Origin of the sequence: Streptomyces sp. NBC_00250 (genome assembly GCF_036192275.1) — a bacterium.
GTDB lineage: Bacteria > Actinomycetota > Actinomycetes > Streptomycetales > Streptomycetaceae > Streptomyces.
This window is the reverse complement of record NZ_CP108088.1, coordinates 1,030,979-1,146,321: the sequence shown is the minus strand read 5'-3', so window position 1 is coordinate 1,146,321 and position 115,343 is coordinate 1,030,979. Positions and strand designations below refer to the sequence as shown.

Annotated in this window: 103 protein-coding genes and 7 pseudogenes (2 of these 110 running past the window's edge); 77 read left to right on the top strand and 33 right to left on the bottom strand. The window is 71.6% G+C overall.

Annotation, left to right across the window (positions count from 1 at the left end; translation table 11 throughout):
* Together OG259_RS05040 and OG259_RS05035 are read left to right on the top strand one after the other, a co-directional pair.
* Positions 1–579, top strand: the 3' end of a protein-coding gene (locus tag OG259_RS05040; protein ID WP_328941079.1) for a serine hydrolase domain-containing protein. Its footprint begins 633 nt before the window's first position; 579 of the gene's 1,212 nt are visible here — the last part of the coding sequence; its start codon lies off the left edge, out of view; the stop codon is at positions 577–579.
* A gap of 146 nt (positions 580–725) precedes the next feature.
* On the top strand, positions 726–2,372 hold the full coding sequence (locus tag OG259_RS05035) for a glycosyl hydrolase family 8 (RefSeq protein WP_328941078.1): 1,647 nt from the start codon (positions 726–728) through the stop codon (positions 2,370–2,372).
* Between the two features lie 6 nt (positions 2,373–2,378).
* Here the strand turns inward: OG259_RS05035 and OG259_RS05030 are convergent, their stop codons facing one another.
* Positions 2,379–4,034 (bottom strand): FAD-dependent monooxygenase, encoded by a 1,656-nt coding sequence (locus tag OG259_RS05030; protein WP_328941077.1) that lies wholly within the window; start codon positions 4,032–4,034, stop codon positions 2,379–2,381.
* A 326-nt stretch (positions 4,035–4,360) separates the two neighbouring features.
* Here OG259_RS05030 and OG259_RS05025 point away from each other — a divergent pair, with 326 nt between their 5' ends.
* From OG259_RS05025 to OG259_RS05015, 3 genes are all read left to right on the top strand, one after another.
* Complete coding sequence (locus tag OG259_RS05025) at positions 4,361–4,852, top strand: SAM-dependent methyltransferase (protein ID WP_328941076.1); 492 nt, start codon at positions 4,361–4,363, stop codon at positions 4,850–4,852.
* Positions 4,853–5,004: 152 nt separating this feature from the next.
* Positions 5,005–5,715, top strand: a complete 711-nt coding sequence (locus OG259_RS05020; RefSeq protein ID WP_328941075.1) for a response regulator transcription factor — start codon at positions 5,005–5,007, stop codon at positions 5,713–5,715.
* Complete coding sequence (locus tag OG259_RS05015) at positions 5,712–7,151, top strand: sensor histidine kinase (RefSeq protein WP_328941074.1); 1,440 nt, start codon at positions 5,712–5,714, stop codon at positions 7,149–7,151. Before OG259_RS05020 ends, OG259_RS05015 begins: the two co-directional genes overlap by 4 nt.
* On the opposite strand, the gene OG259_RS05010 is transcribed toward OG259_RS05015, so the two are convergent.
* The 6 genes from OG259_RS05010 to OG259_RS04985 all read right to left on the bottom strand — a co-directional run bounded on the left by OG259_RS05010 (position 7,114) and on the right by OG259_RS04985 (position 12,706).
* Positions 7,114–7,626, bottom strand: a complete 513-nt coding sequence (locus OG259_RS05010; RefSeq protein ID WP_328941073.1) for an SgcJ/EcaC family oxidoreductase — start codon at positions 7,624–7,626, stop codon at positions 7,114–7,116. The two genes, OG259_RS05015 and OG259_RS05010, sit on opposite strands and share 38 nt — an antisense overlap.
* A gap of 166 nt (positions 7,627–7,792) precedes the next feature.
* On the bottom strand, positions 7,793–9,133 hold the full coding sequence (locus tag OG259_RS05005; protein ID WP_328941072.1) for a carboxyl transferase domain-containing protein: 1,341 nt from the start codon (positions 9,131–9,133) through the stop codon (positions 7,793–7,795).
* Positions 9,134–9,221: 88 nt separating this feature from the next.
* Positions 9,222–10,535, bottom strand: a complete 1,314-nt coding sequence (locus OG259_RS05000; RefSeq protein WP_328941071.1) for an alpha/beta hydrolase — start codon at positions 10,533–10,535, stop codon at positions 9,222–9,224.
* Between the two features lie 185 nt (positions 10,536–10,720).
* Complete coding sequence (locus tag OG259_RS04995; protein ID WP_328941070.1) at positions 10,721–11,173, bottom strand: DUF6114 domain-containing protein; 453 nt, start codon at positions 11,171–11,173, stop codon at positions 10,721–10,723.
* Between the two features lie 2 nt (positions 11,174–11,175).
* Positions 11,176–11,835: a DUF6230 family protein gene (locus OG259_RS04990; RefSeq protein WP_328941069.1), complete on the bottom strand. Its 660-nt coding sequence runs from the start codon at positions 11,833–11,835 to the stop codon at positions 11,176–11,178.
* 196 nt (positions 11,836–12,031) lie between these two features.
* Entirely contained in the window at positions 12,032–12,706 is a 675-nt protein-coding gene (locus OG259_RS04985; protein ID WP_328941068.1) for a TetR/AcrR family transcriptional regulator, read from the bottom strand.
* A gap of 541 nt (positions 12,707–13,247) precedes the next feature.
* Here OG259_RS04985 and OG259_RS04980 point away from each other — a divergent pair.
* On the top strand, positions 13,248–13,913 hold the full coding sequence (locus OG259_RS04980; RefSeq protein WP_328941067.1) for a Tat pathway signal sequence domain protein: 666 nt from the start codon (positions 13,248–13,250) through the stop codon (positions 13,911–13,913).
* Positions 13,914–13,962: 49 nt separating this feature from the next.
* Here OG259_RS04980 and OG259_RS04975 read toward each other — a convergent pair whose 3' ends face one another.
* Positions 13,963–14,421: a Crp/Fnr family transcriptional regulator gene (locus OG259_RS04975; RefSeq protein WP_328941066.1), complete on the bottom strand. Its 459-nt coding sequence runs from the start codon at positions 14,419–14,421 to the stop codon at positions 13,963–13,965.
* Positions 14,422–14,635: 214 nt separating this feature from the next.
* Here OG259_RS04975 and OG259_RS04970 point away from each other — a divergent pair, with 214 nt between their 5' ends.
* From OG259_RS04970 to OG259_RS04950, 5 genes are all read left to right on the top strand, one after another.
* Positions 14,636–15,331, top strand: a complete 696-nt coding sequence (locus OG259_RS04970) for an alpha/beta hydrolase (RefSeq protein ID WP_328941065.1) — start codon at positions 14,636–14,638, stop codon at positions 15,329–15,331.
* Positions 15,332–15,520: 189 nt separating this feature from the next.
* Positions 15,521–16,276, top strand: a complete 756-nt coding sequence (locus OG259_RS04965; protein WP_328941064.1) for an amino acid ABC transporter ATP-binding protein — start codon at positions 15,521–15,523, stop codon at positions 16,274–16,276.
* Between the two features lie 51 nt (positions 16,277–16,327).
* Positions 16,328–17,197, top strand: a complete 870-nt coding sequence (locus tag OG259_RS04960; RefSeq protein WP_328941063.1) for a glutamate ABC transporter substrate-binding protein — start codon at positions 16,328–16,330, stop codon at positions 17,195–17,197.
* A gap of 10 nt (positions 17,198–17,207) precedes the next feature.
* Entirely contained in the window at positions 17,208–17,873 is a 666-nt protein-coding gene (locus tag OG259_RS04955; protein WP_328941062.1) for an amino acid ABC transporter permease, read from the top strand.
* Positions 17,870–18,784, top strand: coding sequence for an amino acid ABC transporter permease (locus OG259_RS04950; RefSeq protein WP_328941061.1), 915 nt, complete (start codon positions 17,870–17,872; stop codon positions 18,782–18,784). Before OG259_RS04955 ends, OG259_RS04950 begins: the two co-directional genes overlap by 4 nt.
* Before the next feature lie 41 nt (positions 18,785–18,825).
* On the opposite strand, the gene OG259_RS04945 is transcribed toward OG259_RS04950, so the two are convergent.
* Together OG259_RS04945 and OG259_RS04940 are read right to left on the bottom strand one after the other, a co-directional pair.
* Positions 18,826–20,976: an MMPL family transporter gene (locus tag OG259_RS04945; RefSeq protein WP_328941060.1), complete on the bottom strand. Its 2,151-nt coding sequence runs from the start codon at positions 20,974–20,976 to the stop codon at positions 18,826–18,828.
* Between the two features lie 353 nt (positions 20,977–21,329).
* Positions 21,330–21,824, bottom strand: a complete 495-nt coding sequence (locus OG259_RS04940; protein ID WP_328941059.1) for a MarR family winged helix-turn-helix transcriptional regulator — start codon at positions 21,822–21,824, stop codon at positions 21,330–21,332.
* 183 nt (positions 21,825–22,007) lie between these two features.
* Here OG259_RS04940 and OG259_RS04935 point away from each other — a divergent pair, with 183 nt between their 5' ends.
* Together OG259_RS04935 and OG259_RS04930 are read left to right on the top strand one after the other, a co-directional pair.
* Positions 22,008–23,654 (top strand): SDR family oxidoreductase, encoded by a 1,647-nt coding sequence (locus OG259_RS04935; RefSeq protein WP_328941058.1) that lies wholly within the window; start codon positions 22,008–22,010, stop codon positions 23,652–23,654.
* Between the two features lie 82 nt (positions 23,655–23,736).
* Positions 23,737–25,110, top strand: a complete 1,374-nt coding sequence (locus tag OG259_RS04930; protein WP_328941057.1) for a cryptochrome/photolyase family protein — start codon at positions 23,737–23,739, stop codon at positions 25,108–25,110.
* A 57-nt stretch (positions 25,111–25,167) separates the two neighbouring features.
* Here OG259_RS04930 and OG259_RS04925 read toward each other — a convergent pair whose 3' ends face one another.
* A complete protein-coding gene (locus OG259_RS04925) occupies positions 25,168–26,166 on the bottom strand; it encodes a cobalamin B12-binding domain-containing protein (RefSeq protein ID WP_328941056.1) in 999 nt (332 codons plus the stop codon).
* Positions 26,167–26,302: 136 nt separating this feature from the next.
* Between OG259_RS04925 and OG259_RS04920 the strand changes: the two genes are divergently transcribed.
* The 3 genes from OG259_RS04920 to OG259_RS04910 all read left to right on the top strand — a co-directional run bounded on the left by OG259_RS04920 (position 26,303) and on the right by OG259_RS04910 (position 31,022).
* A complete protein-coding gene (locus OG259_RS04920; protein ID WP_328941055.1) occupies positions 26,303–26,920 on the top strand; it encodes a sigma-70 family RNA polymerase sigma factor in 618 nt (205 codons plus the stop codon).
* A 275-nt stretch (positions 26,921–27,195) separates the two neighbouring features.
* Complete coding sequence (locus OG259_RS04915; RefSeq protein WP_328941054.1) at positions 27,196–28,785, top strand: molybdopterin-dependent oxidoreductase; 1,590 nt, start codon at positions 27,196–27,198, stop codon at positions 28,783–28,785.
* 101 nt (positions 28,786–28,886) lie between these two features.
* Positions 28,887–31,022 carry an ATP-binding protein gene (locus OG259_RS04910; protein WP_443051915.1) on the top strand — a complete coding sequence of 712 codons (2,136 nt, stop codon included), beginning with the start codon at positions 28,887–28,889 and terminating at the stop codon, positions 31,020–31,022.
* A gap of 88 nt (positions 31,023–31,110) precedes the next feature.
* Here the strand turns inward: OG259_RS04910 and OG259_RS04905 are convergent, their stop codons facing one another.
* Complete coding sequence (locus tag OG259_RS04905) at positions 31,111–31,398, bottom strand: SHOCT domain-containing protein (RefSeq protein ID WP_328941052.1); 288 nt, start codon at positions 31,396–31,398, stop codon at positions 31,111–31,113.
* Between the two features lie 40 nt (positions 31,399–31,438).
* The gene (locus OG259_RS04900; RefSeq protein ID WP_328941051.1) at positions 31,439–31,882 is read right to left on the bottom strand and encodes a DUF6325 family protein; all 444 of its coding nucleotides are present in this window, start codon (positions 31,880–31,882) and stop codon (positions 31,439–31,441) included.
* Between the two features lie 185 nt (positions 31,883–32,067).
* Between OG259_RS04900 and OG259_RS04895 the strand changes: the two genes are divergently transcribed.
* From OG259_RS04895 to OG259_RS04840, 12 genes are all read left to right on the top strand, one after another.
* A complete protein-coding gene (locus tag OG259_RS04895) occupies positions 32,068–32,493 on the top strand; it encodes a hypothetical protein (protein WP_328941050.1) in 426 nt (141 codons plus the stop codon).
* 147 nt (positions 32,494–32,640) lie between these two features.
* Positions 32,641–33,789, top strand: coding sequence for a sulfite oxidase (locus OG259_RS04890; protein WP_328941049.1), 1,149 nt, complete (start codon positions 32,641–32,643; stop codon positions 33,787–33,789).
* Between the two features lie 114 nt (positions 33,790–33,903).
* Positions 33,904–34,044, top strand: a complete 141-nt coding sequence (locus OG259_RS04885) for a hypothetical protein (protein WP_328941048.1) — start codon at positions 33,904–33,906, stop codon at positions 34,042–34,044.
* 92 nt (positions 34,045–34,136) lie between these two features.
* Positions 34,137–34,967: an ammonia-dependent NAD(+) synthetase gene (nadE, locus tag OG259_RS04880; protein WP_328941047.1), complete on the top strand. Its 831-nt coding sequence runs from the start codon at positions 34,137–34,139 to the stop codon at positions 34,965–34,967.
* Positions 34,968–35,058: 91 nt separating this feature from the next.
* Entirely contained in the window at positions 35,059–35,448 is a 390-nt protein-coding gene (locus OG259_RS04875; protein ID WP_328941046.1) for a VOC family protein, read from the top strand.
* A gap of 125 nt (positions 35,449–35,573) precedes the next feature.
* Complete coding sequence (locus tag OG259_RS04870; RefSeq protein ID WP_328941045.1) at positions 35,574–36,254, top strand: ABC transporter permease; 681 nt, start codon at positions 35,574–35,576, stop codon at positions 36,252–36,254.
* A 49-nt stretch (positions 36,255–36,303) separates the two neighbouring features.
* Positions 36,304–36,969 (top strand): ABC transporter permease, encoded by a 666-nt coding sequence (locus OG259_RS04865; RefSeq protein WP_328941044.1) that lies wholly within the window; start codon positions 36,304–36,306, stop codon positions 36,967–36,969.
* A complete protein-coding gene (locus OG259_RS04860) occupies positions 36,966–37,934 on the top strand; it encodes an ABC transporter substrate-binding protein (RefSeq protein WP_443051914.1) in 969 nt (322 codons plus the stop codon). The genes OG259_RS04865 and OG259_RS04860 overlap by 4 nt, the downstream gene beginning before the upstream one ends.
* A 190-nt stretch (positions 37,935–38,124) precedes the next feature.
* The gene (locus OG259_RS04855) at positions 38,125–39,609 is read left to right on the top strand and encodes a cellulase family glycosylhydrolase (RefSeq protein WP_328941043.1); all 1,485 of its coding nucleotides are present in this window, start codon (positions 38,125–38,127) and stop codon (positions 39,607–39,609) included.
* Positions 39,610–39,709: 100 nt separating this feature from the next.
* On the top strand, positions 39,710–41,017 hold the full coding sequence (locus OG259_RS04850) for an alpha/beta fold hydrolase (protein ID WP_328941042.1): 1,308 nt from the start codon (positions 39,710–39,712) through the stop codon (positions 41,015–41,017).
* 136 nt (positions 41,018–41,153) lie between these two features.
* Positions 41,154–42,086, top strand: coding sequence for an SIS domain-containing protein (locus tag OG259_RS04845; RefSeq protein WP_328941041.1), 933 nt, complete (start codon positions 41,154–41,156; stop codon positions 42,084–42,086).
* Positions 42,083–42,835, top strand: a complete 753-nt coding sequence (locus OG259_RS04840; protein WP_328941040.1) for a PIG-L deacetylase family protein — start codon at positions 42,083–42,085, stop codon at positions 42,833–42,835. Before OG259_RS04845 ends, OG259_RS04840 begins: the two co-directional genes overlap by 4 nt.
* A gap of 57 nt (positions 42,836–42,892) precedes the next feature.
* Here OG259_RS04840 and OG259_RS04835 read toward each other — a convergent pair whose 3' ends face one another.
* The 3 genes from OG259_RS04835 to OG259_RS04825 form a co-directional block, all read right to left on the bottom strand.
* The gene (locus tag OG259_RS04835) at positions 42,893–43,393 is read right to left on the bottom strand and encodes a GNAT family N-acetyltransferase (protein WP_328941039.1); all 501 of its coding nucleotides are present in this window, start codon (positions 43,391–43,393) and stop codon (positions 42,893–42,895) included.
* 70 nt (positions 43,394–43,463) lie between these two features.
* Positions 43,464–44,243: a VOC family protein gene (locus OG259_RS04830; RefSeq protein ID WP_328941038.1), complete on the bottom strand. Its 780-nt coding sequence runs from the start codon at positions 44,241–44,243 to the stop codon at positions 43,464–43,466.
* A 125-nt stretch (positions 44,244–44,368) separates the two neighbouring features.
* Positions 44,369–45,325, bottom strand: coding sequence for an NAD(P)/FAD-dependent oxidoreductase (locus OG259_RS04825; protein WP_328941037.1), 957 nt, complete (start codon positions 45,323–45,325; stop codon positions 44,369–44,371).
* 67 nt (positions 45,326–45,392) lie between these two features.
* On the opposite strand from OG259_RS04825, the gene OG259_RS04820 reads away from it, so the two are divergent.
* The 34 genes and pseudogenes from OG259_RS04820 (at position 45,393) to OG259_RS04655 (ending at position 81,476) form a co-directional block, all read left to right on the top strand.
* Entirely contained in the window at positions 45,393–45,983 is a 591-nt protein-coding gene (locus OG259_RS04820; RefSeq protein ID WP_266899811.1) for a helix-turn-helix domain-containing protein, read from the top strand.
* Positions 45,984–46,051: 68 nt separating this feature from the next.
* Positions 46,052–47,020 carry an NADPH:quinone oxidoreductase family protein gene (locus OG259_RS04815; protein WP_328941036.1) on the top strand — a complete coding sequence of 323 codons (969 nt, stop codon included), beginning with the start codon at positions 46,052–46,054 and terminating at the stop codon, positions 47,018–47,020.
* On the top strand, positions 47,017–48,198 hold the full coding sequence (locus tag OG259_RS04810) for an acyl-CoA dehydrogenase family protein (RefSeq protein WP_328941035.1): 1,182 nt from the start codon (positions 47,017–47,019) through the stop codon (positions 48,196–48,198). Before OG259_RS04815 ends, OG259_RS04810 begins: the two co-directional genes overlap by 4 nt.
* A complete protein-coding gene (locus tag OG259_RS04805; RefSeq protein WP_328941034.1) occupies positions 48,195–49,301 on the top strand; it encodes an acyl-CoA dehydrogenase family protein in 1,107 nt (368 codons plus the stop codon). The genes OG259_RS04810 and OG259_RS04805 overlap by 4 nt, the downstream gene beginning before the upstream one ends.
* 110 nt (positions 49,302–49,411) lie before the next feature.
* A complete protein-coding gene (locus OG259_RS04800; RefSeq protein WP_328941033.1) occupies positions 49,412–51,028 on the top strand; it encodes an ABC transporter substrate-binding protein in 1,617 nt (538 codons plus the stop codon).
* Positions 51,025–52,017 (top strand): ABC transporter permease, encoded by a 993-nt coding sequence (locus OG259_RS04795; protein WP_328941032.1) that lies wholly within the window; start codon positions 51,025–51,027, stop codon positions 52,015–52,017. The genes OG259_RS04800 and OG259_RS04795 overlap by 4 nt, the downstream gene beginning before the upstream one ends.
* Positions 52,010–52,846 (top strand): ABC transporter permease, encoded by an 837-nt coding sequence (locus tag OG259_RS04790; RefSeq protein WP_328941031.1) that lies wholly within the window; start codon positions 52,010–52,012, stop codon positions 52,844–52,846. The genes OG259_RS04795 and OG259_RS04790 overlap by 8 nt, the downstream gene beginning before the upstream one ends.
* A gap of 11 nt (positions 52,847–52,857) precedes the next feature.
* Positions 52,858–53,856, top strand: coding sequence for an ABC transporter ATP-binding protein (locus OG259_RS04785; RefSeq protein WP_328946995.1), 999 nt, complete (start codon positions 52,858–52,860; stop codon positions 53,854–53,856).
* Complete coding sequence (locus OG259_RS04780; RefSeq protein ID WP_328941030.1) at positions 53,849–54,520, top strand: ABC transporter ATP-binding protein; 672 nt, start codon at positions 53,849–53,851, stop codon at positions 54,518–54,520. The genes OG259_RS04785 and OG259_RS04780 overlap by 8 nt, the downstream gene beginning before the upstream one ends.
* The gene (locus tag OG259_RS04775) at positions 54,517–55,143 is read left to right on the top strand and encodes a hypothetical protein (protein WP_328941029.1); all 627 of its coding nucleotides are present in this window, start codon (positions 54,517–54,519) and stop codon (positions 55,141–55,143) included. The genes OG259_RS04780 and OG259_RS04775 overlap by 4 nt, the downstream gene beginning before the upstream one ends.
* A gap of 118 nt (positions 55,144–55,261) precedes the next feature.
* Entirely contained in the window at positions 55,262–55,456 is a 195-nt protein-coding gene (locus OG259_RS04770; RefSeq protein ID WP_328941028.1) for a hypothetical protein, read from the top strand.
* Positions 55,457–55,578: 122 nt separating this feature from the next.
* Positions 55,579–56,097: pseudogene (locus OG259_RS04765) on the top strand (hypothetical protein); the annotation flags it as partial.
* 436 nt (positions 56,098–56,533) lie between these two features.
* Positions 56,534–57,196 (top strand): hydrolase, encoded by a 663-nt coding sequence (locus OG259_RS04760; protein ID WP_328941027.1) that lies wholly within the window; start codon positions 56,534–56,536, stop codon positions 57,194–57,196.
* Between the two features lie 5 nt (positions 57,197–57,201).
* Positions 57,202–57,708 (top strand): DoxX family membrane protein, encoded by a 507-nt coding sequence (locus OG259_RS04755; RefSeq protein WP_328941026.1) that lies wholly within the window; start codon positions 57,202–57,204, stop codon positions 57,706–57,708.
* A 93-nt stretch (positions 57,709–57,801) separates the two neighbouring features.
* Entirely contained in the window at positions 57,802–58,380 is a 579-nt protein-coding gene (locus tag OG259_RS04750) for a Dps family protein (RefSeq protein WP_328941025.1), read from the top strand.
* Positions 58,380–59,804, top strand: coding sequence for a dihydrolipoyl dehydrogenase family protein (locus tag OG259_RS04745; protein ID WP_328941024.1), 1,425 nt, complete (start codon positions 58,380–58,382; stop codon positions 59,802–59,804). The genes OG259_RS04750 and OG259_RS04745 overlap by 1 nt, the downstream gene beginning before the upstream one ends.
* Positions 59,805–59,936: 132 nt before the next feature.
* Positions 59,937–60,767, top strand: a complete 831-nt coding sequence (locus tag OG259_RS04740; RefSeq protein WP_141299877.1) for an alpha/beta fold hydrolase — start codon at positions 59,937–59,939, stop codon at positions 60,765–60,767.
* 42 nt (positions 60,768–60,809) lie between these two features.
* Positions 60,810–61,763 carry an alpha/beta hydrolase gene (locus OG259_RS04735; RefSeq protein WP_328941023.1) on the top strand — a complete coding sequence of 318 codons (954 nt, stop codon included), beginning with the start codon at positions 60,810–60,812 and terminating at the stop codon, positions 61,761–61,763.
* A complete protein-coding gene (locus OG259_RS04730; RefSeq protein ID WP_328941022.1) occupies positions 61,760–63,646 on the top strand; it encodes an amidohydrolase in 1,887 nt (628 codons plus the stop codon). Before OG259_RS04735 ends, OG259_RS04730 begins: the two co-directional genes overlap by 4 nt.
* 14 nt (positions 63,647–63,660) lie before the next feature.
* Positions 63,661–64,401: a GPR1/FUN34/YaaH family transporter gene (locus OG259_RS04725; protein WP_328941021.1), complete on the top strand. Its 741-nt coding sequence runs from the start codon at positions 63,661–63,663 to the stop codon at positions 64,399–64,401.
* Between the two features lie 45 nt (positions 64,402–64,446).
* A complete protein-coding gene (locus tag OG259_RS04720; RefSeq protein WP_055640692.1) occupies positions 64,447–64,767 on the top strand; it encodes a GNAT family N-acetyltransferase in 321 nt (106 codons plus the stop codon).
* A gap of 47 nt (positions 64,768–64,814) precedes the next feature.
* Positions 64,815–65,540 (top strand): alpha/beta fold hydrolase, encoded by a 726-nt coding sequence (locus tag OG259_RS04715; RefSeq protein ID WP_328941020.1) that lies wholly within the window; start codon positions 64,815–64,817, stop codon positions 65,538–65,540.
* A 103-nt stretch (positions 65,541–65,643) separates the two neighbouring features.
* Complete coding sequence (locus tag OG259_RS04710; RefSeq protein ID WP_328941019.1) at positions 65,644–66,975, top strand: ABC transporter substrate-binding protein; 1,332 nt, start codon at positions 65,644–65,646, stop codon at positions 66,973–66,975.
* On the top strand, positions 66,975–67,940 hold the full coding sequence (locus OG259_RS04705; RefSeq protein ID WP_328941018.1) for a carbohydrate ABC transporter permease: 966 nt from the start codon (positions 66,975–66,977) through the stop codon (positions 67,938–67,940). The genes OG259_RS04710 and OG259_RS04705 overlap by 1 nt, the downstream gene beginning before the upstream one ends.
* Positions 67,937–68,824 (top strand): carbohydrate ABC transporter permease, encoded by an 888-nt coding sequence (locus OG259_RS04700; protein WP_328941017.1) that lies wholly within the window; start codon positions 67,937–67,939, stop codon positions 68,822–68,824. The genes OG259_RS04705 and OG259_RS04700 overlap by 4 nt, the downstream gene beginning before the upstream one ends.
* A 26-nt stretch (positions 68,825–68,850) precedes the next feature.
* Complete coding sequence (locus tag OG259_RS04695; protein ID WP_443051913.1) at positions 68,851–71,589, top strand: ATP-binding protein; 2,739 nt, start codon at positions 68,851–68,853, stop codon at positions 71,587–71,589.
* Between the two features lie 134 nt (positions 71,590–71,723).
* Positions 71,724–72,560 carry an alpha/beta fold hydrolase gene (locus OG259_RS04690; RefSeq protein WP_141299897.1) on the top strand — a complete coding sequence of 279 codons (837 nt, stop codon included), beginning with the start codon at positions 71,724–71,726 and terminating at the stop codon, positions 72,558–72,560.
* Positions 72,561–72,663: 103 nt separating this feature from the next.
* Entirely contained in the window at positions 72,664–73,749 is a 1,086-nt protein-coding gene (locus tag OG259_RS04685) for an LLM class flavin-dependent oxidoreductase (protein WP_328941015.1), read from the top strand.
* Complete coding sequence (locus tag OG259_RS04680; protein WP_328941014.1) at positions 73,746–74,360, top strand: FMN reductase; 615 nt, start codon at positions 73,746–73,748, stop codon at positions 74,358–74,360. Before OG259_RS04685 ends, OG259_RS04680 begins: the two co-directional genes overlap by 4 nt.
* Before the next feature lie 60 nt (positions 74,361–74,420).
* Positions 74,421–77,261, top strand: coding sequence for a helix-turn-helix transcriptional regulator (locus OG259_RS04675; protein WP_328941013.1), 2,841 nt, complete (start codon positions 74,421–74,423; stop codon positions 77,259–77,261).
* Positions 77,262–77,398: 137 nt separating this feature from the next.
* Positions 77,399–78,646 carry a PucR family transcriptional regulator gene (locus OG259_RS04670; RefSeq protein ID WP_328941012.1) on the top strand — a complete coding sequence of 416 codons (1,248 nt, stop codon included), beginning with the start codon at positions 77,399–77,401 and terminating at the stop codon, positions 78,644–78,646.
* Positions 78,647–78,784: 138 nt separating this feature from the next.
* Entirely contained in the window at positions 78,785–79,636 is an 852-nt protein-coding gene (locus OG259_RS04665; RefSeq protein WP_328941011.1) for an alpha/beta fold hydrolase, read from the top strand.
* Positions 79,637–79,785: 149 nt separating this feature from the next.
* Positions 79,786–80,586: a helix-turn-helix domain-containing protein gene (locus OG259_RS04660; protein ID WP_328941010.1), complete on the top strand. Its 801-nt coding sequence runs from the start codon at positions 79,786–79,788 to the stop codon at positions 80,584–80,586.
* Between the two features lie 176 nt (positions 80,587–80,762).
* Positions 80,763–81,476, top strand: a complete 714-nt coding sequence (locus OG259_RS04655) for an alpha/beta fold hydrolase (protein WP_328941009.1) — start codon at positions 80,763–80,765, stop codon at positions 81,474–81,476.
* A 395-nt stretch (positions 81,477–81,871) separates the two neighbouring features.
* On the opposite strand, the pseudogene OG259_RS04650 reads toward OG259_RS04655, so the two are convergent.
* Together OG259_RS04650 and OG259_RS04645 are read right to left on the bottom strand one after the other, a co-directional pair.
* Positions 81,872–82,051: pseudogene (locus OG259_RS04650) on the bottom strand (CorA family divalent cation transporter); the annotation flags it as partial.
* Between the two features lie 309 nt (positions 82,052–82,360).
* Positions 82,361–82,915 carry a transposase family protein gene (locus OG259_RS04645; RefSeq protein ID WP_328941008.1) on the bottom strand — a complete coding sequence of 185 codons (555 nt, stop codon included), beginning with the start codon at positions 82,913–82,915 and terminating at the stop codon, positions 82,361–82,363.
* A gap of 763 nt (positions 82,916–83,678) precedes the next feature.
* Here OG259_RS04645 and OG259_RS04640 point away from each other — a divergent pair.
* The gene (locus tag OG259_RS04640) at positions 83,679–84,341 is read left to right on the top strand and encodes a glycine-rich domain-containing protein (RefSeq protein WP_328941007.1); all 663 of its coding nucleotides are present in this window, start codon (positions 83,679–83,681) and stop codon (positions 84,339–84,341) included.
* 817 nt (positions 84,342–85,158) lie between these two features.
* A pseudogene (locus OG259_RS04635) lies at positions 85,159–85,320 on the top strand (IS630 family transposase); the annotation flags it as partial.
* Between the two features lie 153 nt (positions 85,321–85,473).
* On the opposite strand, the gene OG259_RS04630 reads toward OG259_RS04635, so the two are convergent.
* The 3 genes from OG259_RS04630 to OG259_RS04620 all read right to left on the bottom strand — a co-directional run bounded on the left by OG259_RS04630 (position 85,474) and on the right by OG259_RS04620 (position 88,440).
* The gene (locus OG259_RS04630; protein WP_328941006.1) at positions 85,474–85,851 is read right to left on the bottom strand and encodes a nuclear transport factor 2 family protein; all 378 of its coding nucleotides are present in this window, start codon (positions 85,849–85,851) and stop codon (positions 85,474–85,476) included.
* 220 nt (positions 85,852–86,071) lie between these two features.
* Positions 86,072–86,917, bottom strand: a complete 846-nt coding sequence (locus tag OG259_RS04625) for a transposase family protein (protein ID WP_328941005.1) — start codon at positions 86,915–86,917, stop codon at positions 86,072–86,074.
* Between the two features lie 134 nt (positions 86,918–87,051).
* Positions 87,052–88,440, bottom strand: a complete 1,389-nt coding sequence (locus tag OG259_RS04620; protein WP_328941004.1) for an ice-binding family protein — start codon at positions 88,438–88,440, stop codon at positions 87,052–87,054.
* A 606-nt stretch (positions 88,441–89,046) separates the two neighbouring features.
* Here OG259_RS04620 and OG259_RS04615 point away from each other — a divergent pair.
* A pseudogene (locus OG259_RS04615) lies at positions 89,047–89,253 on the top strand (transposase); the annotation flags it as partial.
* A gap of 64 nt (positions 89,254–89,317) precedes the next feature.
* On the opposite strand, the gene OG259_RS04605 reads toward OG259_RS04615, so the two are convergent.
* Together OG259_RS04605 and dapA are read right to left on the bottom strand one after the other, a co-directional pair.
* Complete coding sequence (locus OG259_RS04605; RefSeq protein WP_328941003.1) at positions 89,318–89,959, bottom strand: maleylpyruvate isomerase N-terminal domain-containing protein; 642 nt, start codon at positions 89,957–89,959, stop codon at positions 89,318–89,320.
* Positions 89,960–90,081: 122 nt separating this feature from the next.
* A complete protein-coding gene (gene dapA, locus OG259_RS04600) occupies positions 90,082–91,017 on the bottom strand; it encodes a 4-hydroxy-tetrahydrodipicolinate synthase (protein WP_328941002.1) in 936 nt (311 codons plus the stop codon).
* Between the two features lie 71 nt (positions 91,018–91,088).
* Between dapA and OG259_RS04595 the strand changes: the two genes are divergently transcribed.
* Positions 91,089–92,030 (top strand): LysR family transcriptional regulator, encoded by a 942-nt coding sequence (locus OG259_RS04595; protein WP_328941001.1) that lies wholly within the window; start codon positions 91,089–91,091, stop codon positions 92,028–92,030.
* 45 nt (positions 92,031–92,075) lie between these two features.
* Positions 92,076–92,755, top strand: a pseudogene (locus OG259_RS04590) (IS5 family transposase); the annotation flags it as partial.
* Here the strand turns inward: OG259_RS04590 and OG259_RS04585 are convergent.
* Both OG259_RS04585 and OG259_RS04580 read right to left on the bottom strand, forming a co-directional pair.
* On the bottom strand, positions 92,673–93,044 hold the full coding sequence (locus tag OG259_RS04585) for a helix-turn-helix domain-containing protein (protein ID WP_328946994.1): 372 nt from the start codon (positions 93,042–93,044) through the stop codon (positions 92,673–92,675). The pseudogene OG259_RS04590 and the gene OG259_RS04585 overlap by 83 nt on opposite strands.
* 678 nt (positions 93,045–93,722) lie before the next feature.
* Positions 93,723–93,859: pseudogene (locus OG259_RS04580) on the bottom strand (CorA family divalent cation transporter); the annotation flags it as partial.
* 593 nt (positions 93,860–94,452) lie between these two features.
* On the opposite strand from OG259_RS04580, the pseudogene OG259_RS04575 reads away from it, so the two are divergent.
* From OG259_RS04575 to OG259_RS04545, 7 genes and pseudogenes are all read left to right on the top strand, one after another.
* Positions 94,453–94,629, top strand: a pseudogene (locus tag OG259_RS04575) (pirin family protein); the annotation flags it as partial.
* A gap of 818 nt (positions 94,630–95,447) precedes the next feature.
* The gene (locus tag OG259_RS04570) at positions 95,448–96,803 is read left to right on the top strand and encodes a dsDNA nuclease domain-containing protein (RefSeq protein ID WP_328941000.1); all 1,356 of its coding nucleotides are present in this window, start codon (positions 95,448–95,450) and stop codon (positions 96,801–96,803) included.
* Positions 96,800–97,372: a hypothetical protein gene (locus OG259_RS04565; RefSeq protein WP_328940999.1), complete on the top strand. Its 573-nt coding sequence runs from the start codon at positions 96,800–96,802 to the stop codon at positions 97,370–97,372. Before OG259_RS04570 ends, OG259_RS04565 begins: the two co-directional genes overlap by 4 nt.
* 1 nt (position 97,373) lies before the next feature.
* The gene (locus OG259_RS04560) at positions 97,374–99,308 is read left to right on the top strand and encodes a hypothetical protein (RefSeq protein WP_328940998.1); all 1,935 of its coding nucleotides are present in this window, start codon (positions 97,374–97,376) and stop codon (positions 99,306–99,308) included.
* Between the two features lie 344 nt (positions 99,309–99,652).
* The gene (locus OG259_RS04555; RefSeq protein WP_328940997.1) at positions 99,653–99,853 is read left to right on the top strand and encodes a hypothetical protein; all 201 of its coding nucleotides are present in this window, start codon (positions 99,653–99,655) and stop codon (positions 99,851–99,853) included.
* A 168-nt stretch (positions 99,854–100,021) separates the two neighbouring features.
* Positions 100,022–100,429: a TipAS antibiotic-recognition domain-containing protein gene (locus OG259_RS04550; RefSeq protein ID WP_328940996.1), complete on the top strand. Its 408-nt coding sequence runs from the start codon at positions 100,022–100,024 to the stop codon at positions 100,427–100,429.
* A gap of 691 nt (positions 100,430–101,120) precedes the next feature.
* Positions 101,121–101,639, top strand: a complete 519-nt coding sequence (locus tag OG259_RS04545; protein ID WP_328940995.1) for a flavodoxin domain-containing protein — start codon at positions 101,121–101,123, stop codon at positions 101,637–101,639.
* A gap of 87 nt (positions 101,640–101,726) precedes the next feature.
* Here OG259_RS04545 and OG259_RS04540 read toward each other — a convergent pair whose 3' ends face one another.
* The 3 genes from OG259_RS04540 to OG259_RS04530 form a co-directional block, all read right to left on the bottom strand.
* The gene (locus OG259_RS04540) at positions 101,727–104,663 is read right to left on the bottom strand and encodes an FtsX-like permease family protein (RefSeq protein ID WP_328940994.1); all 2,937 of its coding nucleotides are present in this window, start codon (positions 104,661–104,663) and stop codon (positions 101,727–101,729) included.
* 2 nt (positions 104,664–104,665) lie between these two features.
* Positions 104,666–105,412 (bottom strand): ABC transporter ATP-binding protein, encoded by a 747-nt coding sequence (locus tag OG259_RS04535; protein WP_328940993.1) that lies wholly within the window; start codon positions 105,410–105,412, stop codon positions 104,666–104,668.
* Positions 105,413–105,525: 113 nt separating this feature from the next.
* Positions 105,526–106,740, bottom strand: a complete 1,215-nt coding sequence (locus OG259_RS04530; RefSeq protein ID WP_328946993.1) for an MFS transporter — start codon at positions 106,738–106,740, stop codon at positions 105,526–105,528.
* A 237-nt stretch (positions 106,741–106,977) separates the two neighbouring features.
* Between OG259_RS04530 and OG259_RS04525 the strand changes: the two genes are divergently transcribed.
* The 3 genes from OG259_RS04525 to fdhF are packed head-to-tail and all read left to right on the top strand — an operon-like array spanning position 106,978 to position 111,673.
* Positions 106,978–107,235: an SHOCT domain-containing protein gene (locus OG259_RS04525; protein ID WP_328946992.1), complete on the top strand. Its 258-nt coding sequence runs from the start codon at positions 106,978–106,980 to the stop codon at positions 107,233–107,235.
* Between the two features lie 53 nt (positions 107,236–107,288).
* Positions 107,289–108,983: an NADH-ubiquinone oxidoreductase-F iron-sulfur binding region domain-containing protein gene (locus OG259_RS04520; protein WP_328940992.1), complete on the top strand. Its 1,695-nt coding sequence runs from the start codon at positions 107,289–107,291 to the stop codon at positions 108,981–108,983.
* Positions 108,980–111,673, top strand: coding sequence for a formate dehydrogenase subunit alpha (fdhF, locus tag OG259_RS04515; protein WP_328940991.1), 2,694 nt, complete (start codon positions 108,980–108,982; stop codon positions 111,671–111,673). Before OG259_RS04520 ends, fdhF begins: the two co-directional genes overlap by 4 nt.
* Positions 111,674–111,683: 10 nt before the next feature.
* Here the strand turns inward: fdhF and OG259_RS04510 are convergent, their stop codons facing one another.
* The 5 genes in view from OG259_RS04510 to OG259_RS04490 are tightly spaced (at most 1 nt apart) and all read right to left on the bottom strand, a layout consistent with a single transcriptional unit that may run on beyond the window.
* Positions 111,684–112,541, bottom strand: coding sequence for a universal stress protein (locus tag OG259_RS04510; RefSeq protein WP_328940990.1), 858 nt, complete (start codon positions 112,539–112,541; stop codon positions 111,684–111,686).
* Positions 112,538–113,218 carry a CBS domain-containing protein gene (locus OG259_RS04505; protein WP_328940989.1) on the bottom strand — a complete coding sequence of 227 codons (681 nt, stop codon included), beginning with the start codon at positions 113,216–113,218 and terminating at the stop codon, positions 112,538–112,540. Before OG259_RS04505 ends, OG259_RS04510 begins: the two co-directional genes overlap by 4 nt.
* Positions 113,218–113,487 carry a phosphopantetheine-binding protein gene (locus OG259_RS04500; RefSeq protein WP_328940988.1) on the bottom strand — a complete coding sequence of 90 codons (270 nt, stop codon included), beginning with the start codon at positions 113,485–113,487 and terminating at the stop codon, positions 113,218–113,220. Before OG259_RS04500 ends, OG259_RS04505 begins: the two co-directional genes overlap by 1 nt.
* A complete protein-coding gene (locus OG259_RS04495) occupies positions 113,484–114,878 on the bottom strand; it encodes a 2-oxo acid dehydrogenase subunit E2 (protein WP_328940987.1) in 1,395 nt (464 codons plus the stop codon). Before OG259_RS04495 ends, OG259_RS04500 begins: the two co-directional genes overlap by 4 nt.
* Position 114,879: 1 nt before the next feature.
* Positions 114,880–115,343 carry the end of an alpha-ketoacid dehydrogenase subunit beta gene (locus tag OG259_RS04490; protein ID WP_328940986.1) on the bottom strand. The gene runs 547 nt beyond the window's last position, so the window shows 464 of its 1,011 coding nt (coding positions 548–1,011); its start codon lies off the right edge, out of view; it ends in the stop codon at positions 114,880–114,882.

The window sequence follows — 115,343 nt, the reverse complement described above, 5'->3', positions numbered from 1 at the left end:
AACTACGTCGTCGCCGGGCTGCTCGTCGAGAAGGTCACCGGTCGCCCGATCGCCGAGCAGATCACGAAGCGGGTCGTCGATCGCGTAGGGCTGCGGCACACCTACTTCCCCGGTGTGGGCGAGGAAGGCATCCGGGAGGCGCACCCTCGCGGTTACCACGCGAGCGGGCCCGGTGCGCCGCTGGTCGACATCACCAGGATCGACCCGTCGTGGGGATGGGCGGCGGGGCAGCTGGTCTCCACCCCGGGCGACCTCAACCGCTTCTTCTCCGCCCTGATCGGCGGCGAGCTCCTGAAGCCCGCGCAGCTCGCCCAGATGCGTACCACCGTGGAGATCCCGGACGACGGCTCCGGATCCACGCCCGGCAGCCGTTACGGCCTCGGGCTCATCAGTACGCCGCTCAGTTGTGGCGGTGTGATGTGGGGACACGGCGGCAACATTCCCGGCTATCACACCTACCCCGGAGTCACCGACCGAGGGCGCGCCGCCACGATCGCCGTCACCGCCCTCCAGCCGCCCACGGCGAAGGGGTTCACCAGCGCGGACGCGGTCGTCGACACGGCGCTGTGCGCGAACTGACGAACCGTCAAATGCAGTGCCCGCACCGGAGGGTGCGTCCCGGTTGTCGTGCGGGGTCTTGCGCGGGACTGCCGGTCTCTCTACTCTCCCGGCCAATGGTTAGGAATATTTCCTAACCATTGGCCATGGAGGGAAAGGGAGTTGTCATGCGTCGACGAAGCGTCTCGCTTCTCGGGCTCGCAGGTCTGCTGGCGTTGCCCCTGACGGTGCTGCCACAGGCACAGGCCGCCGACGGTCCGGTGTCCACCGGCAAGACGGTGACGGCCTCGTCCGTCGAGACCTCGGCCTTCGGGCCCGGTCTCGCGGTGGACGGAAACACGGGCACTCGCTGGGCGAGCCTCGAAGGGGTCGACCCGCAGTGGATCCGCATCGACCTCGGGGCCGACCACACGATCTCCCGCATCAAGCTCAACTGGGAGGACGCGTACGGGAAGACCTACCGGATACAGACCTCGGCCGACGGGTCGACCTGGTCGGACGTCTACTCCACCACCGCCGGTGACGGCGCGACCGATGACCTGACGGTCTCCGGCAGCGGCCGCTACGTCCGCATGTACGGCACCGGCCGCGGCACGGCGTACGGCTACTCCCTCTGGGAGTTCGAGGTGTACGGCGCGCCCACCGGCGGCGGGGGCGGCGGCGGGACGGCCGTCCCCTTCGGCAGCCACCTCAAGCCCTACACCGCCGGCATGCTGAAGCCCTCCGGCTCCCAGGCCACGATCGACCAGAAGGTCGTCGAGTACTACAACAAGTGGAAGTCGGCCTTCGTCCGGCAGAACTGCGGCAACGGCTGGTACCAGATCATCTCGCCCGACGCCGACCACCCGTACGTCGCCGAGGCGCAGGGTTACGGCATGGTCGTCACCGCGACCATGGCCGGTGCCGACCCCGACGCGAAGAAGATCTTCGACGGCCTCGTGAAGTGGAAGATCGACCACCCGTCCTCCGTCAACCCGAACCTGCTCGCCGCCGAACAGGACGTCGCCTGCAAGAGCGTCAACGGCGGTGACGGCGCCACCGACGGCGACATGGACGTGGCCTACGGCCTGCTCCTCGCCGACAAGCAGTGGGGCAGCACCGGCACCTACAACTACAAGGACCTCGCGCTCAAGCACATCGCCGCGATCAAGAAGGACGAACTCAACCCGACCACCAAGCTCCTGAAGCTCGGAGACTGGAGCAGCTCCGGCGACCAGTACTACTACATCACCCGTACCTCGGACTGGATGGTCGACCACTTCCGCGCCTTCCGCACGGCCTCCGGCGACACGACCTGGGACGCCGTGCGCACCGCGCACCAGACCCAGATCTCCCGCCTCCAGTCGACCTACGCCTCCGGCACCGGACTCCTCCCCGACTTCGTCGTCGACACCAACACCACGCCCAAGCCCGCACCGGGCGAGGTCCTGGAGGACCCCAACGACGGCGCCTACTGGTGGAACGCCTGTCGCACCCCCTGGCGCATCGCGGACGACGCGGTGACCAGCGGTGACGCCACCTCGCTCGCGGCCGCCCGGAAGCTCAACAGCTGGATCAAGACCAAGACCGGCGGCGACCCGAACAAGATCGCCATCGGCTACAAGCTCAACGGCACCCAGATCTCCGCGGGCAGCGAGGCGGCCTTCTTCGCGCCGTTCGCGGTGGCGGCCATGACCGACTCGGGCAGCCAGGCCTGGCTGGACGCGCTGTGGAACAAGATGCTGGCCACCCCGATCGACACCAGCAGCTACTTCTCCGCGAGCATCCAGCTCCAGGTCATGATCACGGCCTCGGGCAACCACTGGGTCCCGTAGGGCCCGTCAGACAGGACCCAGCGGCACGGGCAGCGCCCTGAGGTAGCCGGACAGGGCCGCCGCGGTCCCGCCGAGCGGGAACCGGGCGGCGAGCTGCCCGTCGGGGCGTACGACGAAGCCGGTGGCGCCGTCGGGGAGATAGAGCCGAGCGAACTCCCCGGCGGCGTCGCGGTACGCCGGAACGCCAAGGGAAACGGGAGCCTGTGGATCGCCGGTCCGTGGGAGTACGGCGAGGACGTCGAGGGGGAGCAGCCCGCAGCAGGCCCTCGCTTCCGCCGCCGCGGCGGCCAGCTCGGCGCCCTCGGCCCCGTACAGCACGGCCACATGCCCCGGACGCCGGCGCAGCACGTCGAGCAGTCGCAGCGGGTAGGCGGCGATCGGCGTGGTCAGCCCGGCGCAGTCAGGGGCCCGGTCGCCGGGCTGGGGCGCGTCGACCGGGCCGTACGGCACGTCGGCGAGCGGACCGTCGCGGTAGCCGACGAGCAGCTGGGCCTCGCGGAGGATCAGCGTCCGCCGGTCGGTCGGGTCGTCCTCGAACCCCCGGGTGGAGTGCCGCACGGTACGGCCCACGACCTCCTCACCCACCGGTCGGCGCTCGGCGTCATAGCTGCCGAGCAGCGCGGGCCCGGCCTCGCCCCGCACCACGAGGGCGAGCTTCCAGGCCAGATTGGCGGCGTCCTGGACACCGGTGTTCATGCCCTGGGCGCCGGTGGGCGGGTGGATGTGGGCGGCGTCGCCCGCGACGAACACCCGCCCCTCGCCGTAGCGGTCGACGATGCGGTGGCTGACGCGGAAGACCGAGGACCAGCGGAGACCGGAGAGCCGGGTGGGGCGCGGCGCCAGCCGGTCGACGACCGCCTGCAGGTGCGGAAGCTCCGGACCGTCTCCGCCGTCGAGACCGTGGGCGACACCGTCCGACGCCGTCACCGGTGCGGCCAGTTCGGGCGGGACGTTCATGGACATCCGATAGCGGCCCGCTCCCGGCAACGGGATGCAGACCAGCACGTCGTCGAGGGAACCGTCGTCGGCGCGGTGCTCGGAGCGGAGCGCGTACCCCTGGGGCAGGCCCCAGTCCGCATCGGTCTCGACGTCGCCGAGCATGTACGTGTCCGGGAACGCGCCGCCCTCGTACGACAGGCCGAGCGTCTTGCGGACGATGCTGTGCGCCCCGTCGCAACCGACCAGATAGCGGACCCGCAGCTCCTCGTCCGCCCCCGACGCGGTGCGCAACCGCGCGGTGACCCCGTCCGGGTCCTGGGTGAACGAGACCAGCTCGGTGCCGCGTTCGATGACCGTCCCGAGCCCGGCGAGGTACTCCTCCAGGAGCCGCTCGGTCTCGTACTGCGGCAGCGCGGCGAAGCCGTACGGCACCTCCGGAGGCAGCTCCAGGTCGAGCCGCGCCGCCTCCCTGCCGTTGACATAGGTCAGTTGGCCGCGCATCGGGACGGCGGACTCCAGGACGGCACGGACCAGACCCATCCGGTCCCAGACCTCCAGGGTGCGCGGCTGGATCCCGACCGCCTTCGCGTACGGGAGCCGGGCCGGCAGCCGGTCGACGAGCCGGCAGCGCACGCCGTGGCGGCGCAGGTCGGCGGCGGCGCTCAGGCCCACCGGCCCCGCGCCCACGATCAGTACGTCGGTGGTGGTGCCGGAGTGCGCCACGGGTTCCTCCAGTGCTGGCCGGCTTCCGGGCAGGGCCCGCATTCCATGGTCACCCGGGGCCGCCCGTTCGGCGAGCCGTGCGCCCGGGCGGCCGTACGCGCGTGCGTACGAATGCCGTACCGGTCGGTAGTGCCGTTGCGGCGAGGCCTACCGGACCGGTGCACGGACCCGGACGGGCACGCCCGGCGTCCCTGTCGGGCCACAGGCCGAGCGCATCCGCGCCAGGGTCCCGATCCGGGTCACGGGCCCGGCATCCGACGGCCGTTCGAGGAGCGGTACGGTGCCGGTCGGGCACCCCTCGGGGTCGGAGGAAGGACGAGAAACCCATGGCACAGGAGCACACCCGGCACACCTTGCCGACAGTCGTCTCCCACCCGGTGGGCCATGTCGTCGGAGGACGCGACGAGGTGCGGGACGACGAGTGGGGCGACGTCGTGTCGGTCATCCGGCTGGACGCGGAGGCCTTCGGACCCGAGGCGCTCGCCGGTCTCGACGCCTTCTCGCACCTGGAGGTGGTCTACCACTTCGACCGCGTACGACCGGACGCCGTGCAGACCGGCGCCCGCCACCCGCGCGGCAACACGGAGTGGCCGCTGGTCGGGATCTTCGCCCAGCGCGGCAAGAACCGCCCCAACCGCATCGGCGTCTCCCGCTGCCGGTTGCTCCGCACGGAAGGGCTCGACCTTCATGTGCGGGGCCTGGACGCGGTCGACGGCACGCCGGTCCTCGACATCAAGCCGTACATGACGGAGTTCGGCCCCCAGGGCCCGACCACCCAGCCCGCCTGGGCGGACGAGATCATGCGTCACTACTACTGAGCAGGGAGCAGGGAGCAGGGAGCAGGGAGCAGGGAGCCGGGAGCCGGGAGCCGGAAGCCGGGGGCCGGGGGCCGGGAGCGGTGCGAGTCGGACCGCCGAGCCCCGCCTCACGGTGGTGCATGCGCATACGGAACTCGAACTAGGGTTTCCCCGTGCGTGTACTCCTTGTGGAAGACGACGAGCCGGTCGCGGAGTCCCTGCGGCGAGGGCTGCTGCGCTACGGGTTCGAGGTGGAGTGGGTCACCACCGGGGCGGCGGGTCTCGCCGTCACCGCGCCGTACGACCTGGTGCTGCTCGATCTCGGCCTGCCCGACACCGACGGGCTCGATGTCTGCCGGGCGCTCCGGCGGCGCGGAGACGTACCCATCATCGTGATCAGCGCCCGCAGTGACGAGACCGATCGGGTCGTCGGCCTGGAGATCGGGGCCGACGACTACGTCTCCAAGCCCTTCGGGGTGCGCGAGGTGATCGCCAGGATCCGGGCCGTGATGCGACGTGTGCGGCCGGCGGACCGGCCCGCGGGGCCCCAGTGCTACGGGACCCGGCTGAGCGTCGACCGCAAGGCGGCGCGAGTCCGGCTCGACGGCGCGGAGGTGGCGCTGACGCCCAAGGAGTACGACCTGCTGTCGTTCCTCACCGAGGAACCGGGCGCGTTGATGTCCCGCGAGCAGATCATGGAGGCCGTCTGGGACGCCAACTGGTTCGGCCCGACCAAGACGTTGGACGTGCACGTGGCGGGGCTGCGGCGCAAGCTGGCCGGGGCGGTGTCCATCGAGGCCGTCCGCGGAGTGGGCTTCAGACTGGTCGTCGAGGCCGCCGAGGCCGCCGAGGCCGTCGAATCGGTCCGACCGGAACCCGCGTGATCAAGCGGCTGATCGTCAGCTACGTGGCGCTCGTCGCGGTCGCCCTCGCCGCCTTCACCGTGCCGGTCGCCTTCACGCTCACCGCGCAACTGCGGGGGGACACCGAGGAGTCCGTACGCCGTGAGGCCACCACGATGGCGCTGCTGCTCGGGGACGGGGACGAGCCCGCCCGGCAGGCGCTGGCCCGGATGGCGGGGGCGTACGCCGATGAGACTCCCGGCACCGTCGAGGTGGTCGCGGCCGACGGCACGAGCGCCGTGCCCACGCTGCCCCTGCCGGCGGACCCGGACGACCCCGCGTTCGGCGAGGCGCTCGGGCGGGGGAGGACCACCGTCGACTGGGGTTCGCGGCTCGTGTGGGGGCCCGAGCTGGTGGTCACCGTGCCCGTGTACGCGCGCGGGGAGGCCGTGGCGCGGGAGGAACGGATCGTCGGCGCGGTGCGCATCCGGTACGAGACCGCCGACCTCACCGGCCGGCTCTGGCGGATCTGGGGCTTCCGGGCCGTTCTCGCGGTCGGCGTGCTCGCGGTCGCGGCCGGGCTCGGCGCGATCGTGGCCCGGTTGCTGACCAAGCCGCTGCGCCAGCTCAACGACATGGCCAGCCGCTTCGGCGACGGCGATCTCACCGCCCGCTCACCCGTGACCGGACCCCAGGAGACACAGACCCTGGCCCGTACGCTCAACCAGGGCGCCGAGCGGCTCGACACCCTGGTCGCCTCGCAGCGCATCTTCGTCGCGGACGCCTCGCACCAGCTGCGTACGCCGCTGACGGCGCTGCGGCTCTCGCTCGACAACATCGCGGACGGGGTCGACGACGAGTTCGTCCGCGAGGACGTCGACCAGGCCACCGCCGAGGTCGTGCGGATGAGCCGCCTGGTCAGCGGCCTGCTCGTGCTCGCCCGTGCCGAGGCGAAGGTGTCGGCGCCCGAACCGCTGCCCCTGCGCGAGCTGGTCGAGGAACGGCTGAACGTCTGGCGCCCGGCGGCCGACGAGCGCGGCGTGACCATCGTCCTCACCGGCGACGCCGACGACCGGCTCCGGGTGCTCGCGGGGCCCGGCAACCTCGACCAGGTCCTCGACAACGTCCTCTCCAACGCCCTGGAGGTCTCCCCCGACCGGGGGACGATCACCGTACGGGTGGACGCCGGAGGTCAGGACGTGGCCGTCCTGGAGGTCCTCGACCAGGGCCCCGGCATGTCCGCCGCCGAACAGGCCCGCGCGTTCGACCGGTTCTGGCGCGGCCAGGGGCTGACCGGCCGTACCGGATCCGGTCTCGGCCTCGCCATCGTCAAGCAGCTGGTCACGGACGACGGCGGCGGGGTGGCCCTCCGGGACGCGCCCGGCGGCGGACTGTGCGTACGGATCGGGCTGCGGACGCCGGCCGAGGCGCCCCGGTGGATCAGCCCTCGGCCGGCAGCACCGAGGAGTGGTGGTTGACGATCAGCCACCGGCCGTCCCGCTTCTCGTACGCGTAGGAGTAGCGGGCCTCGACGGCCTGGGTGGTGCCGGTCTTCGGGTCGGTGAGGTGGAAGCGGTAGAGGCCGGCGTCGATCGCCGAGTTCTCGTCCAGGACGGTGATCACCGAGCGGATCTTCTCGCCCCGCGGCTTCTTCTGGAGGAAGTGCTCGAAGTAGTCGGCGATGTCCGCGTGGTCGGTACGGATCCGGGGCGAGGCGGTCGGCAGCAGGACGGCGTCCTCGGCGTACCGGTCGGCGACCTTCTCCGCGTCCCCGGTCCGCAGCGCCGCGTTCCACCGGTCGAAGAGGCCGGCGATCTCCCGCTCACCGACCTTGCCGCGCCTGCTGTCCTTCTCGCCCGCCTGGGCGATGCCGACGCCGGCGGTGAGGGTGCCGAGGGTCGCCACGGCGAGTCCGGCGGCCAGGACGGCACGGGTACGGGATATGGGCTTCATCGGGACTCCTGCGTCAGGTGAACGTCCGCCGAACGCCGTTGCGTTCGTGTGCGGCCACTCTCGCGTCGCCCGGTACAGCGCCCGTACAACCCCCGTACAGCACATGGCAAAGGTACGGACAGGACGCGCGACGGCGGTCGCCCGTGGGCTCGCCGTCGGGCGGGTCCTACGGCTCCACGACGCCCCGGACGACACCGAGGTCCAGGAGGTCCCGTGGCCGCAGACGAAGTTGGTCCGCCGTGGTGTCGGACTCCTCCGGCGGGCGCTTGAGGATGGAGGCGGCGGCCTCCGGGGCGATCACCGAGAAGTAACTGTCGGGCGTCGCCCAGAGGTTGTCGGGGGCGGCGAGGGCGAGCGCGCCGCCCGAGCCGCCCTCGCCGATGAGGAGGGAGGTGACGGGGACGCGGGCGGAGACCACGGCGGCGAACAGGTCGGCGATCGCGGGGCCCGCTCCGGCGCGCTCCGCCGCCGGGTCGTTGGCCGCCCCCGGCGTGTCGATGAGGGTGAGGACGGGGATCCCCAGCCGGTCGGCGAGCCGCACGAGCCGGGCGGCCGTACGGAAGCCGGCCGGGCGGGTCGCGGTCCCGCACTGCGCGGCGTACGCGACCGTACGTCCGTCGGGGAGCCGCCCGAAGCCGCACCGCATGCCCGGGTCGACGCCCCCGGAGCGGTCGCCCGAGATCTCCTCGCGGACGGAGAAGTGCGCGTCGAGGTACGCGGCGGCCCGGGGCCGCTCGGGGTGCCGGGCACGGGCCACCGCCTCCCGGCCGCTCGCGGCGGGCGGCGTGCCCGGGTCGCCGAGCGCACGCGGCGGAGCGACCGGGCCCTGCGCGGGGCGGGTGAGCAGGGAGAGCCAGCGCCCGAGGGCGCCGGGGAGCGCGTCCGGAGTCACGATCGCGTCGACGTGTCCGTGGGCGAGCTGTGCCTCCGCCGTGTACGCGGCGGGGTCCGCGTCCGGCGGGCGGACGCGGGAACCGGCGAAGCCGACCTGGGCTCCGGGCAGCGCGAGGACCACATCCGATCCGGCGCCGAGCGTGGCCCAGCCGCCGCCCGTCGTCGGATCCCTCAGGACGGCGATCTGTGGCAGCCCGGCGGCCCGGGTGAGGGCCGACTCGCGTGCCAGGAACTGGAGTTGGAGGAGAGCGCGCATGCCTTCGTGCATTCGGCTGCCGCCGGTGGCCGGCAGTACGACCACGGGCAGTCGTCGCGCGCGGGCCAGTGCGTGGGCGGCGGCGGCCCGCGCGCCGGTCCGCTCTCCGAGGGAGCCGCCGAGGAACCGGAACTCGAAGGAGATCAGGACCACTTGTACGCCGCCGATCTCGCCCGTCCCGCAGATCACCGACTCGGTCTCGCCGGTACGGGCGGAGGCGCGCGCGTGCGTGTCGGAGTAGCCGGGCCACCCGATCGGCCCGTCACCCGTCAAAGGGCCCTCGGTGAAGGGGAGTTCGGTGAAGTCGTCGCCGGTGACGAGGGTGATCGCCTCGCGTGCCGTCGTCGGGTCGCTCATCCGGGCCTCGCAGCTCGTCGACGGAGTGTGGGGGAGTGCGGACCGGGGGCGTGGCGCCGCCCGGATCTTGCTCTCCCACCGTACCGTCCTATCGCGCGCCGCCCCCGCCGCCCCGCGTCGCACGGGCGTCCATCGCGTCGAACCATTCCGCGATCCGCGGTGCGGACGTTCCGAACGCCCCGAAGTGGCTCACCGCCCCCTGGTCGACGACGGTCGCCTTCCGCCCGTGCCGGGCCAGGTCCGCGGCGCAGGCGCGGGAGTTGGCGATCGGCACGTCCCGGTCGCCGGAGGCCGTGTACAGGCGTACGGGCACGTCCGGTCGCCAGTCGCAGGTGCCGTCGTTGGCGCGGAACGTGCGCAGCAGCTCGCCCGAGGGGTGCCGCAGCTCCTCCAGGAAGTCCGCCGTGAACAGCTCCTCCGGCGTGCCCGGCAGCCGTTCGGTGATCTCCTCCTCGCCGTGGGAACCGTCGAAGAGGTCCTCGACGAACCCGGCGTACGGCGCACGGAACACCTCGGCCGGGTCCCGGTAGAGCGGCCGGAGCCGGTTCTGGGCGGTGAGGAAGTAGGAGAAGTAGAAGACGGCGCTCCGGGGCTCCACGCGCCCGTCGAAGGCCCCGGGGGTCTCGCTGCCCTCGATGTCGTACGGTCCGCTGATCGGGGCGAGGGCCCGCAGCCGGAATCCGCGGTCGGCCCCGCCGGCCAGCTCGCGGCCGAGCCCCATCGCCACCTGCCCGCCTTGGGAGAATCCCGTCGCGTACACGTCGCCGGTGAGCGGCCGGCCGAGGCGCCGGGCGGCCTGTCGGGCCGCGCGCAGCATGTCGAGCGAGGCGGAGACGGAGGAGCGGGTGTCCATGTACGGGTGGCGGCCGGGGCCCCGGCCGAGCCCCAGGTAGTCGGGAGCGGCGACGGCACGGCCCCCGGCGGCGTACAGATAGGGGGAGAGCCGGCCGAATCCCTCGCCCACCGACGGCGCGTAGTCGCGGTGCACCATCGTGCCGTGCGTGTCGGAGACCAGGGAGAGCCGGTGCGGGCCGCCCCGGGGCAGGACGAGGAGTCCGGTGGCCGTGGTCGGTGCCCCCGTGGGAGTGACGGTGCGGTAGGTGAGCCGGTGGGCCGTCACCCCGTACCGCACGCCGCGTGCGTCGATCCCGGGCCCGGAGACGAACGCGGCCACCTGTGCCCGGTCGAGGGCGGCGACCGGGGTGATGTCGAGGAGGGCACCGCGGCGGGATTCGTCCTGCCGGTCCGCCGTGATCGAGGCGACTGCCCCGGCAGGGCCGGACGCGGTGGCGGCGGGGGCGGCCGCGAGCAGGGCCATGACCAGGAGGGTTCCGGCGGCGACGGTACGCCGTGCGGTACGGCGCCGCCCCGCCCGGACCCGAGAACGAGTATCGGTTGTCATGGCGACGACGCTAGGGGTCGCCACCGCGTCGCGGACATCCCGTGGGCCCCCGGACGAGGGGTGGGGTTGTCCTCAACGGCCGGAGGGGGAAGGCGGGTTCAGCCGTGGCCGCGCTGCCGGTGTTCGGAACCCCCGTACTCCAGGGGGCCGTTGCCCGGCAGCGGCGGTTTCGAGGGCGTCGGTCGTCAACCGGCCGTCGCCGGCGTCTCCGTGCTGCCGTTTCGCCCGGCCGTCCTCGACGTGCGGCGCCAGGGGCGCCACCCGCCACGCGGGGGCCGGTCGGGCAGCCAGCCGAAGGCGAGCGAGCTGCCGATCAGCCCCAGCATCATCCCCACGAAGAATCCGCCCAGGTTGGACGTCACCCAGCTCCCCAGGGACGCCAGCACGCCGACGACCGAGTAGAAGAGCCGCTGGCGCGGATTGAGGACGACGAGCAGTCCACAGATGACCATGAGCACGGGGAGGACGTAGCCGACCAGGCTGTCGGCCCCCGCCGTGAGGATCACGTTGATGCTCGCCCGCTGGGTCAGCAGGATCTCGCCTCCGCCCAGGGCGAGGGCGAGACCGGCGCCGAAGGGGCGCCGGTGCCGCCAGCGCCGGAAGGTCCGCCAGAGCTGCCGGGGACGGCCGGGCGCCACGCTCAGCAGCCCTTCGAGCTGAAGCTCATGTGCAGGTCGGGCAGGGTGAACCGGACGGCGGTCGTGGCGTAGTTGGTCTGCCGCAGGTCCTTGATGGTGACGGTGTCGGCCTGCTGCCCGAAGGAGCCGAGCGGGCCCTTGACCGGCGGTTTCTCGAAGGTGCTGGCGTCGCCGCCGATCTCGATGTTGTCGAAGTCGGCGAGCTTGCCGGAGATGTCGGTGGAGTCGGTGGTGAGCCCCGAGGCCTTCACGGGGGTGCCCTCGCCGCCCGCCGTGATGTGCAGGAACGTGCCGCCGAGTTCCACGCTCTGGCAGAGTCTGGTGAGTTCGGCCTCGCGGATCGCGGTGACGATGACGAGCACCTGACCGCCGGTGTCGCCGGCGTTGGGGCTGCCCTCCGCCATGTTGTCGAGGGCTCCGAACTGTCCGAAGCCCCTGCCCTCCATGGAGTCGGCGGTGACCGTGAACGGCATGCCGGAGATGGCGAACTGGGCGGCGAGCGCCCCTTGCGCGGTCAGTACCACGAGGGTGGCGGCCGCGGCCAGGGCGGGGACACCCATCAGGGCGGCGCGGCGGAAGCGGACCCGGCCGCGTCTGCCCGAACCGCCTTCGGGTAACGAGGTGTTCGTGTTCTCTTCGGGGGTGTCTTCGGACAGGGCCATGCGGTGCTCCTGACGTGAGTGAGGAAACAGACCTGCGCGGCGACGTCCTGGCGCGGACAGTTCCCCAACCCGCCTGGGTCTTCCTCACGTGGTGCGGAGGCAGACGTGCCGCAGGGAACCTTTCGGACCGTAAGGCTTGCTGTTACCCGGGGTCAACCACCGTGCATCGGTGGTGTGCCGGGGCCCTGACGATCGATCATTCGGAGGTGAAAGGGGCCACGACGACATGCACGAGACTGTCGAGGAGCAGGGGAAGATCGCCGGTCCGCCCCTCGTCGACCGCCCGGTGCACCGCGGCGTGGACGGCGCCCACCACGGTGTCCACCAGCTCACCCCTCGCGACCCACGGCGGCCCCGGCGGGGCGTCCGTGAAGAACCGTCGAAAACTGGCCAGAAGTTCGGCGCGGGCCCGGCGTCCCGCGGGCCCCAGCGACTCGATCTCGACCACCATCGTGGCGAACGCCGGCGTCTGGGTGAGCAGGGTCAGTAACACCCGCAGCCCGGCCCGTACCGAGCTCGGCCAGTCCGTCGCGCCGCCCGTCTCGTCGTACGCCCGCTGCATGGCCCGCACCACCTGCTGCGTGCCGCCCCGGTACGCGGCGATGACGGCGTCCTCCTTGCCGGAGAACAGCTCGTAGAAGACGGGGCGGGTCACTCCGGCGGCCCGGCAGATGTCACTGATCCGGGCTCCCGCGTAGCCGTTCTCCGCGACCGTCCTGGCGACGCCGTCCAGCAGCCGCTCCCGCTGCCGGGAGGCCACCTGCTCGGGCGTGAGCCGGCGCGGCCCGGGGCGCAGCGAGCGCTCCGGCTCACGTCCTGAGCGGGCCCCCGGCAGGACGAGCCCCTCCTCGGTTCCGTGAGCACTCGTCATCGGCCACATCCTCCGCGGGTTGTTGACGTCACATACTCGACAGGATTACAACCCTGATGGGTTTTCCTCTCGGCGCGTCCCCACCGCGCACCGCACCGAGTATCACGCTCCCGCACCTCTCGCGTCACCGCTGCCGGACATCCGTGGCGCCGGATCGTTCCGGCGGTGGTCGCGCACCGCCCGTACCGCCACGCACCCCTGCGCGGAGCCGCTCGACCCGACACGGATCCGTCCCTGGATCCGACACACGGATCCGGACGCGGATCCGGTACACGGATCCGTACCTGGATCCGCTCGCTCCCCGTGGGAGCCGTTCGACCCCAGGCGGAGCCGTTCACCCCTGTCGCTCACCCCTGCGCACAGCCGCCCGTCCTCGCCTGCCGCTCCTGGCTCCCGCGCATCCCCGTACACCCCCGCCGGACCCACGCACACCGCCGAGTACGGCAGCCGTACGGCCGCACACAGCCGTCGTACGGCAGCAGCACCGTCGCAGTACAGCCGAGTTCCGCACCCCCACCTCCGTACGGAAGGAAGCACCCTCATGCGCAAGCGCGCTCTCCTCGTCACCCTCGGCCTCGCCGTCACCGCCGGCCTGGCCGCGACCACCCAGGCCGGTGCGACCGCCGCCGCCGGCGACGTCCTCACCACCGGTGGCCCGGGCGGCACCGCCGTCGCCGTCGGCGACGTCCTCAACGCCACGCTCCCCGCCGGGACGCAGGCCCGGATCGCCACCACCTCCGGCGGCAGCACCGGCATCACCTGTAACACCTCTGCGTTCACCGCCACCGTCACCGGCAACCCCGCCGCGCCCGGCACCGCCACCGAGTCCGCCACGGCCCACACGCTGAGCAGTTGCACCACCAACATCATCGGAGCGACGGGCGTCCAGAGCATCACGGTGAACAACCTGCCGTTCGCCACCGCCGTCGTGTCCGGCGGCGCGCTCACCGTCACCGCGGGCGCCACCGGCCCGATCCAGACCACCCTGAAGATCAACACCATCCTCGGCGTGACGACCTGCGTCTACCGGGCCGCCAGCCTCACCGCCACACCGTCCAACACCGACAACTCGCTCACCTTCACCAACCAGCAGTTCACCAAGTTCAGCGGCCCCGGCACCTGCCCGGCCAACGGCTACTTCTCCGCCAAGTACGGACCCGTCCGGGACACCAGCCAGGCCGGCAGTCCCGCCGTCTTCGTGAACTGACCCCCGAGCTCCGGCCCCCTCGTACTCGGGTACGAGAGGGCCGGAGCGCTCAGGCCAGGATTCCGCTCCCGTGCGGGGCGTACAGATCGAGGAGCCGGACCCGGGTCACATGGAGGCGATGGGCCAGGATCGCGCCCACCCAGAACATGACCGAGGCCCCGAACTCCTTGTCCGTATGGCACATCGAGCGGACGGCGGGGGCGTCGAACTCGTGCGCCCGGACCGGCGTCATCGCCTCGGCACCCGACTGGCACAGATACGGCGGGAACAGCCACGACAGGCCGACCAGCTCCCCGTGGCGCAAGGTCTCGATCACGGGCGCCCCGCGCCCCGGCACCTTCGCGTCGAGCGTCACCGCGCCCGTCTTCACGATCCAGAACCGGTCCGCGTGCTGCTGCTCCTCGAACAGCCGGTGACCGGATTCGAAGTGCACGTCCTCGGCGAAGGCCATCAGCCGCTCCCGGTGCTCCGGCGGCAACGTGCTGACCTTGGGTGCGGCACTGCTCATGGCGGACCCTCCTCGCACAGTCGGCTCCCACCCCCAGTGTCCGCCAGCCCGCCCCCACGCGCGCCTGCTCCGGGCGTACGCGTGCGCCGCCGCCGTACGCGCGCGTGCTCCGGCCGGACGTGCGGGCTCGGCGCCCCTCCCGTAGCGTGACGCCGGGGGTACGGGGCGGGAGCAGGGGCGGGATCCATTCCTCGCGCAGATCGGTACGGAACCCATGGCAGACAAGCCCGCGATCGTCCTTGTCCACGGCTTCTGGGGCGGCGCCGCCCACTGGTCGAAGGTGATCACCGAACTCCACCGGCGCGGCCACGACCGCCTCCACGCCGTCGAGAACCCGCTCACCTCGCTCGCCGAGGACGCCGAGCGCACCCGGAAGATGGTCAGGCAGGTCGACGGGCCCGTGCTGCTCGTCGGCCATTCCTACGGCGGGGCCGTCATCACCGAGGCGGGCGACCTGCCGAACGTGACCGGCCTCGTCTACATCGCCGCGTTCGCCCCCGACGCGGGGGAGAGCCCCGGACAGATCAGCCAGGAGCACCCGCCGGCCGCCTTCGAGAACATCGTCCCCGACTCCGACGGCTACCTCTGGGTCAAGCAGGACAAGTTCCACGACAGCTTCGCCCAGGACCTGAGCCAGGAAGAGGCCCTGGTCATGGCCGTCACCCAGAAGGCACCGCTCGCCTCCACCTTCGGCGACAACGTCACCGCCCCGGCCTGGCGGGCCAAGCCCACGTACTACCAGGTCTCCACCGAGGACCGCATGATCCACCCGGACAACGAGCGCCGCATGGCCGCGCGCATGAACCCGCGCAAGACCATCGAGCTCGACGCGAGCCACGCCTCGCTCGCCTCCCAGCCCGCCGAGGTCTGCGACCTGATCGAGCTGGCCGTACGCGAGACCGGGGCCTGACCGCCCGGCCGGTCCTCCCTTCCACCACGTGACCCCCGGCCCCGGCCGGGGGTCACGTCTCGGCGTACCCGCTCACCCTCCGTGCACCCCTCCGGCGTGCGGGGGCAGGGCGGAGGGCGGAGCATGAACGTGAGGAGGAAGCGGCAAGCGGGGGCGTGAGCGGAGAACAGCGCGAGCCAGGAGGGTGCCATGCCCGTCCCGGAAGGCGGAGACGCGCTCGTCGTGCTGCGCGGGGTCGACAAGTACTTCGGCGCCCTGCACGTCCTCCAGTCCATCGACCTGACGATCCACCGCGGCGAGGTCGTGGTCGTCATCGGGCCGTCCGGATCGGGGAAGTCGACGCTCTGCCGCGCGATCAACCGCCTGGAGACCATCGACAAGGGCGAGATCGTCGTCGACGGACGCCCACTGCCGGCCGAGGGGCGTGAACTCGCGGCCCTGCGGGCCGACGTCGGCATGGTCTTCCAGTCCTTCAACCTCTTCGCGCACAAGACGGTGCTCGGCAACGTCACCCTGGGCCAGATCAAGGTCCGCAAGAAGGACAGGAAGGCGGCCGAGGAGCGCGCCCGCGCCCTCCTCGACCGGGTCGGTGTCGCCTCGCAGGCGGACAAGTACCCGGCGCAGCTCTCCGGCGGCCAGCAACAGCGCGTGGCGATCGCCCGCGCCCTCGCCATGGATCCGAAGGTGATGCTCTTCGACGAGCCGACCTCCGCGCTCGACCCCGAGATGATCAACGAGGTCCTGGAGGTCATGCAGCAACTCGCCCGGGACGGCATGACGATGGTGGTCGTCACCCATGAGATGGGCTTCGCCCGTTCCGCCGCCAACCGCGTCGTCTTCATGGCCGACGGACGGATCGTCGAGGAGACGACCCCGGACGAGTTCTTCAGCAACCCGCGCAGCGACCGTGCCAAGGACTTCCTGTCCAAGATCCTCCACCACTGAGCTCGCCCGGCACGGCCGTCGCCCGACCAGCAGCCCCCAGGGGTGATCCTCATGAACACGACCAGGACCCACAGGGCCACCGTCCGGACCGGCAGGGCCACCGTGGCCGTCGCCGCGGCCGTCGTCCTCTCCTTCACCTCCGCCGGATTCGCGAACGGCGCGACCGGTGCCGTGCCCCGCGACCACGGCGGCGACGAGATCACCGTCGGCATCAAGTACGACCAGCCCGGCATCGGCCTGAAGACCCCCGACGGCACCTACACCGGCTTCGACGTCGACGTGGCCACGTACATCGCCAAGGAACTCGGCCACGACCCGTCCGACATCGTGTGGAAGGAGGCCAAGAGCGCCGACCGGGAGACGCTGCTCCAGCGCGGTGACGTGGACTTCATCGCGGCCTCCTACTCGATCAACGACAAGCGGGCCGAGAAGGTCGACTTCGCCGGCCCCTACCTCCTCGCCCACCAGGACGTGCTGATCCGCGCCGACGACGACTCGATCAAGCAGCCGTCCGACCTGAACAACAAGAAGCTCTGCTCGGTCACCGGCTCGACGTCCGCGCAGAACGTCAAGGACAAGATCGCCCCCGACGCCCAACTCCAGGAGTACGGCGGCTACTCCGAGTGCCTGACCGGTCTGGAGAACGGTGTCATCGACGCCGTCACCACCGACGACTCGATCCTCGCCGGGTACGCGTCGCAGGAGGAGTTCAAGGGCAAGTTCAAGCTCGGCGGATTCAAGATGAGCAACGAGAACTACGGTATCGGCGTCCAGAAGGGCAGCGAACTCAAGGCGAAGATCAACACGGCCCTGGAGAAGATGGTCGCCGACGGTTCCTGGGACGCGGCGGTGAAGAAGAACTTCGGCCCCGCCGGCTACCAGAACGAACCCGCCCCCGAGATCGGCGTCATCGTGAAGTGAGCGGGCCGTCGTGTTCGACTTCCTTCAGGGGTACGACCTGCTGGGAGCCTTCTGGGTGACGGTGCAGCTCACCGTCTACTCGGCGATCGGCTCCCTGATCTGGGGGACGCTGCTGGCCGCGATGCGCGTCAGCCCCGTCCCCCTGATGCGGGGCTTCGGCACCTGCTACGTCAACATCGTCCGCAACATCCCCCTCACCGTCATCATCGTCTTCACCTCGCTCGGCCTCTTCCAGACCCTCGGCGTCGACATGGGCGCCGATCGCTTCACCACGATCAACTTCAGGCTCGCCGTCCTCGGTCTCACCGCGTACACCAGCGCCTTCGTCTGCGAGGCAGTGCGCTCCGGCATCAACACCGTCCCCCTCGGACAGGTCGAGGCGGCCCGCGCCATCGGTCTCAGCTTCCCGCAGGTGCTCCGCATCGTCGTGCTCCCGCAGGCCTTCCGCTCCGTCGTCGGGCCCCTCGCCAACGTCCTCATCGCCCTCACCAAGAACACCACCGTGGCCGCCGCCATCGGCGTCGCCGAAGCGGCCCTGCTGATGCGGGAGATGATCGAGAACGAGGCCCAGCTCATCCTCATCTCCGCGATCTTCGCCGTCGGCTTCATCTGTCTGACCCTGCCCACCGGACTCTTCTTCGGCTGGGTGGCGAAGAAGGTGGCGGTGAAACGGTGAAGACCAAGCCCACCGTCCTCTACGACGTTCCCGGGCCCCGCGCCCGGCGGCGCAACGTCCTCTGGACGCTGCTGTTCCTTGTCGCGCTGGCCGCGGTCGTGTGGTGGGTCGTGGCGAGCCTCGCCGACAAGGGCCAGCTCGAATGGTCCAAGTGGGCCCCCTTCTTCACCGACGCCCGCGTCTGGGAGACGTACATCCTCCCCGCCCTCAAGAACACCGTGATCGCCGCCGGACTCGCCATGGTGATCGCCCTGCCCCTCGGCGCCCTCCTCGGCATCTCCCGCCTCTCCGACCACCGGGCCGTACGCGGCACGGCGGGCACCGTCGTCGAGTTCTTCCGCGCGATCCCCGTCCTCATCCTCATGCTCTTCGCCAACGAGGCCTACTCCGAGTTCATCGACATCAGCCCGGACGTCCGCCCGCTGTACGCCGTCGTCACCGGCCTCGTCCTCTACAACGCCTCCGTTCTCGCCGAGGTCGTCCGCGCCGGCATCCTCGCCCTCCCCGCGGGCCAGACCGACGCGGCGAAGGCCATCGGCATGCGCAAGGGCCAGACCATGACGTACGTGCTCCTCCCGCAGTCGGTCACGGCCATGCTGCCCGCTCTCGTCAGTCAGCTCGTCGTCATCGTCAAGGACACCGCGCTCGGCGGCGCGATGCTCGGCTTCTCCGAACTCCTCGCCTCCGTCCGTCCGATGAGCGCCAACTACGGGGCCAACACGATCGCCTGCTTCACCGTCGTCGCCGTGCTCTTCGTCATCCTCAACTTCGCGCTCACCACCTTCGCCTCCTGGCTCGAAGGCCGGCTGCGGCGCGGCAAGAAGTCCACGGGCGCGGTCGTCGGCGTGGGCGCGGTCGAGGAACTGGCCACGCCGGGCGAACACATGGGTCCGACCGACGAGACCAAGTGACCCTCGGGGAGGGGCGGGGTCACGCGCGCGCGTGACTCCGGTCAGGGCCGGGAGGGCGTACCCGTGGCACCGGCGTCGTCCCGAGCGGTGCCGACGCCCTCCGGCCCCGTCGCCTTCCGGCTGAGCGCGCCCGGCCACCATGCGACGGGGCCGAGGTCCCGTACGAGAGCGGGCACGAGCAGCGAGCGGACGACGAGGGTGTCCAGGAGGACGCCGAACGCGACGATGAAGGCGATCTGCACCAGGAAGGCGAGCGGAATGACGCCCAGCGCCGCGAACGTGGCGGCCAGCACCACACCGGCGGACGTGATGACACCGCCGGTGGCGGTCAGCCCGCGCAGCACGCCCTCGCGGACCCCGTGCCGCAGCGACTCCTCCCGCACGCGGGACATCAGGAAGATGTTGTAGTCCACGCCGAGCGCGACCAGGAACACGAACCCGTAGAGCGGGACCGAGGAGTCCGTGCCGCTGAACCCGAAGACGTACCGGAAGACCAGGGCCGACACCCCGAGGGTGGCGAGGAAGTTCAGCGCCACCGTGGCCACGAGCAGCAGCGGCATCAGGACCGAGCGGAGGAGGAGCACGAGGATGGCCAGGATGACGGCGAGCACCACCGGCACGATCAGCATCCGGTCGCGCTCGGCGGTCCGCTGGGTGTCGTACCGCTGCGCCGTGTAGCCACCGACGAGGGCGTCCGCCCCCGGCACCGCGTGCACGGACGTGCGGAGCCGGGCCACCGCCGCCTTGGCCGCGTCGCTGTCGGCGGCGTCGGTCAGGGTGACGTCGATCCGGACCCGGCCGTCGACGACCAGCGGTGCCCCGGCCCCCGGCCGGCCGGAGGCGGTGACGGCCGCGGCCGAGTCGACTCCCTCGACCCGCTCGGCGGCCGCGGTCACCCGGGTCGCCGCGTCCGCGTCGGCGATCACGATCGCCGGATTGCCCGCCCCACCGGGGAAGTGCCGTCCGAGTTGCTCCTGCGCGGCGACGGACGGGGCGTCGTTCACGAAGATCTCGTCGAGCGGCACTCCCTTGGACTCCAGGACCGGCGCGAAGGCGGCACAGGCGAGGAGCCCGGCGAGCGTCACCGCCCATACCTTGCGGGGAGCACGGTCCACCAGCGAGGCCACGCGGCGCCAGATCTTGTGGCCGTCGCCCCCGGACTCGGACGGGCGGGGCCGGGAGGGCCAGTACGCGGCGCGGCCGAGCAGGACCAGCACGGCGGGCAGGAAGGTCAGCGTGCTCAGCACGGCGCAGACGATGCCGATGGCGCCCACCGGGCCGAGGGCCCGGTTGTTGGTGAGATCGCTGAACAGCAGGGCGAGCAGGGCGAGCGCGACGGTGGCCGCGCTGGCCGTGATGGGACCGGCGGACCGGCGCAGCGCCGCGCGCATGGCGGGGACACGCTCTCCGTCGAGTCGGGCGAGCTCCTCGCGGTAGCGGGCGGCGAGGAGCAGCGCGTAGTCGGTCGCAGCGCCGATGACGAGGATCGACAGGATGCCCTGGACCTGTCCGTCGACCCGGACGACGTCGTGGTCGGCGAGCACGTACACCACGGCGCAGGCCAGGGCGAGCGCGAGCACCGCGCCGACGATGATGATCAGGGGCAGCAGCACGCTGCGGTACACGAGCAGCAGGATGAGCAGCACCGTGACCAGGGCGACCGCGAGCAGCAGCCCGTCGATGCCGGCGAAGGCGTCCGACAGATCGGCCTGGGTGGCGGCGGGACCGGCGAGCCACACGGTCGTCCCGGGCACCGTGGAGGCCGCCCGGTCGATCTCCTCCAGCGTGGGCGTGAGCTCGTCACCGAGGTCGGGGCGGAGCTGTACGACTCCGCGCAGCGCCTTCCCGTCCTCGGAGGGCAGCGCCGGGGTCGGGGTGCCGACGACACCGGGCTGCCCGGTGAGCGTGGCCAGCGCGCGGGTGGCGGCGGCCCGGGTCTCGGGGTCGATCGGTCCGTCGCCCGGTGAGGTCCAGACGACGAGCGCGGGGAGCGTCTCGTCCTGGCGGAAGGCACGCTGGGCCTCGATCACCCGGGTGGACTCGGCGCTTTGCGGGAGGAAGGCGGCCTGGTCGTTGGTGGCCACCTCGCCGAGCTTGCCCGCGTACGGGCCGAGCCCGCCGCCGACGGCGAGCCAGAGGACGAGCAGGACGAGGGGCAGCAGACGGGCGGCCCATCGTGTGGGGCGGGGCATGCGGACTCCAGGGCAGGGGTCTCTCGACACGGAAGGAAGTGTCTCAAGGAGAAAGAATCTCAATGATTGAGAGAGATTGAAGCACGGGGAGGCCGAGCGAGGGGCATGGGGTGCCCAGGGCTCGCCGGGGGAGAGAGGGCGAGGGAGAGAAGGGAGAGGGACGAGGGCTCGCGGGGGAGAGAAGGCGGGAGATCAGGGCTCGCCCGGTGGGGGAGATTGACGCGCGGGAGGCGAGGGCTCGCCCGGGGGAGACGCGCGGGAGGCGAGGGCTCGCCCGGGGGGAGACGCGTGGGAGGTGAGGGCTCGCCGACGCGGCGAAGGCCGACGGCTCGCCGGGGCGGCGCCCGCCTCGGTCAGCGGCGCGGGACGTGCAGGTCGCCGAGTTCCTCGTTCAACGCGTCCAGGAAGCGCACGGCCACGGCCAGCTCCTCCGCGTCGAACCGCAGCCGGGCCCGCTCCGCCGCCTGTGCCAGCGGCATGAAATAGCTGCGTGCGGCGGCCTTCGCCCCCTCCACGTAATGCACATGGACGAGCCTGCGGTCGGCACTCTCCCGGGAGCGGCGGATGTGCCCGGCCCGTTCGAGCCGGTCGAGACAGGCCGTGACCGCCCCCGAGGTCAACCCCAGGTGCTCCCTCAGACGACCCGGCGTCAGCGGCTCCGGGCTGTCCAGGACGACCGAGAGCGCCTGCACGTCCGTGGGATGCAGTCCCTGCGCGAGCGCGAAACCATGGACCAGTCGATTGATCTCACCGTTCGTCCGCCGCAGCGCGCGGGCGAAGCTCTGCGCATCACCCGGCACGCGCCCGGGGGCGGTCCCGCCGGTCTCGGGTTCCTCTGTACTGGCCACACGATCAGCCTATAGAAACCGGCCCCGTGCATCCGCGGCGGCCGCACCACCGGAAGAGAACAGGAGGAAGCCGCACCCCAGGCCGATGGGGGAGAGCGGCACCCTCACCGACGGCGGACCTCCACCGACCACGGAACGGACACCGACGGCGGACCTCCACCGACAACGGAACGGAGCAGATCCATGAGCGACGCGTCAGGGCACGAGACCCCGGGACCGCTGTGCCTGGTCACCGGCGCCAGCGGTTACATCGGCGGCCGCCTCGTCCCCGAACTCCTGGAGGCCGGTTTCCGGGTGAGGTGCCTGGCCCGCACCCCCGCGAAACTGCGCGACCACCCCTGGGCCGGGGAGGTGGAGATCGTCCGGGGCGACGTCACCGACGCCGACACCCTCGCGCCCGCCTTCCGCGACGTCGACGTCGCGTACTACCTGGTGCACGCCCTGGGCGCCGGGCGCGGCTTCGAGCGCACCGACCGTACCGCGGCCGAGAACTTCGCCCGAGAGGCCCGCGCCGCCGGTGTCGGCCGCATCGTCTACCTCGGCGGTCTCACCCCTCGTGGCGTGCCCGACCAGGAGTTGTCGCCGCATCTGCGTTCACGCGCCGAGGTGGGCCGCATCCTCCTGGAATCCGGGGTTCCCACCACGGTGCTCCGCGCCGCCGTCATCATCGGATCCGGCTCGGCCTCGTTCGAGATGCTCCGGTACCTCACCGAACGCCTGCCCGTGATGGTCACCCCGAGCTGGGTCCGTACCCGCATCCAGCCGATCGCCGTCCGGGACGTCCTGCGCTATCTGGTCGGCAGCGCGCGGATGCCCGCGGAGGTCAGCCGGACCTTCGACATCGGCGGCCCCGACGTCCTCACGTACCTAGGCATGATGCGCCGCTACGCCGCCGTCGCCGGACTGCCCCGGCGGCTCATCTTCCCCGTGCCGGTCCTCACGCCCCGGCTGTCCAGCCACTGGATCGGCCTTGTCACCCCGGTGCCCCGGTCCATCGCCCGCCCGCTCGCGGAGTCGCTGCGGTACGAGGTCGTCTGCGGCGAGCACGACATCGCCGACCTGGTGCCGGACCCGCCCGGTGCCCCTCTCGGCTTCGACCGAGCGCTGTCCCTGGCCCTCCAACGGGTCCGCGAGGCCCGGACCACCACCCGCTGGTCCTCCGCCTCCGTGCCGGGCGCGCCGAGCGATCCGCTGCCCACCGACCCCGACTGGGCGGGCGGCAGCCTCTACACCGACGAGCGCGAACTCACCGTCGGCGCGTCACCGCAGGCGCTGTGGCGGGTCGTCGAGGGCGTCGGCGGGGAGAACGGCTGGTACTCCTTCCCCCTCGCCTGGGCGGTCCGGGGATGGCTCGACCGGCTCGTCGGAGGCGTCGGTCTGCGCCGGGGCCGGCGCGACGCCCTGCACCTGAGAGCCGGGGACTCGCTGGACTTCTGGCGGGTGGAGGAGATCGAACGGGGCCGGCTGCTGCGGCTGCGCGCCGAGATGAGGCTCCCCGGCCTCGCCTGGCTGGAGATGTACGCCGAGCGCGACGGAAGCGGGGTGACCCGCTACCGCCAGCGCGCCCTGTTCCATCCCCACGGCCTGGCCGGCCACGCCTACTGGTGGAGCGTCGCGCCGTTCCACGCCGTGGTCTTCGGTGGTATGGCCCGCAACATCGCGCTGACGGCGGAGGCGAGCGAAGCGGCGGGGACGGCGGGCCCGTCGCCGATGTCCGGCTCGTCGTCGGCATCCGGCTCGTCGGGAGTGTCCGGTCCGTCGGGGGTGTCCGGCTCGTCGGGGGTCTCCGGCCCGTCACCCGCATCCGGATCGCCCCCGCAGGGCGAATGACCTCCGCACGCACGACACCACAGCGACCACCGGGCCGGAGCCTCGCCGTGCCGGTCGGTGGCCCCATGCCAGGAGCGGTGCCATGAACGTCTCGGTCGTCCTGTTCACCTCGGACCTCCGTGTCCACGACCATCCGCCCCTGCGTGCCGCGCTGGGCCGGGGGAACGAGGTCGTCCCCCTGTTCGTACGAGATCCGGCCGTGTCCCGCGCGGGCCACTCGGCGCCCAACCGGAACGCCTTCCTCGCGGACTGCCTCGCCGATCTCGACAACGAACTGCGCGAGCGCGGCGGCCGCCTCGTGGTGCGCTCGGGCGACCCCGTCGCCGAGGTGCGTGCCGTCGTGCGGGAGGCCGAAGCCGACGACGTCCACATGGCGGCCGGCTGCAGTGGGTTCGCCCGGCGCCGTGAGGACCGGCTGCGCCGCGCCCTGGAGGCGGACGGGCGGCGCCTGTACGTCCACGACGCCGTCGTCACCGCGCTGCCCACGGGCGCGGTGACACCCAGCGGATCGGACCACTACGCGGTCTTCACCCCCTACTTCCGGCGCTGGTCGCGCGAGCGGCTGCGCGAGCCACTGGCGGCGCCGCGAGCGGTCCGGACGCCCCCGGGGATCGGCTCCGAGGGCCTGCCGGCCCGCGCGGACGCCGCGTACGTCTCCGAGGGCCTCGCCACCGGCGGCGAGAAGGAGGGCAGGAGGCGGCTCACCGCCTGGCTGACGCGGGGCGCAGACACGTACGAGGAAGGCCATGACGACCTCGCGGGCGACGCGACGTCCCGCCTCTCGCCGTACCTCCACTTCGGCGCCGTTTCGGCGGCCGAGGCGCTTCACCGGGCCCGGTCGCGCGGCGGGGCGGGCGCCGAGGCGTTCGTACGCCAGCTCTGCTGGCGCGACTTCCACCACCAGGTCCTCGCCGCGCGCCCCGACGCCGCCGCCGACGACTACCGCACCCGGCACGACCACTGGAGGCACGGGAAGCACGCGGACGCCGACCTCGGGGCGTGGCGGGACGGCCGCACCGGCTACCCCGTCGTCGACGCCGCCATGCGCCAACTCGCCCACGAGGGCTGGATGCACAACCGCGGGCGGCTGCTCGCCGCCTCGTTCCTGACCAAGACCCTGTACATCGACTGGCGCGAGGGAGCGCGGCACTTCCTGGACCTGCTGGTCGACGGCGATGTCGCCAACAACCAGCTCAACTGGCAGTGGATGGCCGGCACCGGCACCGACAGCCGCCCCAACCGGGTGCTCAACCCGGTGATCCAGGGCAGGCGGTACGACCCCGACGGCGCGTACGTACGGCGTTGGGTCCCGGAACTCGCCGGGCTCCGAGGCCCCGCGGTCCACGAGCCGTGGAAGCTGCCCGGTCTCGAACGGGCCCGGTACGACTACCCCGACCCCGTGGTCGAACTCGCCGACGGCCTCGCCCGCTTCCGGCACGCCCGGGGACAGGACTAGGGGGTGCCGGAGGGGCGGACCGCGACCGATCTCGGGAGCGCGCCGAACGGCGTCCGCTCAGGGCCCTCCCGACGGGGCGGCGGTCCCGTCGCCGTCCCGTGCCGCCGCGCAGAGACCGTGCAGGAGGGACAGGGCGTCCCGCAGCCCGACGGGGCGCAGCATCCCCGGCCCGGGAGTCCGGCCCGCCCAGCCGGGACCCGCGAGGAGGACCGCCGTCCGCGTCCGGGCGCCTCTGACGCCCCAAGAGGCGTCGGCGACGTGGCGGGCCAGGGGGTGGTGGGCCGTCGACCGTGCCTGGGCCCACAGCACGACCGCGGCGGGTCCGGTCCTCCGTACCGCCTGGTCGAGCGCCTCCGGCGGCACGGCCGCCCCGAACATCAGGGTGGGCACCCCGAGTTCGGCTAGCCCCGCGGCGAGTGCCTCCAGCGGGAGCGTGTGCTGCTCGTTGGGCACGCAGGCGAGCAGCACCGGGGGAGTGCCGGCCTCCGGGGGCCCGGTACGCCCCGCCGCGCCGACCCGGCGCAACGCCGTCGACACGTGCCACGACAGCAGGTGCTCCACCTCGACGTAGCGGTCCTCCGAGGTCTCCCACTTACGGCCCACGGCATGCAGGGCCGGTGCCAGCACCTCCTCCCAGGCGGCGACCAGACCGTGCCGCGCGATCACGGACTCCAGCAGCTCGTCCATGGCCCCGGAGTCGAGCCGGACGGCCGCGCGGCCCAGGCCCCGCAGTTCCCGTCGTACGTCGCCCAGGGGCTGTTCACGGGCAGGCGGCGCCGTGGACGCCTCCCCGGTGGGGAGCGCGGCCGGCGCGGCTCCGGACCGGGCCGCTCGGGCAGCTCGGGCCGCCTCCGCCGGAGGGACTCCGGACGCCGTCAGACGGCACATCTCCTGAAGCACGGCGATGTCACCCGGAGTCCACCGTCGGTGCCGGCCGCTTTCGTGGGCGGCGGGGCCGATGCCGTAGCGCCGGTCCCATGAGCGCAGGGTCGTGGGCGCGACGCCCAGGCGCCGCGCGACCGCGCCGCTGGTGAGCCCCGGCGAGGGTTCGGTCATGAAGCCACGATACGACGCACAACCGATGCGAATGGTGCGGCCGTCGTGCCGGGACGGAGCCTTGGGGTGCCCCGCGAGGGGACCCCCGCCCGCCGACCGGTCGCCGCCGGTCCCGGCCAGAGGAGCAGTCGTCGTCATGACCGCACCGAGTGTCGCCGCCCAGCCGTCGCTCCGCACCGAGGCGCGGTCCCTGTCCGACCGCGAGGTCGCCGACGGGTTCGTGCGCGGCGACGAGCGCTGTCTGGCCGTCGCCCACGCCCGGTGGCACGGCCTCGTGCACACCCTCGCCGCCCGCACCCTCGGCGACGCCCGGGAGGCCGAGGACGTCGGCCAGCAGGTCTTCCTCGCCGCCTGGCGGGGCCGTGTCGGCTACCGGCCGGAGCGCGGTCCGTTCCCCGGCTGGCTCGTCGGCATCACCCGGCGGAAGATCGCCGACGCCCTCGCGGCGCGCACCCGCCGCCGTGACCTGGTGGTCGCGGCCGGGACACGGCTGCCGCCCGACGGCGTGTCCGCCCCGGATCCCGACCGGGTCGTCGACCGGCTCGTGGTCACCGGCGAACTGGCGAAACTGCCCGCCGCGCAACGCGAGGTACTCGCCATGGCCTTCTACGGGGACCTCACCCAGGTCCAGATCGCCGAGCGCACCGGAATGCCGCTCGGCACGGTGAAGAGCCACGCGCGGCGCGGCCTCGACCGGATGCGCCGTTCGCTGGGCGAGGCGTCGGGTCCGCGCGTCACGGCCCCCGCGGGCTGAGAGACGGTCCGCGGCCCCCGCGGGCCGAGCAGCGGTCCACTGCCCGGCGCGTCGGGAAACCTGCCACGCCCCCGCGCGGGACGGCAACGACGCACGGGTGACGCAAGGGCGACGCACGTGACGTACAGACGTACAGTCGACGCGCGCCGAGGGCCACGTCCGGAGCGGCGGTCCGAGGACCACACCCGGTCCGAGGACCACACCGGGACCCCACGCCCGTCCACCTTCCAGGTGAATCGGCCCATCCGGAGCGCCGTCGATGCCGAATGAGGAGCATGACCCTCTCCGAGCCACCACCTGAGCCGACCCGCACGGACCGACTCCTGGCAGCCCTCGGCGGCCTGCTCGCCGCGTATGTCTCGCTGGCCGTCGCGGACGTCGCCGCCTTCTGGGTGCGGCCCGAAGCGAGCCCCGTGCCCGCCGTCGGCGGCGCCGTCGTCGACCGGACCCCGGCGGCCGTCAAGGAATGGGCGATCCGCGAGTTCGGTGAGAGCGACAAGGCCGTCCTCCAGCTCGGCATCCTGATCGTCCTCGGGCTCCTCGCCGTCGGGATCGGGCTCCTCGCCCTGCGCCACCGTCTGCTCGGATCGGCGGCGGTGGGTGCCTTCGGCGTCCTCGGGGCCCTGGCCGCCGTGACCCGCCCCGACTCGGACTCCGCCCTCGACGCCGTGCCCTCACTGGTGGGGGCCGTCGTCGGAGCGCTCCTGCTCTACGGCCTGATCGGCCTCCTCTTCGCCCGGAGGGCCCGCGCCGGATCCGGTGGCGCCCGCGCCGACCGCCGGAGCTTCCTGGTCGTGGCCGCGTCCGCCGGCCTCGCCGCGACCGGCGCCGCCGCCGTGGCCAGGGCGATCGGCAGCCCCGTCGAGGAGAACGCCGCCGCCTCCCGCGCGGCCCTGCGGCTGCCCCGGCCCGCGTCCCCCGCCCCCGCCGTCCCCGCCGGAGCCCAGCTTCGTGTCCCGGGCATCAGTCCCTTCGTCACCCCCAACCGCGACTTCTACCGGGTCGACACGGCGCTCGTCGTGCCCCGGGTCGACGCCGACCGCTGGCGGCTGCGCGTCCACGGCAGCGGCGTACGCGAGGAACTCACCCTCACCCTGCCGGAGCTCATGACCCGGCGGATCGTGGAGCGGGACATCACGCTCGCCTGCGTCTCCAACGAGGTCGGCGGCCCGTACGTCGGCAACGCCCGCTGGCTCGGCGTCTCCCTCGCCGACCTCCTCCGCGAGGCCGGAGTCCGCCCGCCCTCCGAAGGCGGCCCCGCCGACCAGCTGGTCGCCCGCTCCGTCGACGGCATGACCATCGGCACCCCCGTCGAGCAGGTCATGGACGGCCGTGACGCCCTCCTGGCCTTCGGCATGAACGGCGAGCCCCTGCCCTTCACCCACGGCTTCCCCGTCCGGATGCTCGTCCCCGGCCTCTACGGATACGTCTCCGCCTGCAAGTGGATCGCGTCGATCGAGCTCACCACCTTCGCCGCCTACGACGCCTACTGGGTGCCGCGCGGCTGGGCCGCCCAGGCCCCCGTCAAGACCCAGTCCCGCATCGACACCCCCCGCTCCTTCGCCCGCCCCGCCGCCGGCACCGTGATGATCGCCGGGGTCGCCTGGGCGCAGCACCGGGGGATCCGCCGGGTCGAGGTACGGATCGACGACGGCCCCTGGCAGGAGGCACGCCTCGCCGCCGAGGACAGCAGCGACACCTGGCGCCAGTGGCTGTACCCCTGGACGGCGACCCCCGGCCGGCACACCCTCACCGTCCGGGCCACCGACGGCACCGGCGCCACCCAGCCCGAAGAGCGCACCGGCACGATGCCCGACGGGGCACAGGGCTGGCACTCGGTCGTCGTGACCGTCGAAGAGGGGTAGCCGTGGCGGGCGGGGTGCGGCATCGTGACGGGCGGGAAGGTGTCGCCGACTCGGTCCGAGGACCGTAACGAACCGGTGCCGCCCGCCCGTTCGTCGCTCTCATGAGGGAGACTGCTCCCGTGCGTGGACATCTGCCGGACGAGAACCCCGGTTTCGTGGGACGCCGCACGGAACTGGGACGAATATCCGCCGCGTTGGCGGAGCACCGCCTCGTCACCGTGACCGGCGTCGGGGGCGTGGGGAAGACCCGGCTGGCACTGCGCGCCGCGCACCGCGCCGCCGGGCTGTACCCCGACGGCGCCTGGTGGACCGACCTCACCCCGCTCGACGGCGACCGGCTCCTCGTCGCCCTCGTCGCCGACTCCGTCGACCTCGCCGACCACACCCCCGGCATGGCGACCACCGGGCTCTGCCGCCGGCTCGCCGACGACCGGCTGCTGCTGGTCCTCGACTCCTGCGAGCACCTCGCCGAACCCTGCGCCCGGCTCGTCACCGAACTCCTCGCGGCCGCCCCCGGACTCACCGTCCTCGCCACCAGCCGACGGCCCCTCGGCGTCGAAGGCGAGCAGGTCGTGGCCCTCGACCCGCTGCCGCCCGCCGGAGGCGACGCCCTGGAGCTGCTCCGCCGGGCCGCCGGGGAGGAGTTCCCCGCCGCCGGTCCGGCCGGCGAGATCTGCGTACGCCTCGAAGGCATCCCGCTCGCCCTGGAACTGGCCGCCGCCCAGATCCGCCTCCAGGGCGCCGAAGCCGTCCGGGACCAGCTCGGCACCCGCTTCGACGCCCCGCCCGCCGCCCGCTTCGACCTCCTCGCCCACACCGAACGGGTGTGGCCGAGCCGCCATCAGACCCTGCGCGCCGCCATCGGCTGGAGCCACGAGCTGAGCGCCCCGCTCGAACGCCTCCTCTGGGCCCGGCTCTCCGTCTTCCGCGGCCCCTTCGACCCCGCGTCGGCGACCGCCGTCTGCATCGGTGGCCCGCTCGACCGGGCCACCCTCCCGGACGCCCTCGACGGGCTCGTCCGCGCCTCACTGGTCCGCCCGCCGGACGCGGGCGGACGACTGCGGATGCTCGACACGATCCGCGCGTACGGGGCGATGTGGCTGGACCGCACCGGAGAGACCGCCACCGTCGCCGACCGGCACGCCGCCCACTTCCGGGGCCTGGCGCGCCGGGGCGAGACCGCCTGGCACGGCACCCGCCAACTGCGCTGGTACCGGAGCGTCGACGCCCACCACACCGACCTGCGCACCGCCCTCGACCGGCTGCTGCGGACCGACCCCGACGCGGCCCTCGACCTCGTCGGCTCCGTCGCCTTCGCCTGGTCCTGCCGGGGCCGCCTCCGCGAGGCCCGCGACGGCCTCGAACAGGCCCTGCTGCTGAGCGGCGCGCGCGGTCGCCCCAGGGCCCGCGCCCTGTGGGCGCTCGGCGTCACCCTCGTACTCCAGGGCGAGTTCGGTCCCGCGCAGGAGGTGAGCGAGCGTTGTGCCCGGGAGGCCCGGTACACCGAGTACACCGAGTCCACGGAGGACCCGTCCACGGGGTACGAGGAGAGCCACTGCCCGCCGGACGACCGGGCACGGCCCCGGCCGGGCGACCTCACCCTCGACGCCGCCGCCCTCGCCGGGCTCCTCGCCCTGACCACCGGCCGGCCGATGGCCGCGTACGTCGTCGTGAGCCATGTACTCGACGCCGCCCAGGGCGGCCCCGCCGACTCCGCCGCCCAGCTGCGCTGCCACCTCGTGCGGGTCTTCGCCCTCACGGGCCTCGGCCGGCTCGCCGAGGCACGGGACCGGGCGACGGCGCTGCGCACCCTGTGCGAGGGGCTGGACGAGCACTGGACCCGGACGGCCCTGGAGTACCAGCTCGCCCTCACCGGTCTCCTGGAGGGTGACCCGGCGGCGGCCGCCGGGCACGCGCGCGCGATGCTCGAAGGCACCAGGGGACTCGGCGCGAGCCTCGGTGTCGCCCTCGGGCTCGACGTCCTCGCCACCGCCCTCGCCGCGGCCGGTGACGGCGAGCGCGCGGCCGACGTCTCGGGCACGGGGGAGGCGTTCTGGCGTTCCACGGGCCAGCCCCGGCGCGGCCTGCCCGGCCTGCGCGCCATGCACGAGAAGTACACGGACACCGTCCGCGCGACGATCGGGGAACCGGCCTACGAGGAGATCTTCGTACGCGCCCTCACCGGCCTCCCCCAGGACGGCCTCGACCGGGCACTGCGCGGTTCCCGGCACTCCTGAGGGGTGTCTTGTGGATCAGCCCCGATCAGGGCTACCTGATCGGGGCTGATCCACAAGACACCCCCTGGGCCCGGGCCGGTTTCGAGGCCTAGGCCTGGAGAATCCTGCGCTTCTGTTCCTCGAACTCGCTGTCGGTGAGTACGCCCTGGTCCCTGAGCTCGCCGAGCTGCTTGAGCTGGTCGATCTTGCTCGTCATGTCGGAGCCCGCCGGAGGGGGCGGCGGTGCGGCCGCGGGCGGCGGTGGCGGAGCTGCGTATTCCTGTTCCTGCTGTGCCGCCCACCGGCCCTGCTGGCGGCGGCTCACTCGGTTCGACACGGCGGTTGCGGTTCCGGCGACGACGGCCGTACGCGCGACGCCGCGGAGGAGGCCTGGCATGGAGGTTCCCTTCTGTTCCTCGACTGACGTCGGACGACGCTCAGCGAGCGTCGTCCGCGGTGTCGAGCGCGGCCAGGACGGCGGGGACCGGGATCCGCCCGGAGGCGACCACCTGGGCACCGCTGCGGTTCAGGGCCGCCGCGAAGGGCGCGGCCCAACGGTTCTCGTAGACCAGAATGCCGGCGGAACTGCCCGGCTGCAGGGCGCCTGCGGCCTCTTCGAGGTCGTCCTGGCCGAGGAGTCCGGAGGAGACGCCCTCGAAGACCGCCAGGTCGAGCTCGCCGTCGCCGGTGAGGTCGGCGATCTCCAGGCCGCTCACGGAGCCGTCCTCCTCCTTCCTGACGAAGGTCAGGTCGAGGATGCGAATGAGGCCACGGTCCACGAGATCGACCAGGAGGGGCAGGCCCTCGCCCGTCATTCGGTTGCCTGGGAACTCCACGATCAGGTAGTCGATCGGTCCCAGCTCTTCGGCTTCGTCGTTCACGGCGTAACCCCTGGTGTCGTGGCTTTCGGTGGATCCATTGCATCACCGGGCCGGTTCCCGCGCATGTCGGTACGGCGCGGACCACCGGCGCGCCGAGGCGGGAGCACCTCGCCGCGGAGTGCGCTGTCGGTGCCGTCCCCTACGCTGCCGCTCGGCCAGGACAGTTCATAGGGGAGGGAGCAGACATGGGCGGTAACGCGTGGACTCAGACGGGCCCGTACCAGCGTGATCCGGAGGCCGCGTTCCGGCAGGCCCGAGAGGAGACGTTCGCGCGGGACGACCACGGCTTCGAAGGGCGATCCATCGAGGAGTTGTGGCGGGACCCGGCATGGCACGAGTACATCTTCACCGGCGGCACGGCCACCGTGCTGGACTTCCCCTCCATGATCGAGGCCACCGACACGGACAACGACGGTCCGTTCCTGCGGCCGCTGACCGATGACGAGGTGCGCGCCTGGTCCCCCGGCGGCCGACCCACCTACGAGGAATGGGACGAGGCACTCGACTCAGGGCGGTTGGAGTATCCGGATCGGGCCCAGGGCAACTGCACCGTGCTCTATCGCGACGGCGAGCCCGCCGGGATCGGCTACTGGGGAGTCACCGCCGACTAGGTCGTGTCCGGAAGGTAGCGCCGTCTGCCCGCGGGCCGGGCGGGACTTTCCGGACGCGACCCAGGGGTGCCGTGTCGTTCATCGATCGCTCCCGGGCCCGGCCGGTGCCGAGGTGCCACGCCCCTGCCCGCGGCGCACCATGAGGGCATGGACGGATCCCTGAGTGGTCTGAGCGACATCAGCACACCAGGACGCGTGGCCGGGCCGGACGAGGGCGTCACCGTGCAGGAGCTGGCCCTCGCCGCCCGCAACCACGGACTGCCGCTGGAAGCCCTGCGGTACGACGTCACCCCGCCCGGAGTCCACTACGTCCTCGTGCACTACGACATCCCCGACACCGCCGCCGACGGCTGGCGGCTCACCGTCGGGGGCCGGGTCCTCCGGAGCCTCGCCCTGGACCTGGACGCACTCCGCTCCCGGCCCTCCGTCACCCGCCGGGTGACCCTGGAGTGCGCGGGGAACGGGCGCGCCCGGCTGTCGCCCCGCCCCGTCAGCCAGCCCTGGCTGGTCGAGGCCGTCGGGACCGCCGACTGGACCGGCGTCCCCCTCGCGACACTGCTCGCGGAGGCGGGGATCGCGGAGGACGCCGTCGAGGCGGTGTTCACGGGCGCCGACCACGGTGTGGAGCGGGGCGTCGAGCAGGACTACCGGCGGAGCCTCCCGCTGACGACGGCCGCCGACCCGGCCCGCGACGTCCTCGTCGCGTACGCCATGAACGGGGCGCCCCTGCCCCCGCAGCACGGCAGCCCGCTCCGGCTCGTCGTCCCCGGCTGGTACGGCATGGCCCATGTGAAGTGGCTCCACGACATCACGCTCACCGACGCCCCGTACGCCGGCTTCCAGCAGCGCGTGGCCTATCGCCTCCGGCAGGGGCCCGAGGACCCGGGGGAGCCGGTCACCCTCATCGCGCCCCGGGCCCTGATGGTGCCACCCGGGTTCCCCGACTTCATGTCCAGGACCCGGGTGGTCCGCCCGGGGCCCGTCCCGCTCGCCGGGCGCGCCTGGTCGGGCCACGGTCCGGTCACCCGCGTCGAGGTGAGCGAGGACGGCGGTGCGGCCTGGACCGAGGCCGAGGTCGTCCGGGACCCGGCGCACCCCTGGGCCTGGTCCGCCTGGCGGACCACCTGGACGGCGACACCGGGCCTGCGCCATCTGACCGTGCGGGCCACCGACGCCGAGGGCAACGTCCAGCCGCTGGTCGAACCCTGGAACCGCGGCGGCTTCGCCAACAACCTCGTCCAGCGCGTCGAGGTTCTCTGCACCCCCGACGCGACCGCGGCCCGAGAGACGGCGTAGCCACCACCGGGCCCTGTCCTGCGGGCGGACGGCGCTCCGTCTCGTCACCAGGGCCTGGTTCTGTCGCGCCACCGCGCACGGATCGCACGCCTCCTCGCGGGCGCCGCCTGCGCCGTGGCCGGTGTCGCCGCCGTCCGGCTGCCGCCGCCGGCCTCCCTCGCCCTGCTCGACCTCATCCTCGTCGTCACCGCCGCCGTCCTCGTACGGGCCCACCGGAGCCCGGCCCGGTCGCTGGAGGCCCCTTCCGGAGTCTGACCTGCTCTTTCGGGCACGGGGCAGGGCGACGTGCCCCGGCCCGGGTGCGTAAAGTCGACCCCCGTAGCCCCTGACCTGACGAGGAGACCCCCGTGACCGACCCGGCGTCCACCGCCCTCCAGCAGCAGATCGCCCGGGACCTCCAGGTGGCCGAGACCTTCGACCCGCGGGCCGAGATCGAGCGCCGCGTGGCCTTCCTCACCGAGCGGCTCACCTCGACCGGGCTGCGCTCCCTCGTCCTCGGCATCAGCGGCGGCGTCGACTCCACCACCGCCGGACGGCTCTGCCAGCTCGCCGTGGAGCGGGCCCGCGCCGCCGGCCACGAGGCCACCTTCTACGCGATGCGCCTGCCGTACGGCGTCCAGGCCGACGAGAAGGACGCGCAGACCGCCCTCGACTTCATCCGCGCCGACGAGGTCCTCACCGTGGACGTCAAGGCGGCCAGCGACGCGGCCCTCGACGCCGGTCTCGCCGGCGGCGTGACCTTCCGCGACGCCCACCACCAGGACTTCGTGCAGGGCAACATCAAGGCCCGCCAGCGGATGATCGCCCAGTACGCGGTCGCCGGGGCGAACGACGGACTCGTCGTGGGCACCGACCACGCCGCGGAGGCCGTCTCCGGCTTCTTCACCAAGTTCGGCGACGGCGCCGCCGACGTCGTCCCGCTCACCGGTCTGACCAAGCGGCGCGTCCGCGCCGTCGCGGCCGAGCTCGGCGCCCCGGCCGAGCTGGTGTGGAAGACCCCCACGGCCGACCTGGAGACCCTCGACCCGGGCAAGCCCGACGAGGACGCGCTCGGCGTCACCTACGACGACATCGACGACTTCCTGGAGGGGAAGCCGGTCGCCGAGGCCGCCTTCGCCACGATCGTGCGGCGCTACGAGCTCACCGAGCACAAGCGGCAGCTGCCGATCGCTCCCTGAGCCACCCGGCCTCACCTGAGCGGCGGGCGGCGGACACTCGGCGGATCCTGGAAGGGGTGCCTCGCAACGGGCCCCCGGAAAGGAGCACGCCATGTTCGGCGAAACCTCGGCATTCAGCGGTTTCTCGGTCGACGACCTGGACGCCGCCCGGCGCTTCTACGGCGAGACCCTCGGCCTGAAGGTGGGCGAGGAGGGGCAGGGCGACATGCGGATGCTCTTCCTCACCCTGGCCGGCGGGGCGCGGGTCTTCGTCTACCCGAAGGACAACCACACCCCGGCGACCTACACGATCCTCAACTTCGAGGTCGAGGACATCGACCGGGCCGTGGACGAGCTGACGGGGCGCGGAGTGACCCTGGAGCGGTACGACGGCTTCGAGGCCGACGCCAAGGGCATCGTGCGGGTCGAGGGCGGACCGGCCATCGCGTGGTTCACGGACCCGGCGGGCAACGTCCTGTCGGTCCTCCAGGAGAACCGCTGACCGGTCCTCCATGAAGACCGCTGACCGCAATCGCCCGGACGTCGGCGCAGCCCACCGGCCCGGTCCCCGCCCCCGAACGGACCGGCCCGCGTGCGCGGCGGCCGCGTACCGCCTCGAATGGGAGGGTGACCGCGCCGCCAGACGACTGCCTCGCCCGCAACGAGTGGATCTGCGGCGCCTATCTCTCCACGCGGAGCGAGATCCTCACCGACGCCGTCGTCCAGCACCTCCAGCTGGCGGGCATCTCCGTGGCCCTCGCCCTGGTGCTCGCCCTGCCCCTCGCGGTCGCCGCCCGCCGCCGGCGCTGGGCGTCCGGACCGATCCTGGGCGTCACCACGCTCCTGTACACGATTCCGGCGCTCGCGATGTTCTCGCTGCTCCTGCCCGTGTACGGACTCTCCGCCGCGCTGGTCGTGGCGGGCCTCGTCCTGTACTCGCTCACCCTCCTCGTCCGGAACATCCTGGCCGGGCTCCGCGCCGTCCCCGAGGAGACCCGCCAGGCCGCCCGTGGCCTCGGGTACGGCCCGGTCCGGCTCCTTCTCGGCGTCGAGCTGCCGCTCGCCGTGCCCGCGGCCATGGCAGGGCTGCGGATCGCCACCGTCTCCGCCGTCTCCCTGGTCACGATCGGCGCGATCGTCGGCCACGGCGGTCTCGGCAATCTCATCTACTCCGGGATGAACACCTACTTCAAGGCCCAGGTCCTCACCGCCTCGGTGCTCTGCGTCCTGATCGCGATCGCCGCCGACCTGCTTCTCCTCGGCACGCAACGCCTGCTCACGCCGTGGACGCGCGGGCAGGCGGCATGACCGGCTCACGGGCCTGCGGGACCGTCCTCTCGACCTGCGGGACAGCCGTATGACCACCCTCGCCGACGCCTGGTCCTGGCTCACCACCTCCGCGCACTGGTCGGGGGAGAACGGAATCTGGCACCGGCTCGCCGAGCACCTCTTCCTCACCGTCGTCTGCCTCGTCATCAGCTGTGCGATCGCCCTGCCGGTCGCCCTCGTCCTCGGTCACCTCGGCAAGGGCGGCGCGCTGGCCGTGAGCCTCTCCAACGTCGGCCGTGCGGTCCCCACCTTCGCCGTCCTCGTCCTGCTCCTCCTCAGTCCGATCGGCTCGTTCGGCGAGTGGCCGACGATCATCGCCCTCGTCCTCTTCGCCGTACCCCCGCTGCTGACCAACGCCTACGTGGGCATGCGGGGCGTCGACCCCGATGTCGTACGGGCCGCCCGGGGCATGGGCATGACCGGCGGCCAGACCCTCGCCCGGGTCGAACTGCCGCTCGCGCTGCCGCTGATCCTCACCGGGGTACGGATCGCCGCCGTCCAGCTCGTCGCCACCGCCACCGTGGCCGCGCTCGCGGGCGGCGGCGGGCTCGGCCGGATCATCACGGCCGGGTTCAATCTCGCCTCCACCCCGCAGGTCGTCGCCGGCGCCTGTCTCGTCGCGGTGCTCGCGCTGCTCGTGGAGGGGGTCTTCGAGGCCGTCCAGCGCCTCGGCGCCCGGGGGAGCGGCACGTGACCGGATCGCCCCAACGGCCCGGAGTCGTCGCCCGCGGAGTCCTCCTGGCGGCCTGCGCCGCACTCGGCGGCTGCTCCGCGGGCCCGTCCCTCGAGGACCAGGGCGAGGTCACCGCCCCGCCGGGGAACAGCCGCCGGCTGATCGTCGGCTCGGCCGGTTTCACCGAGAGCGACCTGCTGGCCCAGATGTACGCCCTGCTGCTGGAAGAGGCCGGGTACGGCACGAAGATCCTCTCCGTCACCAACCGCGAGCTGTACGAACCGGCTCTGGAACGCGGTCAGATCGACGTCGTACCGGAGTACGCGGCGACGTTCGCCGACTGGCTGAACGCCAAGGCCAACGGGGCCGACGCGCCGACCGTCGGCTCGCCCGACACGGCCGCCACCATGACCGCGCTTCGCGCGCTCGCCGCCCCGCGCGGGCTCACCGTCCTCGACGCGGGCCGCGCCGTCGACCAGAACGCCTTCGCGGTCACCGCCGCCTTCGCCGCCGAGCACCGTCTGAAGACCCTCGGCGACCTCGGCGCCACAGGCCTCCCCGTTCGGCTCGCCGCCGGTGACGAATGCGTCCGACGGCCGTACTGCGCCCCCGGTCTGAGGGAGGTCTACGGCATCGACGTGACCGCCGTCGACCCCAAGGGCGTCGGTACGACCCCGGCCAAGCAGGCCGTCCAGAACGGCGAGGACCAGCTGGTGCTGACCACGACCACCGATGCCACGCTCGACGAGTTCGGGCTCGTGCTCCTCGCCGACGACAGACGTCTGCAGAACGCCGACCACATCGTCCCCGTCGTCAACCGCGCCCGCGCCGGGAGCGAGGGTGTCGTCCGGGCGCTCTCCCGCCTCAACACGGTCCTGACCACGGCCGATCTGACCCGGCTCAACGAGGAGGTGGACAGCTGGCGGCGCCTCCCGGAGGACGTGGCGCGGAACTATCTCGCGGGGAAGGGGCTCGTCCCGCGCTGAGGTCACGGGCTCCCGGCGGCAGGCCCCGCCGCCGGGCCCCGCTGTCAGCCCGCTGAACAGCGTCTCTTGTCATGACCCTTGCGAGCGGGTCCACGGCCCTGCTATTCATCCGTTAGGAAAGTTTCCTTCCAGTCCAGTTGTCCAACTGGGCAGTCCCCCCGACCTCGTTCGTCGTACCGTGGAGACCCCCATGACTTCGGCACGATCCGTACGACCCCGCATCAGAATCGCCCAGCGGCCCGGACTCCGGCGCCTCGGCGTCGCCGGAACCGCCCTCGGCGCCCTCCTCCTCGGCCTCGCCACCGCCCCGCCCACCGCGACCGCCGCCCCCGTCACCCACGAGGCCGAGGCGGCCACCGTCTCCCAGGGTGCGGTCGAGTCCAACCACACCGGATTCACCGGCAACGGCTTCGTCAACTACGACAACGCCACCGGCAGTTACGTCCAGTGGAACGTCAACGCCGCCCAAGCGGGCCCCGCGACCCTCACCCTGCGCTACGCCAACGGCACCACCACCAACCGCCCCATGGACATAGCCGTCAACGGCTCCGTAGCCGCCTCCGGCAAGTCCTTCGCCGGCACCGGCGCCTGGACGAGCTGGGCGACCACCACCGTCACCACCACTCTCAAGGCCGGCGCCAACACGATCCGCGCCACCGCCACCACCGCCAACGGCGGCCCCAACGTCGACCACCTCACCGTCGACAACGCCACCACCACGCCGCCCACCGGCACCACCCCCGCCGCCGTCAACGGCCAGCTGGAGGTCTGCGGCACCAAGCTCTGCAACCAGTACGACAAGCCGATCCAGCTCCGCGGCATGTCCAGCCACGGCACCCAGTGGTACAGCCAGTGCCTGACCGGCGGTTCGCTCGACGCCCTCGCCAAGGACTGGAACGCGGACGTCCTGCGCGTCTCCACCTACGTCCAGGAGGAGGGCTACGAGACCGACCCGCGCAAGTACACCGACCTCGCCCACTCCCTCATCGAGCAGGCCACCGCCCGCGGGATGTACGTGATCGTCGACTGGCACATGCTCGACCCGGGCGACCCGCACTACAACCTGGCCCGCGCCAAGACCTTCTTCACCGAGATCGCCCAGCGCCACGGCTCCAAGACCAACCTGCTGTACGAGATCGCCAACGAGCCCAACGGCGTCGCCTGGTCCCGCATCAAGAGCTACGCCGAGCAGCTCATCCCGGTCATCCGCGCCAAGGACGCCGAGACCCCGATCCTCGTCGGCACGCGCGCGTGGTCCTCGTTCGGAGTCTCCGACGGCGCGAACGAGTCCGAGGTCGTGTCCAACCCGGTGAACGCCACCAACATCATGTACACCTTCCACTTCTACGCCTCCTCGCACCGGGACGAGTACCTGAACACCCTGTCCCGCGCCGCCGACAAGCTGCCCGTCTTCGTCACCGAGTTCGGCACCCAGAACTACGCCGGCGAGGGCAGCAACGACTTCGCGATGTCGCAGCGCTTCCTCGACCTCATGGCCGCGAAGAAGATCAGCTGGGTCAACTGGAACTTCTCCGACGACGAGCGCAGCGGCGCCGTCTTCAAGACGGGCACCTGCGACGCGGGCGGACCGTGGGCCGGCACCGGCTCGCTGAAGCCCGCCGGGGTCTGGATCCGTGACCGCGTCAGGACGGCGGACGACTTCCCGACCTCCTGACCGTCGCGGCCTGACACGTCCGGCCTCCCTGTCTCCGGTACGCCCCCGCCATGTGATCCACTGTCCTGGCGGGGGCGTACCGAACAGGAGCAACGACAGCGTGACCACCTACCGGCAGCCGGGACTCGCCCTCACCGACCACCGCTTCCCCGTCCCCCTCGACCACTCCCGCCCCGACGGCGAGCGGATCGAGGTCTTCGGCCGTGAGGTCGTCGCGAGCGCCCACGCCGGAGCGGACCGGGAGCGGCTCCCCTGGCTGGTCTACCTGGAGGGCGGACCCGGCTTCGGCGCCCGCCGCTTCATCGGCCCGCAGGCCTGGCTCGGCCGAGCCGTCAAGGAGTTCCGCGTCCTCCTCCTCGACCAGCGGGGCACCGGCCGCTCCACCCCCGCCAACCGCCAGACCCTGCCGCTCCGCGGCACCCCGGCCGAGCAGGCCGACTACCTCGCCCACTTCCGCGCCGACTCCATCGTCAAGGACTGCGAGGCCATCCGCCGCAGGCTCACCGGCGGCTCCCCGTGGACCGTCCTCGGCCAGAGCTTCGGCGGCTTCTGCGCCACCCACTACCTCTCCACCGCCCCCGAGGGCCTGGAGCGGGTGCTGATCACCGGCGGCCTGCCCTCCCTGTACGCCACCGCCGACGAGGTCTACCACGCCGCCTACCCCCGTATCCGGCGCAAGAACGAAGCCCACTTCGCCCGCTACCCGCAGGACGCCGAACGGGCCCGCGCCGTCGTCGCCCACCTCCTCGGCCACGAGGTCACCCTCCCCGGCGGCGGACACCTCACCCCCGAGGCCTTCCAGTCCCTCGGCATCCTCCTCGGCTCCGGCGACGGCACCCACCAGCTCCATCTGCTCCTGGAAGGCGCCTTCGTCCCCACCCCCGGCGGACCCGCCCTCTCCGACGCCTTCCTGGAACAGGTCCAGGCCCACCTCTCGTACGCCGGACACCCGCTGTACGCCGTGCTGCACGAGGCCATCTACGCCCAGGGTCAGGGCCCCACCGACTGGGCGGCCGAGCGGGTCCGCGCCGAGTACCCCGAGTTCGACGCCCGTACCGCGCTCGCCGAAGGCCGGCCGCTCCTCTTCACCGGCGAGACCGTCCACCCCTGGCACTTCACCGCCGACCCCGCCCTGCGCCCGCTCCGCGAGACCGCGGAACTGCTCGCCGCCCGCACCGACTGGGCCCCGCTCTACGACCCCGAGCGCCTCGCCGCCAACAAGGTCCCGGTCGCCGCCGCCGTCTACCACGACGACATGTACGTGGACACGCACCACTCCCTCGAAACCGCGCGCACGATCCGCGGCCTGCGCACCTGGGTGACGGACGAGTTCGAGCACGACGGGGTACGAGCCGGGGGACCGCGCGTCCTGGACCGGCTGCTCGCGCTCGCCCGGGACGAGGTCTGATCGCGTACGGCCGGGCGGCGGGCGGTGTGCAAAAGTCCAAGCAGTGAGCCGTCAATGCTCATGGATTGCTCCAGGCGGTGCCGGTAGAACTCGGTCCGGGCCCCGCGGGGGGACCCTGCGAGGAGAGGACCCGGACATGAGCACCCACGTCAGCGCGGAGATCGCCGGCCAGCCCGACTGCTGGCGGCGCGCGGCGGAGATCGCCGACCGCGACGCCGGCCTGCTGCCGGCCCGTGGCGAGCGCGTGGCGGTGGTCGGCTGCGGCACCTCGTACTTCATCGCCCGCGCCTACGCGGCCCTGCGGGAGTCCCTCGGCGCGGGCGAGACCGACGCCTTCCCCGCCTCCGACTCCACACCGCTCGGCCGTGGTTACGACCGGATCGTGGCCCTCACCCGCTCCGGCACCACCACGGAGGTCGTGCACCTCCTCGGCGGAGCGGCGGGGCGCATCCCGACCCTCGTCCTCACCGGTGCACCCGACAGCCCCGCTGGGCAGCTCGCCGACCGCGTCGTCGACCTCTCCTTCGCCGACGAACGCTCCGTCGTCCAGACCCGGTTCGCGACCACGGCACTCCAACTCCTGCGCGCGGGGCTCGGGGTGGACCTCGGACCCGCGATCGCCGACGCCGAACTCGTCCTCTACGAGCGGCTGCCCGCCGCCTGGGAGCGGCGCGGCCAGTTCACCTTCCTCGGCACCGGCTGGACCGTCGGACTCGCCGACGACGCGGCCCTCAAGCTGCGCGAGGTGGCCCGCGCCTGGACGGAGTCGTACGCGGCGATGGAGTACCGCCACGGCCCGATCAGCATCAGCGACGGGTCCAGCCTCGTCTGGTGCCTCGGCCCCGCCCCCTCGGGCCTCAAGGACGAAGTGGAGTCCACCGGCGCCCTGTTCGCCGCCGACGCGATCGACCCGGTCGCCGCGCTCGTCCGCGCTCAGCGGCTCGCGGTCGCCCTCGCGGGCCGGCGCGGCCTCAACCCGGACCGGCCCCGGAACGTCTCGCGTTCGGTGATCCTTTCCGGAGCGTTCCGCCCGACGGCCTCGGACGCGGCCCGTATCCTGCGGTCATGACCGGAACCGAAGTCACGGACCTCGCGGAGATGCCCGGCGACTGGCAGCGCGCCCTCGCCGTCGTCGCCCACCCCGACGACCTGGAGTACGGCTGCGCGGCGGCCGTCGCCGGCTGGACGGACGCCGGGAAGGAGGTGGTCTACGTCCTCGCCACCCGTGGTGAGGCCGGCATCGACACCCTCGCCCCGGACGTCTGCGGCCCGGTGCGCGAGCAGGAGCAGCGGGACAGCGCCGCCGTCGTCGGCGTGGACACCGTCGAGTTCCTCGACCACCGCGACGGCGTGATCGAGTACGGGATCGGGCTGCGCCGCGACATCGCGGCCGCGATCCGCCGACACCGCCCGGAGCTGGTCGTCACCCTCAACCACCGTGACACCTGGGGCGGGGGGCCCGGCGCCCCCTGGAACACGCCGGACCACCTGGCCGTCGGCCGCGCCACCCTGGACGCGGCGGCGGACGCCGGAAACCGGTGGATCTTCCCCGAACTCGCCGACCAGGGCCTGGAGCCCTGGAGCGGGGTGCGGTGGGTGGCGGTCGCGGCCTCCAGCACCCCGACCCACGCGGTCGACGCGGCCCCGGGCCTGGACCGCGCGATCCGTTCGCTGCTCTGCCACCGCGCCTACATCGAGGCCCTGACGGACGAGGACCCGGAGAAGTACGTCCGTTCCTTCCTCACCGGGGCGACGAGCCACGCGTCGGCCCGCTTCGGCGGCCGCCCGGCGGTGACCTTCGAACTCTTCGCGCGCTGACCTTCTGCACCGCGCGAACGTCCCGCACGCCGGTGGAGCGCGGCCGGGGCGCGGTCGTCAGGGGCGACGGGTCAGCACGTGGGTGGTGCTGCCGTCCTCCTCGGTGATGTCCCGGACGTGCTCGAATCCGATCCTGCCGAGCAACTTCAGCGAAGCGACGTTGGGTTCGGCCACGGTGGCGTGCACCTCGGACAGCCCGAGCGTGCCGAAGCCATAGGCCACGAGGGCCTCGGCCACCTCCGTCCCGAGGCCCGAACCCCAGGCCGCCGGGGCGAGCGCGTAGACGATCTCGTGACCCCCGACGTCCTCGGTCGGCTTGATCTCGGCATGCCCGACCAGCAGGCCGTCCCTGCGAACGGCCCAGACGTCGAACAGCTCCCGGGCGTAGACCTTCGTGAAGATCCGCCCGAACAACGCCCGGTCGTCCGCCTCGGCAACCGGCCCGTTTCCCATCCAGGCCGACACCCTCGGATCCTGGAAGAGGGCGACGAAGTCCTCCTCGTCCGCGGGGACGTAGGGCTCCAGCAGAAGGCGCTCGGTGCGCAGCGTCGGAATCACGAACGGCGACGCTACCCACCGCCCGCCGCCCCGGCAATCGACTTTCACCGGCGGTAGGAGGGCTGTCCGGTCAGCCCATCGGGGCCGGCTTCAGGACCGCGAAGGTCGCTCCGAAGGGGTCGGAGAGCCACGCGATGCGGCCGACGTCGGGGACGTCGGCGGCGGGCATCACGACCGTGCCGCCGTTGCCCAGGGTCGAGAGGGCGATCGCGTCGGCGTCCTCGACATCGAAGTACGGGACCCAGCGCGCGGTTTCGCTGGTGTCCTGCAGTTCGGCCGCGCCGCCGAAGGAGGCGTCCTCCTGGTCGCCGTCGGCGGTGGAGATGACCCGGTACATCATCCCGGGGGCCTCCATCTCCGCCCACCGCCAGTCGAACAGGGTCCGGTAGAAGCCGAGTACGGTCTCCGGGTCGGCGACGTGCAGTTCCGCCCAGACGAGGGTGTTCGTCGACGAGGTCCGATCGAGGCCCTTGGTGGTGCCGGGCTGCCAGAGGGCGAACTGGGCGCCGCCCGGGTCGGTGAGGGCGGCCATGCGGCCCGCGTCCATGACGTCGAAGGCCGGGGCGCGCACGGTGCCGCCCGCGGACTCGGCGGCCTTCTGGGTCGCGTCGGCGTCCGGGGTCTGGAAGTAGACGGTCCAGGCGCTCCGCGCGCCCTCCTCGGTGAGCGGCCCGAGCGCGGCGACCGTGCGACCCTCCTGCTGGAAGAAGCCGTAGCCGCCGGCATCGGGACCCGCCGAGCGGAACTCCCAGCCGAGGACGGCGCCGTAGAAGGCGGCGGCCGCCTGCGTGTCGGGGCTGCCGAGATCGATCCAGCAGGGAGAGCCCTTGGTGAACTGCGTACCGAGCATGGGAGGTGTCCCGTCCTTCCGCGAGGGTGATCCGCGAGGGTGATCCGCGAGGGGTGTTCCGTTTCCGGTCACCATGGCCGATCCTCGCCCCTCGGTCGGCGCGGCGCAGCCCCAGCCACCCGGGTTCATCCGACCGGCCGACCGGCCACCTTCTCCTCAAGGGCGCCGAAGACCAGCTCGCCGTTGAGCGCGGCACCCGCCCGGTATCCCCGGCTCACCGCGTTGACCACCTGTTCCTGTGGACCCGTCACGTTCCCGGCCGCCCACACGCCCGGCACGCTCGTCCGGCCCACCTCGTCGACGACCACGAACTCCCCGAACGGGGTCTCGCGCAGCTCCGCCCCGAGCTGTCGCAGCACCCCGTCCCGGGCCGCGAGGCGCGACGCCGCGGCGAAGACCACCGAGCGGGCCACGGTCCGGCCGTCGGCGAGCCGCACCCCGGTCAGCCGGTCGTCCTCCACCGCGAGGCCCACCACCTCACCCCGCTCGACACGGACGCCCGCCGCGTCGAGGAGGGCCGCCTCGTGCTCCGACGGCTCGGCGGAGGTGTGCAGGAACAAGGTCACGTCCTTCGACCAGTGCGCGACCATCAGTGCCTGGTGCGCGGGCATCGTCGGGTGCGCGATGACCCCGAAGGCCTCGTCGCGGACCTCCCAGCCGTGGCAGTACGGGCAGTGCAGCACGTCCCGTCCCCACCGCTCGGCGAGCCCGTCGATCAGGGGCAGCTCGTCGACGAGCCCGGTGGTGACGACGAGCTGCCGCGCGCCGACCGTGCCGCCGTCCGCCAGCGTCAGGACGAATCCGCCGTCCCCGTCCGGTGCCGCGCCCGTCACTTCGCCGGCCCGCAGCTCGACCCCGTACCCGGCGATCTCGGCCCGCCCGGCCGCCAGGTAGTCGGCCGGGCTCATGCCGTCCCGGGACAGGACGCCCTGCATGTGAGCGGTGGGGGCGTTGCGCGGTGCGCCGGCGTCGACGACCAGGGTCCGGCGCCGCGACCGGCCCAGGATCAGGGCGGCGCTGAGTCCCGCCGCGCCCCCGCCGACCACCACTGCCTCGTACGTGTTCTCCAGATGTGCGTTCATGCGGCGAGGGTCACCCGGATCCGGTGCGACCGGCAAGCGAAGTTGCCGTTTCTGCAACACTGGGCGTATGACCGAAGACGATCGCATCGACGCCGTGCTGAACGAGGTGGGCCCCCGGCTCCGCCGGGTCCGCCGCGACCGCGGGGTGACCCTGGCCGAGCTCTCCGCCGACACCGGCATCTCCGTGAGCACCCTCTCCCGGCTGGAGTCCGGGCAGCGCAGGCCCAGCCTCGAACTGCTCCTGCCGCTCGCCCGCGCCCATCAGGTCGCGCTCGACGAGCTGGTCGGCGCCCCGGCGACGGGCGACCCCAGGATCCGGGCGAAGCCCATCGTCCGGCACGGCCGCACGATGTTCCCGCTGACCCGGCAGCCCGGCGGCCTCCAGGCGTACAAGGTCATCCAGGAGAAGCCGCAGGAGGAGGAGCCGGAGCCGCGCGTCCATGAGGGCTACGAGTGGCTGTACGTGCTCTCCGGCAAGCTCCGGCTGGTCCTCGGCGAGCACGATGTCGTCCTCGGTGCCGGAGAGGCGGCCGAGTTCGACACGCGGGTCCCGCACTGGTTCGGGCCGACGCCCGAAGGCCCGGTGGAGTTCCTGAGCCTGTACGGACCGCAGGGGGAGCGGATGCACGTCCGGGCCCGCCCGAAGAAGTCCGACTGAGTGGTTCCCCTCAGGGCAAGCGACCGCTTAGTATGCGACCGACCGCTCGGTACGGAGGAGGCTTCCGGATGCAGGCATGGCGTGTGTACGAGAACGGGGAACCGCGCGCGGTGATGCGCCGCGAGGAGGTGACACCGCCCACACCCGGCGACGGCCAGGTCCTCCTCAAGGTCCGCGCGGCCAACGTCAACTTCCCCGACGCGCTGCTCTGCCGCGGCCACTACCAGATCCGCCCCCCGCTGCCCTTCACCCCCGGCGTGGAGGTCTGCGCCGAGACCGAGGACGGCCGCAGGGTCATCACCACCGCCGCCCTTCCGCACGGCGGTTTCGCCGACCACGTCCTTGCCGACGCGGCCGGGCTGCTCCCGGCCCCCGAGTCGCTCGACGACGCCGAGGCCGCCGCGCTCCACATCGGCTACCAGACCGGCTGGTTCGGCCTGCACCGCCGTGCCGCCCTCCAGGAGGGCGAGACCCTCCTGGTCCACGCGGCGGCCGGCGGCGTCGGCAGCGCCGCCGTCCAGCTCGGCAAAGCGGCCGGCGCCACCGTCATCGGCGTCGTCGGCGGCCCCGAGAAGGCCGCCGTCGCCCGCGCCCTCGGCTGCGACGTGGTGATCGACCGGCGCTCCGAAGACGTCGTCGCCGCCGTCAAGGCCGCGACCGGCGGCCGGGGCGCCGACGTCATCTACGACCCGGTGGGCGGCGACGCCTACCAGCAGTCCGCGAAGTGCGTCGCGTTCGAGGGGCGGATCGTCGTCGTCGGCTTCGCGAGCGGCACGGTCCCGGCGCCCGCCCTCAACCACGCCCTGGTGAAGAACTACTCGGTCCTCGGCCTCCACTGGGGCCTGTACGCGGCGAAGGACCCGGCGTCCATCGGCCGCTGCCACGAGACCCTCACGGCCTACGCGGCCAAGGGCCTCATCAAGCCCCTCATCGGCGAACGCGTCCCCTTCGCCGGCGCGGCCGACGCCGTCCAGCGGGTCGCCGACGGCGCCACCACCGGCCGCCTGGTCGTCCTCCCGGAAGGAGCCCACGCATGACCGACGCCGAGGAACTGCGCGTACTCACCCGGAAGCTGCTCGAAGAGCACCCGCCCGCCACCACCGACCGCACCGACTTCCTGCGCGCCCGCTTCGACGCCGGACTCGCCTGGGTGCACTACCCGGTCGGCCTCGGCGGACTCGACGCGCCCCGCGCGCTCCAGGCCGTCGTCGACGCCGAACTCGCCGCCGCGGGCGCCCCCGACAACGACCCGCGCAAGATCGGCATCGGTCTGGGCATGGCGGCCCCCACCGTCCTCGCCCACGGCACCGACGAGGTCAAGCGGCGCTTCCTCCGCCCGCTGTGGGTCGGCGAGGAGGTCTGGTGCCAGCTCTTCAGCGAGCCCGGGGCCGGATCCGACCTCGCCGCGCTCGCCACCAGGGCCGTCCGCGACGGCGAGGACTGGGTGGTGGACGGGCAGAAGGTGTGGACCTCCAGCGCGCACACGGCCCGCTGGGCCATCCTCATCGCCCGCACCGACCCGGACGCGCCCAAGCACCGGGGCATCACCTACTTCGTCTGCGACATGACCGACCCCGGCGTGGAGGTCCGGCCGCTGCGCCAGATCACCGGCGAGGCCGAGTTCAACGAGGTCTTCCTCACCGGCGTCCGCATCCCCGACGCCCACCGCCTCGGCGAGGTCGGCGACGGCTGGCGGGTCGCCCAGACCACCCTCATGAACGAGCGCGTCTCCATCGGCGGAGCCCGTATCCCCCGCGAGGGCGGCATGATCGGGAAGGTCGCCACGACCTGGCGCGAGCGCCCCGAGCTGCGCACCCACGACCTGCACCGGCGGCTCCTCGACCACTGGGTCGACGCCGAGGTCGCCAGGCTCGCCGGTGAACGGCTCCGCCAGCAGCTCGTCGCGGGCCGCCCCGGCCCCGAGGGCAGCGCCATGAAACTCGCCTTCGCCCGCCTCAACCAGGTCATCAGCGGCCTTGAGGTCGAACTCCTCGGCGACGAGGGCCTGTTGTACGGCGAGTGGGAGATGCGCCGCCCCGAACTCGTCGACTTCACCGGCCGCGACGCCGGCTACCGCTATCTGCGGTCCAAGGGCAACTCGATCGAGGGCGGCACCAGCGAGGTGCTGCTCAACATCGTCGCCGAGCGGGTCCTGGGCCTGCCTCCGGAGCCCCGTAACGACAAGGACGTCGCCTGGAAGGACCTCGCCCGATGACGGAATCGTCAGAACCGACGGAACAGCCGCTCGACCTCCTCTACTCCGAGACCGAGGACGACCTGCGGGCCGCGGTCCGCGCCCTGCTCGCCGACCGGGCCGGCCCCCAGACCCTCCTCGGCCGGATCGAGACGGACAGCCCGTACGTCCCCGGCCTGTGGAAGTCCCTCGCCGGAGACATCGGCGCCGCCGGACTCCTCGTCCCCGAGAAGCTCGGCGGCCAGGGCGCGAGCCACCGCGAGGCCGCCGTCGTCCTGGAGGAGCTGGGCCGCGCGGTGACCCCGCTGCCGTACCTCACGAGTGCGGTGGTGGCCACCGAGACCCTGCTGGCTCTGGCGGGGGAGGGGGAGGCGGCGGCGGGGCTGCTCGCCGAACTCGCGAGCGGCCGCAGGGTCGCGGTCCTCGCCGTGCCGCTGTCGACCGCGCCCGGGGCGGAGTTCCCGCTCGCCGAATCGGTCGCCGGTGTCCCCGACGCCGCCGCGGCCGACGTGTTCCTCGTCCCCCGTGCCGACGGTCTGTACGCCGTACCGGCCGAGGAGGCGACCGTCGAGCCGCAGACCCCGCTCGACCTCACCCGCCCGCTCGCCCGGGTGACCACCGAGGGCGGGAGCGGCACCCGGCTCGCGGGCCCCGACGCGGCCCGTACGGCGGTCCGGCGCGGACTCCTTGCGGGGGCCGGACTCCTCGCCTCCGAGCAGCTCGGTCTTGCCGAGTGGTGCCTGGAGGAGACCGTCCGGTACACCCGCGAGCGCCATCAGTTCAACCGGCCGGTCGGCTCCTTCCAGGCCCTCAAGCACCGCATGGCCCAGCTCTGGCTGGACCTCGTCGGGGCCAGGGCGGCGGCCCGCGCCGCGGCCGACGCCCTCGCCACCGGCAGCGCGGACGCTCCGCTGACCGTGGCCGTCGCGCAGGCGTACTGCTCCAAGGTCGCCGTCCGGGCCGCCGAGGAGTGCGTCCAGCTGCACGGCGGCATCGGGATGACCTGGGAGCACCCCGCGCACCTGGCGCTCAAGCGGGCCAAGTCCGACCAGATCGCCCTGGGTTCGGCGGGCCGGCACCAGGACGCGATCGCCTGCCTGGTCGGTCTGGAGCCTCCCGCGTAGCCGGTCCGGCGTCCCGTGTAAGGGGCCCCTGTGTCTGCACCCCTTTACATACTGTTTAATTGCAAGCTGTTCGCAATAACAGTTGATCTCCAAAAAGGGGTGTGGACACGATGACCGCCCGATTCCTCCGCGGCACGGCCGCCGCGACGCTCGCGGGGGCCGTGGCCCTCACCGCGGCGGCCTGCTCGAACCCCGGCTCCACGGCCGGCGGCTCCGGCGGACCCAAGGACTCCGCGGTCGTCGGCATCGCCTACGAGCCCGAGACGCTCAGCCCCCTCCTCGGCTACGGCAAGGACGGCAACTCCAAGATCTTCGACGGGCTGCTCGCCTTCGACGCCGACATGAAGCTCAAGCCGGCGCTCGCCACCGCGCTGCCCCGCATCGGCGACGACGGGCTCACCTACACCTACACCCTCCGCGGCGGGGTCACCTTCAGCGACGGTGTCCCCTTCACGGCGAAGGACGTCGTCTTCACCTACCGGACGATCCTCGACCCGAAGACGAACAACGCCTCCCGCACCGAACTCGACGCCCTCAAGAGCGTCGAGGCGGTCGGCGACGACACCGTCGTCTTCCACCTCAAGTACCCCTACGCGCCCTTCGCCGAGCGCACCGTCCACGCCATCGCCCCCGAGCACGTCGCGGCGAAGCAGGACGTCAACACCGGTGCCTTCACCACCGAGCCGATAGGCACCGGGCCGTACGTCCTCACCGGCTGGTCCAAGGGCGAGAAGCTCACCTTCAAGGCCAACCCGGCCTACTGGAACGGTGCGCCCGCGGTGAAGAAGTTCACCATGGCGATCATCAAGGACGACGACGTCCGCGCCACCCGACTCCGCGCCGGCGACCTCGACGGCGCCGTCCTGCCGCCGAACCTCGCCGCCGGATTCAAGGACGACAAGGCGAAGAAGACCTGGACGGCGAAGACGTACGACTACCGCACGGTCACCCTCCCCACCCACAACGAGGTCGCCGGCGACACCGCCGTCCGCCGCGCCCTCGACCTCGCCGTCGACCGGCAGGCCATGGTCGACAAGATCCTCGAAGGGGCCGGAAAGCCCGCCTACGGGCCCGTCCCCACCGACAGCCCCTGGTTCGCGAAGGGCACCGAGCGCCGCCACGACCTCGCCGGCGCGCAGAAGATCCTCGACGAGGCCGGCTGGAAGCCCGGCCCCGACGGCGTCCGCGTCAGGAACGGCGTCCGCGCCGCCTTCCCGCTCTGGTACCTCTCCGGCGACAAGCTCCGCCAGGACCACGCCCTCGCGTACGTCTCCGACGCCAAGAAGACCGGCATCGACATCACCGCCCAGGCCGGCACCTGGGAGGTCATCGAGCCCCGGATGAAGACCGACGCCGTCCTCGCGGGCGGCGGCGCGCCCGGCGACCCCGACTTCGACCAGTACCTGCTCCTGAAGTCGGGCCTCGCCGGCGACGGCTTCAACAACATGGCCTGGTACGACAACAAGACCGTCGACCGCGCCCTGGACGACGGCCGCCGCACGAACGACCCGACCAAGCGCCGCGCCGCGTACGACACCGTCCAGCGCGAGCTGGTGAAGAACCCCGGCTACACCTTCCTCACCCACATCGACCACCTCTACGTCGTCGACGACGCCTGGGACGGGCCGAGCACCCAGACCGAGCCGCACGACCACGGCCTCGCCTCCGGCCCCTGGTGGAACGTCGAGGCCTGGACGCCCAAGAAGGCCGGAGCGGCGAAGAAGTGAAGCGCCGCCTCCCCTGGGGGGCCATGGCGCGGATGACGGGACGGCGCGCCCTGGCCGCCGTCCCCGTCCTCCTCGCCGTCACCTTCGCGGTGTTCGCCGTCGCCGAAGCCTCCCCGTTCGACCCCGTCAAGGCCTACGCCGGCACCGCCGGACTCACCGCCTCGCAGGAGAACCTCGACCAGCTCCGCGCCAACCTCGGCGTCGACCGGCCCCTCCTCACCCGCTGGTGGGAGTGGCTCACCTCCGCCCTCACCGGAGACCTCGGCGACTCCGCCGTCATGCGCCGGCCCGTGGCCGAGGTCATCGGCGAACGCCTCGGCTGGTCCGTCCTCCTCGCCGTCACCGCCTTCCTGATCGCGATCGCCCTCGGCACCCTCCTCGGCGTGCTCGCCGGGCGCCGCCGCGGCGGCCTGATCGACCGGGCCGTCAGCTCCGTCGCGTACACCCTGGAAGCCGCCCCCGCCTTCTGGCTCGGCCTCCTCGCCATCTGGTTCTTCGCCCTGCAGCTCGGCGCCCTGCCCGCCGGCGGACTCACCGACACCGCCAGCGACACCGTCACCGCCGACCAGGTGGCCCGCCACCTCGTGCTGCCCGCGCTCGTCCTCGGCGTCTCCCAGCTGCCCTGGTTCTTCCTGTACGTCCGCCAGGGCGTCGGCGACGCCCTCGACGAGGACCCCGTACGCGGCGCCCGCGCCCGCGGCCTGCGCGAACGCACCGTCCTCACCGGCCACGCCCTCCGTTCCGGAATGCTGCCCATGCTCACCCTCATCGGCTCCCGCGTGCCCGAGCTGATCACCGGCGCCCTGCTCGTGGAGACCGTCTTCAGCTGGCCCGGCATCGCCGCCGCCACCGTCCAGGCCGCGACCTCCGTGGACTTCCCGCTGCTCGCCGCCCTGACGGTCCTCGCCACCGCCGCCGTCCTCCTCGGCAACCTGCTCTCCGACCTCCTCTACGGACTCGCCGACCCGAGGGTGGGCTTCGATGGCTGACCCGCGCACCCACCGCCTGCGGCTCTGGAGCTCCGCCCTCGTCGTCGGCGTCGTCCTCCTCGCCGTACTCCTCGTGCCCCCGCTCGTCCAGCTCGACGAACAGGCCGTCGACCTCTCCGCCAAGCTCCTCCCGCCGTCCTGGGACCACCCCTTCGGCACCGATGACCTCGGCCGCGACCTCCTCCTGCGGTGCGTCTACGGCCTGCGGATCTCGCTCCTCGTCGGACTCGTCGCCGCGCTCGTCGCCACCGTCGTCGGTACCGCGGTCGGAGCGGCCGCCGGAGCCCTCGGCGGCTGGACCGACCGCACCCTCATGCGGCTCGTCGACGCCTTCTCCTCCGTGCCGCACCTGCTGCTCGGCATCTTCGTCGTCGCCCTCTTCCGGCCCGGTGTCTGGCCCGTGATCGCCTCCGTCGCCGTCACCCACTGGCTCTCCACCGCCCGCATCGTGCGCTCCGAAGTCCTCTCCCTGCGCACCCGGCCCTTCGTCGACGCCGCCGTCTCCGGCGGCGCCACCCGGTGGCGCGTCGCCGTCCGCCACCTGCTCCCCGCCGTCCTGCCGCAGGCGGGCCTCGCCGCCGTCCTGATGATCCCGCACGCCATGTGGCACGAGTCCGCGCTCTCCTTCCTCGGTCTCGGCCTGCCCAGCCACCAGGCGAGCCTCGGCAACCTCGTGCAGAACGCGCGCTCCTCGCTCCTCGCCGGACACGGCTGGCCCACCCTCTTCCCCGGCCTCCTCCTCATCGTGCCGACCCTCGCCATCGCCGGCCTGGCCGGTGTCTGGCGCGACCGGCTCAACCCGCGCCGCCGATCGGAGCTCATGCTGTGACCGCCGAGAACGTGCTCCGCGCCCTTGAGGCGGTCTCCGCCGAGCGGGCCGAGGACGCCGTCCTCAGCGTCCGCGGCCTCACCGTCCGCTTCCGGTTGCGCGGCGGGCGGACCGTCGACGCCGTCAGCGACGCCGACTTCGACCTCGGCGCGGGGGAGTGCCTCGCCCTCGTCGGCGAGAGCGGCTGCGGCAAGTCCGTCCTCGCCTCCGCCCTCCTCGGCCTGCTCCCCGCCAACGCCGAGACCTCGGGTACGGCCCTGCTCGCGGGCCCCGACGGCGGCGAGGCGACCGACCTGCTCGCCGCCGACGAGAAGACCCTCGCCCGCTCCGTACGGGGCCGCCGCGTCGGCCTCGTACCGCAGAGCCCCGCCGCCCACCTCACCCCTGTCCGCACCGTGCGGTCCCAGCTGGAGGAGACCGTCCGCGCGCTCACCGGAACCGGCCGCCGCGCCCGCCGCAAGGCCGCAGAGGACGCCGCAGCGCGCGCCGCCTTCCCGGCCGGCCACCTCGACCGGTACCCGCACGAGCTGTCCGGCGGACTCGCCCAGCGCGCCGCGACCGCCCTCGCCCTCATCGGCGACGCACGCCTGCTGCTCGCCGACGAGCCGACCACCGGCCTCGACCGCGACCTCGTCGACCGCACCGTCGACGAACTGCGCCGCCACGCCGACGACGGCCGCGCCCTGCTCCTCATCACCCACGACCTGGCCGCCGCCGCTCGCATCGCCGACCGCGTCGCCGTCATGTACGCGGGCCGCATCGTCGAGATCGCCCCCGCCCAGCGCTTCTTCGGGCCCACGGGACCCCGCCACCCCTACGCCCGAGGTCTCCTCGACGCCCTGCCCGACCGGGCGTTCACCCCGATCCCCGGCATGCCGCCGGAACTCTCCGCCCTGCCGGAGGGCTGCGCCTTCGCCCCGCGCTGCCCCCGCGCCACCGAACTCTGCGCCGTCCGCCCCGCGTTCACCGCCGGACTCGCCTGCCACCATCCGGAGCACCCCCGTGCTTGAACTCGACGCCGTCACCGCCGGATACGACCGCCGCAGCCCCGTCTTCCGGGGCGCCTCGCTCACCGTCGCCCCCGGCGAGTCCGTCGGACTCCTCGGCCCCAGCGGCTGCGGCAAGTCCACCCTCGCCCGGGTCGCCGCCCTCCTCCACCGCCCCGACGCGGGCCGCCTCGTCCTCGACGGCACCGAGGTCCGGGCCTGGCGCCACCGCGCCCCGCGCGAACTCCGCACCGCCGTCGGCGTCGTGTTCCAGCAGCCGCGGATGGCCGCCGACCCCCGGCTCACCCTCGCCGACCTCCTCGTCGAACCCCTCCGTGCCACCGGCCGCCGCGCCGAGACGCAAGGCCGCCTCGCCGAACTCGCCCCGGCCGTCGGCCTCACCCCCGACCTGCTCGGCCGCCGCCCGCACGAGGTCAGCGACGGCCAGCTCCAACGCGCCTGCCTGGGCCGCGCCCTGGCCCTGCGCCCCCGCTGGCTGATCTGCGACGAGATGACCGCGATGCTCGACGCCTCCACCACGGCGGCCCTGGTCGCCGCCGTCGAGACCTACCGCGAGGAGACCGGCGCGGGCCTCCTCGCCGTGGGCCACGACCGCGTGCTGCTGCACCGCTGGTGCGACCGTACGGTGGAGTGGAAGGACTGCCTGCCCGCCGAGGAGCGCCCGTGACCGCACCGTGGACCCGCGCCGCCGAGGACGACCCTCTCGACGGGCTGCGCGCCGCGCTCACCGCCGCCGACTGCGGGTACGAGCCCCGGGGCGGGTACGAGGACCGCTGCTGGCTCCTCCACGCCATCCACGACGGTCCTGTACGACTCCGCTGGGACGAGGTGCTGTCCCGGGAGGGCCGACGGCTCGCCGACTGGCCGGGCACCCTCTCGTACCTGGTCTTCGAAGGCGTGGCGGGGGCCGAAGAGCTCGAAGGGCCCGACCCGGCGGAGCTGGACCGGGTGTCACTGGCCCGGCTCGTGGAGCACCTGATCCGGAACAGCCCCAAGGGGCCGGACACCGCCTGCGGAGCCGCCCAGGCGCCCGTCGCCACGCTGCCCGGCGAACCGCTCGTCGCCCGGCGCGGCCGGCTCGGCGACGCGCTCGCCCACCACGACGCCATGCCCGACGTGCGCTTTCCCGCCACCTGGTGGGCCGCCGACGGCCGTTGGCTCGTGCTCACCGACTGGGATCTCAGCGCGACGGAGATCTTCGGTGACGCCGCTCTGATCGCGGCACTGCTCGCCGATCCGGAGCTCGACGCGGTGCGCCGGCCGGGCATCGCCGAGGCCCTCGGGATCTGAAGCGAGCGAATCTCACCCGTATGGCCGCCCCGCCATTCGCCCGGACGGACCGCACATTCCGCCACACTGTCCGCCGAACGCCGCAATTCCGGTGCGGCGCAAGGAGGACGTGAGAGCGATGGCCGTTTCCATTTCTGTCGTGGTGCTGCTGCTGGTCCTGGCCGTGATCTTCCTGCGGAGCGGCGGGCTCAAGATCACCCACGCCCTCGTCTGCGCCCTGCTCGGCTTCTTCCTCGCCGGCACGAGCATGGCGCCCACCATCCACAACGGCGTCGCCGCGACCGCCAACGTGGTCTCCAGCCTCAGACCGTGAGCATGATCGTTACTGCGCTGTGAACTGCCCATGAAACGAGGGGCAGTTCCATGTACATCTCACGCACTCGGGCCTAGCGTCGGCCGCCGGCGCGACTGACGCACGGACCCCGAGGAGCCGCCTTGACCACGCATCACCCGCCCCGAAGGCGAGGCCGCGCGCTCGCGCTCATAGCGCTCGCCGTCACCGTCCTGGTGGGCGCCGCCCCCGTCGCCCAGGCCGAGGAGATCCCCCTCGGCCTCGGACACCGCCTCGTGGAGCACTACGAGGGCGCCCCCGCCACCGCACAGCCCGTGCCCGGCGAGGGCACCGCCCAGCATCCGTACCTGGCCCCCAACGGGCGCAGCGGCATGCACGCCGACGGTGCGGGCAGCGGCACCCACCCCTACCCCGGGCCGCTCGGTCGCGCACCGCGCGTCGACAGCGAGAAGATCGCTCCCGTCGGCGGGGAGTGCGCCACCGTCACCTTCGACTCCGGCGGCCGGCTCGTCACCGTGTGCGGCACCTTCAACGGCTTCCTGCTGAAGCTGCTCGACCCGCGCACCCTGGACACCCTCGCCGAGTACAAGCTGCCGCAGCGGTCCTCGACCGTCGAGGCCATCACCCGGCTGGACTTCGAGAAGATCTTCAAGAAGTCCTCGCCCTCAACCTGCTGACCTGCGCAGATGGCTGTACGAGCCGTGCTGACCTGCGACTTTGCTTGTTTCCGGGGCTTTCATGGTGACGTCGTTTTGCGCGGTCGATTCTCCCCAGCCGCTCCCCACCGGACATTCATTCTCCCCAGATTCTCCCCAGCCCGTTCCTGGCAGCGTTTCCGCTGGTGAGGCGGCCCTTCGTTGGGTTGGGGTGTGGATACGCGCCTTTTCGGAGGGGTCTCGGGGCGAGTGTGCCGGCGTCGCGACCTTGTGCGTTCGCGCCCGTGACACTGCGCGGCTCTGGTCCTTCACCGGTTGTGCGCTGTCGTGCCAATCCCTGGGCGCCGGAGGTCAACGCGGCCGGTCGGGGCGCTCGTAGCTTGAAGAAGTGCCGAGCCGCGGACGCGGCGGGCACGTACCGATTGCTTCGAGAGGACCCCTCATGTTCGACATCAACAAGGTGCAGGCCGCCCCGAGCAAGGATCTGCTCACGCCCGACAACGCGGTCATGCTCTTCGTGGACCACCAGCCGCAGATGTTCTTCGGCACCGGCAGTGGCGACCGCTCCGCGATCATCAACAGCACCGTTGGTCTCGCCAAGGCGGCTCAGGCGTTCGATGTGCCGGCCGTCCTGACCACGGTCGCCGCCGAGTCGTTCTCCGGGCCCCTGCTGCCCCAGCTCGCCGAGGTGTTCCCCAAGAACGAAGTCATCGACCGTACGACGATGAACGCCTGGGAGGACGAGGCGCTCGTGGCGGCGGTCAAGGCGACCGGCCGCAAGAAGATCATCCTGTCCGGCCTGTGGACCGAGGTCTGCCTGGTGCTGCCCGCGCTCTCCGCCCTGGAGCAGGGATACGAGGTGTACGTGGTCTCCGACGCCTCCGGTGGAGTCAGCCCGGCCGCCCACGAGCACGCGCTGCAGCGGATGGTCGCCGCCGGCGCGGTGCCGGTGACCTGGGTCCAGGTCCTCCTCGAACTGCAGCGCGACTGGGCGCGTCAGGAGACCTATCCCGCGGTCATGGAGATCGTCAAGGCCCACGCGGGTGCCTACGGCCTGGGCGTCGTGTACGCGCAGAGCGTCATCGGCGCGCACGCGGCCGGCTGACCCCTGTGGACACCGGCATTCTGATCCTGCGTCTGCTGGTGGGCCTGCTCGTCGCCGGCCACGGTGTGCAGAAGATCAGCCCGCACCTGGGCGGCAAGGGACTTGAGGGCGGTACGGAGGAGTTCCGTGCCGACGGCTTCCGCGGCGGCGCCCTCACCGCCCTGGCGGCCGGCGGCGGTCAGATCGGGTCGGGTCTGCTGCTAGCGGCCGGCCTCCTGACCCCGCTCGCCGCGACCGGGGTCATCGGGGTCATGACGGTCGCCCTCACCGTGAAGTGGCGCCACGGGCTCTGGGTGCAGAACGACGGGTACGAGTACCCGCTCGTCCTCATCGGTACCGCCGCCGCCCTCGCCGCCACCGGACCCGGCGCCTGGTCCCTGGACGCGAACCTCGGCCTCGCGCCGTACCCGCTGTGGTGGGCGGCTCTCGCGCTCGTGGCCGGTCTCGGCAGCGGGCTCCTCACCCGGCTCGTCCTGCACCGGCCCCTCGCCCCGGCGATCGCTGACCGCTGAGCGCAAGCCGCACAGACCGGGTCCGGCCGCCCGCGTACCCCCCGACCGGGCGGCCGGGCCCTTCCCGCCTTCTCTCCCGAACAGGAACACTCGATGGACACCCTCACAACCCCGCACGGCGGCGGTCAGCCGCTGCTGCATCAGAAGGGCGTCGAGACCCAGGCGTTCGGCACGCTCAAGCAGCTGCCGATCGGCCTCGGCCACGACACTCGCATGTACGCCTGCCAGCGGCTGAACCGCATCCTCGCCGACACGCAGATCCTGTACTCCCTCTACAAGAAGCACCACTGGCTCATGCGCGGGGCGACCTTCTACTCGCTCCACCTGATGCTCGACAAGCACGCGGAGGCCCAACTGGCCATCGTGGACGCGCTGGCCGAGCGGGTCCAGAGCCTTGGTGGCGTCGCCGTCGGAGACCCGCGCCACGTCGCGGAACTGACCGCGATACCCCGGCCGCCGGACGGCGTCGAGCCGGTGCCCGTCATGCTGTCGCGGCTCCTCGACGCGCACGAGCGGATCCTGATCGACGCCCGGGACGCCGCCGCCCGGCTCTCCGGGGAGGGCGACGAGGGCAGCGCAGACCTGCTCGTCTCCGATGTCATCCGCACCGGCGAGGCGCAGGTGTGGTTCCTGGCCGAGCACCTCGTGGACACCCCTCTGGTGCGCGGCTGATGGACACGTACGACGTCGTCGTGGTCGGCGGCGGTCCGGCCGGCGAGGTCGTCGCCGACCGGACCGTCCGCTCGGGGCTGACCGCCGTCGTCGTCGAGGCCGAGGCGGTCGGCGGCGAGTGCTCCTATCGCGCTTGCGTGCCGAGCAAGGCCCTGCTGCGACCCGGCGCCGCCCGAGCGGCGGCCCGGTCGGTCGACGGGGCCCGGCAGGCGGTCACGGCGGCACTCGACCCGGCGCGCGTCCTGGCCCGGCGTGACCGATTCACCGGACGCGGTGACGACACCGGCCAGGCCGACTGGCTTGACGGTGCGGGCATCTCGCTCGTACGGGGGCACGGACGGCTCGCCGGTGAGCGCCGGGTAGAGGTGACCGAGGCCGACGGCGCGGTCCGTACCCTGCGGGCCCGGCGCGCGGTCGTGGTCTGCACCGGCACGGAACCCGCCCTTCCGCCGGTCGAAGGGCTCGACCGGATCGGTGTGTGGACCAACCGGCAGGCCACCACGGCCGCCGCGGTGCCCGAGCGGCTCGTCGTCATCGGCGGGGGAGTGGTGGCCTGCGAGATGGCCACCGCGTGGCGCACGCTCGGCTCCTCCGTCACTCTGCTGGTCCGCGACCAGGCCCTGCTGACCGGCTGGGAGCCGTGCGCCGGCGAAGAGGTCACCCGGGGGCTGAGCGATCTGGGCGTCACGATCCGCTTCGGGGTGTCGGCCGTCCGGGTCGCCCGTGACGAGGACACCCGCGCGGTGACCGTGGACACCGACGACGGCACCGTCCTCGTCTGCGACGAGGTCCTGGCCGCCGTCGGCAGGCGCCCGCGGACCGCGGACCTCGGCCTGGACTCCGTCGGACTGGCAGCACGCGACTGGCTCCCGGTCGACGACACCTGCCGCGTCACGGCAGTCGAGGGCGACTGGCTCTATGCCGTCGGCGACGTGAACCACCGTGCGCCGCTGACCCACATGGCCAAGTACCAGGCCCGCGCCTGCGCGGCGGCGATCGCCGAGCGGGCGGCAGGGCGCCCGGCCGTCACCGGCGGCCGACAGCCGTGGAGCGCGGAGGTCGACCACATTGCCGTCCCGCAGGCCGTCTTCACCTCTCCCGAGGTCGCGAGCGTCGGTCTCACGGAACGCGCCGCACGCGAAGCGGGTCTCGCGGTACGCGTGGTCGAGTACCGCATCGACGACGTCGCCGGTGCCGCGCTCCACGCGGACGACTACCGCGGCCTCGCGAAGCTCGTCGTCGACGAGACCCGAGGGGTCGTCGTCGGCTGCACGCTCACCGGTCCGATGGCGACCGAGCTCATCCACACGGCCACCGTGGCCATCGTGGGTGAGGTCCCCCTGGAGCGCCTGTGGCACGCCGTGCCCGCCTTCCCGACGGTGAGCGAGGTCTGGCTCCGGCTCCTGGAGGCGTACGGCCTCTGAGGCCTGGCCCCCTTCTCCCGAGCCCGGTCCCGTCCGCCCGGCCGGCGCACTCCCTCCGCCCGAGCGGCGCACCCCTCCCGCTCGACCGAGCACACCCCCACGCTTCCCCACCCGACAAGGAAACACCCACCCATGCAGCTCACGAGGCGCACCCTCGCCCTCGCCATGCCCGCGACGCTGGCCGCCCTGATCGGCGCCGTACCCGCCGCACCCGCGAGCCGCCCGGCCGCGGCCGACACCGACCGGCACGACCCCAAGCCGACGATCGTCCTGGTCCACGGAGCGTTCGCGGACGCCTCCAGCTGGAGCGGCACGATCCGGCGGCTGCAGCACGCCGGCTACCCCGTCCTGGCGCCCGCCAACCCGCTGCGCGGTCTCGCCGCGGACACCGCCTACCTGCGCAGCGTGCTGGCCGCCGTAGACGGGCCCGTCGTCCTGGTCGGCCACTCCTACGGAGGCGCCGTCATCAGTGGCGCCGCAGTGGGCAACAGCCGTGTGAAGGCCCTTGTCTACATCGCCGCGTTCACCCCGGACAAGGGGGAGAGCGCGGCCGAGCTCGCCGCCAAGTTCCCGGGCTCCACCCTCGGCGACACCGTGAACCCGCGGTCGTACCCGCTGCCCGGAGGTGGCACCGGCACCGAACTCGTCATCGAACGAGCCAAGTTCCACGGGCAGTTCGCCGCCGACGTACCCGCCGCCGAAGCGGCGGTCATGGCCGCGACCCAGCGCCCGGTCGCCACCGCCGCGCTGGAGGAGAAGGCCGGGGAGGCGGCCTGGAAGACGATCCCGTCCTGGGCGCTGATCGCCACCGCCGACAAGAACATCCCGGCCGCCGCCGAACGGTGGATGGCCCGGCGTGCCGGTTCGCACATCACCGAAGTGGACGCGTCCCATGCAGTGGCGGTCTCCCGCCCGGCCGTGGTCACCCACGTCATCCTCGCCGCCGTGCGGGCGACCCGCTGACGCTCCGACCCGCCCCGTACATCCCCTGAAGGAGAGCCCCTCATGAAGAACCGTCCAGTCCTCGAACCCGCAGCCCAGTCCTTCGCCGATGCCACCGCCCAGCCGCCGTACCTCTACCAGATCCCCGTCGCCGAAGGCCGTAAGGCCGTGGACGACGTCCAGAACGGTGAGGGCGTCCCCCTGCCGGACGTCGACGAGGAGTGGACCACCGTCCACGGAGGCCCGACCGGCGACGTCCGCGCCCGGATCGTCCGCCCACGCGGCGCCACCGGCCCGCTTCCCGTCATCCTCTACATCCACGGCGCCGGCTGGGTCTTCGGCAACGCCCACACCCACGACCGGCTCGTCCGCGAACTCGCCGTCGGCACCGGGGCGGCCGTGGTCTTCCCCGAGTACGACCTGTCGCCTGAGGCGCGCTACCCCGTCGCTATCGAGCAGAACTACAGCGTCGCCCAGTGGGTCGCCCGCGAGGGACACCACAAGGACCTCGACGGCACCCGGATCGCCGTCGCGGGCGACTCGGTCGGTGGCAACATGACCGCCGCCCTCACCCTCATGGCCAAGCAGCGCGGCGACGTCACGCTCGTCCAGCAGGTCCTCTTCTACCCGGTGACCGACGCGAGCTTCGACACCGACTCGTACCACGCCTTCGCCGAGGGCTACTTCCTGCGCCGCGACGCGATGAAGTGGTTCTGGGACCAGTACACGACCGAGGAGGTCGAGCGTGCGCAGATCACCGCATCCCCCCTGCGTGCCACCACCGAGCAGCTGACCGGCCTGCCGCCCGCCCTGGTCATCACCGCCGAGGCCGATGTCCTGCGCGACGAGGGCGAGGCGTACGCGGCGAAGCTGCGTGCCGCGGGCGTCCCTGTCACCGCCCTGCGCGTCCAGGGCGCCATCCACGACTTCGTCATGCTGAACGCGCTGCGCGAGACGCGGGGCGCGGAGCTCGCCATCGGAATCGCCACCGACATCCTGCGCAAGGCCCTCGCATGACCGGGCCGTCGACGAGCATGCCGGTGGTGGGCCTCGTCCCCGCCCCGCGTCGGGAGCACGAGCACGCCGACCTCCTCGTCCGCAACGCCAAGGTCTTCACCGGTGACTCCGACCGACCCGAGGCCCGTGCCGTCGCGATCCGCGACGGCAGGGTCGCGGCCCTCGGCGACGACCACGACCTCGCCCACCTCGTCGGGCCGGGCACGAAGGTCGTCGACGCCCTCGGCCGCCGGGTGATCCCCGGCCTCAACGACTCGCACCTGCATGTCATCCGGGGCGGCCTGAACTACGTCCTGGAGCTGCGCTGGGACGGCGTACGAAGCCTTCGACACGCCCTCGCGATGCTGCGCGAGCAGGCCGGCCGCACCCCGAAGGGGCAGTGGATCCGGGTGGTGGGCGGCTGGACCGCCGAGCAGTTCGCCGAGCGCAGGATGCCGACCGTCGCGGAGCTGAACGCCGCCGCCCCCGACACCCCGGTCTTCGTCCTGCACCTGTACCAGTCGGCGCTGATGAACCGGGCCGCGGTCAAGGCGGCCGGGTTCACCCGGGAGACCCCCGACCCCCGGGGCGGGCAGATCGTCCGGGGCCGGGACAGCGAACCCAACGGCGTCCTCCTCGCGGCGCCGAGCGCTCTCGTCCTGTACTCGACGCTGGCCAAGGCACCTGCTCTCGACGAGGCCGACAAGCGGACGTCGACGCGCCACTTCCTGCGCGAGCTGAACCGCTTCGGACTGACGTCCGCGGTCGACGCCGCCGGCGGCTTCCAGAACTTCCCCGACAACTACGCGACGGTTACCGACCTCGCCAGGTCGGGGGAGCTGACCCTCCGGATCGCCTACCACCTCTTCCCGCAGACGGCCGGGCAGGAACTCGCCGACCTGAAGCGCTGGACCGAGATGGTCAAGCCCGGGGACGGGGACGAGTGGCTCCGCCTCAACGGCGCGGGAGAGAATCTGACCTGGGCCGCCGCCGACTTCGAGAACTTCTCCGAGCCCCGGCCCGAGCTCGCCGCGGGCTACGAGACCGAGTTCGAGAGCGCCGTACGGCTCCTGCTCGAGAACGGCTGGGGCTTCCGGCTCCACGCGACCTACGACGAGACCATCCGCCGCGACCTGGCCGTCTTCGAGAAGCTGGCCGCGGAGGGACTCTTCCCCGGCGGCAACCGCTGGCTCTTCGACCACGCGGAGACCGTCTCGGCCGACAGCCTGGATCGGATCGCGGCCCTCGGCGGCGCCGTGTCCGTGCAGAACCGCATGTCCTTCCAGGGCGCCGCGTTCCTCGACCGTTACGGCGCCGAGGCCGCCGCCCACACCCCGCCGGTCCGGGCCATGCTCGACCGCGGCCTGACTGTCGCCGCCGGAACCGACGCCACCCGCGTCTCCTCGTACAACCCGTGGGTCGCGCTGCACTGGCTGGTCACCGGGCGCACCGTCGGCGGCACCGCGCTCTGTCCGGCGGGGAACCTGCTCGACCGGGAGACCGCCCTCGGCCTCTACACCCGGGGCGGAGCGCAGCTCACCGGCGAGCAGGACGTCAAGGGAACCCTGCGAGAAGGGTCGTACGGCGACCTCGCGATCCTGTCCGACGACTACCTCACCGTGCCCGAGGACGTCATCCCCGACATCGAGTCCGTCCTCACCGTCGTCGGCGGCCGCATCGTCTACGCGACCGCGGAGTACGAGGGTCTCGACGAGGCCGTCCCGCCGGTGAGCCCCGAGTGGAGCCCCGTCGCCCACTTCGGCGGCTACCAGAGCGGCGCCCGTCAGGCCTCGCTCGTGGCCGAGGCCGTCGCCGAGTCCGAGCAGCACCGCCGGTGGCGCGTCGCGCGCGGCTCCGTCCCCGACACACAGCCGTCGTTCGTCGACCCCTGCTTCGAGCACTGAGAGAGATCCACACGATGAGTACCGCCTCACCCACCGCCGACAGCGGCGACGACGCCCGGGCCACCCCGCCGGACGTCCCCCCGGGACGCCGTTTCGAGCCGGACCTCCGGTCGATGACCCGGATCAACCTGCGCCCGATAGCCTCACCCATGCCGCTCGGCTTCTTCACGATCGCCATCGCGTCCGTGATGACGGGCTGCCTCCAGCTCGGGATCCTCGGCGAGGAGGCGCGTACCGCCGTCGCCCTCACCGTGCTGCCGGCTTTCGTCCTCCAACTCCTGGTCAGTTTCCTGGCCTTCGGTGCCCGTGACGTGATCGCGGCGACCCTGATGGCGGTGTTCGCCGGCAGCTGGCTGCCCTACTCGCTGATCATGCTCAGCGGCGCGGCCGACGGCCTGAAGGTCCTCGGCGTCTTCAACCTGGCACTGCTCTGCTTCGGCGCGCTGATGACCGCCGTGACCGGGCCCAAGCGGGCGCTGTGGCTCGTCCTCGCGGTCTCTTTGCCCCGCTGGGCGGCCACCGGCCTCGCGGGCGTCACCGGCGCCGAATGGCTGACGCGCACGTCCGGGGTGCTCGGCCTGCTGGTGGCGGTCGTCGCGATGTACACGGCGTTCGCCCTGATGCTCGAGGACATGCGCAGCGAGCAGGTCCTGCCCATCGGCCGCAGCGGCCCCGCCCACCTCGCCGTCGAAGGCGACCTCTCCGTCCAGCTCCGCAACCTGGAACGTCAGGCGGGCGTGCGCCGCACCCTCTGAACGCAGCCACCGCCCCCGTCACACCACGACCGCACAGGAGCACCCATGGAACCCCGAGTGACCGACCGGCCCGAGAAGTCCCGGTACGAGATCCTCGCCGACGGCGACGCCGACGGCACCGAGACCGCGGGCTTCGCCGAGTACCACCTCTCGGAGGGCGAGATCGCCTTCATCCACACCGAGATCGACAGCCGGTTCGCCGGCCGGGGCCTGGGCGGGCTGCTCGCCCGCGGGGTCCTCGACGACGCCCGGGCCCGAGGGCTGCGCGTCCTGCCGTACTGCCCCTTCATCCGGGGCTGGATCGGCAAGCACCTCGAATACGCCGACCTTGTGCCCGAGGCGAGGCGCGCCCGCTTCGGCCTGTGAAGCACCCCGCCACAGCCTTCCCCGTCCACACTCCGAGGAGTTCCCCCATGCCCCGACACGCCCGCCCCACCGTCGTCCTCGTCCACGGCGCTTTCGCCGACGCCTCCAGCTTCGCCCGCGTCATCCCCGAACTGACAGCCGCCGGCATGGAAGTGGTGGCCCCGGCCGTGCCCAACCGCAGCCTCGTCGACGACGCCGCGTACATAGCCTCGGTGATCCGCGCCATCGAAGGCCCCGTGATCCTGGTCGGGCACTCCTACGGTGGTGCCGTCATCACCCTCGCCGGCGCGGAGGACAACGTCCGCGCACTGGTGTACCTCGCGGGATACGCACTGCAGGAGGGCGAGAGCCTGGGCGAGCTGCAGGGCCGCTTCCCCGACTCCGGTCTCGCCGACGCGCTCGTTTACACCCCGTTCCCGGTGGCCGGCTCCACCGAGACGGGCACCGACGTCTCGGTGGAGATCGAGAAGTTCCCCGCCCTCTTCGCGGCGGACGTCGACCCCGACCTCGCCGCGGTGCTCGCCGTCTCCCAGCGCCCCCTGGCCGCACGTGCCTTCTCGGAGGCGGCGCCTGTCGCGGCGTGGAGGACCAAGCCCTCGTGGGGCCTGGTCGCCTCCTCCGACCGCACGATCAACCCCGATGTGGAGCGCTACGGGTACGAGCGCGCCGGCATGACCACCGTCGAGGTCGATTCCTCCCATCTGGTCATGCTCGCCCAGCCCAAGGCCGTGGCGGAGCTGATACAGGACGCGGCCCGGTCCACCACCCACTGACCCGATCGTTCTGGTTGGAACGATTAGTCGATATTGTTCGAGCGCTGGTAGCTTCTGATCGCCCCTGAGGACCCTTCGGCGGGCGATCGGAGGAGCTACACCCATGAGGTTCGGCGCGAGGCTCGCGCTCGCCGTCATCGCCCTCGCCGCCCTTGTCACCGCCTGCGGTGTCCCGCAGGACACCGGCACGCAGTCGCACACCGCCGTGGACTGCGGGCCGTACGCCAGGTACGGCGAGCACCCCGGCGCCAAGGTCACCGTCTACGCGGAGAACCGGGACCGGGAGGCCGACCTGTTCGAAGAGACCTGGGCGGACTTCGTGGACTGCACGGGAATCGACGTCCAGTACGAGGGGGACGGCGAGTTCGAGGCTCAGATCCAGCTCCGGGTCGACGGCGGGAGTGCGCCGGATGTGGCGTTCTTCCCTCAGCCCGGGCTCCTGGAACGCTTCGCGCGGGCGGGGAAGCTCAAGCCCGCGAGCGCCGGGGTCGTGGCCCTCGCGAAGGAGGGCTGGTCGGCTGACTGGAACAGCTACGCGACCGTGGACGGCACCCTCTACGGCACACCGCTTGTCGCGAACGTGAAGTCGTTCGTCTGGTACTCGCCGAAGTTCTTCCGCGACAGGGGACTGAGCGTTCCTCGCACCTGGTCCGAGCTGATGGCCGTGACGGAGAAGGTCGCGGCGTCGGGTGTCAAGCCGTGGTGCGCGGGCATCGAGTCCGCCGAGGCGACCGGCTGGCCCGTGACGGACTGGATCGAGGACGTCCTGCTGCGTCAGCAGGGCACGGACGTCTACGACCAGTGGGTCGCCCACAAGATCCCGTTCAACGACCCGCGGGTGATCAAGGCCATGGACACCGTGGGGTCCGTCCTCAAGAACGACCGGTACGCCAACGGCGGTTTCGGTCCGGCCCGTTCGATGGCGTCGATCTCCTTTCAGGAGGCCGGCACACCAATTCTCTCCGGCGACTGTGCGATGCACCGCCAGGCCTCGTTCTATGCCGACATGTGGCCGAAGGGCACCGAAATCGGACCGGACAAGGACGTCTACGCCTTCCTCCTGCCGGGGGCCGACCAGGCCGGCCGCCCTGTACTGGGCGGTGGGGTGTTCACCGCGATGTTCGCCGACCGTCCCGAGGTGCGGGCGTTCCAGGAGTATCTGGCCTCCGCGGACTTCGCGAACGCGCGTATGAAGAAGGGCCCGTTCGTCTCGGCGAACAGGGGAGTGGATCCGGCGAACGCCGCGACCTCGGTCGACAGACTCTCGATCCAGTTGCTCCAGGACCCCGGGACACAGTTCAGGTTCGACGGTTCGGACCTGATGCCCGCGTCGGTCGGCGCCGGGACGTTCTGGAAGGGAGCCGTCGACTGGATCGGCGGCGCGAACACCCGGCAGGTCGCCGACTCCATCGAACGGTCCTGGCCGAGCCACTGATGTCGTTCGACGCCGTCGCCCAGCAGCCCAAGCTGCTGTACCTGCTCCAGGGCGTCGCCGCCTTCGCGGCGGTGGTCTCCCTGATCCTGCTTGCACTGCACCGGGGTCCGGTTCGGAGAAGGGCCGCGGCCCTTCTCCTGCTCGCCCCCGCGCTGCTGCTGCTCACGGTGGGTCTCCTCCTGCCCGGTCTGCGCACCCTGGTGCTGTCGTTCACCGACAGCGGGGGAGACGCGTGGGCCGGCTTCGACAACTACGTGTGGATGATCACCGACCCCCGGGCGCTGGTGGTGCTGCGCAACACCCTGGCGTGGGTGGTGCTCGTGCCGTTGCTGGCGACCTCGGTCGGTCTGCTCTACGCGGCGGCCGTCGTACGGTCGAGGTTCAGAGCGTTCGCGCTGTCCCTCGTCCTGATGCCGATGGCGATCTCCTTCGTCGGCGCGGGTGTCGTCTGGAAGTTCGTCTACGCCTACCGTCCCGCGGAGGCCGGGCAGATCGGGCTGCTGAACCTGCTCGTCGTCGCGTGCGGCGGCGAACCGAGGCAATGGCTCGTGGACTCTCCCTGGAACGTCCTGTTCCTCATCGTGGTGATGGTGTGGACACAGGCGGGCTTCGCGGCGTTCGTGCTGGCCGGCGCGATCAGGGCCGTTCCCGGAGAGCTGACCGAGGCGGCCCGACTCGACGGCGCGTCCCCCCGGCAGATCTTCCGGCGGATCACCATGCCGTCGATCAGGCCCACTCTGCTCGTCGTGGTCCTGGCCCAGGCGATCGGCACCTTCAAGGCCTTCGACATCGTCAAGACCATGACCGGCGGACAGTTCGGCACGGGCGTCATCGCCCACGAGATGTACGACCAGGCCTTCCGCTACGGCGAGACGGGCCGCGGTGCGGCACTCGCCATGCTCCTCTTCGTCCTCGTCACCCCCTTCGTCGCCCACCAGGTCCGGGCACAGCGGAGGGCAGCGTGAACGACGTCCGGGAGCGTCTGGCCTCCCGCACCTTCACGTCGATCGCCGTGGTGATCGCGGTCCTCTGGACGACACCGACCCTCGGCCTGCTGCTCTCCTCGTTCCGCCCCGAGGAGGAGATCAAGACGACAGGCTGGTGGACCGTGTTCGGCACGCCGCACCTCACGCTCGACAACTACGGCGAGGTGCTGTCCGGCGGCGGGAACGGGTCGGGGCGGCTCGCGGAGTACTTCGTCAACTCCGTCGTCATCACGCTTCCCTCGGTGCTTTTCCCGCTCGTGCTGGCGTTCTTCGCGGCGTACGCCCTGGCGTGGATCGACTTCAGAGGGCGGGACGCGCTCGTCGTCGGCATCTTCGCGCTCCAGGTCGTGCCGCTCCAGATGGCGCTCGTCCCCCTCCTGAAACTGTTCTCCCAGGGCTGGCTGTTCCTGCCCGCGTGGAACCTCACCGGTCCCGCGCGTTTCGGCCAGGTCTGGTTCGCCCACACGGTCTTCGCGCTGCCGTTCGCGGTGTTCCTCTTGCACAACTTCCTGGCAGGGCTGCCCCGGGACCTGATCGAGGCCGCCCGCGTCGACGGCGCCTCGCACGGGGCGCTGCTGCTCCGGATCGTGCTGCCCCTGGCCCGCCCGGCCCTGGTCTCCTTCGCCATCATCCAGTTCATCTGGGTGTGGAACGACCTCCTCGTGGCACTGACGCTGTCGGGCGGAACGGCCGAGACCGCGCCGATGACGGTCAGACTGGCGAGCCTGGCCGGGACGTACGGCAACGAGTGGCAGCGGCTCACCGCAGGAGCCTTCGTGACGGCGTTCGTCCCGCTGCTCGTCTTCATCTGCCTCCGGCGGCACTTCGCACAGGGACTGCTCGCCGGATCGGTCAAGGGATGAGCCCCGACCGGCCCGAGGGAGAAGGCATGGCGGTGCCCGGGAGCGCGGCGCTGAGCCGGCCCGGGCTGCGGGGCCGTGAAGCCGAGCTGGAGCGGCTGCGGGCCCTGATCGAGGCGGTGCGCGACGGCGAGGGAGGAGCGATCGCGCTGCTCCTGGGCGAGCCCGGGATCGGGAAGACCGTACTGCTGCAGGAGACCGTCTCGATCGCGCGGGCTCACGGGTTCGTCGTCAGCCATGGACGCGCCGAGGAACTGCACGAGCTGGCACCACTCGCCTCACTGGCCTCCGGCCTCCTGCACGGTGACCCGCCGCTGCTGTCCAGCACGGACTTCGCAGACCTCGCGGGCCATCACGACCAGCGCATCTGGCTCGTCGAACGACTGGCCCAGCTGATCGAGGAACGCTCGGCGGGCACACCCGTACTGATCGCGGTCGACGACGTCCAATGGGCCGACCCGCTGAGCCGGTTCGCCCTGAGTGTCATGCCGGCACGGCTGCTCAGCTCCCCGGTCCTCTGGCTGCTCACCGGCAGGATCGACCCGGAACTGTACGGGCAGGGGCCGCGGACGACGACCCTCCCCCTCCGGCCGCTGTCCGACACGGCCCTGGCCGAGCTGGCACGGGACGTCCTCGGCGGGGACGTGCCGACGCAGGTCGCGGAACTTCTCGACGGGGCGGGAGGCAACCCTTTCCTCGCGGCCGAGATGCTCACGGGCATCGCGGCTTCGGGCGCGGACGCACCGGAGCCGCCGGAGCGGCTGGTCCTCGGTGTACGCGACCGGCTGGCCGACCTCCGGCCGGACACCCTCCACTTCCTGCGGATCGGCTCGGTCCTCGGCCGCGCGTTCTCGCTCGCGGACGCCGCCGCCCTGTGCGGCCGGCCCGCCTCCGGACTCAGCGCCGAAGTGGACGAGGCGATCGCGGCCGCCCTCCTCCACGACGACGGCGAACGACTCCTGTTCCGCCACGACCTGCTCCGCCAAGCGGTGTACGCCGATCTCGCCCCCTCCGTACGCCGGGCGCTCCACCGTGAGGCAGCGAGCCGGCTCGTCGCAGCGGGCCGGAGCTCCACCGACGCGGTCCCGCATCTGCTGAAGAGCGCCGAACCCGGCGACCAGGAGGCGATCGGGCTGCTCGGCACGGCCGCCACGGACGTGATCGCCGTGATGCCCGACCTCGCAGCCGACCTGGCCGTACGCGCCCTGGAACTCGTACCGCCCCATGCACCCATGGCGTTCGACGTGGGAGAACGGGCCATCGTCGCGCTGACCCGCGCGGGCCGGTACACCCAGGCGCGGGATACCGGCGACACGCTGCTCGCCCGGCAGCCGCCCCTGGATGTCTTCGCCCGTCTGCAGTCCGTACTCGGCGACACGCTGTGGCACCTCGACGACATCCACGAGCTGACCCGACGGTCGACGGCAGCACTGGCCGCCGTCACCGACCCGACGATCCGCGCCCGGCTCACCGCCCGGCAGGCCCTCGCCCGGTCCCGCGGGCGCGACCTCGGGGCCGCACGCGAGACCGGCGAACGGGCACTCGCCGAGGCGGAGCGGTCCGGTGACCGGGAGGCCCGTGTCCTCGCGCTGTGGGGCCTCGGCGAGATCGCCCTCAACGCGGGTGACTGCGCGGCCGCCGCCGAACACCACACGGCGCTGAGCGTGTTCGACACGGCCTTCCTGCCCGAGGAGGCCGTCGCCCGGATCCACATGGACGACTTCGACGCCGCACGGCGACTGCTCCGGACGGCGGGCGACGTTCCCCTGCGCCCCGCCATGCTGACCTGGGCCCAGGGAACCCTGAACATGGGGCTCGGCCGGCTCGACGACGCGGACGCCGACCTCGTCACCGCCGAGCGGCTCGAAGCGGACCTCCACCTGCCCGGCAACCTGGTCAACATCCGCGTCAACCGCGGCCTCCTCGCGATGCTGCGCGGCGACCGCGAAGCCGCGCGGGAGCACCTGGACGTCGTGCGGGCGACCGTGGCCGGGCGGCCGAACACGGGCAACCACGCCACGCACCGGTACTTCGAGGCCGTCGTCGCCGACGCCGAAGGCGACCACGCGGCAGCGGCCGAACTGGTCCGCTCCGTGCAGCGTGACCATCACTTCCTCCGGTGGCGGCTCCTTCGCCCCCATGTCGTCCAGGCCGTGCGGATCGCCCTGCGCGGCGGGGAGCGGAACCTGGCCGAGGACCTCGCGGCCCAGGCCGCCGAACACGCCACCCGTAATCCTTCCGTGCCGACCGCACAAGGGACGGCCGCCCACGCGGCCGGCCTGGTGAACGCCGACCACGGACTTCTGGAGCGGGCGGTCCGCATCCTCCTCACCGGCCCCCGGCCGCTGCCCCTCGCCGCCGCATCCGCCGACCTAGGGCGCGCTCTTCTTGCGGCAGGCGACGCCGCTGCGACACCCACCCTGACCAGGGCGCACGACATCTACGCCCAGGCGGGGGCCGACGCCGAGGCAGACCGGGTCCAGGCCGATCTGGAACGGGCCACAAGCCGTACCGGCCGACGCTCCGGAGGCCGCCGGCCGCGCCTCGGCCAGGGCTGGGAAGCGCTCACGGCCTCGGAACGCAAGGTGGCCCGGCTGATCGCCGCGGGTCACACCAACCGGTCGGCCGCGGAGGCCCTCGTCGTCTCCCCACACACGGTCAACACCCATCTGGCGTCGATCTTCCGCAAGCTCTCGGTGCGCTCAAGGGTCCACCTGGCCCGGATCGTGCTCGCGGAGGGCGACGCCGGAACGGCGACCGGCGACTGAGTGACCTCTGCGCCCGCGTGCAAGGTGTGGTGCGCGGCGCGTCAACAGGAGGCGCGGGACCGGTCCTAACGTGACGGGCATACCGCGCCGCTTCGACGCGCGGACCAGCCGACCCGAATCGAGGAAGCATCCCCATGCCGTTCATTACCGTGGGCCAGGAGAACACCAACCCCATCGAGCTGTACTTCGAGGACCAGGGTGCCGGGCAGCCGGTCGTCCTCATCCACGGCTTTCCGCTCGACGGCCACTCCTGGGAGCGCCAGAGCGCCGCGCTGCTCGATGCCGGCTACCGCGTGATCACGTACGACCGCCGCGGTTTCGGGCAGTCCTCCCAGCCGACCATCGGCTACGACTACGACACCTTCGCGGCCGACCTGAACACCGTGCTGGAGACCCTCGACCTGAAGGACGCCGTCCTGGTCGGTTTCTCCATGGGCACCGGAGAAGTTGCCCGCTACGTGTCCACGTACGGCTCCGCCCGCGTCGCCAAGGTCGCCTTCCTGGCCTCCCTGGAGCCCTGCCTGCTCAAGAGCGACGACAACCCGGCCGGCGTCGCCCCGAAGGAGTTCTTCGACGGAATCGTCGCCGCCGTCAAGGCCGACCGCTATGCCTACTACACCGCCTTCTTCAACGACTTCTACAACCTCGACGAGAACCTGGGCACCCGCATCAGCGAGGAAGCGGTCCGCAACAGTTGGAACACCGCGGCCCGCGGCGGCTCCTTCGCCGCGTCCGCCGCGCCGTCGACCTGGTACACCGACTTCCGCGCCGACATCCCGGCCGTCGACGTGCCGGCCCTGATCCTGCACGGCACCGCCGACCGCATCCTTCCGGCCGAGGGCACCGCGCGCCCGTTCCACAAGGCGCTCCCGTCGGCCGACTACGTCGAGATCGAGGGCGCCCCGCACGGCCTGCTGTGGACCCACGCCGATGAGGTCAACACCGCCCTCCTCGCCTTCCTGGCGAAGTGACGCCGCACCGTTGCCCCGCCGGGTGACGCCGGAGCCCCCGGCGTCACCCCGGCCCCCGGTTCCCGGCGCGGGAACCGGCCGAGCTCAGGAGAGCAGACACCCCATGCAGTTCGGCATATTCACCGTCGGGGACGTGACCCCCGACCCCACCAACGGCAGTGCTCCGTCGGAACGCGAACGCATCAAGGCGATGGTCGCCATCGCCCTCAAGGCCGAGGAAGTCGGCCTGGACGTCTTCGCGACAGGCGAGCACCACAACCCGCCGTTCGTCCCGTCGTCGCCGACGACCATGCTCGGCTACATCGCCGCCCGCACCGAGAAGCTGATCCTGTCCACGTCCACGACGCTGATCACCACCAACGACCCGGTGAAGATCGCCGAGGACTACGCGATGCTCCAGCACCTGGCCGACGGCCGGGTCGACCTCATGCTGGGGCGCGGCAACACCGGTCCGGTCTACCCGTGGTTCGGCCAGGACATCCGGCAGGGCATCAACCTCGCCAAGGAGAACTACGCGCTGCTGCGCAGGCTGTGGCGCGAGGACGTCGTGGACTGGGAGGGCACGTTCCGTACGCCGCTCCAGGCCTTCACCTCGACACCCCGGCCGCTGGACGGCGTCCCGCCGTTCGTCTGGCACGGATCCATCAGGTCTCCGGAGATCGCGGAGCAGGCCGCCTTCTACGGCGACGGCTTCTTCCACAACAACATCTTCTGGCCGGCCGACCACACCCGGCGCATGGTGCAGCTCTACCGGCGCCGGTTCGCGCACCACGGCCACGGCCGGCCGGAGGACGCCATCGTCGGCCTGGGAGGACAGGTCTTCATGCGCAAGAACTCCCAGGACGCCGTACGGGAGTTCCGCCCCTACTTCGACAACGCGCCGGTGTACGGCCACGGCCCGTCGCTGGAGGACTTCACCGAGCAGACCCCGCTGACGGTGGGCTCTCCCCAGCAGGTCATCGAGCGGACCCTGTCGTTCCGGGAGAGCGTCGGCGACTACCAGCGCCAGCTGTTCCTGATGGACCACGCGGGCCTGCCTCTGAAGACCGTCCTTGAACAGCTGGACATCCTCGGCGAAGAGGTCGTGCCCGTGCTGCGGAGGGAATTCGCCAAGGGGTGTCCGGCCGACGTACCGGAGGCCCCCACGCACGCTTCCCTTCGAGCCGTCCGGGAGGTGTCCGCCGCGTGAAGCTGATCGTCGTCTCCGCGGGGCTGAGCGCCCCCTCCTCCACCCGCCTGCTCGCGGACCGGCTGGCCGAGGCGGCCCGCGACGAACTCGCCGCCAGGGGGCAGGCGCCGTCGACCGAGGTCGTGGAGCTGCGGGAGCTGGCCGGCGACATCGCCAACCACCTCGTGACCGGCTTTCCGCCGCCGCGACTGAGCGCCGCGATCGACGCGGTGACGGCGGCCGACGGCCTGATCGTGGTGACTCCCGTGTTCGCGGCTTCCTACAGCGGTCTCTTCAAGTCCTTCTTCGACGTGATCGATCCGGACGCCCTTTCCGGGAAGCCGGTCCTGGCCGCGGCGACGGGCGGTACCGCCCGCCACTCCCTGGTCCTCGAGCACGCCGTGCGCCCGCTCTTCGCCTATCTCCGCGCCGTCGTCGTCCCCACCGCCGTGTTCGCGGCATCCGAGGACTGGGGCTCGGCGGGAGACGAGTACACCGACGGCCTTCCCGGCCGCGTCCGCCGGGCGGGCGTCGAGCTCGCCGCTCTCATGGCGGCGCGCCCGGTCGGTGAAGAGCCCGAGGACGACGTCACCGTCCTCGAACGGCAACTCGCCGACCTGCGCTTCGACTGAGACGGGCCCCTGGGCCGGGCGACGGCGGGGCGGTTCATATGGTTCATACTGTTCCGCCGTATGAGCGTGAACCGAGTGACGACAAGGACCGTGCCCGAGGAACCCGAGGGTGTACGGACGCCCTTCCGCGGCAGGGACGCCGAAATGGCGGTCATCGAGGCGCGGCTCGACGCGCTCGACCGGGGTGAAGGCGGGATCATCCGCGTGGAAGGCCCCGTCGGCATCGGCAGGTCCAGGATCCTCGCGGAGGCCGCGGCAGCCGCGAGGCGGCGCGGGACGAAGGTGTTCGAGGGAGCGGCGGACCCCGACGAACAGTTCGTGCCGCTCGGCCCGCTCCTCGACGGTCTGCTCTCCGGCGAGGAACCGCTGGCGGGCGCCGTCCGTCTCAGGGACCTCGCCACGACGCCCGGCCAGCGCTTCTGGCTGCTCCAGGAACTGGGGGACCGCCTGAGGGAGACGGCTCGAAACGGCCCCCTGCTCGTCGTCCTCGACGACCTCCAGTGGTGTGACGACCTGACCCTTCTCACCTTCAACACCCTCGCGGCCGGACTCTCGGCGCACGCCATCCTGTGGCTGGTCGCCGTGCGCGGCGGCAGCGTGCCGTCGGGGGTGCGCACGACCCTGGACAGGATCCGGCAGGCAGGCGCACACGAGCTGGCACTGGGGGCGCTGGACGACCAGGCGACCACACGGATCACGGAGGACGTGCTCGGCGCCGCTCCCGACCCGGACGTCCTCCGCGTCGCCCGCCGCGCCGAAGGAGTCCCACAGCTGCTGGTCGAGCTGCTCGGCTCGCTGCGGGAGGCGGTGACGATCGAGAACGGCACGGCCAGGCTGTCGGCCGGACCCCCCGCCCCACGGGAACTCCCCTCTGTCGCGCGCCGCCTCGACCAGCTGTCCGACGAAGCACGGGAACTGGTGCAGACGGCGGCCGCCGTGGGCGGCCCGGTCACCGTCGCGGTGCTGGCCGAACTGCTCGGCAGGTCCTCGGCGGCGCTCATCACAGCGGTCCGGGAATCCCTCGACGCCGATCTGCTCACCGAAAGCGGCGATCGCCTCGCCTTCCGCCACGACCTGATCCGCGAGGCGGTGGAAGCCGGCCTCCCCCTGCCCCTGCGTCTGGCCGTGCGTGATCAAGCCGCTGAGCTGCCGCCGGGGAGCGCGGCCTCCGCTGTCGAGCATCCCGGGCCGTCGGCCGGGAGAGCACCGGCAGATGCGGCGGAGGCCGACCGGCTGCGCTCCGCCGCGGCGGAGTACGCGGCCACGGCGCCGGGACCCGCTGCGGAACGCAGCCTCATGGCCCTGGAACTCACCTCCGCGGACGCTCCGGAGCGGCCGCGGGTCATCGCCGAGACGATCCCGCTGCTCTGGCAGACGGGCCGGGCCGCCCAGGCGTGTGAACTGGGAGCCACCGCCCTGGCGGCCGGCGGTCTCGGACCCGAGGACGAGGCGCTCATACGCCTGGCCCTGGCACGCCTCGCCGTACAGTTCGACTTCTCCGAGGCGGTCCGGCAGGCCCGAGCCGGGGCGGCACTGCCCGGGATCTCCCTGACCACGAGGGGGCGCCTGCTCGCCATGCTCGCCGTCGGCCTGTCGATGTCGGGCGAACACGCGGCGGCCGAGCAGGTCGCCGCGCAGGCGTGGGACACCGCGGCGGCAGCGGGGGACCGCAACGCCGAGGCCACGCTGACGACGGTCCGCTCGGCCGTGAGCTTCCACCGCATGAACCTGACCGAGGCGTTCCGGCAGGCCGAGAGGGCCGCCGCGCTGGCCGACGCCCTGGGCGTCAGCACCTCGCTGTGGGTGCCGGAGGCCCTGTGGCACGCCCTCCTGTCGAACACCACCGGACGCACCGCGGAGGCGCTCGCCGTCGCGGAGGAGGGCATCCGGATCACCAGGGAGCAGGGCCGGACGGCCGCCACCCGCATGTGGCTCATGACCCGCACCCGCATCTATCTGGAGACCGGACGGCTGTCGGACGCCCGGGCCGACGCGGAAGCCGCGTCCCCGGCGACCGACGAACCCGGCCCGGGCAACCTCGCCGATGTCACGCTCCGGTACGTGATGCTGCGCGTCGCCCTCCACACCGGCGACCGGCAGACTGCGGAGGCGTACGCGGCGCAGGCGAGGCGCATGCGGAGCGACGACGCACCCGTCGTCCGGCACTTCGGCACCTGGATGCTGGCGCTGATGGCCGACTACGAAGGCCGGCCCGACCGCGCCATGGCCGTACTCGACGCGGTGATGACGTCGCCCGCCGCGGACCGGCCCGCCTACGCCGGCCTGATCGACCCGGCCGACGCCCCGGTGCTCGTCCGCCTGGCGCTGCGCGCGGGCAGGCACGAACGGGCCGTGCAGGCGGTCGCCATGGCCGAGAAGCGAGCCGTGCTCAATCCCGACCTCCCGTTCCTCGCCGCCACCGCCGCGCACGCCCGGGGGCTCCTCGACAACGACCTCGCCCCGCTCGTACGCGCCGTCCGGCTGTACGAGGACTGCCCTCGGGTACTGGCCCGGGCGTCGGCGCTGGAGGACGCCGGACGCAAGCTGGCGGCCACCCGCAAGCCGGAAGCGGTCCCGTACTTCGAGACGGCCCTCGCGCTCTATGTGCGAGCGGGCGCCGAGAGGGACGTCGCACGCGTCCGCCGGCGTCTGCGGGCCGCTGGTGTCCGCCGCCGGCCCTCGACGGCCGGACTCTCCGGGGCATGGCCCGAGCTGACGGCCGCGGAGATACGGGTGGTACGGCTCGTGGCACAAGGGCTGACCAACCAGCAGGTGGCCGAGCACCTCTCCCTCTCGCCGCACACGGTGAGTTCGCACCTGCGCCGGGCCTTCACCAAGCTGGACATCACCTCGCGCGTGGAGCTTACCCGGCTGGTGAAGCATCGTGACAGCGGAGAGTAGTCGCTTCGTATCCCCTGTGGGCGTCATGGCAATGGACGATTCGTGTGATGTGCCGACGTCGTCGCTTCCTCAGAATGATCAAGAGCCGCGGAATGGAGAAGTCCGCGGGGAACCATTGGTCGAGAGAGGAACAGCGCATGACCGTAAGGCTCCAGCGAGCCCGCCCCGGCAGCCCCGAGCTCCAGGCGCTTGTCGACGAGCTCGCGGAGCGGCTCGGCCGGTCCGTCGCCGTCGACGACCCGTTGGTCCGCATGGTCTGCACGAGCCGCCACTTCGGCGACGAGGACCCGGTCCGCATCGGCACCCTGTTGCAGGGCCGCGCCGACAACGCGACGATCCGCTACGTCCTCGCCCAGGGCGTGACCCAGTGGCCCCGGGCCGGATTCATCGACGGCCGTGACGATCTCGGACTGCTGCCCCGTTACGTCGTACCCCTGCGCGTGCGCGGGCATCTCCTCGGACTGCTCCTGGTGGTCGTGCCCGAGAAGACGCTCGCAGAGCACGAGACGCGTGCCATCGCCCGGGCCGCGGACGCCATGGCCGCCCAGATGCACGGAGAACACATCGCCACCGACACCCGGAAGGCCGACGAGCGGGACCTCGTCCTCGAACTCGTCGGCACCGACGTCGCCGCCCGTACCGCCGCACGGCGGCGAGGCAGGGAACTCGGACTGCTCGGAGCAGCCGAGCACGTGCTGGTCACCGTCGTCCAGCTGAGCTGCGCGACCGAGCTCGTGCGGCAGTCCGAGGCGGCCCTGTGGGGGGCACTGGAGGGGTTCCGGCAGACGCGCTCGGCCCAGGGCCTCATCGCGATCGGCAAGGAGCGGGCGACAATGCTCCAGCTGCGCGATCGCCCACCCGGCCAGGACGAGGTCACCGCACAGTCCGCTCGCATCCTGGACGAACTCCGCACCTTCCTGGGGCCGTCGGCGGACCCCGTGATCGGCGTCGGCGGCCGGCATCCCAGCCTGGGCGACGCACGGACGTCGTACGAGCAGGCGCTCGTGGCGGCACGCGCGGCACGCCGGCTGCCCACCCTGAAGAGCGCCGGTGACTGGGATCTACTCGGAGAGCTCGCGGTGCTGCTCCAGCTCCCCGAGCACGCCCTGAACGCGTCTTTGGTTCCTAAGCCGCTCCGTACCCTGAGCGACACTCACGGCGGCGACCGCCTGCGGGACACCCTGCGCTGCTTCCTCGAACACGCGGGATCGATTCCCCGGACCGCGGACACGCTGGGAATCCACCGCACCTCGCTCTACTACCGCCTGCGCCAGATTCAGGAGATCACCGGACTCGACCTCGACGACGGCGCCCACCGGCTCACTCTGCACCTCGGCCTCAGGACCGAGGAACTCCTCGCCCCGGGCGGCGACGGGGCCGTCTGACCGCGGACTCGCTTCGACAAAGCGAGGAGGATCCACGGCCCGATTCCTACAGCTCGCGGTGGTGCGGGCGGCGGGCCCCATTCGATGATGTTCGGGACGGGCGGGAACGATGTACCGCCTCTGACCAGGGGAGAGGTCATGAAGGAACTGATCACGACGGACGGCGCACGGCTCGCGTACCAGGACACCGGCGGCGAGGGCGTCCCGCTGGTGATGCTGCACGGCTGGGGGCAGACACAGGCGATGTTCCGCCACCAGGTCGAGGGGTTGGCGCCCGGCCGGCGCGTCGTCACCGTCGACCTCCGCGGCCATGGAAAATCCGGCAAGCCGCGTCACGGCTACCGCATCGCCCGGCTCTCCCGCGATGTGCTCGAACTCGTCGACCATCTCGGTCTCGACCGTTTCGACGCACTGGGCTGGTCCATGGGTGTCTCGGTGTGGTGGAGCTTCATCGACCAGTACGGGACCGGACGGATCCGGCGCTTCGTCGCCGTCGACCAGCCCGCGGCGGTCGCCGCCGTGCCCTGGATGACCGAGGGGGAACAGCGGGACTCCGGTGCCATCTTCGATGTGTCGGGGCTGTTGTACCTGGGTGCGGCCCTCGCGGGTCCGGAGGGCGACACGGTCCGCGCCGACTTCGTGCGCGGCATGTTCTCCGGCGAGCCCGACCCCGAGGTGCTGGCCTTCGTCGGCGAGGAGATCCGGTCGACACCCGCCTACGCGGGCGTACCGCTGCTGTTCGACCACTGCGCGCAGGACTGGCGCGACGTGCTTCCCCGGATCGATGTGCCGACCCTGGTGATCGGCTGTGAGGGAAGTCATGTGCACCCCGATTCGCAGCGCTTCGTCGCCGAGCGGATTCCCGGCGCGCGCCTGCACGTCTTCGCCTCCGACGTGGCGAGCTCGCACTTCCCCTTCCTGGAGAACCCACCGGCCTTCAACGCCGTGGTGGAGAAGTTCCTGGCCGAGGAGCCGGCGAACAGGGTGTGAATCCGCCCTCCGCCCGCACGCACCTACGGCTAGGACTCCCCATGACCCCCACACTGATGTCTCGTGCGCCCGAACGGGTGCCCCGGCAAGCGCCCGATCCGACCTCGCCCTCCTCCCGCTCGGGGTGGCTGGTCCGGATGCTTTCCGAGATGCCGGAGACGAACGACCGGACCCACGTCTACCTCGGCGTCCATGTCCGTGGGCCCGTCACCGTCGTCCACGAGCGCGCCAAGACCCTGTTGGAGCCGAACGACCTGGTCTTCTGCGACCCGGCCCGACGGCATCTGCTGCAGTTCGGAGAAGACTGCCAGATGATCTTCTTCCGGGTGCCCCGGTGCTATCTGGGCGTCACGGAGTCGGAACTGAACCAGGTGCTCGGCGTACCCGTACGCGGCGGGGAGGGGATCGGGGCGCTGGCGTCCGACTTCCTGACCGCGCTCGCCGCCAAGGCGGAGTTCCGGCAGTCCACGATCGGGGACCGGCGTGCCCGGACGGCCGTACATCTCCTCTCCGTCCTGGTCATGGAACTCCTCGAAGCGGACACGACGGACAAGGCCGACGACGCGTCCGGGACCGTCAACGAGATGCTGTCCCGTATTCGCGCCTACATCGAAGAACATCTGATGGACCCGGACCTCTCACCGGAGTCGATCGCACGCGCCCACCACATCTCCGTCCGGTACCTGCAGAAGCTCTTCCAGAACGACGGCAGCACGGTGAGCCAATGGGTGCGGGATCGCAGGCTCGAGTTCTGCCGGCTCGAACTGGGCCGCTCCAACCGGAGGATCACCATGGCCGCGGTGGCCCACCGCTGGGGCTTCAGCAGCCCCTCGCACTTCAGTCGCACCTTCCGCGGTGCCTACGGCATGAGCCCCAGCGAATGGCAGGCGCTGGCGACCTCGGCCTTCGCGCCGAGGACTGCCGACGCCCAGGACGAGCGAAGGCGCTGAGACGCGTGTGCGCCGTCGTGCCAGCGGAGATGCGCGCACGGACCAGAGGCGCCGCTTCCACGGCCCTACCGTCAGCAACGGTCGCACGGGCCTCCAGTCGAACACCGGGCCGCACCCACACCCTGACCGTCGTGACGACGCCCCACACGTGGCCCGACACCGAGAAGAGAACTCGCATGACCAACCCCACCGTCGTCCTCGTACACGGTGCCTTCGCCGACGCGACAGGCTGGATAGGCGTCATCTCGGAACTGCGGAGCAGCGGTTTCCCGGTGATCGCGCCGTCGAACCCGCTGCGAGGGCTGACATCGGATGCCGCCTACCTCACCTCCGTCCTCGCGCAGGTCGACGGCCCGGCCGTGCTCGTCGGCCACTCCTATGGCGGTGCGCTGATCACCGTGGCCGGCGCCGCGGAGAACGTCGTCGCGCTCGTCTACGTGGCCGCCTACGTGCCCCACGAGGGCGAGAGCCTCGGCCAGCTCCAAGGGAGCTTCCCCGAGTCCCCGCTGACGGGCCACCTGAAGGAGTGGACGTACCCGCTCCTCGACGGCGACTCGGCGGTCGAGGTCACCATCGAGGAGACGGCCTTTCCCTCCGTCTTCGCGGCGGACGTGCCCGAGGACGTCGCCGGCGTCCTGGCAACGGCCCAACGCCCGCTCGCCACGGCCGCCTTCACCGAGACCGCGTCCGCGGCGGCGTGGCGGACCAAACCGTCCTGGGCCCTGGTGGCCGGGGCGGACCGCACGATCAGCCCCGAGGTCCAGCGCTTCGGCGCCGCCCGAGCCGGAGCCGTCGTCGTCGAACTTCCGGACGCCTCCCACGCCGTCGTCCTCTCCGAGCCCACACGGGTCGCCGACCTGATCAGGGACGCGGTACGGGCGACGAGCTGACCGACTGGCCTCCGCGACGACAGGAGCGGGACCGGGCAGGCGGGGTGCCACCGGTCCGGGCGCGTTGAGGTCCTAGCCGGGTGGAGGGTCTGGGTCACTGCCCGTGGTTGCTCACGGTGATGTGCGGTGCCGTCGGTGAACTGCGCCGAGGCCGGTCGACCGGCCGGCGGGCGGGCTTGATGGCGCAGGCGTGAGGAGCGGTTAGCGGCTCCGCTTCTCCCCAGATACTCCCCAGCGTCCTTGGAACCTCGAAAGTCCAGGTCAGGGGCCCTTTTGGGGCTAGGGCGAGGAGATCGCCCGCATCACTTCTCCCCAGCGCCTCGTATGGGCGGTTTGTGCGGCGATGCATGCGCAAACAGTGCGCGGCGCGTGTTTGAGGCAGGTGCTCGCTACAGTCAGCCTCTTCGCTTGAAGATCACGCGCAAACTGCTGCATACCACCCCCATTAAGTTGATGGTGAAGGGGTACCCGAGGCCCCAGTGCAGCTCCGGCAGGGAGTCGAAGTTCATGCCATAAATAGTTCCCACCAGTGTGGGAGCAAAGGGAATCGCCGCCCACGAGAAGATCTTCAAGAAGTCCTCGCCCGCAACGCGTTGACCTGGGTGGATAGCCGATTGAGGTGTGCTGAGCTGCGAATTTGCAGATTTCCAGGGCTTTCATGGTGATGCCGTCTTACGCGGTCGATTCTCCCCAGCCACCCCCCAGGCGCCTCCATTCTCCCCAGATTCTCCCCAGCCGCAGTCCGTCCCGTAATGCCATTCTCGCTGGCGAGGGAGCTCAGTCGAGGCGCGGGAAGTGGTAACGCACCGTATAGGTGGACGGCTCCCTAACGAGCTCGTGCACGGTAAGCGGTGAGACGTCGAGGGCTCCGGCAGGCCTGGTGCTCACCTCTGCCGTCGTGGGTTCAGGTCTGCGGTCTGCTGATGTGACAGTAGGCCGGCGACGGCCTGGACGGTGTCGCTGATGTGCTCGCGGCGGCCGAGGTGGCGGGTCAGTGCCCGCCAGTTCTTCAGATGGGCGATGCCGTGCTCGACCCGGATACGGCGTGAGGAGTGCGCCTTGCGCTGCCGCTCGTGCATCTCCTCCTGCCAGTCCCGGGCGTTCTTCTTGAACTTGCGGTGCGGTGGCGTCACCACGCGTCCGCCGGTCTGAGCGCCGAGACCTTGGTAGCCGGCGTCGGCAAGAATCTCGACTGCCGGACCGTCGGCCAGGAGCTTGACCAGCCCCAACTGGCGGGCATGGGTGATGTCCGCGCAGCTGCCTGGCGTGGCCGGGCTGCTGAACAGCACCCTTCCGTTCCGGTCGGTGAGGACTATGGTCTTGACGGCGTTCTGCTTGTTCTTGCCGGAGATGAAGGTGTCCCGGTCCTTGCGCCCAGCGGCCGGGCGGCGGACCCGGATCTCGGTACCGTCGATGATGCCGGTCTGCCCACTGCACACGGCACAGACGCAGTGGAGAGCAGCCGCCGCCGGAGACGGCGGCGACACTGATCCTGGAACACCGGTTCCGACAGCACCGGCTTGCGACGGCCGCTGCCACTCGTCTGGCCGAGCCGTGTCATCCGATGGCATGGCGTTCGGGATGCGGCCTCGCCGCCGAGAACTCCGTGATCACCATCAGGGGGCTGGACGCCGCCCTGTGTGCGTCAGGCCGTCAGGCCCGCCACGTTCAACGTGTAGGCCATCAGGGGATCGCAGAAGCGGGGTTCAAGGCGTGGCCGTCCAGGGGAGCCATCACCTTCATCGTCTCCTCCGCCGCGCCGATGAACAGCGCCGGGGCGCCGTACGGTGGTGCCCCCTGCGGCCGCGCGCGGTGTTGTGGACGACATGAGGCTGGCGGACCGGGCGGTGCCCGGCGTCGAAGGGCCAGCCGACCAGGTAGCGGAGGCGGCAACGGTTGTCTCCACCGCCGTGGACAGGGTCGGTGGACAGGAAGCATCCGGTCGTGGGGTTGTAGAAGCGGGCGCCCATGGGGACGAGGCGGTGAGGGCTTTGGAGTGTTGTCTGGCGCCGAGCCAGCCCGGCTCCGCCCGCCCTCGACTAGACCGACCTGCTGACCTTCGACCTTGACCAAACACATAGGGGCACCCCCGCCGGGAGCTCGTACGGGTGAACCGGTCCTTCACGGCCGCCCGGCCGAGCCCTGAAGCCCTACGGTGTGGCCTCGACTGACAGGACGGATATGCAAGGAGATGTACTGCATATGGTCACCATCCCCGGCGCGCGTCGCCGGTCCTGCCCTCGTTCCATCTGCCGTACGCGAGCGGGGGTCGTGGGTCTCATGGTGATGGCCGGGGCACTGCAGTCCCTGGCCACCGCCGCTCCCGCCAACGCCCTTGAGACACGGACCTACAGCACGCCGGGAACCTACACCGTCACGGTGCCCAGCGACGTGACCTATATCGCGGTGAGCCTGACCGGCGGGGGCGGCGGGGGTGGCGGCGTTGGATCCGGCCCCGCGTTCGGGGACGGCACGGCCCAGCCAGGCGGCGGTGGCGGAGGCGGAGGAGCGAATTCCTCCTGTTTCCTGCCCGTCAAGCCCGGCGACAGGATCACCATCACCGTCGCCGGCGGGCACCACAGCGCGAACGCCTTTCCCGGCACCGGAGGCGCGGGAGGCGATCGCGGAATGAGCTGGTGCGCCGGCAGCTTCGCCAACCTTTACACGGGCCAGGCAGGCGCCGCAGCGGACGCTGATACCCGAGCGGGAGGCACCGGCGGTGCACCCGGGGCCGTTCCGCCCAGCAGCTGCGGAGCCGGTGCGGGCAGCGGCGGAGCGGGCGGATCGGGCTCCGCAAACGGCCTTGCCCATCAGCACACCGAAAGCCTCCCCGGCGCGAACGGTTGTGTCGTCCTGACCTACTGACACATCCTGTTGCCCGTCTCGTTGGCATCGAGCCGGTGACCACCGCCACCGCGTGGGCCGTAGACCAGGCCCGAGGCCCTGTTGATCTGGTCCTGGATCAGCTTCTTGACCGCCAGCCCTGCTGGTACGCACTCGTGCTGCGCGCCTGGCCGTAGGTGTAGGTACTTCGTCCGGCCCGCGCCGAGCGGGCCGGACGGCGGGTGCCGACCGCCGCTCCCGCCCTGCGCCAGCCGGATGAACGCTTTGGCCCAGTGACAGCGACCCGGCGCCCGACACGGACGCCGGCGAACCCAACGACCCACCCGCCAACAACCTGCGGGGACACCCCGAGTTCCCGCAGAAGAACCTTCAGAGAACCTGAACCCACGATCTTCACGGCACGAAGGTGCGCTGGATCGTGCCGAAGCTGATCGCGGCGGCCCACGGGCAGGTGCCCGACGCGCGGGTGCGCACCCTGCATGTCCTGCCGCCCGCCCCGGGGAAGGCCAGCCCCGTCACGGCGGCCGCCGACCCGGCCTCTCCTGAGTCCGCCCCCGCCGTGTCGACGCCGCGCCCTGCTGCGTCGGCCGGCTACCGCCGCGCGCTCGAGGCGTACCGCCAGGCCACGTCGCCGTCCCGTATGGACCCGGCCACCGCCCGGGCGGTGGAGCGGCAGACCGCCGCGCTGCGCACACTGACCCGCCGTGCCTTCCCCGAGCCCGACGTCCCGGACGATGCGTCGGCCCCGATCGAGCAGGCCCGTGCCCAGCGCCGCCGTTCGGCCGCGGCCACCGAGGCTGCCGCGCTGCGCCGGGCACGCGCGGAGAAGGCCGGTCACAACCACACCGTGCAGACACGAGCCCTGCACGCCTGTCTACGCTGGCGCAACGCCAACGCCCGCCACCGCGATGTCCTGGCCGCCGAACGCAAGGAACGCGCCCGCATCCGAAGCGAGGAGGGCATCCGTTGGGGCGGGCGCCCCCTCAACACCGCAGCCTGACCAACCGCGAACTTACACAGCCACAGCGCATCATCGGTCTGCTCGTGGCCAAGCGCGGACGACCGAAGCGTTGTGAAGGTGATCTCGGCTGGGCAGCTCCGGAGTCCCGAACGGGGCCGGTTCAGGAGAAGGGCGGCGCCAGGGGAGAATGGCTCAGGAGGCGGACGGCTCGATCTCCCCCGCGAAGACGATGACCTGGTCGATGAGGCTCCGCCGCAGATGGACGACGTCCGTTCCCGCCAGGCGGGGGCCTCCATCCGGCGTCGTGAAGACCCACTGGTACCGGGCCCACTCGTCCGGCATGTCCACCGCCGAACAGCGCACCATCGTGCCGGTCCCCGCGGGGTGGCGCCGGATGTCCAGCACGAACCGCTCGACCGCCTCGATCCCCTCACTGCGGCCCAACGGTCCCCAGAAGACCACGTCCGAGGTGAGGGCCTGGGGGAGCAACGCAGTCACATAGCTGTCGTCCGAGGCGTTGAACGCGGAGATGAACGTGTCGATCGCGGACCGCGCGGTCTCTTCCTGCATGCACCAGTAATACCAGTCGCCTCGCGGACCGCGCTCGTCCCGTGAGCCGTCCTCCGACCACGGTGAACCATCCCGGTCACAGCACTAACGAGCTCGTGCACGGTAAGCGGTGAGGCGTCGGGGCCCTCAGTGGGGCTTGGCTATCACACCTGCCGTGCCGGGATCAGGTCCGCGGTCTGCTGCTGGGACAGCAGAGCAGCGACGGCTTGCACGGTGTCGCTCATGTGCTCGCGGCGGCCGAGGTGGCGGGCCAGCGCCCGCCAGTCTTCAGGTGTGCAATGCCGTGCTCGACGCGGATACGCCGCGAGGAGTGCGCTTTGCGCTGACGCTCGTGCATCTCCTCGTACCAGTCCGGGGCATTCTTCTTGAACTTGCGGTGCGGTGGTGTCACCACGCGCCCGCCGGTCTGGGCTCCCAGGCCCTGGTAGCCGGCATCCGCGAGGATCTCGGCTGCCGGGCCGCCCTCCAAGAGCCTGACCAGCCCTGACTGGCGGGCATGGGTGATGTCCGCGCAGCTGCCGTGCTGAGCCGGGCTGCAGAAGAGCATCCGGCCGTCGCCGTCCGTGACGACCATGGTCTTGACCGCGTTCTGCTTGCTCTTGCCCGAGATGAACTTGTCCCGGTCTTTGCGTCCGACAGCCGGGCGCCTGACCCGAATCTCGGTGCCGTCGATGATGCCGGTCTTCCCGCTGGCGCCGAGATGGTCGATGACCTCGGCGAGGGTCCGCAGACGCACTCCGCGGCTGATGGTGCAGCCTCGCTCGGCGAGCAGAGGCCGCACCTCACCGATGGCCCGGGTGATGGTCGAGCGGTCGACGCCGAACCAGCAGGCCAGCACATCGTGCGTGACGGCGTGCCGGAGGTGCACAAGCGTGGCCAGGAGACGGTCGACGAACACCAGCTGGTGCTTCGCGCCGGCACCCACCGCCCGCTTCCGCGGCCGGGACGCGAGCTTGGCCTGGTGCTGCTTGTGCCACAACGGGCCCACCTCGGCGATGAGTTCAGCGATCACGTCAGCCGACAGGCCCGTGATCCGACGGCTGCTGACGATCGCTGCACGAGTCACAGTCCCCAACACCCCACCATGATTGACCACCCGTGGCTCGACGCCTCACCGCTTACCGTGCACAGCTCGTTAGTCCTGTCGAGTCGCCGTACCTCGGCGGGTTCTCTTCATCGCGAAGAGGGCCGAGCCTCCGACTAATACCAGCGCGGCCGCGGAGGCAGCCATACGGCCGGTCCCGCATGGCGGGGAAGCCCGTGGCCCAGAGCATCGTCGAGGCCGCCCGGCAGGAAGTCGGCCCACGGCGGCTTGCCCTGGTCGTGGTCGTCGTGACCGTGACCCTGCTCACCCTGGTCGTGGTCGTCGTGACCGTGCTCGCCCTCGTCGCCCTCGTGGTGGCCGTGGTCGTGATCAGGCCTTCCGGGTCCGGCGGGTCCAGCAGGTCCCGTGGGCCCGACGGGTCCGGCAGGGCCGGCAGGTCCGGCAGAACCGGTGGGTCCGGGTGCACCGGTGGGTCCGGGTGCGCCGGTCGGGCCAGCGCTGCCAGTGGGTCCGGGTTCGCCGGTCGGGCCAGCGCTGCCAGTGGGTCCGGGTTCGCCGGTCGGGCCAGCGCTGCCAGTGGGTCCGGGTTCGCCGGTCGGGCCAGCGCTGCCAGTGGGTCCGGGTTCGCCTGTCGGTCCGGGGGATCCCGTCGGTCCAGGCGATCCGGTCGGGCCGGGAGGTCCCGTCGGGCCGGGAGGTCCAGGCGGGCCGACGGCGCAGGCCGGCCGCGTAATGGTGTTGTTGTTCATCGTGACCGCGGCCTCACGCGCCAGGGCGCGGCCTTCGATTACGGCGCTGTTATTCAGCGTGATGGACTGCAGGGCCAGGATGGTGCCCTTGAACTGGGTGGTCGTGCCGAGGGTGGCGGAGCTGCCCACCTGCCAGAACACGTTGCAGGCATTTGCTCCGTTGATGAATTCCACGGAACTCGACGAAGCCGTGGTCAGGGTCGAGGGGGTCCGGAAGATGAAGACGGAGTTGGGGTCGTTCTGGCCGTCGAGGGTGACCGTCCCGGTGAGTTTCAGGGACGCCGGGTCCGCCGGGGCCGTGTAGACGCCGGGCGCCAGCGTCCGTCCGCCGAGCTCGTCCGAATCGAGAATGGTCCCGGGTCCCCGGCCCGCCGCGTCGTCGTAGGCGACGATGAGGTCGGACTTCGCCTGACCGGCTGCGGCGTTGGGGAACACGCGTCGCACTCCGTTGATGATACCGGGCGGGAAGCCGGTCACGTCTGTGCCCGGATAGAGCCCCAGGTCGCCGTTGATGACGGTGGGGTTCGTGTTGGTGACCGTCGAACCGGCCAGGACCCCGTAACTGGCGGTGGTCCCCAGCAACACGGGGGATTCTGCGGCATAGGCGTGGGTCGGGACCAGGGCGGCCGCCAGGAACGACGCGGGGAGCAGGGCGAAGGCTCCCCGTTTGAGCAGATTGAGTTGCAGGCTCGAGACGGGTGGAGCCCACCGGATGACATCCAATGCCATGGCAGAACCTTTCTTGTCGCTGGTCTGGGCCGCCGACCTGCTGCCTGTGCCGACTCGCAGGCTCACCCCGGGCAGGGGACGCAGATCTGCCCTGCCGGAGGTGGTGATGGGGCGTCACGTGGGAGCATTCCCGCATGTTTCACAGCGATAGACTGAAAATCAGATAAAGCGTCTGCATGGGTGACGTGGCGTGAGGAAGTGAATCCGTCGTACGTCTGCGCGTATTTGTTGCGTCGTCCAAGCGGTGTCACGAGCCCATCTGGCCCACTGGTGGTGTGAGCGCCGACCGTAGGAGAGGTGATCCGCATCGCGTGTCACCCCTCCATGGGGGTCACGTCCCTTGTCGTGGTGTAGCCGATCACGGCCCGCCGCCTCTGGTCCGACGGTTACCCGATGCCTCCGTGGCTTCCCGCAGGAACCAACGGCAGCGCGCCGACGTCTCCTCCAGGAGCGACTCATCGCACGCCTCCGCGCTCCTGCAGACCCGGGCCCGTCACTTGCTCCGCCGAGGCATCAGTCCGGGGTCCGCGTCACCCCACGAAATTGCCGGTGACGGTGCCGCTCTTCGAGGAGGCCTCGCAGGCCCGGGGGGATTCAAGACATCCGTCACCGGCGTGAAGCGGCTCGAGCCCTTGCACGAACGACTTTGAACCGCCTACAGCTCGGATTAGGGGGGCTCGCACCGGACCTTCGCCGGTCGACCGGGCACGGCCGGGCAGCGAGCACCATCTGATCGTCGACCGGCACGGCAGACCGCTCGCCGTCTCGCTGACCGGCGGAAACCGGCACGACGTCACCCAGCTCATTCCACTCCTGAACGCGATCCCGACCATCCGCGGACTAACTGATCGTTTCAGAATGAGGTTCGCAGGCCGCGGAAGCATATGAGGCTGCAGGCCAGTTCGAGCAGCCCTTGGTGGAGATCGGCGCGTCGTTCGTATACCTACAACACACGTAGGGCCTGGTCAACGTCACGCTCACGCCTGGCGAGCGCATGCAACACGGCTTGGTCGCCGTGCCGGTCCCGGGCGGCGGCAACGAGCACATCCACCGCGATGGCGAGCGCAGCGTCGGGCACTCGGCATGGCGCGTCGACACTGAGCGCGAGGTCATCAAGGTGAACCGCCAGCTCGACGCAACGGGTCTGCAGGTATCCGTCGAGCAACATCTCCTCTCCCGGCCGGTGAAGGACAGCCACCCGCCGATCGGCCGACTCCATGCCCAGCCGCTGCGTCAGCCGCACCCACGCTGCCCGGGCCTGCTCAGCCACGACAGCGGACCCGGCTGCGGCAGTTTCCTCGCTGCGGGCACGCACTCCGACGTTCAGCGCAGAGTCCGGCAACGACGTATCGGCGAGCCGCGCGTAGTACCGAACCGGTGACACCGGTTCTGCGCCGACTACCTGACCGTCGAGGAACCACTCGACCTGGAGGACGCTACGCGCAAGGTGGCCGGCCAGCCCACCCACTGACATCCCGGGGAGCACTGATTCGGTCGCCCAGCGTCGGGCTACCTGCTCTGTGGCCAGCAGGTGCACCGCCTTCTCGGCAGCCTGCAGGTAGGTCTTGCGGATCTCATCAGTCATTCGGGCATCGTCGCAATCTCATCGTCACAGCCGCTGACAGGTCCACGTTGTGGATCGACCCGCCGCCTTGGCCGCCTGGGCAGCTCGCCCATGTGGGAGTGTGGGTGGCAGGCGGGTCTGTCTCAGGCCGCGTTCCCTTGGTGGGCTTGGTGGGCTTGGTGGGTCCTGGTGGCGGACAGGGCCGCCGCTCGCCGGACCGAATCAGCGGAGGCGGCCAGCAGCGGCAGCCGGACGGCCGGGCTGGGAATACGGCCCTGGGCGTGCAACACCCCCTTGATCACGGTCGGGTTCGGCTCGGCGAAGAGCGCGGCGGACAGCCGGGCCAGCTCCGTTCCCAGCCTGCGGGCCGGTTCGGTGGCGTCGCGCTGCCACAGCGAGATCAGCTCGGCGAAGTCAGCGGTGCGGACATTGGCCGACGCCAGGATGCCGCCGCGGGCGCCCGCCGCGAGCAGCGGCGAGATGACGGCGTCATCGCCGCCGAGCACCGCGAAGCCCGGTGTCGACGAGCCGAGCAGTTCCATCGCGGCCGCGTCGATCGCACCGGTCGCGTACTTGACCCCGACGACCTCCGGTAGGTGCCCGAGCGCGTTGAGCGTGCTGGTGCTGAGCGGCTGACCGGTGCGGTACGGGATGTCGTAGACGACCAGCGGCAGGCTCCCGTGTTCGGCGAGTGCCGTGAAGTGCGCCAGCGTTCCCGCCTCGCCGGGCCGGGTGTAGGGCGGCGTGGGAACCAGCGCCGCGGCGACGTCACCGCTCTGAGCAAGCTCCCGCAGTGTCGTGATGGCGGCGGCGGTGTCGTTGGTGCCGACGCCGACGATCAGCGGAGCTCCGTGTGCCCGGCAGGCGGCCGCGCAGATGCGGACCACGGCCCGCTTCTCCTCGGTGGTCAGCGTGGCCGCCTCCGCGGTGGTGCCCAGGGCGACGAGTCCCCGAGCGCCGCCGACTGACAGCGCCTCGTCGGCGAGGCGGGCGAGCGCGTCCGGGGCGAGGCGCAGGTCGTCGGTGAACGGAGTCACCAAGGGGACGAACAGGCCGGTGAGATTCGCTTCGGGCTTCATGCGCCCAGCCTGACCTACACGAACTCGGTAGATCCAGTTCACATTTCTTCGCCTATGCGTAAGCTCACCTTATGCTCGATGTCCGACGTCTCCACCTGCTGCGCGAACTGGACCGCCGCGGCACCATCGCGGCCGTCGCCGAGGCGCTGACCTTCACCGCCTCGGCCGTCTCCCAGCAGCTGAGCGTGCTTGAGCGCGAGGCGGGCGTACCCCTGCTGGAACGAAGTGGCAGACGGGTGGTGCTCACCCCCGCGGGCCGCACCCTCGTCACCCACGCCGATGCCGTCCTCGAACGCCTCGAACTGGCCGTGTCCGAGCTGGCCGGGGCACGCGAGGGCATCGGCGGGCCGCTGCGGATCGGGACGTTTCCCTCTGGCGGCCCCGCGATCGTGCCCGCCACGCTGGCCGAACTCGCCCAGCGGCATCCCGCGCTGGAACCGATGGTGCAGGAGATCGACTCGGCGCGGGTCTCCGACGGCCTACGCGCCGGCGAACTCGACGTGGCCCTCGTCCACGACTACGACTTCGTGCCCGCGTCACCGGACACCACGGTCGACCAGGTGCCCCTGTTGGAGGAGCCGATGTACCTGGCCACCGGCGGCGCTCCCGCCACCGGTCGCGTCACCCGCGGCGAAACGCTGGCCGAGCTGCTCGGACCGTGGGCCATGTCCCCATGGATCACGGCACGGGACGGCACGACAGGTCACGCGATGGCCGTACGCGCCTGTCAGGCAGCCGGATTCCAGCCGCGCATCCGCCATCAGGTCAACGACTTCCGTACGGTCCTGGCACTGGCCGCCATCGGGCAAGGCGCCGGATTCGTACCGGAGATGGCCACCGCACACGCCCCCGAGGACGTGGTCCTGACCCGGCTGCCCCTCTTCCGCCGCTCGAAGGTCGCCTTCCGCGCAGGCGGCGGCACCCACCCGGCGATCGCAGCATTCGTGGCGGCGGCGCGAACAGCGGTGGGTGCCACGCGCCGCGCCTCCATACTGATCGCTTCAGTGAGTTGAGTTACGGGTCTTGTGCTCAGTGTTCTTGTCGGCAGGGTGTCAGGAATGCGTGCTGATCTTGTTCCTGACGACTGTGGGAGCGGGTAGCCCCGCTGCTGCCGCCGGCTCCCGAACGGCGCCGCTGCTACGCTGCGTGTTCCCGACCGGGCAGCACTCGCCGGCGTCATGTACGTGCTGCGGACCGGTGTTGCGTGGCGCGATGTCCCGGCAGAGACCGTGGGCTGCTCCGGAGTGACGTCCTGGCGTCGGCTGCGGGACTGGACCGAGGCCGGCGTCTGGCCACGCCTGCACGCCGCCTTGCTGGCCGAGCTTCGGCGGGCCGCCCTGCTGGACCTGGACGACTGTTCCGTGGACGGGTCGCACGTCCGGGCCCTCAAAGGGGGGATCACGTTGGTCCCTCGCCCGTCGACCGCGCCCGTTCCGGCTCCAAGCACCACCTGATCGTGGACCGCCACGGAACCCCGCTCACCGTGACGCTGACCGGCGGGAACCGGCATGACGTCACCCAGCTCCTGCCGCTGCTGGACGCCGTTCCGCCGATTCGGGGTCGGCGGGGACGTCCCCGCCGCAAGCCCCGGCGTCTGCACGCGGACCGGGGCTACGACTTCGACAAGTACCGCCGCCTACTGCGGAAACGCGGAATCAAGCCGTTGATCGCACGACGCGGCGTCGCCCACGGGTCCGGACTGGGCAAGGTGCGCTGGGTGGTCGAGCGTGCCTTCGCCTGACCGCGTTCTGCTTGCTCTTGCCCGAGATGAACTTGTCCCGGTCTTTGCGTCCGACAGCCGGGCGCCTGACCCGAATCTCGGTGCCGTCGATGATGCCGGTCTTCCCGCTGGCGCCGAGATGGTCGATGACCTCGGCGAGGGTCCGCAGACGCACTCCGCGGCTGATGGTGCAGCCTCGCTCGGCGAGCAGAGGCCGCACCTCACCGATGGCCCGGGTGATGGTCGAGCGGTCGACACCGAACCAGCAGGCCAGCACATCGTGCGTGACGGCGTGCCGGAGGTGCACAAGCGTGGCCAGGAGACGGTCGACGAACACCAGCTGGTGCTTCGCGCCGGCACCCACCGCCCGCTTCCGCGGCCGGGACACGAGCTTGGCCTGGTGCTGCTTGTGCCACAACGGGCCCACCTCAGCGATGAGTTCAGCGATCACGTCAGCCGACAGGCCCGTGATCCGACGGCTGCTGACGATCGCTGCACGAGTCACAGTCCCCAACACCCCACCATGATCGACCACCCGTGGCTCGACGCCTCACCGCTTACCGTGCACAGCTCGTTAGACGTGGATGACTACTGGTCCGGAGTGCGTCCCCGATAAGAGCCTCGGCCAGTCATACGCCGAGCACCCCGCCTACCAGCAGGAGTGGCGCCCAGCCTTTCAAGGAGACAGGCCGTAGCCGTCCAGGGGGCGGCGAACCGTCCGGCGAATGGGCTTGATGGCGTGGGTGCGAGGTGCTGCTGACGGCCCCGTTCTCCCCAGATCCTCCCCAGCGCTTCCGGATCCCCAAAAGGCCAGCTCAGAGGGCCTGTGAAGGGGAGGGCGAGGAGATTACCCGCATCACTTCTCCCCGGCGCCCCGTATGGGCGGTTTGCGCGGCGATGCGTGCGCAAACAGTGCGCGGCGCGTGTTTGAGGCAGGTGCCCGCTACGGCCAGCCTCTCCGCTTGAAAATCACGTACAAACTGCCTCATACCACCCCCATCAAGCCGATGGCGAAGGGTACTCGAGGCCCCAGCGCAGCTCCGGCATGGAGTCGAAGCTCATGCCACAGATAGTTCCCACCAGTGTGGGAGCAAAGGGAATCGCCGCCCACGAGAAGACCTTCAAGAAGTCCTCGCCCTCGGGGCGCTGACCTGCGCAGATGGCTGTATCGGCCGTGCTGACCTGCGAGTTTGCTCGTTTCCGGGGCTTTCATGGTGACGCCGGTTTACGCGGTCGATTCTCCCCAGCCGCTCCCCAACGGCCTTCATCCTCCCCAGATTCTCCCCAGCGGGCACCACTTCCTGAGGGGCGTCACCGCTGGTGAGAGGCATCATCCGAACCAGACAAGGGACTGCGTACCGTAGCGGAAGGTGGGTGGGGTGGATGCCGCCCGCTCGCAGGGTGCTGGGCTGTTTGATCGGAGCCCAGCAGCTTCTTCGTCTGCTGGTGGTACAGGAGTTCCGAGGCGCTGGCCTGCGGAGATGTTGCCGCTGATGCTCCCGACGAGCGAGGTGGTCCGGCAATGGTCCGGATCTTGGTATGTGCTCGAAATTTCCTGCGACATGGCAGAGCCTCAATCGCGAGGGCGAGCTGCGCCACGGTTCAGTCGACATGGGATGGGTGTCGGGGAGGGCGACTTGGGGTTGGTGGATTGTCCTCAGGTCTTGGCGTCGTCGCGGAGCCCTTGCGGGGCATCGAGTGCTGGGTCCGTCGTGGAGCGGAGCGTGTTGTGGTGGAACTTCGTCGGCCGATCCGGTGACGAGATCGTACAGGCGCGAAACGACTGGGAGAAGGGCTCACGGTTCGGCGAGGTGCACGGCTACGACGGTGCCCGCCTGACCGCCCCGGAACTGCCCGCCACCCCGCTCAAGCCGCGCGGACGAGTGCGGTGACCTGGGTAAACGTGTGACCCGACGGGCCCTGCTCCTACTCGCGCCCGCCATGCCAGGACCCCCGATCCGCTGCCGGTCCTGTGGTCGAGGGGCGGGGGTCCACTGGGCTCGCGAGGAAGCGTGTCGAGTCTCGTCTTAAGCCATGTGTGTCAGGGTTCAATCGGATCGATGCTGACCTTTTGCTGACTTACCTGACCCACAGTCAGGTGCTGAGTCGCTGCTGCCGTTGCAGACAGGGGGCGGAGCGGCGGGATGCGCCGTCTTCAGGGAGATCGTGGCTGTACGCGACGGCTTTGCTGAGGTGATCTGAGGGGCAAAGCAGTGCACCCCCATAGGTGGTACTCCCGGTCGCTACGGTCTGGCAGCCGATGCGGGACGTCCGGCACCGCTGAGGGATTGTCGGCGCACCACCTGAGCCGGTCCGGAGGGCAGGACGACTGCTTGTGCGGATCATCGTTCAGAACATGCCGACGTAGTCGGCGGTAGTCTCCGGAACGTCCTGAATGACGTCCCAGTGCTCGACGATCCTGCCGTTCTCCAGGAGGAAGAAGTCGGCCAGGGTGCGGCCGGGCTTGTCGGGTTCGAGGATGAGGTGGGAGTGGGTGACGACCCTGTCGCCTTCGGCGATGACGCGCTTGGTGTCCAGGCGGAGTCGGCAGTTTCGTAGCCCGGCGCCTGCCCAGCCGAAGCAGACCTGATTCTCGGAGACCTCGAATGTGATCGACCGGTTACGGAGTGCGTGGGCGCTGTGGTAAGTGTGGTGATCTTCCGTCGTTGGCCCTGAGGTCGTGCCTCCAATGGCGGGGTGGGGGGATGCGATGACAGCTGAGGCTGAAGCAACAGAGGATGCAGAGTCCGATGAAGGGTTCGTGCACCCGATCTTCCGCGTTGCCCCTCAGGAGGACAGTGGGGCGGACACCCTGGGCAACTACCGCTATCAGGCGGAGGTCGCGGCCCAGATCTGCGTGGCGCTGCTCACGCAGGATTCCGTCGAAGCAGTGGTCTGCGAGTGGCACGAGGACTTCGTCGTCTCGTACGCGGACGGTTCGGTCGAACTCGTATCCGTGAAGCACCGGGGAAAGCGGCGCAATCCCTGGAACGTGGCGGATCTTTGCAGGGATGGAGGGCTGGCGCACCTTTTCGACCGCTGGCGGGCGTGCGATGGCCTGAGCAACGTCCGACTGCGACTTGCCACGAACGCAGGCCTTACAACAGGCAAGGGTGGCGCTACAACCCTGAAGGCGATGTGCGGTGCCGACCCGCGTATCACATCTGGGGTGGACGACATGGTCACTGCGGTCGCCCAGTACTTCTTGAAGATTCGTTGGAAGCACCCCTACGCCACCATTCCCGAAGTCCCGCAGGTTTCCAGGCTCGCCGACATCGCCATCCCGGACGGCTTCACCGACTCCGTCAAGCTCTTCTTCGGCGCGCTGCACATTGACGATGAACTTCCGTCCCGTCGGCACATCACTGACGTCAATCTCCAGCGCCTTCTCATTCCTGCGATCGCTACCCTGCAGCGGGATCACGTGGATTTCGAGGCAACCTATCGCGCATTGATCGAGCGTATCGAGCAGTCGAACCGTGACGAGAGCGACCGTGGACAGCTTGCTGTCTATATCGCCGACCCAACGAGGGTTTTGTACAGTGTGCAGATCCAGCAGCGCATCGCGCGGCGCCGGCTCACCAAGGCCACGGTCCTCGACACCTTCGTCTCCAGCCGCTCCGTCGTGCCCACCTTCGCCCGCGGTCAACTGCCGATCGTTGCCCCGGGCGGGGGCAACCTGCGCAAGAAAATGGCCCGTGGTCGGATTCCGGCGGACGAGGCCGCCCACGCCGAACGCCTGCGATCGGCCTGGTATGTCGCCTGGTCCCAGCACCGGTCTGGCCTGGCAGGAGACACCACAGAGCTCGCCAATGCGAGCTTGGAGGTCCTGGACGCGGTCTTCGCCTGCCGCGAGCAGGCGGAAGACGAGGCGCCGGACGGCGCACCCTACGGGCGGCGCATGAACCAGCTGATGGCACGACACCTGGCACCAGATGAACTTGGTGTCGGGCTCCCGTTTCCCGTCAATGGCCGGCATCTGCGGGGTCTGGCCTACCAGCTCTGTGACGACTGCGACTTCTACTTCTCCGACGTGTTCGACCCCTCTGAGGAGGAGGCGTCGTGACAAGCGCCGGGGATCGTCTGGTGGCGACCACGCGCCTCAGGGAGCGGGCCCGTAGACAGGAGCAGCAGGAGGCGCATTACCACGAGGCCCGTGTGCTGCTGCTCATCGACCGTTTCACCGGACCGAAAAGAGGTTTGGACGGTCTCACGAAGCTCGCCAAGCTCGACTTCCTGCTGCGCTACCCGGTCATGCTTGAGCGGCTCCTGGTCGAGGCCGGCATCGCGTGGCCCGCCGGAGCCGAACCCGCCTCCGCTGAGCGCCTGTCCGTCGAGAGCCGGATGACCCGCTACAAGTACGGCCCCTGGGACCACCGCTACTACACCGTCCTGGGGTCCCTGGCCGCACGCGACCTGATCGCATACGGCGCGACAGACCGGGCCGAGTTCCGCATCACCGCATCCGGCGCGGTCGCAGCGGCAATGCTCAGTGAAACGGACGAATGGGTCGTGGTGGCGAAGCGCATCGCTCTCCTCAAGAAGCATTTCAACAAGTCGGGAACGACGCTGAAGACCCTCATCTATAACCGCCTGCCGGACGCGGTCGACAGGCCCTGGCGGACGGAGATCTGAAATGGCAGTTCACCTTCGATTTTGGTCCCTCACCGTCACCACCGCCGACACCGAGAAGACCTACCGTTTCGACGGGCCGGCCACCGTCGTCAGCGGCCCCAGCGGCACCGGCAAGTCCAGCCTCCTGATGCTGTTGAAACACGTGGTGGGTGGCAAAGCCGTATTGACCCCGGCTGTCCGCGATCACGTCCTTTCGGCCCAGGCTGAGGTCGTCATCGGAGGGCAGCACGTGATCCTCAAGAGGACCGTGAACGATGCTCGCTCCGGCCAGGTCGACGTTCTGGACCCAGGGACCCTGACCACACGCAACACCTTCGCCGTACAAGCGGACGGCGGCCTGCCACCTTTGTCGGACTATCTTCTGGCAGCCCTGGACTTCCCCCGCGAGACCATCCCGTCCAGCCGGGACGGTAAAGCCACCACCCGGGACCTGAAGTTCACCGACCTCTTCGCCTACGTATATCGGGAAGCCCGCAACATCGACCGAGAAGTCGTGGGACACCTTGACACTTGGTTCAACACCAAACGCACCGCCCTGTTCAAGCTGATGTTCGCGCTCACCGACAGCACCGTGCTGGAACTCGGCCGGAAGCTGAGCGAACTCAAGGAAGAGCTCCGCAAGAAGACCGACGAGTACGAGACCGTCAAGAACTTCCTCGGTGCGACCGACCCCCGCACCGAGGTCCAACTACGAGCCGAGCTCACCAGTCTTCGAGACATGCTGCAGCGAGCCGATGCCACGCTGGCCTCCTTGCGCCACGAACTGGAGGAGAGCACCGCAGCCGACGCCGTCCTCCGCCAAGACCTGCGTGCGGCAGTGGACAGTGCTCGCGAGGCAGCCCAAGAAGTCTATGCAGCACAGGAACTCGTGGAAGCTCGCGCCGCGGTCGTCGCCCAAGTCGAGCTTGACCTGTCCCGGCTCGACCGCTCCACCACGGCCATTGAGAAGCTGTCGCCCTTCGATTTCGTTGTCTGCCCTCGTTGTATGCAACGCCTCAGCACCCGGCCCGTTCCCGAAGACCACTGCGTGGTGTGCCTGCAACACGACCCGCACGACCAGGATGTCGATCCCGCTGCTGTCGCCCAGATCCGAAGGACTCTGGAGCTTCAGCTCCAGGATGCCCAGGCTGTACTCGACGCCGATAGCGGTGTCCTGGAGGCCGCGCAACAGCGAGCCCAGCAGACCGATTTCCTCGCACACAGCCTGCGTCGCCAACTCGACGCCCAGACGCGAGACCTTGTGGCGCCCCGCTTCGACGCCATTGCAGACGCCAGTGCCCGCGCGGCTTCGCTCAGGGCGGCCATCGACGCCGTGACCCAGCTACGGGACTCCTGGTCGCGGGCACACGCCATCGAACGCGACGTTCGGGCCATCAAGGCACAGCGGGCCCGCGCAACGGCCGAAAGGAAAGCCCGCACAGCCGAACTCGCGGCGCGACAGACGCTCGTGAGTGACCTCAGCCGGGACTTCAACACGATGATCTCCCAGCTGCGCCCCGCACCGTGGATTCAGTCCGCGACCATCGACCCCTCCTCGTACCTGCCCGTAGTCGACAACGTCTCCTTCGAGAGTCTTCAGGCCGACGGCGGGGGCATCGTGACCTGCATCAACGTTGCATACAGCCTCTCCCTGCTGGAATTCGGCATCACGCATCCCGACGTCCGAGTGCCGTCGATGCTGATCATCGATTCCCCGCGAAAGGCATCTGGCAGCAACCTCGACGACCAGGCACGGGGCCATCGAACCTACCAGCGCTTTCAAACACTTGCGGAGGCCCACGGCTCCCAGATCCAGCTGATTATCGCCGACAACGACTCGGCGCCGATTCCGGGCGCGGCCTTCGGCAAGATTGAACTTGACTACGACAACCCCTTCGTCCCAGGCGTAGCCCACCCCGGGCCGGAGCACGCTCATCGCGCTGAAGACGAATCGTGATCCACGGTGTGCGCAGGTCCTGAACGGTTCCCGAACCTAGCTGTTACCAAGGCAAGTTCGGGTCGCCCGCCACCATCGTGAACGGCGGCGGCGACCTTCAGTCGTCCGCCAGAGTGAGGGTCAGCTGCAGTCGAACCAGGCCCTCTCCTTCGGACCACGTCGGACCAGCGGGCGGCGTCGGGGTGCGGGACAATGTGGCGACCGGTCGGCCGTTCGCGGAGGGATAGAGAGCGGAACTGACGAAGAAGGGTTTCCGCCGCATCGTCGTCGACGGCGTCGAGTACCGCTGGCGGGTGAGCAGGAACCGCCGGTGATGCGAATACCACCTCGGTACGCTGGGCTACGTGGTCGAGAAAGCTGTCTGCCCCGGGACGGCACTCGTCGTGGAGACCGGTCGACTGGCCGTCATGGAACTGGACCCGGCGCCGGCCGAGCTCGTCCTGCCGCGCGAGGTCGCCGTGGGAATTCGGGCCGCGCGGTCGAGCGACTGGATGTCCCGCTCCGACGGCCCACCGTTCGAACTGCGCCTTTCCGCCGCCGGCTGACCGGGAGGCAGCGCCGGAGGGTCCAGGAAATGGTTTGCCGACCCGGTGCCCGTGTGTCACCGTTCGGCCTGGATCGGAAGTTGATCATCGACGGCCGGTCGATGCCGACATGTCGGCGGCCTCTCGGGGATCCACCGGAGAGGTGACGAAACGACGGGAACCGGTGCCGTGGGGAACAGTTACGAGGATGAGTGTCGCCGGTCGTTGGCCGAGGAGCAGGCGAAGAGCCTTGCCGGGACCGACGACTGGGAACATGTGGACAGGGAGCGGGTCCACCAGGACTGGGACGTCCTGTACCGGGAGATCACGGCTTTCCTGGACGGCGGCTCCCTGCCCGAGGATCGGCAGATCCAGGAGCTCGTCCGCAGGCACTTCGACATCGTCTGCCGGTTCTACACCCCCTCCAGGGAGGCGTACGTCGGCATGTCGCTCTTCTACGCCGAGGACGAGGCCATGAGGGCGTTCCACGATTCCTACCACCCCGGGCTGGTGGAGTTCATGGGCGTCGCGATCAAGGTGTTCGCCGAGCAGGGAAGCGGGTTCGCCCCCAGCGCAGGGGCCGAGGCTTCGGCGTAGTCGGGCGACACGGGCCAGGACAACGCATGGGCGGGTGCGCCCGGACCGGGGTCCGGGCGCACCCGCCGACGGGTGGGGGCCAGCGGCCCGGGCCAGTCGCAGTTGGTGTAGGCCGCGAGGATCAGCCAGGTCCAGCGGTCCGCCGCCTCGGGGGTGCGGATCAACGTTCATCTGGTCCGCCCGCTGATCCGAAGGAAAGGCCCTCGGCCTCGCCGTCGTGGACGCCGTGACCCGTGCCCGCGACGGCCGGACGACGGTCACCAGCCTACCCGGCCACACCTGCTTCGTCCTGAGGCTGCCGGCGCGACGCGACGACGGCGCCTTCGGTGGTGGCAGCGGCGAAGCTCAGATGTCCTGACCCGCAGCCTGGCGGAATCGATCCCGCACCGCGGCCCGTTCAGCTCGCCCCGCACTATGAGTTCGTCGAAGATCACGCGGTGGAGCCCGGCCCGCACCAGGCCGCACGTTCACCGTCGACAGTGGGCTGTACCGGTCGTCGTGCCCGGCTGTTCGGGGGATCCGAGGGCGGCACCCGACGCTTCTCCGCCCCAGCGAGGGCATGCGTGGGGGAGAAGAAGGAGGAGACCCGATGCCTCTCCGTCCATCGAGGTTCAGCCACGACGCACGGGACGCCCTGCGCAGAGCCGGTCACGTCCGGTACCGGTCTCCCGGCACGGAGCGGTGAGCCGCAATGGCCTCCGTTCGGATCCTCTATGCCTCCGAGCACCACTCCACGCAGGAGATCGCCGACCGGATCGGTGAGCGATTGCGCCTGATCGGACACCGTGTGGAGATCCAGGCGCTGCGCGCATCCTCCGAGGGGCAGGGGCCCTTGCCGGGCGACGCGCTCGTGCTGGGCAGCGCGGTCCACGACGGTGCCTGGCTGCCGGCGGCGGAAGGCTTCGCCAGGAGCAACGCCGATCGCTGGGGTGATCAACCGACGTGGATGTTCAGCGTCGGCATGGCCGCGGCCCTGCCGGGACCGTTGCGCCGGCTTGCCGAACGTATGGTGCAGCCACGCATCGCCGCTCTCGTCGAGCTTGTCCGCCCTCGGGACCATCGGCGTTTCTCGGGTGTAATCCGGCGCGAACACCTCGACCGGAAGGGTGCCTTGCTGTTCCGACTGCTCGGTTGCCGCTACGGGGACCACCGAGACTGGGCGGCGATCGACGCCTGGGCGGACGACATCGCCCGGCAGCTCGACGCGTGACGAGGTGGCGGTGCACCGGGAAGCGGATCTCGTGACGGCGCTGCCTCAGCACCGGGGTGGGTGAGACGAGCCCTCCCGAGTCGCTCGTCATTCGGTGACGCGGACCGCGAGCGCCGGGCGGATGGCGGCAGCGCGGCGGGCCGGCCCGATCGTTGCGAGGAGGGACGCGGCGAAGGTGGCTGCGGCCAGGACGCAGATGCTGGTCCATTCGACCGGGAACCCCCCTTCGAGGCCCTCGAACGCGGCGCTGTTGGCGTACATCAGCCAGGTGGTGAGCACGCCCAGGAGGGAGCCGAGCACGATTCCTTCCACGGCGATGAAAGAGCTCTCCCAGAGGAAGGACCGCTGGACCGTCCGCGCCCGGAAGCCGAGGGCCCGCAGGATGCCGATGGTGCGTCGGCGTTCGCGTACGGATCGGACCATGACGACGCCGAGGCCGGTGATGCCCACGCCGAGGCCCAGGGCGAGGAAGCCCTGCATGAGGCGGAAGAAGGCGGTGCTGGAGTCGAACTGTTGGCGGATGTCCGACTCGATGGGTGTGGCGACCAGGCTGGACGAGAGCTGCTCGCCCTGCAGTCGGGTCGCCAGGGGGTCGGGGGAGATGCCGGGGGCGGTTCTGACCAGTGCGGAGGCGTTCTGGGCCTGGGCGCCGAAGAGCTCGCGCGTCGCCTGCTCGCTCGACACCACGGGGTAGGTGGTCGAACTGGCGCCGGTGCCAGGGTAGAAGACCAACCCGTTGCTGAGCACGCCGGCGATGACCTTCTGTTCGCTGCGGCCCGTCCGGGGATCGGTCAGGGTGAGGGTGTCCCCGGGATCGTAGTAGTCGCCGGCCGGGCCGCCCGTGCTGCCGAAGAAGGCGTCGAGCACGACGTAGCGGGGGTCGGAGGCGAGGGCCTGCCACACGGCGGCGTCGTTGTTCAGGCCGGGCAGCCGCTCCCGGAACGTGATGCCGGTGATCGCTCCGTCGGGCACGCCGACGACGGCGGTGTCCAGGAGTTGAGCGCTGCGGTGTCCCGGATCAGTGGCTCGCCCTGTGGCGTTGAGCAGCGGTGTCACGGCGGCGATCCCGGCGGCCGACGGGCCGCCGCGGAGATCGGAGACGAGTCGGTCGCCGGCGACCTGGGGGTTGTAGTCCAGTCGCAGGGAGTATCCGGCGGTGGCATCGGCGACGACTCCGTCGACTCCGGCGCGGAGGATGCCCGAGATCTCCGTCAGAAGCACGAGGACGAACACGATCAGGGTGTACATCACCAGCGTCGCGCCGGTCCTGAACCGCTTGGCCAGGGGGTACGCGACGGCGAGCCGCGCCGCAAGGCCGCCCTCCGTCGGGCGCTGGAGGACGCGCCGTACGGGGCGTAGCAGGATCTTCTGGTTGTCGCTGACGAGCACCACGGCGGAGAAGGCGGCCAGGGCGCCCTGGATGACGTAGACGGACATCGAGGGTGTGTCGAAGATCCGGGGGCGGATGACGGGTGCCAGGAGCGTCCAGGCGAGGACGGCTCCCGCGACCAGGGTGGTGACCGTGTGACGGGGGAGGACACGCAGCAGTGCAGGGGTGGCGAAGGCGAGGGCGAGCGCCGGCATGAGGTACGTCGCGTCGGGCTGGCTGCGTGCCACGGCCGGGACGGCCGCGAACGCGCACAGGACGGCCAGGGTGCCGGAGACCGCCAGCAGCCGGCGTCGCGGTCCCTGCCCGGGCGTCGTCGGGAGGTCGCGGATCGCGGCGATGATGTTGAACCTGCTGATGCGCACGCTGGTGGCCAGGATGGCGGCAAAAGCGATCAGCAGGCCCATGGCCAGTCCGTTGAGGACGCTGGTGGGCGTGATGGCGAACGCGATGCGGATGCTGCTTCCGCCGACCGACCAACCCTGGAAGATCTGCGCCGCCACGACGGCGACGCCCCAGCCGACCGCGACCCCGATGGCCACGCCCGGCAGCGCGGACAGCAACGCGTAGGTGGCACCTTCGAGCGTGAAGGACCCGACGAGCCGCGAGCGCTTCATCCCCACGGCCCGCACCATGCCCATCTGGGACTTCCGCTCCTCGCCGAGCATCACGAAGATGTTCACCAGGAGCAGTGCGCCCGCGATGATGCTGAAACTGCCGATCATGAGGAACAGGGCTCCGAGGGAGTCCCCGGCCTGTTTGGCGTCCCGCAGGACCGTGTGCTTCGGCGTCTCGATCGCCGTCTGGCCGGCGAGCGGGCCCAGCGCCTGCCGGATGTCGGCTGTCACCTTGTTGGTCAGGGCTTCGCCGCTTTCGACGCCGCCTCGGTTGGAGAGGAAGGTGACCGAGCGAGGCTCCGCTCCGGCGGCCCGGGCGGCGGAGTCCAGGGTCCCCGGTGCCAGGAACACGTCGCGGTTCAGCCTGCCACCGAGGCCCACACCGGCCAGACCCTCTTCCGGCACCACACGCTCGACCCGGTACGTCCCCGGAACTCCGAACAGGTACAGCGTGATCGGATCCCCGGCCCCCACGCTCAGGGACCGGGCCAGCGGCTCGTTGACCACGACCTGGCCGGGCTTCGGATTCGGTCCGCCGAGCCCGGAATCCCCACCCGGCGCGCCGAAGCGCGCCGCCTTGTCGAAGTCCATCTGCCAGGCCAGGACACGTGGCTCTGCGGCCGTACGGCCGTCGGTACGGGTGACGGCGGATGCCTGGGTGGCCTGGGCGTTCAGTACTCCGTCGACGTCAGGGCCGCCCGCCAGGGCGGCCAGCCGCTCGGTCACGTCGCGCCCGGTCGGGCCGGGGGGCGCGACGACGCGCTCGTCCACCGGCCCCAGGGTCCGGTACGCCTCCTGCCGTACGGAGAAGTTCAGGGTGTCGCCGACGACCAGGGCCCCGATGACGATGGCCGTCCCGAGCATCGATCCGCCGATCACCAGCGCTGCCTCGGTGCGCCGGCGGGCGACCTGACGGAAGGCCAGCCGCCGTGACACCGGCTGCCGGACGGCGACCAGCACCAAGGCCGCGAGGGCGAGCGCTAGGGCGGTGAGCAGCGGGACGAGGAGGTTCGGGTACATGGTCAGCCCAAGGGTGCGTCGGGGATCGGGGCTCGGGCCGTGACGGTCTGGCGGACGTCGTCGACCAGCTGCCCGTCGTGCATCCGGATCAGCCGGGGGACGCGCGCTCCGATGGCGCTGTCGTGGGTGACCAGGACGATCGTCTGGCTCTCGTCCTGGTTGAGCTCGCACAGCAGGTCCATGACCTGGTCGGCCATCGCGCTGTCGAGGTTGCCCGTCGGTTCGTCCGCCCACACGATGGCCGGGCGTCCCGCCAGGGCGCGGGCGATGGTCACCCGCTGCTGCTCACCCCCGGACAGCTCGCTGGGCCGGTGCTCGACCCGGTGGCCGAGGTCCACCCGGTCGAGCATGTCCAGCGCCCGGCGACGGGCTTCGCGCGGCCGGGTGCCCACGAGCAGGAGGGGCAGTTCGACGTTCTCCACCGCGGAGAAGACAGGGATGAGGTTGAACGCCTGGAAGACGAATCCCATGGTGTGAGCGCGGTGCTCCGTGCGCGCAGCGTCCGACATCGCGAACAGATCGTGGCCGTCGACCTCCACCCGGCCGCCGTCGATGTCGTCGAGCCCGGACAGACAGTTCAGGAGCGTGGTCTTTCCGGAGCCGGACGGTCCCATGACCGCCACCATCTCCCCGTGACGTACGACGAGATCCAGGTCGAGGAGGGCTGTGACCTCCACGGAGCCCGTCCGGTAGATCTTGCGTACTCCGGAGGCGACGAGGAGTGCCTGGTCGGCGTTCATGTCTTCCATACCAACCTTCGGAAGGAACCGGCGGCTACGGCCACCCAGGCCCCGGAAACGGGCCGAACGGCCCAATCGCCGGGTCATCGGGAGGCCGGGACGAGCGGTTCCCGCCGCCGCGGTCAGGCGTCCGCGGTCGCCCGGGCGCTTCGCCGGACAGCGGTGGCGGCGAGGGTTCCCGCGCCGGTCGCGGTGACGGCGAGGAGGACGAACCCCCACGTGTAGTCGTGTGCGACGCTGTCGACCGCTCCCATCACGAGAGGCGGGAAGAAGCCGCCGAGACCGCCCGCCGCCCCGACCACTCCCGTCACCGAGCCGACCCGCTCGGCCGGGACCAGACGTGCCACGAGCGCGAAGACCGCCCCGGACCCGGCGCCCAGGCCGGCGGCCATGCCGAAGAAGGCCGCCGTTCCCACGGGGACCAGTTCCGCCTCGAACGCCGCGATCAGGGCGGACACCGCAACGAGCCCGTACGAGACCGTCAGTACGGGTACGGGGTGGATGCGGTCCGACAGCCAGCCCCCCACCGGCCGCATCGCCACGGCGAGGACGACGAATCCCGCGGTCCGCAGTGCCGCGTCGGAGCGCCCCAGCTCGTACGCCCTGGTGAGGTAGGTCGGAAGGTAGACGCTGAACGCGACGAACCCTCCGAAGGAGACGGCGTACAAGAACGCCAGCTGCCAGGTGGCCGGTGTACGCATGGCCAGTGCTGTGCGCGAGATCAGCGACCCCGACGCCGTCGCGCGCCCCGGGCGGTCGCGGAGCAGGAACCAGGCCACCCCGGCGTACACGGCGAGGAAGGCGGCCACGAGATCGAAGGGGAAGGCACGTCCGACGGCGTCGGCGAGCTGGACGGTTGTGAATGCTGACAAGGCCGTTCCACCGGTGCCGATGCCGAAGATCCCGAGGGCGACGCCTCGGCGTGCGGGTGGGTACCAGGCGTTGACGAACGGCACTCCGACGGCGAAGGCCGTTCCCCCGAGCCCGAGGAGGAAGCCGCCCGCGAGCACCTCGGCGAACGAGTCGGCCAGGTGACCCAGGTACAGCACGGGGAGGATCGTCAGGGCCGCGACGAGGGGAAAGACCCGGCGCGCACCCCAGCGGTCCGTCAGCGCCCCCGCCGGGATCCGGCCCAGCGCGCCGACCACCACGGGCACGGCGACCACCAGTGACTGCTCGAAGGAACTGAGGCCCAGGTCGTCCCGCAGCCGCGGGCCGAGCGGGCCCAGCAGCGCCCATGCCCAGAAACAGAGGGCGAACCCGACGGTGGCGAGGAACAGCATCTGCCACGGTCGCGGTGCGTCCACGACGGGCGGGATCCCCGAGTTCCGGACCATGGTGGCCTCCCGGCGGTGATCCGCGTCGGCGGGCGCGGGCTTGCTGTTCCCCACCCTCCGGCCTTCGGGATCCCGGCTCCAGGGGCCGCTTGTTCCCTTCCGTGCCCGACCGGCCCCCCGCCAGGGACCGGACGGCCCTGTGCCGGGCCTCCTGGGGCGGCGCACGGTGGTGGCGGACGGACCGGAGGCAGGGGCGTCCGGTTCCTGCCGGCCCGGCCGTCGGGAGTGTGAGTGGCGATGATGTTCTGGTACGGCGACGGCATGAACGGATGGGGCTGGTTCGCCATGTCAGCCGGGATGATGCTGTTCTGGGGCCTTCTCATCACCGTCGCGGTGATGCTCTTCCGTACCCTGGGCCGTCCTGCGGAACGGCCGTCTGGGTCTCGGCCTGCCACGTCGGCCGAGCAGATCCTGGGCGAGCGACTGGCGCGCGGTGAGATCGACGAGGACGAGTACCGCCGGCGCCTGACCGCCCTGCGCAGCGCGGAACCGTGAACCCCGCGACCGGTCGGGATGCGAGTGGGGGCGTGGCCGGTCACGCTGGGATCATGGCGGGTCGGATACCCGGGGAGCCGGGCGGACGCATGGACGCGCTCCGTGAGCTGACCGCACGGCACGGAGGGCGCGGGGGGCTGCTGCCGGCCGCGCTGGAGCGCGCCAGGTCGGGTACCGCGGAAGGGCCCGAGGCATGGGCACCCAAGGTCGCGGCGGCAGCCCGACTCCCGGCCGCCGCAGGGCTCGGCCCCGCCACCTTCTTCGCCGATCTCGCCGCCCCACGCGGCGAGCGGCACGTGCGGGTGTGCACCGCGACGGCGTGTTTCGCCGTGCGGGGTGGACGGCACCTGGCGGAGGTAGAACGGGCACTCGGAGTGGTGGCGGGCACGGTCGACGAGGGGGGTTCCACCTCGCTGCAGACGGTGCACTGCGTCGGCTACTGCTACGCCGGCCCCGCCGCCCTCGACGGCACCCTGCCCCGCATCGGCCCGGACCTGGCCGACCAACTCGCCGGGCGGACGGAACCGTGTGCGCCGGGCATCCCCGCGGCCGACACCACCGGGGCGCCCGTCCTGCTCGCCGGGAACGTGGGAGGGCACTCCGCATGGGACGTGTGGCGCGAGGCCGTGGCCGGGCTGCGGCCCGAGGACGTACGGGAGGAGACCGCCCTCGCAGGACTGCGCGGGCGAGGCGGCGCCGGATTTCCGGTGGCCGACAAGTGGGCCGCAGTCGCGGGGAAGCCCGACACGGTCGTCGTCGCCAACGGGGACGAGGGTGACCCCGGCTCGTACGCTGACCGGCTGCTCATGGAGGAGGACCCCGAGCGCGTCCTCGCAGGACTCGCCCTGGCCTGCTTCGCCTGCGGCGCCCGGCGCGGGACGGTCCTGGTCCGCTCCGAGTATCCGAGAGCCATGGCACGGCTGCGCCGGGCGGTGGAACGCGCGACGGAGGCGGGGGACCTGGCACCCTCGGTCGAGACAGCCGGTCCGCGGCCGTTCGTCGAGATCGTCGAAGGAGCCGGTTCCTATGTCGCCGGCGAGGAGACCGCCCTCATCGCCCGCCTCGAAGGCGCTCGCGGCTGTGCCCGCCCCCGGCCCCCGTACCCCACGGACCACGGCCTGTGGGACGCGCCGACCGTGGTCAACAATGTGGAGACCCTGGCGGCCGTGCCCTGGATCGTCGCCCACGGCGGAGCGTCCTACGCCCGACGCGGCGTAACAGACGAAACCGGTACCAAGCTGGTGTGCCTGTCCGAACGCTTCGCCCGGCCCGGTGCCTACGAGGTCGAGTTCGGCACTTCCGTGGGCGAGATCGCCACCCGGTTCGGGGGCGGTCTCAAGGACGGCCGCGAGCTCGTCGCCCTCCAGATCGGCGGGCCCCTGGGCGGCTTCCTCGCCGGGACCGCTCTCGAGGTCCCCCTCACCACGGCAGCGCTCGCCGAGCACGGCGCCGCCCTCGGTCACGCCGGCATGGTCGCCTTCGATGCCGACACCGATCCGCACGAACTCCTTCGGCACATCTGGGAGTTCGCCGCCGACGAGAGCTGCGGAGCCTGTTCGCCCTGCCGGGTCGGCACCCGGCGAGGACTCGAACTCGCGCAGGGCCAGGGCCGGCCGGGGGAGACCTACGAGCGACTGGAACGGCTCATGGAGGAGGCGAGCCTCTGCGCCTTCGGCCGCCGCGTCCCCGTCGCCGTCCGCAGCCTGGCCCGCATCTACGGGCCGGCACTGGAAGGATGGGACCGATGACCCGGCTCCAGGTCGACGGCGTGCCGGTCGAACTGCCCGCGGGAGCCACACTGCTCGACGCGGTACGTGCCACCGGAGCCGACTTGCCCGCCCTCTGCCACGACGACCGTCTCCGGCCCGCAGGCTCCTGCCGGACCTGCCTGGTCCGCGCCGACGGGCGAACCGTCGCCGCATGCGTCACGCCGGCGACGCCGGGCCTCACCGTCGACACCGACGACGAGGGCGTGCGGAACCTGCGCCGGGACGCGGTCGCCCTGATCGCCTCGGCGCTCCCACCGCACGCGCTCGACGACAGCGCGCACAGTGAACTGGCCGAGGCGTGCCGGACCTTGGGGATCCCGGCGGACATGGCGGCCGGTATCCCCACGCGCGGTCGGGACGAGAGCCACCCGTACGTCCATCTCGACCGGGACCTGTGTATCGCCTGCGGGCGCTGCGTACGGATGTGCTCCGACGTCCAGGGAACCTTCGCGCTCACTCTCACCGGACGCGGTGCCGACACGGTCGTCGCCCCGGGCACTGGCGGTCCCTGGGCCGGCTCCGACTGCGTGTCCTGCGGCGGCTGTGTCGACACCTGCCCGACGGGGGCGATCGCCCAGCCCGGACCCGGTGAGGGCCTCACCTCGCGACAGGCCCCCGCCGACCGCGTACGCACCACCTGCGGCTACTGCGGAGTCGGCTGCACCCTCGACGTCGTCGTCCGTGAGGACCGTGTCGCCGCCGTGCTGCCCGCCTGGGACGGACCGGTCAACCGGGGCCACGCCTGCGTCAAAGGCCGCTTCGCCTACGGATACCTCAGCTCCGCCGAGCGTCTCACCGAGCCCCTGGTCCGGGAGAACGGCGAACTGCGACCGGCGACCTGGGACGAGGCGGTGACCCGGATCGCCGACGGGCTGCGCGCGGCCGTCCTCGACGGCGGTCCCGACTCGGTCGCCGCGATCTCCTCCGCCCGGGCCACCAACGAGGAGAACTACCTCGTCCAGAAGTTCCTGCGGACCGTCATCGGCACCAACAACGTCGACAACTGCTCCCGCCTCTGCCACGCCCCGTCAGCCGCAGGACTCACCGCCTCCTTCGGACGCGCCGGCGGCACCGACCCCTTCGACGACGTCGAGACCGCCGACTGTCTCCTGGTCGTCGGCGCCAACCCCGTCGAAGCCCACCCCGTCGTCGGCGCCCGTCTCCTCCAGCGGGCACTCGCAGGGGCCTCCCTGATCGTGGCCGACCCCCGTGCCGTGGGCCTCGCGCACCATGCCGACGTGCACCTGCGTCCGCGCCCCGGTACGAACGTCGCCCTCTTCCACGGCCTGGCCCACGTCCTCGTCGACGAAGGCATGACCGATTCGGGCTTCCTCCGCGATCGCGCCACCGGGCTGGACGAACTCTCCGACCTGCTGGCCGGCTACCCGCCCGAGCGGGTAGCCGAGATCACCGGCGTTCCCGCCGACGACATCAGGAAGGCCGCCCGGCTCTACGGCCGCGCGGAGCGGCCGGCCGTCCTGTACGGACTCGGGGTCACCGAGCACCTGCACGGCACCGACGGCGTCCGGACCCTGGCGAACCTCCCCATCCTGTGCGGAGCCGTCGGAGCCACCGGCCGCGGGTTCGGCATCAGCCCCCTGCGCGGTCAGAACAACGTCCAGGGCGCCTCCGACATGGGTGCCCTGCCCGACCTGCTCCCCGGCTACGGCCGTGTCACCGACCCCGAGGCCCGCGCCCGTGCCGAAGTGGTGTGGGGCCGACCAGTCCCCGATCGGCCGGGTATGCGCATCCCCGAGATGTTCGCGGCGGCTCGCGAGGGCCGGCTGCGGGCGCTGTGGATCATCGGCGAGGACGTGTGCGCGACCGATCCCGACAGCCGACGGGTCGCGGAGGCCCTCGACGCCTGCCCGCTCGTCGTCGTCAACGAGCTCTTCCCCGGCGAGACCGCCCACCACGCCGATGTCGTCCTGCCCGTGGCCTCCTGGCTGGAGAAGGACGGGACCTTCGTCAACTTCGACCGCCGCTTCCAGCGCGTACGACCAGCGGTGGCTCCGCCCGGAACGACGCGCTCCGACTTCGACGTCGTGCACGCCGTCGCCGGTGCCCTCGGTGCCGACCTGGACTGCCCGACCCCCGCAGCGGCTCTCGCCGAGTGCGGACGTGTGACACCTCTCTTCGCCGGTCTCTCGCACGAGCGGCTCGACCGGGAGGGGGCGGTGCCCTGGCCCTGCCCCACGCCGGACCGGCCAGGCGAAGCCACTCTGTACGCGGAGGAGTTCGCCACCCCCGACGGGCGCGCACATCTATCGGCGGCCCCCTATCTGCCGCCCGGCGAAGAACCGGACCAGGACTATCCCCTGGTGCTCGTCACCGGGCGCCGATGGGCCCACTACAACTCCGGGAGCATGACCCGGCGCGGCGGCAACCTCCTTCTCGACACGTCCGACCGCCTGGACCTGCACCCGGAGGACGCCGCCCGGTTCGGCGTGCGGGACGGCACCCCGGTCACCGTCGAGAGCCGGCACGGACAGGCGCGACTGGTCGCCCGCGTAGGGACGGAACTCGCTCCCGGGCAGGTCTTCTGCGCGTTCCACTTCCCGGCCAGCGGCGTCAACTCCCTCACCTCGGAGCACGCCGACACCGTGACCTCGTGTCCGGAGTACAAGGTCACGGCGGTACGGCTGAGTCCGACGGCGCCCGAGAACTGACCGGCTGCGATCAGTCGTGGGGAACGAGGGCCACGGGCACCGGGCTGTGGTGCAGGACGGCGTGGGCCACGCTGCCGATGTGTGCGCCGAGCGTCGAATGGCGGGTACGCCGGCCCACCACCACGAGGGAGGCCTCCCGGGCGACCGCCACCAGTTCGAGTCCGGCCGATCCGACCGCCACGCGGGCGACCGCCTCGACGTCGGGATACTTCGCCTGCCAGGGTTCCAGCATGGCCTCCACCGAACGCTTGATCTCCGGCACCATGGAAAGCCTGAAGTCCGGGACCATCGCGGGCCCCATTCCCGCGTGCAGCGGGAGCTGCTGCACATACACGACGAGGACCTGGGTGTGCCGTCGCGCGGCTTCCTCGAAGGCGAAGCCCAGCACGGAGTCCACGGGCTGCCGCACGTCGGCCCCGACCACGATCGGGCCCCGTGGAGTGCTTCCCGCGCTGACGGCCCGTACCAGTACGACGGGTCGCTCGACGGCACCGGCGACCGTCAGGCCGACCGAGCCGAGCAGGTACCCGGCCACGCTGCCCAGCGCCCGCGAGCCGAGAACGAGCAGATCGCTCTCCTCAGCCGCGGCGACCAGACCCGGAACGGGCCCCGAGGGCAGCACCTGGGAGGTCACCGACAGGCCGGGATGGCGCTCGCGCAGCTCACCGGCGGTGCGCGCCATCATCTCCCTGGCCCACGGCTCCTCGGACTCCCACTCCACGAGCGACAGAGCGGCCTCCGGTACTGGTTCCTTCGCGTGTACCAGATGTACGTCAGTCCCGCGCAGCACCGCCTCCTCGGCCGCCCACTCCGCGGCTGCCTTGGCCTGCTCCGTACCGTCCAGGCCGACCACGATGCTCCGCGTCATGATCGTCCACCTCCTCGTTCGGTGTCATCGACGTCGTACGTGAGACGGGTGCAGGAGACCGAGACCACGCCGTCCACCGTCGCGCACATGCGCTCGATCGCCGGTGCCATGCCCCGGAAGGGCAGCCTCCCGCCAAGCTCCACCCGCCCGTCGTGCACTTCGACGGCGAGGGCAGTCGGTTCGAGACGCAGCGTGTCACCGAGCACGTCCTCGACGATCTCCCGGCGGATGTCGTCGTCCTCGCGGAGGAAGACGCCCAAGAGGTCGCGACGGCTCACGATGCCCAGCAAGCGGTCCTCGCCATCGACGACCACGAGCCGCTTGACCCTCTGCACCTCCATGAGCCGCGCCGCCTCCGCCACGGTCCACTCCGGACGGGCACACACTGCGGGGGCGGACATGAGCTCCTCGGCCCGTGTTCCCTCGGCCTTCGCCCGTTCCCACGCCTCCAGGCCCGGAACGGCCGGCAATCCACTCGGTGCGGCGGCCTGGTCGGCGGTCTTGCGCAGCAGATCGCCCTCCGACACCACCCCGACGACCCGGCCGTCTCCGTCCACCACGGGCACAGCGGTCACTTGGTGCTGCGCGAGTGTGCGGGCGACCTCCTTGAACGGGGCGTCGCCGCGGACACTCACCACCTCACGGGTCATGAGCTGGTCGATCCTGCGGTGACGCATCACCCTCTCCTTCCTTGTGCGGACGCACTGGCCTCGCCCACCAGGCGAGCGGCGCAGCCGTCCCACGTGTCGAGGGCCGGATAGTCGTCCTCGCTGAGTTCCGCCCCGCTGAGTTCGGCGAGTGCCTCGACGAACTCGAGGAAGTCCAGCGAATCCATCTCGAACGTGTCCCGCAGGGACACGCCGGGATCGAGCCCCGTGAAGTCGGCGTCGGGGACGACGCGCTGCACGGCTTGCCGGACGAATGCCTTTGCCTGGTCGTGGTTCACAGATCCTCCGGTTGTTGCAGGAGCCGGTCCATGGCGGTCAGGAGACGCGCGCCGGTGGCGCCGTCGGCGGCACGGTGGTCGGCGGACAACGTCGCCGTCACCATGGGACGAACTCCCAGCAGGCCGTTCACGGCCACCGGCCGCTCGACGATCCGGCCGAGGCCGACGAGCGCGACCTGCGGCGGGTAGACGACCCCGAACACGGCCTCGACGCCCTGGTCGCCGAGGTTCGTGACCGTGAGGCTGGGGTCGGCGGTCTCGGATGCGCGGAGCCGGCCGCCCCGTGCCCGCGCCACCAGGTCCTTGAGTGCGGCCATCACCTCGACCACGGAGAGCGTGTCGGCGTGGGCGAGGGACGGGGCGGCAAGGCCACCTCCTCGCAGGGAGACGGCGATGCCCAGCCGTACCTCTTCCGCCGGGACGAAGCCGTCGTCGGCCCAGTGCCCGTTGAGCTTGGGCACCTGGCGCGCCGCCAGTGCGACGGCCTTGAACAGGAGTGCGGCGGGCACCAGACGGGCGGACAAGGGCAGTTCGCGGTTGCGGGCGTGCATCCACTCCAGGGCCGCTGCCATGTCCACGGTCGTGGAGAGGTAGAAGTGCGGGATCTCCCGCTTGGATCGGCTCATGAGCCGGGCGGTCGCCGCCCGTGCCATATCCGGGACGGCCGGCCGCGGTGCGCCCTCGGCGGCCGGGGCGGAACGGACGTCCTCCGCACGGACGGTGCCGCCCCGACCCGTGCCGGTCACCTCGGCGAGGTCGACGCCGAGCTCCGTGGCCAGCCGCCGCGCGAGCGGTGAGGACTTCACGCGCGGAGGAGCGGGACGCTCCCCGGTCGAGTCGTCGCTGCGTACCGGCTTCGTCGACCGTGTCGGCGGCGCGGGCTTTGCCTCGGCCCCGGACCCGCTCCGCTTCCGTCGCGCCGGTTCCGTACCCGGCTGCCGCCTGATCCCGGTGTGAATGGGCTGTGAGGGGCCGGCGGTCTTGTCGTGCTCCGGTGCTCGTGCAGGTTCCGGTTCCGCGTGCTCCACGTCCGCGCGTGTGATCCTGCCTCCCGGGCCCGAACCATGGACGGCGGCGAGGTCGACGTGCCGGTCCTGGGCGAGTCGGCGGACGAGGGGTGTCGACGGGGGCCGGTCCGTGGTGGGCCTGCTCTCGGCGGACGTGCCGATACGAGCCAGCGGGGTGCCCACCGGTACGGTGACGCCCTCGTCGACGAGGAGGGCGTCGACCGTACCGCTGTGGAAGCACTCCACCTCGATCGCGGACTTCGCGGTCTCGACCACCGCGACGACGTCGCCCCGCGCCACCTGGTCGCCGGGGTGCACCAGCCACTGGGAGAGCGTGCCCTCGTCCATGTCGGCGCCGAGTGACGGCATCGTGAACTCGGCCATCTCAGCTCACCACCCGGCGCGCCGCCGCCACGATTCCGGCCGGCTGGGGGAGTGCCGCCTCCTCCAGCCGACGGGCGTACGGGATGGGGACCTCCGCGCTGCACACCCGCTCGACGGGCGCGTCGAGTTCGAAGAACGCCTGCTCGCAGATGCGCGACTCGATCTCGGCGGACAGACTGCCGCTGCGCCAGCCCTCGTCGACTACGACGGCCCGGTGGGTCCGCCGGACCGAGCCGACGAACGTGGCGTCGTCCAGGGGCCGTAGCGTGCGCAGGTCGACGACCTCCGCGCTGATCCCCTCGCCCGCCAGTTCCTCCGCGGCTTCGAGGGCCTTGGACACGCAACCGCCGTACGCGACGACCGTGACGTCGGTGCCCTCGCGGCGGACTGCCGCGCGGTCCAGGTCGACACTTCGGACCGATGGATCCAGAATTCCGGCGGCGTTGTAGAGGCTCCCGTGCTCGA

Coding starts and splice junctions, on each gene's coding strand:
- OG259_RS04910 (WP_443051915.1), top strand. CDS start 28,887: ATGAGGGAGACTGCTCCCGTGCGTGGACATCTGCCGGACGAGAACCCC.
- OG259_RS04545 (WP_328940995.1), top strand. CDS start 101,121: ATGGCCTCCGTTCGGATCCTCTATGCCTCCGAGCACCACTCCACGCAG.
- OG259_RS04540 (WP_328940994.1), bottom strand. CDS start 104,663: ATGTACCCGAACCTCCTCGTCCCGCTGCTCACCGCCCTAGCGCTCGCC.
- OG259_RS04810 (WP_328941035.1), top strand. CDS start 47,017: ATGACCGACGCCGAGGAACTGCGCGTACTCACCCGGAAGCTGCTCGAA.
- dapA (WP_328941002.1), bottom strand. CDS start 91,017: ATGAAGCCCGAAGCGAATCTCACCGGCCTGTTCGTCCCCTTGGTGACT.
- OG259_RS05000 (WP_328941071.1), bottom strand. CDS start 10,535: ATGACAACCGATACTCGTTCTCGGGTCCGGGCGGGGCGGCGCCGTACC.
- OG259_RS04875 (WP_328941046.1), top strand. CDS start 35,059: ATGTTCGGCGAAACCTCGGCATTCAGCGGTTTCTCGGTCGACGACCTG.
- OG259_RS05025 (WP_328941076.1), top strand. CDS start 4,361: ATGGCACAGGAGCACACCCGGCACACCTTGCCGACAGTCGTCTCCCAC.
- OG259_RS04830 (WP_328941038.1), bottom strand. CDS start 44,243: ATGCTCGGTACGCAGTTCACCAAGGGCTCTCCCTGCTGGATCGATCTC.
- OG259_RS04505 (WP_328940989.1), bottom strand. CDS start 113,218: ATGCGTCACCGCAGGATCGACCAGCTCATGACCCGTGAGGTGGTGAGT.
- OG259_RS04530 (WP_328946993.1), bottom strand. CDS start 106,740: ATGGTCCGGAACTCGGGGATCCCGCCCGTCGTGGACGCACCGCGACCG.
- OG259_RS04895 (WP_328941050.1), top strand. CDS start 32,068: ATGGGCGGTAACGCGTGGACTCAGACGGGCCCGTACCAGCGTGATCCG.
- OG259_RS04855 (WP_328941043.1), top strand. CDS start 38,125: ATGACTTCGGCACGATCCGTACGACCCCGCATCAGAATCGCCCAGCGG.
- OG259_RS04495 (WP_328940987.1), bottom strand. CDS start 114,878: ATGGCCGAGTTCACGATGCCGTCACTCGGCGCCGACATGGACGAGGGC.
- OG259_RS04760 (WP_328941027.1), top strand. CDS start 56,534: ATGTTCGACATCAACAAGGTGCAGGCCGCCCCGAGCAAGGATCTGCTC.
- OG259_RS04770 (WP_328941028.1), top strand. CDS start 55,262: ATGGCCGTTTCCATTTCTGTCGTGGTGCTGCTGCTGGTCCTGGCCGTG.
- OG259_RS04965 (WP_328941064.1), top strand. CDS start 15,521: ATGCCCGTCCCGGAAGGCGGAGACGCGCTCGTCGTGCTGCGCGGGGTC.
- OG259_RS04890 (WP_328941049.1), top strand. CDS start 32,641: ATGGACGGATCCCTGAGTGGTCTGAGCGACATCAGCACACCAGGACGC.
- OG259_RS04945 (WP_328941060.1), bottom strand. CDS start 20,976: ATGCCCCGCCCCACACGATGGGCCGCCCGTCTGCTGCCCCTCGTCCTG.
- OG259_RS04655 (WP_328941009.1), top strand. CDS start 80,763: ATGACCAACCCCACCGTCGTCCTCGTACACGGTGCCTTCGCCGACGCG.
- OG259_RS04970 (WP_328941065.1), top strand. CDS start 14,636: ATGGCAGACAAGCCCGCGATCGTCCTTGTCCACGGCTTCTGGGGCGGC.
- OG259_RS05010 (WP_328941073.1), bottom strand. CDS start 7,626: ATGAAGCCCATATCCCGTACCCGTGCCGTCCTGGCCGCCGGACTCGCC.
- OG259_RS04570 (WP_328941000.1), top strand. CDS start 95,448: ATGACAGCTGAGGCTGAAGCAACAGAGGATGCAGAGTCCGATGAAGGG.
- OG259_RS04675 (WP_328941013.1), top strand. CDS start 74,421: ATGAGCGTGAACCGAGTGACGACAAGGACCGTGCCCGAGGAACCCGAG.
- OG259_RS04630 (WP_328941006.1), bottom strand. CDS start 85,851: ATGCAGGAAGAGACCGCGCGGTCCGCGATCGACACGTTCATCTCCGCG.
- OG259_RS04605 (WP_328941003.1), bottom strand. CDS start 89,959: ATGACTGATGAGATCCGCAAGACCTACCTGCAGGCTGCCGAGAAGGCG.
- OG259_RS04660 (WP_328941010.1), top strand. CDS start 79,786: ATGCCGGAGACGAACGACCGGACCCACGTCTACCTCGGCGTCCATGTC.
- OG259_RS04525 (WP_328946992.1), top strand. CDS start 106,978: ATGATGTTCTGGTACGGCGACGGCATGAACGGATGGGGCTGGTTCGCC.
- OG259_RS05005 (WP_328941072.1), bottom strand. CDS start 9,133: ATGAGCGACCCGACGACGGCACGCGAGGCGATCACCCTCGTCACCGGC.
- OG259_RS04720 (WP_055640692.1), top strand. CDS start 64,447: ATGGAACCCCGAGTGACCGACCGGCCCGAGAAGTCCCGGTACGAGATC.
- OG259_RS04985 (WP_328941068.1), bottom strand. CDS start 12,706: ATGACGAGTGCTCACGGAACCGAGGAGGGGCTCGTCCTGCCGGGGGCC.
- OG259_RS04800 (WP_328941033.1), top strand. CDS start 49,412: ATGACCGCCCGATTCCTCCGCGGCACGGCCGCCGCGACGCTCGCGGGG.
- OG259_RS04740 (WP_141299877.1), top strand. CDS start 59,937: ATGCAGCTCACGAGGCGCACCCTCGCCCTCGCCATGCCCGCGACGCTG.
- OG259_RS04640 (WP_328941007.1), top strand. CDS start 83,679: ATGGTCACCATCCCCGGCGCGCGTCGCCGGTCCTGCCCTCGTTCCATC.
- OG259_RS04935 (WP_328941058.1), top strand. CDS start 22,008: ATGAGCGACGCGTCAGGGCACGAGACCCCGGGACCGCTGTGCCTGGTC.
- OG259_RS04980 (WP_328941067.1), top strand. CDS start 13,248: ATGCGCAAGCGCGCTCTCCTCGTCACCCTCGGCCTCGCCGTCACCGCC.
- OG259_RS04685 (WP_328941015.1), top strand. CDS start 72,664: ATGCAGTTCGGCATATTCACCGTCGGGGACGTGACCCCCGACCCCACC.
- OG259_RS04845 (WP_328941041.1), top strand. CDS start 41,154: ATGAGCACCCACGTCAGCGCGGAGATCGCCGGCCAGCCCGACTGCTGG.
- OG259_RS04840 (WP_328941040.1), top strand. CDS start 42,083: ATGACCGGAACCGAAGTCACGGACCTCGCGGAGATGCCCGGCGACTGG.
- OG259_RS04960 (WP_328941063.1), top strand. CDS start 16,328: ATGAACACGACCAGGACCCACAGGGCCACCGTCCGGACCGGCAGGGCC.
- OG259_RS04510 (WP_328940990.1), bottom strand. CDS start 112,541: ATGACGCGGAGCATCGTGGTCGGCCTGGACGGTACGGAGCAGGCCAAG.
- OG259_RS04535 (WP_328940993.1), bottom strand. CDS start 105,412: ATGGAAGACATGAACGCCGACCAGGCACTCCTCGTCGCCTCCGGAGTA.
- OG259_RS04715 (WP_328941020.1), top strand. CDS start 64,815: ATGCCCCGACACGCCCGCCCCACCGTCGTCCTCGTCCACGGCGCTTTC.
- OG259_RS04730 (WP_328941022.1), top strand. CDS start 61,760: ATGACCGGGCCGTCGACGAGCATGCCGGTGGTGGGCCTCGTCCCCGCC.
- OG259_RS04825 (WP_328941037.1), bottom strand. CDS start 45,325: ATGAACGCACATCTGGAGAACACGTACGAGGCAGTGGTGGTCGGCGGG.
- OG259_RS04695 (WP_443051913.1), top strand. CDS start 68,851: ATGGCGGTGCCCGGGAGCGCGGCGCTGAGCCGGCCCGGGCTGCGGGGC.
- OG259_RS04815 (WP_328941036.1), top strand. CDS start 46,052: ATGCAGGCATGGCGTGTGTACGAGAACGGGGAACCGCGCGCGGTGATG.
- OG259_RS04990 (WP_328941069.1), bottom strand. CDS start 11,835: ATGGCCCTGTCCGAAGACACCCCCGAAGAGAACACGAACACCTCGTTA.
- OG259_RS04820 (WP_266899811.1), top strand. CDS start 45,393: ATGACCGAAGACGATCGCATCGACGCCGTGCTGAACGAGGTGGGCCCC.
- OG259_RS04745 (WP_328941024.1), top strand. CDS start 58,380: ATGGACACGTACGACGTCGTCGTGGTCGGCGGCGGTCCGGCCGGCGAG.
- OG259_RS04595 (WP_328941001.1), top strand. CDS start 91,089: ATGCTCGATGTCCGACGTCTCCACCTGCTGCGCGAACTGGACCGCCGC.
- OG259_RS04905 (WP_328941052.1), bottom strand. CDS start 31,398: ATGCCAGGCCTCCTCCGCGGCGTCGCGCGTACGGCCGTCGTCGCCGGA.
- OG259_RS04915 (WP_328941054.1), top strand. CDS start 27,196: ATGACCCTCTCCGAGCCACCACCTGAGCCGACCCGCACGGACCGACTC.
- OG259_RS04705 (WP_328941018.1), top strand. CDS start 66,975: ATGTCGTTCGACGCCGTCGCCCAGCAGCCCAAGCTGCTGTACCTGCTC.
- OG259_RS04725 (WP_328941021.1), top strand. CDS start 63,661: ATGAGTACCGCCTCACCCACCGCCGACAGCGGCGACGACGCCCGGGCC.
- OG259_RS04805 (WP_328941034.1), top strand. CDS start 48,195: ATGACGGAATCGTCAGAACCGACGGAACAGCCGCTCGACCTCCTCTAC.
- OG259_RS04930 (WP_328941057.1), top strand. CDS start 23,737: ATGAACGTCTCGGTCGTCCTGTTCACCTCGGACCTCCGTGTCCACGAC.
- OG259_RS04670 (WP_328941012.1), top strand. CDS start 77,399: ATGACCGTAAGGCTCCAGCGAGCCCGCCCCGGCAGCCCCGAGCTCCAG.
- OG259_RS04790 (WP_328941031.1), top strand. CDS start 52,010: ATGGCTGACCCGCGCACCCACCGCCTGCGGCTCTGGAGCTCCGCCCTC.
- OG259_RS04925 (WP_328941056.1), bottom strand. CDS start 26,166: ATGACCGAACCCTCGCCGGGGCTCACCAGCGGCGCGGTCGCGCGGCGC.
- OG259_RS04710 (WP_328941019.1), top strand. CDS start 65,644: ATGAGGTTCGGCGCGAGGCTCGCGCTCGCCGTCATCGCCCTCGCCGCC.
- OG259_RS04560 (WP_328940998.1), top strand. CDS start 97,374: ATGGCAGTTCACCTTCGATTTTGGTCCCTCACCGTCACCACCGCCGAC.
- fdhF (WP_328940991.1), top strand. CDS start 108,980: ATGACCCGGCTCCAGGTCGACGGCGTGCCGGTCGAACTGCCCGCGGGA.
- OG259_RS05035 (WP_328941078.1), top strand. CDS start 726: ATGCGTCGACGAAGCGTCTCGCTTCTCGGGCTCGCAGGTCTGCTGGCG.
- OG259_RS04690 (WP_141299897.1), top strand. CDS start 71,724: ATGCCGTTCATTACCGTGGGCCAGGAGAACACCAACCCCATCGAGCTG.
- OG259_RS04975 (WP_328941066.1), bottom strand. CDS start 14,421: ATGAGCAGTGCCGCACCCAAGGTCAGCACGTTGCCGCCGGAGCACCGG.
- OG259_RS04735 (WP_328941023.1), top strand. CDS start 60,810: ATGAAGAACCGTCCAGTCCTCGAACCCGCAGCCCAGTCCTTCGCCGAT.
- OG259_RS04920 (WP_328941055.1), top strand. CDS start 26,303: ATGACCGCACCGAGTGTCGCCGCCCAGCCGTCGCTCCGCACCGAGGCG.
- OG259_RS04665 (WP_328941011.1), top strand. CDS start 78,785: ATGAAGGAACTGATCACGACGGACGGCGCACGGCTCGCGTACCAGGAC.
- OG259_RS04520 (WP_328940992.1), top strand. CDS start 107,289: ATGGCGGGTCGGATACCCGGGGAGCCGGGCGGACGCATGGACGCGCTC.
- OG259_RS04750 (WP_328941025.1), top strand. CDS start 57,802: ATGGACACCCTCACAACCCCGCACGGCGGCGGTCAGCCGCTGCTGCAT.
- OG259_RS04865 (WP_328941044.1), top strand. CDS start 36,304: ATGACCACCCTCGCCGACGCCTGGTCCTGGCTCACCACCTCCGCGCAC.